The sequence below is a fragment of the Candidatus Woesearchaeota archaeon genome (assembly GCA_016188115.1).
GTDB lineage: Archaea > Nanobdellota > Nanobdellia > Woesearchaeales > GW2011-AR9 > JACPIK01.
The window spans coordinates 113,974-229,316 of sequence record JACPIK010000002.1 but is presented as its reverse complement, the minus strand read 5'-3'; the positions used below and the strand labels follow the sequence as shown (position 1 = coordinate 229,316).

Below are 115,343 nucleotides of genomic sequence, written 5' to 3'. Positions count from 1 at the left end.
CTCTTCTTTTGCACAGGTTTACCATCAGCTAATGCTGCTGCTACTTTGGCTGCGGAGCTGGGTTTCTCTGTAACAATAAGTTCAACCATGGGTTAGGAATTTGATAGATGTAATATAAATGTTCTGGAAGTAAGAAGAATCCTAGAAGAAGAAAGAACTATTTTCTGATTACTTTAACATTAGGAAAATTCTTATTCAACGCACCAAGCCATTCGTCATAATAGCGACCATTGACCTGAACATCAAATAAGACTATGACAATTTCACCAAAATGTTCTTTATATCTCATGCATTTGCTTGCAATTGAATCCAAATCTTGATGACTAGTTGGCCCTTTAACTTCAATCGCTACATCTCCCACAACAATATCTGGCCTAGAAGAACCGATCTGCTTTTCTATTTCAATTCCTGGAAAAAAAGATCTTAAATGAATAGCTAAAGTGTGTTGATACAATTCTTCTTTTCCGTAGTCTTTTAAAGGTTTGAATACCTCAATTTCATGAATTACTTGATTGATTACTTTTTCTTTTTCTTTGGCTTCTTCGTCTTCTCTTTGCCATTTTTTAACTTGTTCTGGAGTTCCCCACCGGTCATTACGAAAACGATCAATAAATCTTATGAGACCCTTTGATTTTTGTAATTCTTCAAATTCTTTTCTTTCTTTTTCTTTCTCATCCCTAATTAATTTTACAGCAAATATAATACAAACAATAGGTATCATCAAGCCGATTAATTCCCTTAACAACCAAATTGAAACAAGATCGACAACTTTACTTTTAATAATAAAATAAACAACCCAATAAACTAAGATAGAGATGAAGCCCAATAGTAAAGAAATAAAACGACTAAGGCTGAATAATCTTTTGAAAATCCGATATGCAAGAACAAACCCCACTACATAAACAAGTATAACTTCAGTAATAAAAAACAAGGAGGTTACCATAAGCTCCGAGACGCTAAGTGCCATCCATTTTCAAAAACTTAATTTGATATAAATCTTTCTTAATTAATAACATATTTAAACAGATCTTTCTTGTATATGATAGTGGTCAAAATTACTATATCCAGAAACACCGATAATTATGAGGAATATTATTATAGTTTAATTCTTGGAATGTTTGCAGGCTTATCAATAGGTATTATTTTCCAAGGAAAAATACGTTTAGGGATTATTACACTATTTTTGCTTGCAGGGGGCGGTCTACTCCTAATGAGAATATTATTCTCACAGATAAATTGGTTCAATTATATTAGTAACCTTACAGCAGGTGGATTCGGGAGTATATTCCTGGCAGTTCTAATGTCAGATAAATTAAATGGACATCTATTTGAGAAAATTCTGCTGGAAGTGATAGTAATAGTTGTCGCATTGACATTCTTTAAATGTGTATTATCTAAAATAAAAAAGTAGACAGGCTTAATTTAACTCTTCCATCTCCACATCCACAAAAGTCTACATTTCTGCGAATCATTTATATACTATTCGCATTTTCATATACTAATGGCCCCCAACCCTGGAAGAATTAACACATTCTCCAAGTCAGAACTAGAAGTCATCTCCCAGCTGGGAAATGGCAATAGAAACATCACAAAAATAGCGCAAGCTCTCAAAATGAGCAGATCACAAATATATCGAATCGCCCAATCATTGAACCTCAAAGGCATTCTCACGCTAAACAAGAGTACCTTAGAGCCAGAATTAAAAACCCACATCAATTTACTCATGAACATCCTTTCAACAGCAAAAAACCTCTGCGAACCTTTATCTGGCACCGGTCTTCAAATTTTTCTTTCACTACAAGAGCCAAAAACGATAAAAGAAGTAGAAACACAAACTGGTCTTCACAAAACAACTGTTCTAAAAAAGATTAACCAAGGTCGAAAGATGAGCCTACTCGAAATTAAAGAAAGAACCTACAAACTCAATGAAAAGATATGGCCTCATTTAGTAGAATGTATCCAAGAAATAAGTAAGTACGAAGTATCTGTTGACCCAAGAATCCCTGCCAACTCAACAATTTATTTTAAGACAAAAGACGAGATCATTTTTTCGATAAAAGAAGATGTTGATGCTACAAAAACAGCGTTTAGCGCCTATGCAGATCATGGCATCAAATTGCTCTTAATTACAAACTACTATCACCTTCCAAAAAGGCAACTAAGCAAGAGAGAGATCTTCCTCCATTCCCTGTACGTAGCAGAAAAAACCGGTGAAATACGAGAGTTACTATTTATCGCATTGTTTCTGGCAAAATATAGAAAAGAACTCTCAAAAGTAAAGCACCAAATAGTGGAAAATCTCCAAAATATATTCACCGGAAAAAAGATCGACGGCTATCCCACACTCATAGAAATACAAGACAGAGCAAAAGTGTACAACATAGAGATATAACATGATAGAAACATTCACTGAAATAGAGAAGTTATTCGTAGAACTCAATAATGCAATAAACACAAAAGTGAACGTATACGTTATTGGCGGAGCTGCTCTTCTTAAGAGAGGAATGAAAGCTGCAACAAAAGATATTGATCTAATTGTTGCCAATAAAGAAGCGTTCTTTGAAATCCAGAATTCACTTAAAAAAATAAATTTTGTTGTAAGAATTCCCAGTAAAGAATACGCCAATATGAACCTAAATCAAATATTTCAACGAGACGATTTTAGAATAGACTTATTTGAAACAGAAGTATGTGGGAAGTTCTCTCTATCGCAAAGTATGATCCAAAGAGCAGAAAAAGTGATTGAATTAAGCCACATTACTGTATTTCTTTGCTCAAATGAAGACATATTTTTATTCAAAACGATGACCCAAAGAGAAGGCGATCTAACTGATTGTATAAGTATCTCATCAACACAAAATCCCAATTGGGATATTATTCTAGAGGAACTCCAAAATCAGATTAAACAACGTAAACGCGATATCTGGATCACCTGGATTGGTGAAAGACTTGACATTCTTGTAGAAAGAGGAGTTGATATTCCAATTATGGACGAAGTTGATAGGTTGAGAAAAATGTACTTTGAGAGTTAATTAAGAGTTTAAACAAAATAAGAATATAACTATTTCAATTTCGACTATCTTATCGTTAAGATTAAATAATGATAAACACAAAAAGTGACCCATGTCGCTTTCAAGACTCCTCTTTGAATCACTATTCGGACCAGAAATTCAAGTTCATGACCCTTCTTTCTTACGTGATGTGTTGTTACGTGGTTCTCTAGGTTTGGGTGATTCTTATATTGAGGGCAAATGGGACCACCTGCGAATTGATGAGTTAGTTTGTGATATTCTCTCAAAAGGCATCTATCAAAAGATTGCACCTGCCTACAACAGCCTAAGAATTGTACGTGGCCAATTTGCTAACTTCCAAGATAGAACTGGCTCGAGGAAAGTGATCGAAGAGCATTACGATTTGCCAGTTGAAATGTATGCAGCATTTCTCGATCCGTTTTTTCAATATACATGCGCATTATTTGATGACACTGCTGATCTAAATCAGGCACAAGAACAGAAGATGGATCTGATTTGTCAAAAGCTAAAGTTACAAGAAGGTCAAAGAGTATTGGACATCGGCGGGGGATGGGGTGGTCTTGCCAGATTTATGAGTGAGAGATATGGAGTGAAGCCAACAGTTGTAACTCTATCCAAAGAGCAAGCAGAACACATACAAAGAACTGTGAAAAATGTAGAAGTATGGTGTCGAGATTATCGAGACATCCCAAAACTCTTAGACGAACCATTCGATGCAGTGAGTGCCGTGGGGATTTTTGAACATATTGGTCATAAAAATTATTCGACTTTTTTTAGGATAGTAGATCAAAGTCTCAAACGAGGAGGTACATTTCTTCTTCACACTTTATACACCCCTTATTCAACACCAGCATCGAATCCTTGGTTGCATAAACATATCTTCCCAAATGGTGAACTTCCTCCAAGAAAACACATTGCAAGAGCAGCACAGGGTACTTTAATGCCATATAGTAACGAACATCCACATTTTCAAGAATTAACGCCCCATTACCACCCAACATTGGTAGCGTGGGATAAAAATCTTCAAGACTCATTGCAACAAGGAGTTATTTCTATGTCACAACAAGAACGACGCAAATGGCATTTCTATTTCATGTCGTGCGCAGGAGCAATACAAGCTCAGCATATGAGAGTGGGACAATTTCTTTACATTACTGTTTAGATTCCCCAGCTCTGTAGAAAATCTCGTTTTGCTCGGGTTAAGCAGCTTCTCGCTTATTACTGTGTTTCTCGTTTACCGACATGCACAGAAAAGCGACGGCTTTTCTGGCACGCCAATGAGGTAGTTTCCTCATTGTGTGTTCTCCGGATGAAGCAACCCTCTTGTCGGTTTCGATGTTGATAGAAAAAAGCTCGACCTTTGAGCTGCTTACCTACTTTTTCCACAGAGTTTATTTCCACATAAGGTTTATAATCTCTACTCACAAAAAAAATAAGTATATGGCAATTCGGAGGATGACTCTTTCTGATTTAGATGCTGTTGTTGACTTGTATCAAGATGCAAATCTCTATGCTACAAAAGAAGAAATTCTTGCTTGGACAAAAAAAGGGCTTCTTAATTTTGCTGAACTCAATTTAGTGGATCAACGAGATGAGCGCATCGTAGGAGCAATATCAGTTGTATTGAAATCAAAATCTGTTGCAGAGATTAATGATATTGCGGTTCTTGCAGAGTATCGAAAACAGAATGTAGGGTCCGCTTTATTTAGCGAAATGATGAGTATTATTGAATCGATGAAACTGCGTAAAGTGGTTTTATGGGTACATTGGTCAAGTGCTCGGGCGGTTCCATTTTATTACAAATTCGGATTTAGGATTACAAAATGCGCAAAGACAAAAGGCATAGAAGGGATTAAAGACGGCGATGATATTATCCACATGGAAAAGAAATTGTAAAGATTAGGAACACCTAACCCCTTGCATTCTCCCACAAGATCTCAAAAAACGCCAAATACGACTGCGCAACGCTTTTACTTCGAATGACAAAGGCCATCGGTTCAACGTCCCAGATGAGAATTGCCACAGTATCACCATAGACAAAAGTCGTGGAAGGGGTTAGATATTTTACGGGAAGATAGCGAATCTGCGCTTTGGCTAACTCTTTCTCACGTTGTTGAGAACGAACACTTTCTCGAAAAATAATTTTGAGCGGAATATTTTGTATGCTACGACGCTTATGAAGATTGAGAAAATATGGACCGAAATATTCTTTGAATTGGCCAGTGGCACCAAACACATGCCAGGGCTTTTTGATACGGAGCATATCCTCGAACACAGCTTTGATACCCTTCTTTCCTTTATAGACTGACCCCTCTTGATCTTGTGCAGCCAGTTTTCGATGTGCACGCAGACTTGGAAGAAGTTTTTCAAGCTGTTGCTCTTGATCGGTTAACTCATCTTTCTTACTGGTAACAAATTCAACTAACCGCTGTGGATCTTCTGCTTGAAAGAGTTTACGATTTGCCGCAATAACATAAGAAACAATCCCTTTCTGAATTAAAAGATCGAGAAGTTCGTAGACTAGTGCTCGATGCATCCCCATTCGTTTAATTAACGGACCAGCGGCAGTACAACCCATTTCAAGAAGGGCGAGATAGAGCTTTGCTTCATTCTTAGTAAGACCAATCTTTTCAAGAATCGAAGCATCCATAATTATAATTTAGTACCACTCTTTTTAAATTTGTCGTAAGTAATTATTATGACAATAATTAAAATACTATTTTTCTGATTTTTGATGCTATGAAACCGAAAATTATTTTTCCCGCTATTGTGCTACTATCACTTATTTTATTTGGTTGTTCTTCAACACCGACACAAGAAAAAAATGTTCTTAACATCGGAATGCTTCTTCCTCTTACTACTAATGTTGCTGCATACGGTCAAGACGCACAAGAAGGAGTCATGCTCGCATTAGATGAAAAGCCTCAAGACTTGACGATCAATCTTTTTATTGAAGACCATCAAGCTGATCCCAAAGTCGCTTTGAGCGCATATGAAAAAATAACAATACGCACCGATCTTGCTGCTGTGATTACCGCAATGAGCCCTGTTAGTCTTGCTCTCCAACCAGTACTTAACCAGGACCATAATCTTCAAATGGCAGTTTTCTCTTCTACTCCAGATTATACCAGTTTGAGTGATTACTCCTTTCGAACAACTGCTCGTGCAGAGCTTGAGAACAAAGCAATTGTTGATTATGTTATCAGTAAATATCATTACAAATCTGCTGCAATATTGTATCTTAACAACGACATGGGATTAGGACATCGAAAGGGGTTTACGGATGCGTTCGTTGCTTCGGAGGGTAAAATTGTCTTAGAAGAAGCGTTTGATGCGAAAGAACAAGATCTACGTGGAGTATTAACAAAAATCAAAATAGCATCGCCCGATGTTTTGTATATCGCTGCAGATGCCAAAAATGTAGGTCGCATTCTCAAACAAGCAGAAGAGTTATCGTTTTCTATACCTATTGTTTCAACACGAGCTGTCGAACATCCTGATCTGGTGAGTATCGCCGGTGCTGGTGCAGAAGAGATGCTTTATCCCTATCCATTTGACGTTGCATCGCCTAATCCTGTGGTTCAAGAATTTGTTACAAAATATAAAGCAAAATATGGTAAAGATCCAAGTACATATTCTGCTGAGGGCTATATTGCCATGAAATTATTACTAGAAGCATTTGAAGATTGTAACGCGAACGAAGAATGTGCCCGTACTCATCTCAATTTGGTACATAATAGCGATTCCATTTTCGGGCCAATTTCATTTGATGCAGCTGGCGATGTCTCGTATCCATTTATGATTAAGAAAGTGGAGAATGGGCAGTTTGTGGTTGTGAAAGAGTAATCGAAACTGATTGGATCTCCAGTTAGATGAATTGTAAAAGAAACTAAAGCAAAAGAAACTAAAAAAAACGTTATCGTAATCCAATTCTTTCGTCTTTTCTTAATTTTTGGATAAGAATCTCAATTGTTTCAATGTGTTTCTGTGCATCCTCAACCAATCTTCTTGCCATTTCAAATCGATAGGTATTAGCTAATTTAGATTTAAGATTTAAAGCCTCTTGTAATCCACTCAAGTCACTTTGATACGCACCAATTGCACTTTGTAATCCTGCTAAGTCGGAGCCAAATTGGTGTTCTGCTTTGATATGTCGATCTAGAACTTGTTTTGCTTTTTCTGGATTACCCTTATTTAATTCTATAGATATATCACTTAAGCGATCATGAAATAATCACATCATTACACCTCTTTATCCTATACAAGAAGCACTACTCCTTTATAACATTTTGGGGTGAATCCTAGACCCCTACATCAACAAGTACGTTGCCAACCCTAAGAACGCGAAGAATCCTAATACATCTGTTGCGGTCGTAATAAAAATCGTTGCTGATGATGCTGGATCTTTACCTAATCTTTTCATGATTAATGGAATTAATCCACCAAAGAAACCTGCAACCATTAGATTGATCAAAATACCACAACCTACGACAACGCCGAGCATGGGGCTTTGATTCCAAAAGACTGCAATCAACGCAGCAATTCCACCAGTAATAAAACCATTAATAACTCCTGCAATAACTTCATTGCTTATCGCTTCAAGAGCATACTTGTTGAGTTCGATTTCTTTAAGCGCAATGCCACGAACAAATACTGCCATGGTCTGTGTTGCAGCATTTCCACCCATACCAGCAATGATAGGCATGTAGGCTGCGAGTAAAACATATTTAGAGATTGTATCTGAAAAAAGACTGACAACTGATGCAGCGAGAAATGCTGTTGCGAGATTAATAACCAACCACGTCCAACGATATTTTACTTTTTTAGCAAAAGAATCATACACTTCTTCTTCTTCATGCACACCGGCTGCTTTTTTGAGACTATGACCAGTTCTTGCATCAATAAGGCTTAATACATCCTCAGGATAAATAATTCCCATAATACTTTTATCTTTATCAAGAACGACAATTTTGCGATGTTGATGTTCACGAAATACTTCTATGATTTTATCATAATTCTGGGTGTGATGGATGACAGGTATTTTATGCACATATTTGTCAATGCGTTCTTTAGGATTGGCAAGCGCTAGAGAATGCATGGGAAGCTCGCCTTGAAGGTAGCCTCTTTCTACAACAAGAAGAGTAGGGATCTTGCCAGTTCGTTTTTCATGTTTGCGAAGCAGGTCAGCGACTTCCTGAACCAAAAAGTGGAGAGGTATTTCAAGATATTGTAGGTTCATTAATCCTGCTGCGGTGTTAGGATCAAATTTGAGTAAGGTGGTGACTTTATCACGAATGGATTCATTGATTTTTTTGAGAATGGTTTCTTGGCGTTTTTTCTCGAGAAGTTGAAGTAGATCAGTGATTTTATCAGGGTCAAGGTAATTAAGAATTCTCGAAAGCTCTTGATCGCTGAGGTGATGCATAATATCTCGCTGAATTTTACGGGCAAGTTGGAGTAAAGTAAAGCCCTGATTATTGAGAGGAATTGATTTAAAGAGAGCAAGACGGTTTTTTGAAGAATAGAGTAACTCGTGGAGAATATTTTGATCCGTCCCTCTTTTCATAGGGATAGGAAAGAATTTAGGGTTCTTAAAGGTAGCTGTTAGGATATGGGGGTTGGAAAAGGTATAATAACTTAAAAAGGATCATTCTATCTATATAATTATGCTCTGGATCGATTACACACAAACATCCATCCCTTCTTCTTTTTCTGATCTTGCCCATCATCTTGAACAACAGTATAGAAAAGTGTTAATTGAGAAGTATTGCAAAGGAAAAGAGTTATTGTATTACGAACGAGCCATTCCTGCATTAGCCAGACAATTACCTGCAGTACTGTGGGCACTGGAAGGAAATGTCAAGAACAAGATCATTGTTGATCTTGGTTGTGGAAGCACAGTTTCATTTGATACCCCTTCGTATGCCTATGAGCCGTGGTTAGGACGGTTGCTGCATGAAGCGGGCGCAAAAGTCATAGGTATTGATGCACATAGAGAAGTTCTCAAAGAAGAGTTTGAAACAGAGTGTATCGATTTGTGGCAAGCAGGTATAGGGTTTCTAAAAAACAAAAGAATTGATCTGATCCATGCTGCATCCTTTTTTGATGCACCAGGAGTTACAGGAAAAGGGAATTCAGATGAAATGAAAAAAAGAATTGAAAAAGAATTAAGTTTTTACAAAGGCACTCTGCTCTATGCCTGATTATTTCTTCTTAACCACGAAGTAATAGACTACTGCAGTGATGATGTTGAAGATTAATGCGCAGATGATCCAGATTATCTTGTGATTCTGATTCATTTTCTTCTGGTTTTGGAGTATATCAATTAAAACGTACAAGAACGCTGCGACACTTAATATCCACAATATTGTTTGAAACATAGTTTTTACCTCTTATTTCTTTGTTACTTTCTCTTCTTTTAAAACCCATTTTGCAATCAAAAAGACTGCAAAGGCAATGATGATAAAGTTGATTACTGCACCGACGAATGCCCCCCAACCGATTACGATTGGACCAAGAGAAAATGTTGCCGTCTGCCAAGCTCCACCAGGAACAAAAGGCGTTATGAGGGGCATGATGATGTTATCAACAAGCGATTTGATAAGAGTTGTGGCAGCAGCACCAATGATAAATGCCACCGCAAGACCAACAACTTTGTATTCTGCAAGAAATTCTTTAAATTCGGTTATGAGTTTCATGGGTAGTTATTTTTTGGTTTGTTTTTATAGATTTCTTTTTTAGATAGATTTTTCCATAATCATTTTAAAGAACTAGTCATTTTTGATCATTATGGATTCCGTTCGTAAAGCTGGAAGTTAATATCATCACTCATTCTCAATAGTTAGTAATTTATAATTTTAGGTTTATATTCCATACGACAATCCCACAGCGGAGGTTTCCAATCATGAAAAATACAAAAGTTACTCATCCTGTTGATGCAGCACATCATCATCAATATATGCCTAAAGAGACGATGACACTTGATGGTCATCCTATCATTGAAGGCTACGACTTCGAGAAAGGTCTTGATTTTGAGTTATTCTTGAAATCGCTTTTTAAGCAAGGCTTTCAAGCTACCCATCTCTCGCAAGGTATCGAAGTAGTGAAAGCAATGCGTCGAGAGAAAGCAACGATATTTCTTTCGTATACGTCAAATCAAGTGAGTTGTGGTAACCGCGAGGTTATCAAATATCTTGTGAAACACAAAAAAGTTGATGTATTGATTACTTCGGCTGGCGGAATTGAAGAGGATATTATCAAATGTTTGAAACCGTTTGTTCTTGGCCGCTTCGATGTCTCTGGCAGAATGATGTTTGAGAATGGTGTAAATCGTACTGGAAATATTTTCGTGCCTAATGATCGATTTGCCTATTTTGAAAAATTCATGCAAGATGTCTTTGCCAAAGCGTTTGCCAAACAGCAAAAGACCGGACAGGTCATGTGTCCTAAAGATTTTATTCGCGAATTAGGATTAGCTGTTAAAGATGAAAGTTCTATACTTTATTGGGCGGCAAAGAATAATATTCCCATCTTTTGTCCAGGTTTAATTGACGGGTCATTGGGAGATTTGATCTATTTTTTCAAACAGAGTCACCCAGAGTTCATGCTTGATATCACCAAAGAAATGAAAGACATTGTCAACATTGTATTAAACTGCGAGAAGACTGGCGGCATTTTAGTTGGCGGTGGGATTAGCAAACATTTCGCATTAAATGCCAATATTTTTCGAGAAGGTTTTGATTATGCGGTGTATATTAACACAGCACAAGAGTTTGATGGATCAGATAGTGGCGCGCGCATTGAAGAAGCAATTACCTGGGGTAAAGTTAAGCCGGATGCGCCGGCGGTGAAAATTCATTGTGATGCATCGATTGCGTTTCCGTTACTTGTAGCGGGAGCGTTTGTGGAAGGGGAGAAGAAAGAGAAAGATGTTATGGAGAAAAAGTGAACAATATAGATTTACAAAGAGTTCCGGCAGCGTTGGCTGCTCAACTTGATTTAGGTGCAAGTGGTCTGGCTCGAGAGTATTATAGCATGATCTCTGTAATTGAGAGAGCATACCTTTCTCTCTCACCAGAGTTTGAATTAGATTTGAAAATCGGCCCAAAAACTCCCTATACTGGACGCATGCAAGATCGAGTTGATTTTAGTAAAATTGTTTTGGGGGTTAGTTCCTATCAAGAATTTCTTGAAGAGAAAATTAGGGAGTATTATCAGCAAGTGACTTCAGGAAATATAGTAGTGAATAGGGAGAAATATACTCTCGCCGTTCGTGCTGGTTTTAGCACAAATAGGAATGGAATTTCACATTCTGATGTTTCTGATTTACTTTATCATGATATGGCAAATGGATTAGATTTTAGCGTAAGTTTGTTGAAAGCAGGAGTTACAGAGTGCGCTCAAGCAAGACCATTTGGAAGAATTAATCACAGACAATTCATTGGGATCTATACCACTTTGGTTGCTGAGCTGTGTGGGCCAGCGAAGAAAACACTTCAGACAAGATTAATTGAAACTTTAGCACGAACGTGGCCAGCTTGGGAAAGACCGAATGATGATTTAATGTAGGATTTTTTAATGATTATTTTTTTATTTTATAGAAATCCAATAAAATAATTCGGCAAATGTGTTGGATTTCTAATAGGAAACCAACCTATAGTACCGAAGAATTTAATTGGTTTCCATATTGTTGACATATTCTCACTCGAAAGATTTTTAGCAGGGAAGTCTTAAGAGACTTTAATGAACAACAAATACAAGCTCATTGTGGGTGTATGTGAAGGAGAAGGTGCTTTTCAACAAAGAGAGATGTTTGAACCTCTTTACTTTGATACTCTTGAGCAAGTGCGTAAAGAGTATGCTAAGATCTTACGGGATGTTAAGAGTAGTAATAAAAAAATCTGGTTTGCTAAAGTGTGGGAGTTTGGGAAAGAAGATTACAAAGATATGGGGGATGATGTGTTAGAAGAATAAAAAACAAGAAAAATTGAAAATTAATAAATTAATTTCCTTTTAACGTGACGACATACGTTCCTGCTTCTGGACTCGTACAAATCACATCACGCATAAGTGTTGTATGGCGATCACTCATTTTTGGATCAATTCCTACAACTAAAACAAGTTTATTTTTTGCGTCAGCACAATCTGATGCTTTAAGTCGCAAATCACCATTGACAACACTAGCATAATTTTGCTTAGGTACAGGACCAAAATCAACGAAACTGCCAACTAAATCTCCCATCGCAGTGTGATATGCTGCTGGAGTTGTACTTTCTTGAGCAAGCAATCCGCGAATTTCAGCCTGTGATTCGCGATACATGCGTTGACCAATAGTGTTTTGGAACCTGCCCATATAACTGATAAATTGACGATGTGAAGCAGAACTCTTCGCTGCAGCTTCAACAAGCCAAGCATAGGATTTAATTTCCCATTTAGCGCGTTGACGAACACCTTGGGCCATCCCAGGAAGTTCTTTGTAAATATCTAAATCCGAACCAAGTCGTTCTAATTGATCTTTTGTTGTTGCTTGAATAGGAAGAATCTCGCGAGTGTATCTTTGATTTAGATCTGTAAATTCAGTAGTTATGCCAGCAAGGTCTTCTCTGCCTAATCTAACATCTTCTTGCATCAAACTTCTCCAGTGATCGAGATTGCCCAAGTCAGCATCTATTTCTCGAACTAATGCTAAAGTATTAATTACTGCTTCTCGGGTGGTTGCGACGTCTTTATTTAACGCAAGAGCACTTGATGCGAGTTGAGTAAGATCAGCTGTTGCGAGTGCGTACTGTTCTCTTGCTTGATTTTGTGAATTTGCAAAAATTGAATCAGTTGTCGTTGTATGTGTGTAGAGAGCAACAGCACTAACTAAAGCTGCGATTCCGACTAGACTTACTCCTGCTGCACCGACACCAATTTTTAATTTTGATTTTCTTTCTGCTGCAAGTTGCGCAGTGATTCGAGCATTTTCTTCATCACGTATTCTTAACCCTTTAGAAATTATTTCTTCAATAGGAGTAGAGACAATGGTGCCATCATCATTATGTCGAACTAGTTCCGGACCACTCGCGCTACCGGCAGGTCGTGCTAGAGCATAGGTACCTCGAGGAACTTCATGAACGATATTTCTTTCGTCATAGAAACCAGCATTACGTCTCATTTCACTAGGATTTTTTGCAAGTATTCGTGAGACATCTTCTAACGTCGTTGCTGGGACAGGACCATTCATGATTTGGTAATAGATTGTTGCAGGTGGTTCTTCAATGATGCCTAATCTCGCCATTTGACCCGTATTTAACAACTCTACTTCTACCCTGTCACCTTTCGGAATTGCTGGAGGTGCTCCTTTACCTCTAGAAAATTTTGAACCTTGATCTGTCATAATAAACACCTTTCCAAACTCTACCTTACCTCTAAAATAAGATTTTATTGATCTGTTTGTTCACGAGGATTATATAAAGTGACGTTTCCCCGTGGTTGACATTCTTGAAATAATTTTTCGTCAGTTCCTACATCAACATAACAACAGGCAGTTCCTTGAGTATTACAACTTGGTTCACCGATTTCTTCTCGTTTGAATTTGCCATCAGTATCCATTACATACGCGACGCAATTTTCAATGCCAAAAGCACGTTGATCGACACATTGACCATCTGAAGCTAGACGTGGAAATGATGGTGCAAGGTTGCCAGGTGTACAATAGTCAGCAGGAAGACCAGCAGCGTTTGCATCAAGACGTGGATCATAACAACAAAACTCTCCTCGACGACCACAGCCAATTTGACCACGATCATCATATTCGTTGGAAGCAGTATCAAAGAGAGTACATGCGCTTCCATCACCGGCATTTCCATAGGCTGCACATAAACCTGCCCAGCTTGCATCGGGCGGAATGGCTGTGTCGACAATGTCAGCTAATGTTCCGGCATCGTGTGGAGTAGGTTGCGGTTGAGGAGTAGGATTTGGACTTGGTTGTTGAGCAGGTTGTTCTGGGGCACAATTAACAGTAGAATCACATCGTGCAGGATTATAGATTGGAGAAGGATCGTTTTGATTAAAGCCTACTTGTCCGGACTGCTCAAAATCCTCACCACAGGCAGTGAATGCCATTGTTACATAGGGCAGCAGTACAGTAGATACTACTCTTTGATAAGAACTCATGACCCTGTTGGGCTATATCTCTTTAATAATGTTTATTGTAATGCGACATGTAGATTAGAGTATAATAATCAATTTAAATGCTGTCACTTCACGATAAGAATAGTTGAGGTAGTATTATGAAATATGTTTCTCCGGTGGTAATGAGTATTGGGTTATCATATGCAGTAGCATCAGCTCAAGTGCCGGCACCATCAAGTGAACCTGCTCCCGTAAGTGCAAGCACGATTTTGCCTTCTGCACCACCTTCTCAATTACCGATTATTCCTCCAGCTCCGTCTAGTGGAGAAGTAATAGATTTTGAACCAGTGCAGGTGAGATCACTTCCAGATCCAGCACTTTCACAACCAGCCCCTACTTCTACAGCTCCACCTTCGGCGATCCCTACCCCATCTACTATCCCCATTCATGCACCTACTGTAAAACAGGAAACACTCCTACAACCAACAAGATTAGAAGAGACATTAGAGAGTGAAGCACCGTATGATTTTTTACAACATACTCAGTTACAGCGCCCCACTTCACTTTTCTTTGGATTGACGAGCCAAAGTGATGGAGATCAATTAGGTCGTCTTTCACTTTTAACACAGAAGGGAGGAGTTGCGGCATTAGAATATCAACGTATCCCCGAGAGTATTGCCGGCAATCCTGATGATCAAATCCGAGCAGGATTTCGTACCGTTTCGTTTGGTCCCGTGGCATTGGAAGCATTTGGTGCAACGACGACTAATTCACAAGGTGATAATGAAGTTGGCGCACAATTATTATTAGAACCATATGTTAACACGATGGTTGGACCCGGGATATTGTATGTTGCTGGAGAAAAATTAGCGTTGCTTGAAACACGCTACATAGGACATAAATTAGGGGGGGTTGTAGGAGATATACAACTCATTGGCAATAAAGACACGCAACTGACTCGCGGTTTTGTAGGATGGATGTCTAAACAATTTTATGTAAGTGCCGGTATTGTTGGAGAAGGAAATTATGTTAGTTCGCAAGGATGGCTTGTTGATTCAGATGTTTCATTAGATAAAGATACGAAAAGAGCTACTCCCCAATTTGGTATTTTAAATCAAGTATATCATTATGACAATGGGCCTGAAGGATTTCATGTGCGAGTTTCTCCGTCGTTGACACTCACTACGCTGGATGCGTTTAATTACGATGTGCGTTCTACTCATGTAGGTGATTTTGCACCAATTCAACAATGGCAACGACCTTATGCTGATTTTGTTAATGGGCGATGGGGAGTAGAATTGTCTGCCCAACGTGATGAAACTGCTGATAGTGCAAATGCACAGGCGATGTTTTGGAAAAAAATGCCAGCGGTCCAACATCTTGATTCACCGCGACCTGCATTACAATTTTGGGGAGTAGGTGCTGAGCGATCTCGCGACCAAGATTGTACACAGTATTGGGGAATATTTGATATGGGTGCATCATATGGGATCTTTAGTGCCGAGAGTAGAAGTTCATTTGATCTTGAAACGAATGAATTTCGGACAATGCTTTGGTTTGGGACAACGCATCAGTTTGAGAGGTAGGATTGAAGATTACTAGTTAGTTGCAATTGTTTATTTGTTTGAATTTTCTTCAAATTTCTGGAAGAACCTAAACTTAGGATTCCGGCCACTAATTCTTTGTTCAATATTACGTGTAAAAAGAAAGAGTTTAGCACATATCTCATCTAATTTTGCAGCGAGAAATTCAAAGTCTCTAGTAGAAAGAAAACCCAAATATTTAGAGAGGTTAATGAGCACTTCTACTTCTTTTGCTGACGCAAATGCAGTATTGAGATAATGAATGAATTCTTTTGGGCTGGCTTTGTTACTTCCTTCGACAATATTAAGAGAGATAGATACGGCTGCGCGTTTTATTTGGGATGTGATGTTATGTTCTTCAGAAGCGGGAAATTTATGAACTACTTTGTAAAGTTCAAGAACGAATTGATAGCTTAAGTGATATGAGTCAATCGTTTTATACAAACGAGCCATAGAAGAGAGAAAGTCCAAGGCATTATAAATTTGTGTGACGGTGAGAGGTGAGCCAGTCGTAGTAAAGAGTGAGCTGGGTTCTAGTGCTCTCGCTAACACGTTCTAAATCTAAAATACAAAAACACTTTCACTACTAAAAATAATTTCAACAATAAAGAATCTAAACAATAGTCTTACGACTACTTGTGTTAAAACCAATGATAAGAAGAAAACAAAAAAGAGAGTCCCCCGAAGGGGACTTCCTTAATGTGTCCGTGAAATTCTTGCGAATTTCTGGACCACCAGAACAAGTTCTGGAGGTAATGAAAAAAGCCATATGTAAATCGACATAAAGGTGTGGACGTTAGTGAGCGCGTGCTGAATACGTCGTTGCCTTCGTACTTACACACCGCTTCTATCAAACGGCTGTTATTGCCGTGCCCTAAGGGGTCTCTTTTCAAGGAGCGCTTCGTGCTTAGATGCTTTCAGCACTTATCGCGTATTGCGTAGCTGCTCGGCGTGCCTTGTCAGACAACCGATCGACCAGAGGCAACGAACCTTCGTTCCTCTCGTACTAAAAGATCCTTCCTTTCAGACCCCCAACATTTCCAGTAGATATCAAACAAACTGCCTCACAGCGTTCTGAACCCAGCTCACGAACCCTTTTAATGGGTGAACACCCCCACCCTTGGCAGCTTCTGCACCGCCAGGATAGGATGAGCCGACATCGAAGAAGCAAACCGCGCCGTCGATATGAACTCTCGGGCGCGACAACTCAATTATCCCCGGAGTAACTTTTCAGTCATCTCAAGCCCTCATTAAGAAGGCATTGAGGTTCGCTAGGCCACGCTTTCGCGTTTGGAATTTGTTATGGTTAAAGTCCAATCAGGCTGGCGTTTGCCCTTGCACTCTACTTCGGATTTCTAAACCGAATGAGCCAACCATTGGGCACTATCGATATCTTTTCGACAGTGTGCCACCCCAGCCAAACTGTCCACCAATCGTTGTCCCTCAAAGAGGTGAGTGATGTAGTCCATAGAGAGTGGTGTTACATTATTGCCTACGCTACCAACTGACGTCCGTAGCATCAAACAGCTCCCACTTACACTATACAATACAAACCGCATCACAGCGACAGGCTACAGTAAAGTTTCACGGGGTCTTCGCTTCCCACTGGAAATCCCTGGCCTTTGCACCAGGAAAGAGTGTTCAGGAGACTCTAGCTTGGGACAGTGACGATCTCGTTACACCATTCATGCAGGCCGTCATTCAAACGGCAAGGCATTTCGCTACCTTAAGAGAGTTATAGTTACTCCCGCCGTTTACCAGCTCTTCACCCCGTTGGAACGAGGCTTAAAGTACTGGCACTGGGCAGATGTCACCTTCTATACACAGCGTTTCCACGTAGCAGAAGGTTAAGTTTTTGTTAAACAGTCGGACCATCTTTGTCACTGAGCCCTGAAATCGCACCCATGCGGATACGAATCCAGGGATCCCTTATACCGAAGGTACGGGACTAATTTGCCGAATTCCCTAAGCTAGTTTATTCTCACACATCTTAGGCTTCTCACCTAGGGGCACCTGTGTCGGTTCTGGGTACGGTTATACCAAATCTATCTTTATTTCCTTTTCAGGGATTCCAGATATCAACTGAACGAACCATAGGCCCGCTATTCTAAGATTTACTCTGGTTCTCATCATTATGATACTCCCCAGACTTATTCTTATTAACACACCTGACGCGATGTGTCAGTCTATTCCGAAACGTCGGATATAAAGCTTGCGTCACCGCGTATATTGGCATAGTAGCTGAATATTAACAGCTTTCCCTTTCCCTCTACTCCGTGAGGAGTTAGGTTAGGACCGACTAACCCTTGGCTGATTTGCATTGCCAAGGAACCCTTGCCCTTACGATGGCAGAGATTCACACTCTGCTAAGATCCTACTACCACCAGGATATTCATTCCATAAAGGTCCACATCTTCTTACGAAAACGCTTCTACCCTATACAGACGCCCACCTACACCCACTTATCGTGGTCTACAGTATCGGCAATCAGCTTAGACCCGTCAATCTTCGGGGCTCACGATCTCAACGAGTAAGCTGTTACGCACTTTTTAAAGGATGGCTGCTTCTAAGCCAACCTCCTCGCTGTCTAAGATCACGAACGCCCTTTACCCTTTATCACTTAGCTGACATTTTGGGGCCTTAACTGTAGTTTGGGTTGTTCCCCTCTCGGAAGCCAAGTTTACCCCAAGACTCCCTGTTTCCCAACGTCTACGATGTCACAGCATTTGGAGTTGGACAGGAAACCGACAGGTTTCCCCGCCTAAGCTTCTTATCCGTCGCTCTACAGCCATGACAATCTCGGTTGAGACTTGACTAAGGTCAATTTCGGTGGGAACCCGCTATGGCCGGGCTCGATTGGCTTTTCACCCCTAGCCCCAGGTTAGAAGAACACTTGCACGTAGCACCTCTTCAGGCCTCCACGAGGTGTTACCCTCGCTTCACCTTACCCAGGGTTAGATCGCCCGGTTTCAGGTCGTACCCATGTGACTTGCGGCACTTTCATACCGCCCCCCTCGTTACCTGCGGGGTTTTGCTTTCGCTATGGATTCCCTTTTTTTGAGGTTATCCTTGCCACATAAGTACACTCCCTGGCACGTTATTCGAAACGCACGGTAGAACTCCTAAAAGCCCTACCTTACCATCACTGCTAGGTTTCAGGTTCTTTGAACTCCCGATTAAGGATTCTTTTCAACGTTCCCTCACGGTACTCTTTTGCTATCGGTCTCGTAACGTATTTAGTTTTAGAGGTTAATGCCCCCCAGATTCCTGCACCAATTTCAAGGTACAGTACTCCGGATACTTTCTACTACCTTCTACTTTTACTCTACGGGACTATCACCCTGTAACGTATTGTGTTCCAACAAACTTCGAGTCAAGAAAAAGGTCATGATGAAAGTCCACAACACCACATCTCCATACCGTTACCAGTACGGATTCAGTTTGAACTATACCGCGTTCGCTCGCTGTTACTAACGGCATCTCAATTGATTTCTTTTCCTGCAAGTACTAAGACGTTTCAATTCCTTGCGTTCCCCGACCCTGACGGGCCTATTAAGAGAAGTCTCATTCGGAAATCTCCGGTTCGAAGCCTACCTGCGGCTCGCCGGAGCATATCGTAGCTTGTCACGTCCTTCTTCGGCATTACGAGCCTAGTCATCCACCTAGCAGCATAACTAATTTTAGGTCTTAAATTTTTTTAAGGTTTGCAACCTAAGATATGTCGATTTACATATGGCTCATTACTATGATGTGATATCGCGGAGTTAATACTCGCTCCATCATGCTCAGCCAAAACCGCCGAGAACAGTATTCTCGAAGATTTTTTTGTGCCATCCCTCAAAGATAGAGTTCAGGAACATGTTCACTTACGTGAATGGACCCGTCGGGATTTGAACCCGAGGCCTCCTGCTTTCTGAGATAGAAATATTCCATCATGCAAGGCAGGCGCTCTACCCCTGAGCTACGGGCCCAGGATATTTCAATCAGGATACATGAAAATAAAAAGGAAGCGACATTAAATGAGTTATCATTCTTTGTAACTTCCTTTTTGTTTCGTTTCATTTTTTACGAAAAATGAAAAAAAGGAGGTGATCCAGCCGTAGGTTCCCCTACGGCTACCTTGTGACGACTTAACCCACCTCACCGAATCTGGATTTGATGCAACTAAAAGCTGCATCTCACCCAAACCCAACTCGGTTGGTTTGACGGGCGGTGTGTACAAAGAGCAGGGACATATTCACCGGGTCGTGATGAAACCCGATTACTAGGGATTCCGTTGTCATGAGGGTGAATTACAACCCTCAATCTAGACTAAGATGAGGTTTCGAGGTTTAGCTTCACCTTTCGGTGTTGCATCCCATTGTCCTCACCATTGTTGCGCGCGTGTAGCCCAGCAGATTCGGAGCGTACAGACCTACCGTTGCCCACACCTTCCTCCTTGTTTCCAAGGCAGTCCCCATAATGTGCCCAGTCATACTAAAGTACCCGCTGGCAATTATGGGCATGGATCTCGCTCGTTACCTCACTTAAGAGGACACCTTACGGCACGAGCTGACGACGGCCATGCACTACCTCTCGGCTCGTCAAGTAAGACATTTAATCTGACCTTCATTCTGCCGTCGCTGCTGGTGAGATTCTCTGCGTAGAGTTAGATTAAACCGCACGCCGCACCCCTTGTAGTGCTCTCCCGCCAATTCCTTTAAGTTTCAGCCTTGCGACCGTACTTCCCAGGCGGTGAGCTTAACATCTTCACTCCGACACTGCATATTCCTAAAAGAATATGCAACACCTAGCTCACAGCGTTTACAGCTAGGACTACTCGGGTATCTAATCCGGTTTGCTCCCCTAGCTTTCGTTCCTCACCGTCGGACCCGTTCTCGTTAGGCGCCTTCGCCACAGGTAGTCCTCCTGAGATTATAGCATTTTACCGCTCCCTCAGGAATACTCCTAACGCCTCCCGGTCCCTAGACTGGCAGTATCTCGAGCACGCCGTTTTGTTGAGCGCAACGATTTCACTCAAGACTTACCGATCCGGCTACGAACGCTTTAGGCCCAATAAATGCGATTGCCACTTGTGGCGCAGGTGTTACCGCGGCGGCTGGCACCCGTCTTACCCACCACTTATTCGCCAAGCTATTTACACTTGGCAAAAGCCTAGGCTATGCCTAAGCACTGAGAGTCCCCCTATCGCACTTGCGTGCATTGTAGAGGTTTCGCGCCTGCTGCACCCCGTAGGGCTGGGGTCAGTGTCTCAGTACCCCTCTCCGGGCTCCCGCTTTCACGGCCCGTACCGATCGTAGGCTTGGTAGTCCTTTACACTGCCAACTACCTAATCGGCCGCCAACTCATCCTTAGACGTTACCTTTGAAGAAAAGAACATTCCAGTATCAATTCTCTATCCGGGTTTACCCTCAGTTTCCCAAGGTTATCCCAGATCTAAGGGCAGATTATTGACGTGTTGCTGAGCATTCAGCCTGGCCATTGCTGGCCTCTGACTTGCATGGCTTAGTCGAACTCTCATAGCAGCAATCTCCCGCAGGATCAACGGGAATTAGAATTATATCCTTAGATGTTAGAAAACATCATTGTTATTGGTCGTAGATCGCTTTGCTTATTACTTAATTTGGAATTTCGTGGATCACCAATTCACACTCAAGATTAATTGAGCGCACATATGTAGCAGTTTGGGAAAGACAGTTATTAATAAAGGTTTCGGTTTGGACGACAGATGAAGAGTTGGCGGTTAAAAAATGAGGAATTTAGAGAAATGTGTTTAGCAAGGTTAGCGTCCAAAGGTGAGGGTTGGCAAGATAAAATACCAAGAGGCCGAGGGGTCGCTCCGTCCGGGAAACGGTCGTTGCAACGAGAAATACATCGACAAGCCGAAAGATGCTAACCGCTAAAGAGTAGAGAAAAAAAGAAACGGGGAGTACCGAGAGCAGAGACGAAACCTTATTTGGAGGGATAAGTTTCCTTAGCGACTCGTTCAAGGTTACTGTATAATTGAGTGGCGAGTTCGTGAAGAGCTGTGTATCTTTCTGGTAAAAACTGTTTAACACCACCATAGTACACATCGTGCATCCCTTGATAAATTTCTGGCCCAAGCGTAATAGAACCAGCCCTACATTCATTCAAAGAAGAAATGCCAACTTTTCGTGCATCTGTTTCCACTCGTTGGTGTAATTGGACCAAAACATCTAACGCGTTAATACCTACTTGTTCTTTTGTCATTTTCCGTCTCCAAACACCAAACCGAAATATCAAGTAAATGCCAACTAGTTAAATATTATTCACCCCTAACGGGAGTATAACAACAAAGTTTAAATAAACACAAACTCCCCAATCTAAAAATGACTGTTGAAACCATCTTAGAAGAGATCGGACTTACCAAAAATGAGATCAAAATTTACCTGGCACTGTTGAAACTAGGATCAACAAGTACAGGAGCAATCCTCAAAGAAACAAAATGCCATGCATCCAAAGTGTATGATGGACTAGAAAGATTAGCCGACAAAGGATTAGTAAGCCATGTGATCGTTGCCAATACTAAACATTTCAAAGCAGTCAGTCCAGAACGATTGATTGATTTCTTAGATGATAAAAAAAAGAACATCCAGAAACAAGAAGAGGAAATGAGAAAGTATCTTCCCGAGTTGAAAGTGCTGCAAGAAATGGGCGCTGAGGATACAGATGCAGAAGTCTTTCGTGGTTGGAAGGGCATGGAGACCGTTTTTAATGAGGGCATTAAAGAAATGAGCAAAGGAGAAATCTGGCATGTATTAGGAGCATATGCAGGAGAAGATCGCAAGCGCACGGATGTATTTATTCAACGTGTAATCATGAAATGCGAACAGAAGAAGATGAAGTGGAAAATAATCTATAACGAAAGCGCGCGAAATACATTCAAATATGAACAGAAGTCATCGATCACAGAGAATCGATTTTTGAATCAAGAAACGCCCGCCACTATTAATATTTACAAGGATACGATCTTTATTGCTCTATGGATGAAGAACCCCATTGCATTTCGGGTGCGTAATCAAAAAGTAGCGGACTCATTTAAGCTTTATTTTGAATTTATGTGGAGAATAGCAAAACCATAAAAAATTGAACAAAACAGAAAAAGGGAAAGTAGAAATGTGAGAAAATCCTAACTAGCTTGGATCTTACGTCTACGTTTGGCTTTTTTGAGCTTTTTGCGTTGCCATTTCCAGCGCATTTGCCCTTTTTTCTTCCAGCGTCGTGAACTTCGTTTCATCTAAATTGTGGAAAAGGAGGTGTTTTATAAATGTTTCTAAGAATGATTATTCAAGCTCATGGTTTAAAGAGGTTATCAAACTACTGATCCAATCATTTATTCTCATTCTCCCCCTTTTGTAGACCATCTAATAATTTTGAATCTTCCGAGGATAATTCCCACCCCATTGCTCCCAAATTCTCTTTGAGATGATTAGGGTTTGTTGATTTTGTTATCGTAATAATGTTTTGTTTTGCAATCAACCAATTCAGTGCGATTTGTGCGGGCGTTTTATTGTACTTTTGTGCTAGCTGTAGGATTAATGGGTGTTGGTGAAGTGCGCTATCGCCGCGAGCTAATGGACGATACGCGATGATAGTGATATCATTTTTTTGACAATAGGGAATTATCTCTGATTCCATGTTGAGAGTATTTACAGATGATGTTCCGTTGTTTCTGGCAATAAGATTGTATTCTATTTGATTTGCGACAATAGGATGCCAAGAATATTTGCGTGCTTTCTTTAGTTGTTCAACAGAAAAATTACTAACACCAATGAATCTCACTTTCTTTTCATCCACAAGTCTAGCCATCGCATCCATGGTTTCTTCTAAAGGGATATTGGGATTGTAGGAATGAATCAGATAGAGATCAATATATTTAGTGTTAAGACGTTTAAAACTCTTTTCTGCTGCGGCAAGCAGATCTTTGTAACGCAGATTGGTTTTGTAGACTTTAGTTGTAATGAAAAGATCTTTGCGGTTAAATGGTTGGATTGCCTTGCCTACAAGTTCTTCAGTGTGCCCCCCGCTATAAATTTCAGCCGTATCGATATGAGTATAACCCATTTTGATAGCCTGTTGAATTGCGTCGATCGATTCTTTGTCTTTTGAGAAATCAGCTTCTCTTTCACCGCCGATTTTCCAGGTACCAAGACCAAGAACAGGGATGTTAACTTTTTTGGTTAGAGGTTTGAATTGCATCCTATATCACTTTATTCTAGATGAGGGAGATAATAGAACGGACTCCTATTTAAGCCAAACCGTTCAATAAAATCTAATGGACCCTGTTCTAAGATTGGTCCTTTCACCCCATAACGATGAAATATTATTGTAGGGTTACTTCCAGCGACAAGACCAACATGGTATGCTGGAGATAATGGAGCTGAGCTTATAACCGCAATTGCACCAGGAGTTGGTTGTGTTAGATTTGAAATTCTAAGAAGATTTAGAAAATATTTCCATTCAAGATGATCCTCATCTACATACTTATCCTTGTTCACCAATCCCAAAACATAAAGCAGGGTACCAACGCAATTTGTTTCTGTCTCTCGGGTCGTGAGACGTGCAAGTTCCATTCTCTCACGTTGCAGTGGTGTGATCATATTGAGAAATTATCTTACTGTATTTAATAATTATATGCGAAATTCTATTCCACATTCCCCATTAAAAATAACCTACTCTGATTCTTCGCTTGATTATTGATGTACTCAATGAATTGATTGATGGTTTGGTCTTTCTTTATGATTGTAAGAGTATTACTTTTGATAGGTACATTGAGATAATCTCCAGATCCATCAACATAATGGATTACACCGCCAGCGTTATCATTCCAAATAGGAGTGAGGTCAATGATGATTTCTGAGAATTGTGTTTGTTGTAATGAGTCATGAAGTATTTGGTAATCTTTCCACGCGAGTTTATATGCAGTAAGAGATAGTTTAGTTAGTTTTTTGATGAGGAGAAAAGAAAGGAATGGGAGTAGAAGTGAAGAGAGATCATTCTGGGTTTTTATTGGAAGAGATGCAGTTGCATAGGAATAAAGCAATGGATTTTTTTCATGTTTGAGAGGGAGAGCAAGAAGAGTCTGAGAAAGAGATGAAAGAGTTTCGAAATCGAAGATATCGTACAAAGTAATGGAGGGAAATGGCATTGCAGTTTGAAATGCGTGTTGGACTTGTTTTTGTACAGTTTTGTTAAGGTAGATGGAGTTAAGCATGATGAAACCACCCTGTGAATGTAAGACGTTGTGTGTCTTTGATAACTTCTTCTACTTCATGAAACGATTTAGATGATACTTCAAAGAAAACAAACGTATTGAATTGAGGGATGATACGTTTAGCAACTTTTGTTGGCTGGTTGTTCTTGGAATCATAGAGAGCAAGAGCGCCACCATCTTGTTGAGTTAGATCGGAAAGATAGTATATGAACGCAATAGCGCGACCTTCTAATTGATCATCGTGGGGAAGAAGAAAATGAGTGTTTTCATAGATAGAACCAAAAAAATCAATGTGTTTGATGTTTAATTTTTTACCGGTGATGTCTTGAAGTGTTTTGAAAAAATCTGGATTTAATAGATGGTGACGAAATTCTTGAATTATTTTATTTTTTGAACTGATGAGATCTTTCGTTTGATAGAAATGAAACAAATCTGCTTTCTTTTCTTCAAAGAGTTCTTTGAGTAGTTCTTCTGTGAGCTTTGTTGCCGCTGAATCTGGTAGAAAGTGGGAAATGATATAATGAGGAAAGGGCGAAGTGTAAGTTATTACTGATGAAAATAATTTTTGCTGAAAAAGAGACTTTGATGAGAAAAGATTTTTTGAGACCATAGTATGAAAGTTATTACAAAAGTTATAAAATTAATTTTATCTTTAAATATTACTATGGCAGATATAATTTTGTTGCTACGCTGTTTGACGATCTTGTTCAAGTATTTCTTCTAAAAGCAATACTTGTTCACGAGCCCAGGATTGGTCAGAGGGGTTTAACCAAACTAAAGTTGATTTTGCATATGTTAATGATTGAGCAATACGTTCTGGTTGAGTTGTACCCCCATCCATATAGTGAAGACTCATGTTTGCAAAAAGTAAATGAGCTTTAACATAATCACGAGGGGAAGCCCCTTCCTCAACGACTAATCTAAAAATATTCTCCGCTGTTTGATATTGTAAAGCTGCTTCTTCAGGCAAATCTGCAGAGTCATATATTAAAAATAATTCTTCAGACAGAATTAAAGCTTGAATCAGCGCACTGCGATTCCAAGAATCACGGCGCACAGCATCAGCACAGAGAAATGCTCTTTGGGACTGTTCTAAACACATTGTTGAACGTATCCCCTTTGGAGTTGAGTGACCTATTTTGCTATATTTCCAACCAAGAGTAACATAATCACCCATTGTTGCTGATTCAAGTACTTTATCAAAAGGAAAAAGATTGTTAACCATGGTATGAAATTTAATAGATAATTCCCACAACAACACCTTCGATTTGTTCAAAGCGAATTTTTTGTTGATCCGGTTCTGATACGTTGTCACCTTTAGCAATGTAATAAAAACCTTTGCTATCTTCACCAACATTAATCACACGATGAATGTAAATTGATTCATTTTGATGGTAAGAGATGATATCTCCTCGTTGAATTTGAGTAGGTGATCGAGGTTTGATTTGAAGAGCATTAGCTTTGTCATCAAAGAGAGGATCCATGGAATTAGTGTTGGTGAAACGTGACCATTGAGCATTTTCAACTGAGAGAATAATTTTGTTGCCAAACACATGAATTTGATCTTCTTTTACCCAGTCGCTAGGGGAAAGACGTTCTTCGACACCTGCTTGAGCAAATGAAAAAGTGAAGAGAAGTAAAGAGAGAATAATGATTGAGAGTATACTGGCAATAATCACTAAGAGCTTCATTATGTCACTAGAAAGTAACTACTTTTTAAATATTTCTGTAGGTTTGCTACCAAGGAATAACTTCTCGATTATGGAAAAATTTGCCAGTAGGGTTAGTGCCATCTGCACCTAATGCTAGCCACACAATAGTATCTGCTCCTTCTTGCACACTTTGAGGGGCGCGTGGTCCACCCATGTCGGTCTTAATCCAGCCGGGATGAACACTATTAACACAGATGTCGGTGTTTTCTTTGAGTTCATCAGCAAGGACTTTAGTAACAACATTAAGTGCTGCTTTTGACATCCTATAGGCAGCATAGCCGCTGTCCATTTTATGGAGTTGCCCCATAATGCTTGAGACATTAATGATTTGACCATCTGCGGAAAAGATTGGTCTGAGTGCTTTGACCATACGCATCGCACCAAAAGTATTGGTTTCAAGAGATTGAAGGAAGATATCATGAGGAAGATCGAGGATTGATTCAGATGCGGAAAATGTAGAATCATTGGATTCTGCGAAGATGCCAGCGTTGTTGATGAGAATGTCAACTCGACCAACGGTTTGCTGAAGAGCTTGAAAAAATTGTTCACAACTTTGATCTGAGGTTACGTCTAATGGGTGGAAGTATATGGTGAGACCTTCTTGTTGGAGCTGATTAACCGCCGCTTCACCTTTTTGGGAATTACGACAGGTGAGAATGACAATAAGTCCTTTTTGGGCAAGTTGTCTTGCAACTTCAAATCCAATACCGCGATTGGCACCAGTGACGACAGCGATTTTTTGATCCATGGATTTAGGAAGGAATGAGAATTTTATAAGAATTGTGGGAGTGGAGAAATGAGGATGAGATTTTACAGAGGATTAGTCAAATCGAAACTTTTATAAAAAATTTGATTGCTCGAATTAGTATGAATATACTTCTCGTCTCCAATGAAAAAAATGCTGCAGGTGCTGTTCGTGCGAGCATGTATGCCGAGCAGTTTGATGATATTGAACACGCACTACGAGAACTTGGATTTAAAGGAGATTTAGAGAGACGTAGAAAACGAGGTTTTAAAGCTCTTGAAGCGATGGTCGCAGGAGATTATGATTCAATAACAACAATTAATGAAATTCAAGAAGCGTTACGAATTACCGGGCACGAAGTTAAGTACGTAGATATTTCAGATATGGCGAGTGTCGTTCGAGCTGCTGCCTCGGGGCAATTTGACAAAGTCTTTAACTATGCAGAAGGATTATTGCCCCTTCCATTTAATATACGTGAAGTTGAAATCCCTCTTCTGACAACCCAATTGCAACTAAGCCATACTGCCTCTCACCCTAATGTTTCACGGGTTATTTTTGATAAGTATCTTTTTGCCCAAGCACTTACTAACCTTGGAATTGCAACACCTTCAGCAGTGTCAGTGGTTCGTGGAGATCAGTACCAAGGAGCATTTCCAGTGTTTGCAAAACCACAATGCGCCGGTTCAGGAGTAGGAATCGGAAAAAACAAAGCAAATACGGCTCAAGAATTAGATCGAATAGTACATGATCTTGTTGTTGAATGTTTACAACCGGTCATTGTTCAACCACTCATTGAAGGAGCAACAGAGAGTACTGTTCCAATTTTACCCTATAAAAGAGAGATTGTTGTTTTTCCACCCATGAATATATTTCCTCCTGGTAGTGCAGGATATACTCGAGTAGCAAAGTTTGGAAAAGATGCAAGCAAAGTAGTGTATGAATTAGAACCCGATTTAGATCTATGTGAGCAACAAAGAAACCTTTGCTTGAGAGCATATAAAGGATTAGGAATGAGAGGAGTTGCTCGCTTCGATATTATGCGAGATGGCAAGCCACAATTAGTAGAAGCAAATCAACCTGCCGGTCTTTACAGTGGAGGGATAAACCTTAGACAAGTAGAGCACGATCCTCGAGAAATACTTCAGAACCCATCTATGAGCGATTTGCCAAAAGCTGTTATAGCAGCGGTTAACAACCCACGTTATAGAGAAGAGTTTGGATTACCTCGAGAGTTAGGCTCATATGTAGGCATTATTGATGCGATTACTCACGGTGGAACGCAGTATTCGAGAAGGTAGATTTTACTTCAAACACCCATCTGGGAAATAATTCAGTGTGTGATCTTTGAAAAGAGGAAATGCTTCAAAGTCGGAAATCATAGAAGCAAATTTTCCTCTGATGTCAACAAAAATCCTCTGAAAGTCTTCTTCACTTTGAGTTTCAATCTCCATGCCGATGCGCCATTTACCGATGTGTTTGACCAAGAATGTTACTTGAGGGATACTCTTGAGATAGTAGTATAGATTTTTTTCTTGTTCGAGATTAAGTTGAGTGATAGAAAGAAAGAGCATATGGGTTTTGTAACCAAAGGCACCCGGATTGATAAACATACGAAAACCGAGCAGAATATCTTGTTTTTTAAGTTCTTGAAGTCGGTTCCTAATAGTATTAGAAGTAACATTTAGTTTTTGACCCAAATCAACATAAGAAACAGTTGCGTTAGTGTTAATGTGTTGAATTATCTGTTTATCTAAATTATCAAGATGGAAAAAATTATTACGTTTCATGGCATGATACAATTCTTGGCGTAGCTTCTTTGTTGGAAGAATGTATGAACGTTCAAAATCATGGATCTCAAGATAAATCAGAATCTCGTAATCACGAATAATAGCCCCATATCCCAAGATCATTTTCTCAAAGAGGGAGTTAAATTGGAAGTTATCTTCACAAGCAAAATTAACGACAAGGTCCCAATTACCACCTGCTTCGCCAAGCCAGGATACCTGAGGGTGATGTTGGAGATAATTAACAAAGTTGTTCTTTTGTTCTTGAGTTGCGTTTAGAAGGCGAATCACAACTCGATACCAATTATACCCAGCAGTAACACTATCAAAGATGGCGAACGCACCAAAAATAACTTTTTCTCGTTTGAGACGTTCAATACGATATTCTACAGCCTGACGTGAGAGTTGAACGAGTTTGGCAAGTTCGCTTGCAGGGAGACGAGCGTTCATGTCTAAGTTTGCAAGGATCTTGCGGTCTTTGAGATCAATTTTAACCATTTTTTGCTATATTTCATTTATTTAATATAAATATTCCTATAAAGTAAAAATATTTGATGAAAGTTTGATATAATCCTTGCTTCGAGGTAATTTTGGTTTGGTGTTGGAGATATGATGGTTCGACCCACACAAATTACGTTTGCAGGAGCTTTTACAGTTGGTGAAAAGAAGACCGATACTCATCAACGAACAATCGATGATGCTCTTGTTGAAATGAACCATATAGGAATTGTTGTGAATGATATCGATTTTGGACGAAAGCTTGTATTCTATACCCAATTTGGTTTTGAGGGTATTCTTCGGTTGTATGAACAACGACGAGGCCGATTGTGTGGTAGAACGCAAGAGATGTGCGAGGTTCCTGCTCGAGAGATTCTAGAAACGCTGGTTGATAAAGACTTATACGATCGAGCTAAAGAAATGTGTCAGAGGAATGGTGTTTCTATTGTTCTTAATAATCCAAATTACAAAGCATTCCTCACAACAAGAGTTGTTCCAGCATTAATTGAGCAACGTTTACAAGAATATGAGTTACAAAGATTAGATCATGACTTTACGATTTATTCTGAACGAGAGTTGCGCAATATTGTTTCATCTCGAATTCAACCAAAAGGAAAATGGAGACAGACATTTGAAGACATTATTGTTGAAGATACGAGTGGAAAACGAACGCTTCTGGATGAAGTTAAGACTCATTTTGGAACACCAGTTTGTGGAGGAATTATGCTCGCGTTGTATGAGATAGTAGTAGAGCAAAGATTCTATTGTGCAGCGGAGCTATATCCTGTTGCTGATAAAGCAACGATTGAAAATGCACATTCTTTGTATGAAAGATTGCATTCCGTTAATTCTCAAAAGTGGCCACTACAATTTGTCAATACGAGGTATTACTAAACATGATTCCACCAAATTTCACACAGTATATTGAACAACTCAAAGATCGTTATAAGCTCGATCCACTCTTGATTTTAGATGGCGAACGCGGACCTCTTAAAATTTGGCCTTGTCAGGTAATTCGCTTCGCACCAGGAGATAATGAATTATTATTTTCATCTGCTATTGGAGAAGAACTCGCAGCAATGTTAGTAGATACGGGATTTGAGTTTAAAGAACGAGAGGATATTGTTAGGGACCATTATCATTTTAAAAAAGAAGAATATGATGAAAAATTTGGACGACAACATTATGCTCTGTACAATGGAATCACGGGATTCGACATAACTTCTCTTAAAGAACCTGTTGTGCGACCAATTTATCACACAAAGTATGGGTTTACTTTTGACAAAGGAACAAGACAAGTAGGCCAGATGGTCGTTCGATCCGAATCATTTTTCCATAGTTACAAACGTAATGCCAATGGAGGAGATGATGAAACAGTAAGGAAGATGCTACAAACCTATGTTGATAATGCCCAGGTTGTACTTCGACCACGCTTTAATGAAACCGGGCAAGAGATAGATTCGATAACAATTGGAGAACTCATGGAGCGTTATCGATTTGCCCGTCCAAGTTATTGGGACCGCATGTTCGCTGATGAGATGGTTATGATCTTTGAACATCTGGCGAAGCAGAATGGACAATTTGTGTTTCAACACCTCAAGACATATCCTATTATTGCAGCGCATAATATTGTATTTGAGGATTGTTAGCACCTATTGTAAGAATCTTTAAATAGAATACTCCGCTTAGTTCCTTCATGAATTTTGAAAAACTTGTTGTCGTATTCGAGCAGCTGCAAAAGACGGCCTCAGGTAATGAAATGCGTCAAATTTTGGCAGATTTTTTCAAAACAGTGCCGACTTCTGATATCCACATAATCGCGTATCTTACTTTAGGGAAGTTAGGAGCTGACTACGAAGATTTTGTTCTGGGGCTTGCGGAGAAATCAGTTGTTAAAGCAATTGCCAAGGCTGCAGGTGTTTCGGAAGCTAAAGTAAAAGAAGTCGTTGACAAAAAGGGCGATGCTGGTCTGGCTGCAGAGGAATTACTCAAAAAGAAACCGACAACACTTGTTCCGGTTGGGGAATTGACGATTCATGAATTCTTTGAAAAATTACATAAGATTGCAGCACTCGAGGGGAGTGGATCGCAAGATACAAAAGCCAATATTCTGGTTTCATTGCTACAAAAAACCTCCGCATTGGGAGGTTGCTACCTGATTCGGGTGGTGCTAGGTCAATTACGCATGGGCGTTGCCGATATGACTGTGCTTGATGCTCTCGCGATTGCGTATACTGGTGAAAAAAAGAATAAAGAAATTCTTGAGAACGCATACAATATCTGCCCGGACGTAGGAATTATCGCAGAGACGATTGCCACCAAAGGTTTGAAAGGATTTGATCATTTTACTATTTCGGTGGGTAGACCTGTCAAAATGATGCTAGCGCAACGTGTTGAAGAACTGCATGAAATTAGCGATAAGATTGAAGGAAATTTTATTGTTGAAGGGAAGTATGACGGAGAGAGAGTACAAGCGCATAAATTAGCTGATGGAAAAATAGTCTTATTTTCTCGAAGATTGGATACCATTACAGATCAATTTCCGGATTTAGTTGATTATTTGGCTAAGGAAGTGAAGGCGAAGATGTTTGTACTTGAAGGCGAGATTCTTGCGATTGATACCGAGGGAAATCCTCTTGCGTTTCAAACACTCATGCAACGGCGACGCAAATATGATGTTGCAGAGTATGCTAAGAAAATCCCAATTCAATTGAAAGTATTTGAGCTGCTCCATCTTGATGGAAAATCCTACTTAGAGAAGCCGCTTGTGGAACGCGATGCTGCGATCAAGAAAATGGTTGCAGGTGGTAAACATATTGTCGCAGCCGAACACATTGAAACAGATTCCCTAGAAGAGGTTGAAGAGTTTTTTCAAAAGATGCTGGAGAAAGGATATGAGGGCATTATCGTTAAAAATCCGCAAGGTGAATATCAAGCAGGAACTCGAGGTTGGAATTGGATCAAATGGAAAAAAGATTATGTGAAAGAATTAAGTGATACATTTGATCTCGTCGTGTTGGGTGCGTATGTTGGACGAGGTCGCCGACATGGAACCTATGGTGCGTTACTTGGCGGCATTTACGATGAGAAGAATGATGAGTTTCTTTCATTTTGTAAAATTGGGACAGGTCTTTCAGATGAGATGCTTGCAGAGTTACCTACACGGTTTTCGAAGTATAAAGTTGACAAGAAGCCAGCACGCGTACGCGTTGAGAAGATTATGGAACCAGATGTTTGGTTCTCACCAGACATTGTGGTTGAAGTATCGGGAGCTGAGATTACTCAAAGCCCATCGCATACAGCAGGTGTTGCGTTACGTTTTCCACGGTTTTTGAAATATCGAGAGAAGAAAGCGGAACAGGCGACGACTTTGAAAGAAGTTAAGCAGATGATGAAGGAAAGGTAGGTTAGTCTACATTTGTTTACATCAACTGAAATTAATTAGCAAACATTTATATACAACCAATGTTTACAAGCCATAATGCCCTCATCGCATAATCTGGCATTGCGCCCGACTTATGATCGGTACGTTCGCGCGTATCCCAGTTCAAATGTTAATCTGAGAGTCTGGGTGGGGGCGCCTTTTTAAAATGACCAAAACGAAACAAATAGTAACAAAAACAGAAACTAGTCCAAGCGAGATTTATTCATCAATCGCGGTAAGTAAAGAATCTACAAAACCGATTTCTTTCAGAGTAGATAGTGAGTCATATAAAAAAATCACCACACTTGAGAAAACAAGGAAAGAATCAAAGTCTGCAATTATTAAAGAAGCTATTGAACGAACATTTAGTGAGTTGATTTTCTCCCATATTAATAATGAGTTATATAAGATTAATAAAAATATCTTTGATAAGATTAAAGTTAAAAAAGTTATGGCTATGTCTGCAATTGAAGACGATGAATCTCAAAAAGATTTACCATTCATGCGTTCATTATCAGACCATTTTAAGAGCATGGTAATTTACCAATTGGATTATCCCAAATATGAAGATAAAGAAAAAGTGTCTTATTCACTAAATCAATTTAGAGTTGAATTGATCACTGAGGGAGGAACCACACTAAAAATAAAAGTTTGCTCCGGGAATGTTATTGATGGTAACTCCCAAAAAATCGACCCAAATTTATTTATGAAAGTAACTCAAATTGCATCGAAAAATAACTTTCAGACAGAAACAGATTCCGATGAGAAAGATAAGATGAACCTTAACATTTTCTTTGAAAGGATGGTCGGTTTCGATTTTGACAAATGGGCAGGAAAGATTAAAACCGATTTAGAAGAATTCAAAAAAATGATCAATGAAGTGAACTCTATTTTTGCTAAAGAACCTAACTTTAAAGAGTTAAAAAAATAAAAAATAGAAGGTACGTTCGCGCGTATCTATAACTTATATATAATCTTCATTTTTAAACCTTTCGTTAGACCAATACTAATCTAGAAATACAGTGCATTTAATAATCAAAACAGGTTTTATCGCATGATTATACAATACCATGACATTTCAACAGCTTAAACTCATTGAACCGCTCCAAATTGCGCTTGAACAACAAGGATATACTACACCAACGCCGATCCAACTAAAAGCAATTCCCGATCTGCTCGAAGGAAAAGATCTAATTGGAATTGCGCAGACTGGAACAGGTAAAACGGCAGCATTTGTTCTTCCGATTCTACAACGGATGACCGAAAGGTATCCCCGCGTCGTTCGTACATTGGTACTTGCACCGACACGAGAGCTTGCGGCACAAATTGGCGAGAGCTTTGCTGCTTATGGTAAGTTTCTCAAATTTAAACACACGGTCATTTTTGGTGGTGTCGGTCAACAAGTGCAAGTTAATGCCGTCGCGAATGGTGTGGACATTATTGTTGCAACACCTGGACGATTACTCGATTTAATGAATCAAGGCAGAGTGAATCTCAAAAACATTGAGTTCTTTGTGTTAGATGAAGCTGATCGTATGCTCGATATGGGGTTCATCAATGATATCAAAAAAATCATTGTAAAACTGCCCCAAAAACGGCAATCACTTTTCTTTTCAGCAACGATGTCCCCGCAAGTAAGCTCACTGGCGAATCAAATGCTCCATAATCCTATTCGTGTTGAAGTTACCCCGCAAGCAACGACGGTTGAACGGATCAAACAATCTGTCTGTTTTGTGGATTCAGCAACGAAAGAAAGCCTGCTTTTAGAGCTCTTATTACAAAAGCATCTTACACGTGTCTTAGTATTTACTCTTACTAAACATCGTGCAAATAAAGTCGCAGCATTTCTTAATAATCATAATATCAAAGCAGATGCAATCCACGGCAATAAATCACAAGGCGCACGAACACAAGCATTGGCAAATTTTAAGTCAGGAAGAACAAACGTATTAGTGGCAACAGATATTGCCGCACGCGGTATTGATATTGATAATATCAGCCATGTTATTAACTTTGAACTTCCCAACGTACCTGAGAGTTATGTTCACCGCATTGGCAGAACAGCACGCGCAGGAACCGAGGGAGAAGCATATTCTTTCTGTTCAGCAGAGGAAAGAGACCTACTTCGTGATATTGAAAAGTTAATCAAATTAAAAATTGAAGTAATGCAGCAAAAGTACCATTCGGATCGCGCACAGAATGCGGTTGGCGCAGCTGCCAAGCCACTACCCAAAAATAAAGCTGGACGACCAAGAAGCGGTAAGCCTCGACAGGGAAAACCCAATTTTAGAAGGTAGTGTTGTAAATTGTTGATATTCTAAATTGGTAATGAATGTAGAAAATGAGGGAATATTTCTAGAAAGATATGGATTACTTCACACCTATTAGATATTCTAACGCGGCTGTTTGAAACTCTTGAGAAGCCCTTTCTGCAGCCTGATACCTTTCTGTTCCTCGTTCATGTGCTTGAAGATTAGGATTAAAATCAGGGATTATGTCTCCGGTTTGATTTACTCGAAAAGCAAGCTTGGAATGTCCTGTCCACTGTGAACCTATTCGATACCCTTCTTGTGTTTTAATTCTATTACCACTTTGAATATCAGCTAGAACAGACTCTGCATCTATAAAATCTAAGCTTGCTCTACCTGCATATTGTACATATAAACTTAGAATCGCCTCAATATGTTGCACTGTTAAATCACTTGCTTGCATAATCCATTTTTAATGGAGAGGTTTATAAGTTTTTACACTACTTTATCCAAAATCAATAAAAGATACGAATAAATGAGACAACATGGACTATTTAGCACATGGAGCTTGGGCATACATTCTTTTTCACAAGTCAAGGAGGGTTTGGTGGGCAGTGTTTTTCGGAATGTTTCCGGATACTATCTCTTGGTTGCCTTACTTTATCTACCGATTGTTTACACAACCCCTCGCTGGAAAGCCTGACTTAATGATGATACCTGATTGGGTACATATTCTGTATGGAATCAGTCATAGTTTGTTGCTTTGTCTAGGTATCATTGTGATAACATTCTTTATTTTCTATAAACTAAAGAAACAGCTACCGTATTTCATATTGGGTTGGCCTTTACATATCGTTATTGATATTCCCACGCATGCCCAAGATTTTCTTCCTACGCCTTTTTTGTGGCCACTAAGTGATTATGTATTCCCCGGAATGAGTTGGGCAACGCCATGGTTCTGGATTTTGAACTGGGTTGTGATTTTGACACTGCTAGGATGGATTTGGTGGAAGAGGAAACGTCCCTAAAGATTTTTAAAGCTCTTTCTCTGCCCTGCCTATATGCATAAAAAGTTAGGGTTGAAGTGTGGATTAGAGATTCATCAGCAGTTAGAGGGTACAAAGTTATTTTGCTCATGTCCTACGTTATTACGAGATGATGCACCTCATTTTAGTGTACGCCGTAAGTTGCGTGCATCTGCTGGAGAATCCGGTGTTGTTGATGCAGCGGCAGCGGCAGAACAACAACGCAATCGTATGTTTGTCTATGAGGGATATAAAGATACTACGTGTTTAGTTGAGCTTGATGCGCAACCGCCTAAAGAGATAAGTACTAATGCGCTTTATACTGGATTACAATTTTCTCACGCTGTCGGCGCGCAGGTGCCAGCAGTTGTGCAAGTCATGCGTAAGACCGTGGTTGATGGTTCCAATACTTCTGGTTTTCAACGAACAGTGTTACTTGGACGTCATGGCAATATTGAAACATCAGAAGGAAATGTTCGTGTAAGTAATATTACTATTGAGGAAGATTCTTGTAAAAATATTGTAGATACAGAGAATGGTCGAGTGTATCGCATGGATCGGTTGGGAGTTCCTCTTATTGAAATTGGAACAGAACCCGATATTAAAAGTCCGCAACAATGTCAAGAAGCAGCGAAAAAGATTGGTATGATCTTACGTTCTCTACCCGGTATTAAACGAGGATTGGGTACAATTCGCCAAGATGTTAATGTTTCTATTGAAGGTGGCGAACGAATCGAGATTAAAGGAGCGCAAGATTTGCGTATGATACCCACACTTGTCGAATTAGAAGCAAAGCGACAAGAAGAGTTATTGAAAATTAAGAACGAATTGAAAGGAAAGAAGCTTGATGTGCTTGTGATTGTGGATTTGACATCTGAGTTAAAAGATTCTCCTTCAAAGATGATTCAGAAATCCGTTAGTTCTAAAGGAAAAGTCTTAGGGACAATTTTGAAAGGATTCAAGGGAATGATTGGACGAGAGCTGCAACCTAATTATCGATTAGGAACAGAATTTTCGTGGCGAGCTAAGATTAAAGCTGGTGTCGGTGGTATTTTTCATTCTGATGAGTTGCCCAACTATGGGATTACTGAAGATGATGTTGCAAAAGTTCGTGACGTGTTGAAATGTGCTGAACAGGATGCATTTATTCTTGTTGCTGATAAAGAAGAAAAAGCACGACGTGCATTAATGGCTGTACATGAACGTGTTGGTGAACTGTGGAAAGGTATTCCTAAAGAAGTACGTAAAGCTAATGATGATGGAACTACCTCCTATATGCGACCTATTTCAGGAGCTGCCCGAATGTATCCGGAAACTGATGTACCACTAGTCGTATTGAAAGGTCGAGAAGTTGAATTGCCCGAATTACTTGATGCAAAAATTGAACGATATCAAAAAGAATATGGCATGGCGAGAGATCTTGCTGAACATATTGCGAAAGGGGATAAAGTAATGCTTTTTGAAGAGACAGTATCTAAGTATGCTCAAATTAAACCAGCATTTATTGCAGATACACTAACTTCTACTGTTTTAGAGATCAAACGTGTACATAATGAAGAGCCTGAAAAAGTAACTGATGAACAATGGCGTAAGGTATTCTTGTACTTGTCACAAGATTTAATCCATAAAGATATTATTATTGACGTATTATTGGATATGATCAAAGGAGTCTTTGACTTGAAGAAGTATGAAGGATTGTCTACCGAAGAATTACATCGAGTGATTATTTCAGTTATTGAGAAGAACAAAGGCGCCCCGCAAGGCGCATTAATGGGATTGTGCATGAAAGCATTAGCAGGGAAAGCGTCTGGGCAAGTGATTGCGCGAGAGTTGAAAGTAATTTTGGAGAGAGGACACAAATAATTGTCACTGTCCAGTGATAATTTCTAGAAAGATTTAAATAGTAGGGACTATTTTTAGAAGATACCAAAAAGGTGATTACTATGACTATGAAACAAACACTTGGACTTGTTGGATTACTTGCCATGACGGGATGTATGGACACTAACGGAATTCGCCCTAACTTTTCTCAATCCATAAGAATTGAACCTGGAACTCCCGAAGGAGCTGTAAGAGCCTCAAATCGATATATTGAGTTGGCATCTGATTCTTGTGCAACACTAGGACAAGATGCACCTATTAGTAGGTATCAAAGTGAGGGAGATGCTGCATTAAGAGAAGCAGGTTTTGGAAGATATGAATTAGCATTAGTGTGTAGCACCCCCGGGTTAGCTACAAATTTTACTGCTCGCCTCTACGCTAAAAAAAGTCAACAATAAATCTTTTATTTTTTTGATACTTTTTCTAACATCTCTTTTATTCTTTTTCTCAACTCTTCAACTGTGCTGTCGTTAGCGATCTGATACTGAGCTTGTGAGATGACGTCATTAAGTTGCATGCCAGCAGGATCATTAGTTTGTTCTTGTTGTTCTTTGATTAGAAGTTTGGGAAGGGTTTGTGGGTCTCCCGGACGATTTCGTTGTTGAAGACGATACAGACGAATAGTTATTGGTGCAGTGACTTCAATTAAAATGAAGTTAGACAAGGTTTGGAGGTGTTGAAGTTCTCCCAAAGAACGAATGGAACTAAAAACATAATTCTGGTTTGGTTGAAGTTGTTTCATGACGGTTTTAGCGAGAATATCTGAACCCTCTTTTGCGCGTAACTCGTCTCCGTATTGGATCATACTATCGCGGGTGATAGGAATGTTTCTGGATTTAAGATGATCACGTAATGCATCAGAAAGTGAGAGATGGATAAAGCCATTTTCTTGCAGAATTTGAGCTACTGTATCTTTACCTACGCCATACTTGCCAGTGATGCCAAAATATGAAGAAGATGGAGAAGAAGGAGAAGAGGGAAAGGGAGAAGAGGAATGCATACTAGAAAGATAAATGAAGAGGTTTAAATGTGTTTAGGCTCGCTGTTCTTCCAAAGCTAAAGCACGCTTCGACTTCCAAAAGAAGAAGCCGACAACACCAATGGTTGCAACAGGTGAAATCCATTCAGGGATGTGAACACCAAATGCATGCAGTGTCATGACCATTCCTAAGACGAGAATAGAATACATTGCGCCGTTTTTGAGATATTTGTATTTTTTGATTCGATCGATGTTACCTAAAGTAAGTTGACGTACAACGATTGCCCCCAACCCATTTCCGATTAGAATTAATGGAACGGATAGTGTAAAAGCAAAGGCACCAAGCACACCATCGATAGAGAACGTCATGTCAATGACTTCAAGATAGAGAATTTTACTCCAATCGGACATACTGTTATTGTGATGTAACATTTGTTCTTCTGCTTTTTCGGCATTTTGTTTAAATCCATGAGTAATAAAAAATGCCGTCGAACCTATGACTGCACCAAAAGCCATAAGGGGGTTATGTTTTATTCCTTTCCAGACGATAAATGCAAGTAAAATTGAGACGACTGCATAAAACCAAATTCCTTGTCGCAGGAAAAACTTTTCGTGATGAAGACCAAACTGCTTAGGTTCCAGAAAGAGCCAATGAAAGAAGAGAAAAATCAGAAAAACTCCACCACCTGCAAGCAGAATTGGCGCTGATCGTTCAATAGCTTCGATAACGGCGGGGTCAGAGCTAAATGTCGCTGTTAATGAACCCATAAATCCTAATTGAGGAGTTGATGCCCAAATAATCAACCATGGGAGAAGCCCACGAACAAGGAAAACAGCAAATAAAATTCCCCAAAGAAGAAACCAACGTCGCGCTTTTTGCGACATGGTAGAGAGAACTTCTGCATTAATGATCGCATTATCGATAGAACTAATAGTTTCAAAGAGACAAAGCCCAACGACAATGAGAATCATGGAGAGAATTTCCATGGTGCTGTAAAAATAAAAACAGGTTATAAAGATTGTGGCTAAGAATGAGTTAGATTAGATTTAAAAGTTTGAAGAGAGGGCGTGTGTCTTTTTGAGTTATATTATTGGTGGTATCAAAAATTTCAGTGGTAGTAATAGTGTGTGGAACGCTACAAAGTCCTTGCTGGCAACGCTGTTTTTCTTGCTGATGAAGAGTTTGAACAATTTTAGTAATACATTGTTCTTTGCAGTTATAATCTTGTTTGAGACCAATTATCCATAATGCGCCAAGTACGTGAGAGTCTTGTTCTCGTTGAGTGAGTTGAATTTGTCCTGTTTTTAATCGTTGGTACCACTCTTCATTGAGAGGTTTTCCATCATGAAGAATAACGCCGCCGCCACGAGCATCTACCTGTGTTTCACGCAAGTGGGCATCGCCTTGCAAGGAGTAATTGTAGGTTGGCGTGTTAGGTGTGAGTGCTGTGGTATCACAACTGACTCGTTCATTCGTTTGAATGGCAATTGCTTCACTAAACCAAGAGGGATGTTGATGAATCATTGCATTGAGGAAAGCGTGAGTCGTTTCATGTTCGTCGGCAAGAAGTTGATTTGGTTGTGTTGGTTGCGTGGTTCCTTTTTGCTTGAAACCGTTAAGTGATCCATGATTGACCCTAGTGCCACCAGTTAACCCGCCTTCAGTACAGCAACATCCTTCGGGTTGAGTACATGATTGGCTGCTTGTGCCACCATTGAATGTGTACGTGATGGTAGGAAGTTCGAATTGAAAATAAGTTTCAAGACACTCAATGACTTTTGTTTGTAGTTGGGCATAATCGTCAAAGAGTTTTTCTTGTGGACCGCAGTCAGGTTGGGTACAAATGATGTTTACTTTGGAAGTACACCAAGAGGAAGTACATTGTGAAGGGCAATCAAGATCGCAGATTTCTGAAGGATCACAGGTAAAGTCACCACAGGTTGAAGATGGGACACAGGACTTGCCTTCAAGATGATAGCCCGATTGGCAGGAAAGAGTTGTTGGTTTGGAGGAACAGCCTATGAGCAAAAATAAGAGACAAAGCAAGGTAATGACTTTGAATGATAGTAACTGAGCCATAGAGCTGTTAGGGAGATACTGTTTATAGACTTTCTTAAAAAATACTGCCTCAAAAAGCGTATCTAGCGCAGACCGGAAAAGTTTAAATAGGAGTTATGAGTGTAAAATTTCATGGCATTCGGACAAAAAACTGGTGGTAGCGTTCAATTAGGTGTTGATAAAGTTAAGCTTGCTCTTATTGCAGGAGCTTCTAAAGCTCTTGAGTATAAACAGCGTAACCCTTCAGCAAGTGAAGCCGAGATTTTGCAGTATATCAGTAACAAAACTCCTGATATTATCGCTAATCTTGGATAAACTCGCAACGTTTTACTACTCTACATAATTAGATACATTAATTTTTGATTGTTGTTTTATTTTTTGTGTTTTTCTTTAGTGATGATAAAAGAGGGGATCAATCTAACTACTCCAATATCTAAGAGCAAGATCCATCCATTGCACAGAAGAAAACTATTTAAATAGCTTCAACTGCGAAGATGACATTAGGTAGATATTTCAAATTCAAAAGAGGGGATGACAATGGAAGTTCTTAAAACACGAACATGTGAGCGATGCAAGGCACAAGTGCCTCTTAATCGCGTTAAACTATTTCCTAGAAGTGCAGATCACAATTGGTTAGTCTGTGAAAATTGCTGTGATGTTTTACGTAATATGAATATGTCGCAAGGTGGTCGAGGAATGTCAAGTGCTGTACCAGAGAAAAAAGAACCTGTGCGTAATGTCTATGCGCAACGAGCGCAAGTAGAACCATTTCGTCCAAGCGACTTAGCAAATAAAGACAAACCAAGACTTCCGCCAGGAATTCCTCAACGAATGGTTGAGTTAGCAAAAGAGCCTCACGTTCCTGTACGTAATGTTTATTCAACTCGTACATTGCCTGTACCGCTGAAGTCTATGAGTAGCGCTGCAGACTTAGTTTCAACAGCTACTCATAAAAATTTATTTTGCGCTCGATGTAATTTTAATTTTAAAGTAGATAAAGAAAAAGTGGGCGTGTTGCATCGACTTAGTTGTCCTTATTGTGGCAAAAGTGATAAATTAGAAGTTGCAAAACCAGCTAAATAAATAGGTATCATACAATGTTGTACACACATAAACTCGGCGATTTAGGACGACGAACTGTTGAGAATGAGAGCATTGATATTGTGCGTGATATTAAACAGAAATTTCGTTTTCCGTTTAATGAACAGGCAATGTCAGATTACTTTGCGCGCTTTCGTGTTCAAGATGCAGAACTTGCTGTAATTGAAAAAGGAATCCCCCTATGTGAACCTACGGCACAGATGGTTGAAGGGGTTCTAGCACTCAATGATGAAACGTTTGAACCAATTAACTTACAGCGTACAGTAGTATCAATGCGTAGTGTTCCTACACCACTGGTTGCAAATCTTGCATTTTCATGGGAGTTAGCTCAAGGTCATGATGAGTTTGTCAAAGAGTTTACTGCTGTTTTGAATTCATTGCCACGGTTGCGTACTCAAGAAGAGAAAATGGCTGCTAATGCTAAAGTGAATTCATTATTTGCAAAATTGTTGCGTAATTCTGATTTTAGTTTTCGTTCTAACGATATTATTCATGAAGGACAAGTAACGATGTTACAAGGACTTCTGGAAAGTATTCAACGAGGATACTTCTTTCACTACACGCTTGAAGAGGAACTCAAAAAAATTGATTTTAGTGAGTTGAAGAGAAGAATTCCTGCAGAACATATGGCCCGTCATAATGCCATCACAAATAATATTTTGCAGATTCAGGAAAGTGTGGATAAAGCGTATACTCTTAACTTTAGAATGATTGAGTTGGCAACGTATATGTATGCGTTTATCAAAGCTGTGAATAATGGAATGTAATTGTTTTGTTTTTTTGTTAAATTCTTTGTTTGTTTCCTTCGCTATAGATTAATATTCCCTCTTGTCGTAGAAAAGATTTTTCCATAGCTAAAGGGCTGCAACCATCCCATTTGTGCCAGTAGCTAGGCCCATAATTATCAACTACGACATCGATACAACTAGCAAGACCGCCTTTCTCAAATGCTTCTTGGAGAGTCATTTTACGATGATCGACTAAATTGGGGTCTGCATAAACATGGACACGATTCTGGAGTTCAATTAATTCAGAACGATGATTCCCTTCTATGTATTTTACCATTTCTTCAATGAGATGAGCAAGAACATGGTAGTCTACTGGATCAATGACAATCGGTCGATGTTTACATTTGCCAGACATTGCAAGTCGATATACCCATTCCCCTAAACCAGCTCCCACTTCAAGATATTGTGCGTCGGGGTTAGGATTGAGAGCAATAGAAACTGCTTGTTGAGGGTATCCTTCAAAATTCGCAAATCCAGCAGGTGCTACAAGATCACGAGCGGTGATGGGTATCGTTTTCCATCCATCATATTCCCCTTCAAAGAAAAAGAAGTGCTTGCCTCCTACTGGTCTGAAGCGACTCATGGTACCCCCATATGCCAAAGTCATGCCCCGATACTCCACTGCTTGAATTGGCTTCCATGCTGCCTGGACATCTTCCATGAGTGCTTTTTATGGAAATTTTTTAAGAATGTTTGTGCTTTTTCATCTGATTTTTCTTCACTTCCTCCTGCGTGCAATCTGCATAATGATGATTTTTCAATGACCAGCAAACATTGCGAATAAGTAACTTTCCCTCATAAAAAAACAAGAATTTATAAAGAATGGGCAGTTCTAGAGCTCTAGCATAAAAGAAGTCTATTTGTCTTCTTGTATGAGTTAGGAGGAATAAAATGGGAAATTTTAACCAAGGCGGCGGTTTTAGAGGAGGAAATGGAGGAGGAGGCTTTCGTAGTGAAGGAGGCGGATTCCGTGGTGGACAAGGCGGCGGTGGCGGCTTTAAGAAAGATTTTGGTGGTCCTCGTGAAATGCACGAAGCTACCTGTTCTGAATGTGGCACAGCTTGTAAAGTACCTTTCAAACCTATGGAAGGAAAACCAGTCTTTTGCCGTGAGTGCTACAGTAAGAAAAAAGGATTCTAGGATTCACATTTCTCTTTACTGAGTTTTATAGTTTATTTTTTTATTATTTTCTTACATTATTCTTATTGAAAAGGAACTCATTTTATTGTAACCATGTGAATGGCGAATTAGAATCATAGAGTGGCAGGGATGAATTTGCTTTAAGTTGGCCTATAACCCATTTTCGTTCTTTACCGTCAGGATCATCTCTGAATGTTCGCTGCGTTCTTCCCATCAAAAGGATACTTTCAACACGTTGCAACTCCCCTTCTAAAGAAGCAGTAGCTTCGAAATGGATTTGTTGATCATGTTCACGCAACATGTGTTTATAGATCATAGAAAACATCCCTAATTCTTTTTGAACCAAACGACGCTCTTCATCTTGAACTTGACAGGAGAAAATTCCTTTAAAGACACCGACAAATCTATTTGGTTCGTTCTGAGGATTGTTACTTTCAACAAAATTGAAAAAATGAGTAAGACGACGATCAGCTCCCGCACGTCGTAGGTCATATTCAAATAAAGCTACTTGGGCTTGATAACGACTAGGTGCAGGGAAAATGAAAGAATATCTGCCTGACTCATACTCTTCTCGATTGTGGGGGAAAGTGATAGTTTTTGGTTGATTGCCTGCTGCGTATGCTTCGAGCACAGAGTGGAGGTTATATCGAGTGATATGCATAAATGTTACAAAAAATGGAGATTATTTTAAAGATATAGATAGGGTTGACACTATGTTTACAGGATTTAAGGAAGAACACAACCATAATCTTTTTATCTAGTACAAATATTGATCATGTATGAAAAAAGGAGTGTTTATTGTTCTTGATGGGTTAGATGGTTCAGGGAAGGGAACGCAGACAAAAATGCTTGTTGAAAGATTGCAACAAGAAGGTCATCAAGTAGAGATGGTGGATTTTCCCCAGTATGGAACGTGGTCTGCCGTTCCTGTCGAAAAATATTTACGTGGAGAATTAGGATCTTCTCAAGAAATTACTGCTCAACAGGCTTCACTTTTCTATGCGCTTGATCGCTTTTCTGCAAAAAAACGTATGCAAGATGCGCTTATTCAAGGAAAAATATTGATTGCAAATCGTTATGTTTCTGCGAGCAAAGGGCACCAATTAGGAAAATTAACAACGGATCAGCAGCGAAAAGAATTTTTAGATTGGCTTAACCATACCGAGTATACTATTCTGGGTATTCCAAAGCCCACAGCAACATTATTTCTTCACATGCCTCCTGAAATTGGACAAAAATTAGTAGAGAAAAAGTCCCCACGGGCATACTTGCAAGGAAAGAGTAAAGATATTCATGAAGAAGATATTGAACATTTACGCAATGCAGAAAGAGGATTTCTGTTTGCTGCACAGCATGACACACAGGAAAAGTGGAACGTGATTAAGTGCAGTAAAGAGGAGGCTGTGCGTTCAATTGATGAGATACATCAAGAAATTTATCAAACTGTTGCGAGATTAATTGGAGAAAAATAGTGTGAAAAAGGGAACATCCATCACCCCTTTTTCACCACATCTATCTACTTCTTGTTGAGGTTGAGTGGTATATAAAGACTGTTGACGTTGAACATAGTACGTCAAGAATGTAGCATTGAGAAAGTATTGTTGAATTTTTTGTATTTGAGACTATTTTTTGAAATTGAATTGTTGAAGAGGGGATATGGAAATAGACTTTTTAGAAGAGAGAGAGAGAGAGCCCAAGTGATTAAAGATAAAAACAAGATAAAAACAAGATCAAATTCAGATAGAATAGAGGAAGAAAGACCAGAGAAGGAGAAAAAGAAAGAGTACAATTTATTTTTGTACTAGCTCTACTGCTTGATGAGACGCAAGTTGAGACGTCTGCGCATTAAGTTTGACATTAAGAAATTTTAATGAATGACTAATAAGATTAAAGTTCCAGAGAGGTAATTGATCAGTATGTTGCAGTATGACAAAACCATCACCGCACTTTTCTTTAGGATAAAGTGATGAGAACTGAACGCGGGCAACAGTGCAGGCGTCATCAAAAGAGCATTGAACTTCTTTAAGATCTAATTGTTCGACTGTGCTATTGGGTTGTTTAAACACTTCTGCTGGTGCACGAATTTCAAATCCGCCTTTGTCGAGAGCTTTAAATACAGTAATACGATCAGTAAGGGGTTCATAGTAACCAACTTCCCAACCGTCTTTTTGTTGAAGTAACGAATCAATAGGGCTAAAAAAATGAGAAAGAAATGCTTTAGGATTATTTTTGACCCATTTTAAGTAGAGAGGATCGTTTGCAAGCTCTTCAACAAGTTCTTGAGGAGTGTTCACGCATATTCCCTCCAAGTATGATTACATTTAGTACATCTAAAGAAGCGTGTCTCTGGTTCATCAGCGCCCCTAGTCTGTTGGGTCCAATAATACGCAGTAGTATTATCGCACTTTTCGCATTTAATACGAATTTTGGGGTTTGTTTCTACTTTTTCAATAACTTCTACTCGTTTTGCAGATTCAACTTGTTCTGTTACTGTTGCCTGTTCATCGCCAATATTTTTAGTGAAGCCACATGAACAATAGAGCACTTTTTTACCGCTTTTGTCTTTTATACGAAGAATTGAACCGCATTTCTCACAGAACATAATAATCACCTTTCATAAAACTAACAGGGACGAACTTCCTTTAAATATTTTATCTATTTAGAATATAACGAAAACAGAGAATTTTACTTCAATTTAATGAGATTATACAACATCTTAACAGAAAAATCTACCGTTCGATAATGATGCCAAAAGGACGTAATGCGTTGACAAAAAGAATTTTCACCCACCCTAAATAAGGGATTCTAACCACGCCTTTCCCGTATATTCGCTGGGAGTTTATTTTATCTTCACCAATTCCGCCAGTGATACTATTACTATTATGATCCCCTTTAGTTTGGTAATATTGCGTTGTGTCTTCTTGCCAAACTTTAACGACACGATGTATAATTGGCTGAGCTTTATTTGCTTGAAAGACGAGGACATCGCCCACTTTGAGGTTGTTTTGATTCGCTCGCCATAAGAGGATAACATCCCCTTTGTTAAAACCAGAGGCGAGAGGGAATGTTTCGAATTGTTCTTTGCTGATGTTATTTTGGACATACCAACTGCCACAGGTGTCCCAATAGTTATCAAATGACTCTTTGAAATCAGAGAATGATTCTCCGCATAACACGCCATTATGAAGACCATGTTCCATACTCTCACTTACGACCGCAACGATAGGAAAAGGCGTTCCGAGAACGACGCCTAATAAAGGGTAGAAGACAAAGCGGATGAGAAGAAAGGCAAGAACAATGTTTACCAACCAGCTGGCCAACGAATCATCATGCCACAAGAAGTACCACATTTTACCCCAGGTTGAGGTTGGTTTGGTAGCTGGTTTTTTCATAGACCTATGAAGCAGATGGCGTTTAAAAAGGTTTTTATAGAGTGTTGGAGTTAGTGATGGTGTGATTCCTTCCACGCATGCAACACCATTGATTGAAGCCATTATTCAAAAGAAAGAATTGCGTGGTCTTGATCAGGCGTTTGTATTGAATACTGTTGAAGAATATTTTCGTAAGAATCCGGCGTTCTTGAAAGAATTTGTTTCAAAGCCATTCAATGAGAAGAGTTCTGTGACAAAGATTATTATTAAAGATGTGAGGGCTTCATTGCGACGAGTCTATGGATTGTTTCGTACACAGGGAAATGTTACAAAAGAAGACGTAGAGAGGTACTTTGCGAGTAAGTATGGAAAGAAAGCGTTGGTGGAATTATTATCCCTTCATCATTCTACAAAAGAGAGATTAGAGTTTTATCAACAGTTGTATCAAGATGTGTTTAGAATTACAGGTGATCCTCGTTCTATTATTGATTTGGGATGTGGGTTGAATCCGTTGTCATTACCATTGATGGGACTCTCTGACGTTCGATATTATGCATATGATGTTAGCAAACAGGAGATCGCGGTGTTGGATTATTTTTTTAGTCGTATTGCAAAATTATATCCTGAAATTAATGCTCGTGCGCAGATTTTAGATATTTCCAATGTTGAGGGCGTAAGACACCTGCCAAAATCTGATGTCTGTTTCATGTTCAAAGTCACGGATCATCTTGACAAAGGCAAAGGACATAAAATGACAGAAGAAGTGTTGAAGGCAGTCCCGACACGCTTTATTGTGTTGAGTTTTGCCACCAAGACCATGAGTGGCAAGGAAATGACTGCGCCACGTCGTGGTTGGGTTGAGTATTTGTGCAATCGATTGGGATATACTTTTGATGTGTTGAAGTATGACGGCGAGATTGTGTATGTGGTGGTGAAGAATAAATAAGCCCAATCTTTTTATAGAAGCTTTCTAAATAGGATACAGAATGTTACCTTTTACGTATATCACCACACATGAGCAACTCAAAGCGGCTGCGAAAGAATGGGAAAATCTGTCTGAACTGGCACTTGATCTTGAATGTGAGAATAATCTACATCATTATGGCACTTATATCTCGTTGATTCAGCTTTCTACTGGCACGAAGCATTGGATTGTGGATGTGCTTTTAGTGGGCGATATCTCCCCACTGCTGGATGTATTTAGGAATAAAAACGTGCTTAAAGTCTTGCATGACATCAGTTTTGATGTGCGGATTTTGAACTCACAGTTTCGATGTCAACTCGAACCATTCTTTGACACGCAACTAGCCTGTTTCTTTTTAGGAAAAGAACAATGTGGATTGGGGTCATTGTTAGGAGAATATTTTGGAATTGAGAAAGATCGTAAGTATCAACGGGTGGATTGGACACGACGACCTTTAAAGGATGATATGTTGTCCTATGCAATTACTGATGCAGCGCATTTATTGGAGTTAAAGAGGCGATTGATTGCGGAATTAAAAGTAAAAGCAAGATTGGAATGGGTCGAACAAGAGTGCCGTTATCATGCTACTCAAGAATTAAATTATCAAGAACAAGAATATGATGATGTAAGTGGCGTCAAGCGTTTGCCACCGGTTAATCGTGCTGTGGCGCGTGTTCTTTTTGAAGAGAGAAAACGATTAGCGCAAAAGATGGATAGGCCCCCATTCATGATTTTCGCTAATGGAATACTTATTGAATTAGCGCAGAATCCTCAAACCACTGTCGAATTCTGGAGAAGTGTACGAGGGGTTCATCCCATGGTCCATACGGATGCGGAAATCTTTGCATCACGCGTGAAATTAGCTCTTGGTGAATGTTCTGCTAATACTGCGTGTGCTAAAACGGTTCGGTTAGCATTAACAGAAGAACAAAAACATCAAATTGATGTAATAACACAACGACGTAATTCGCTTGCAGAGAAACTGGGGATGAAAGCTTATTTATTGATTGGCACAGATGATATTCGAGAAGCTGTAGTGTCACAGTCTTTGGATCATGTGCGAGAGTGGCAACGAGAGTTGTTGAGGAAGGAGAAAGTTGTGGAGTTTTAGCGAGGGATTGGCAAAGGTCCAGTATATTTATCATTTAGATATTGTTCAAGATCTTTTCCTGTTCTTGCTGATTGTAAGAATTGAAACCATTTTGCAGCTTCCCATCCGAAGAGAGATGCATCGTAAAGACAGGGTTCTGAAGTAGGTAGAAAATCTATTTGATGTTGTCTGTGATTATATTTTCCCACGGTAATCTCTCCAACTGAGGGATATTGACCACGTATATCCCAGTTCATAGTGGTAACGAACATATCATCTAATTGAGACCCATTAAGAGAAACTACACCAAGGTGAGAAGGATCTTCAGGATCTATTTGATAAACAGGTTCGAGAATTTCTAATACGGGATCAAGATCGATAATTGACCCTCTACGCCCGCCTTCGGGAAAAACCCGGTATACTTTTGCTGCAGGTAACGCTGGTTCGTCAATTGACACACAATTATGAACACGTGCTTGATAGGGATTTTGAGCTAGTTTTGAGGTAATATGATCTAACGGATGAGTCATGACATGATAATAATACTAACTAGCTATAAATTTATCCCTCTAAAGTGATTACATTTATTAGTGATTACATTTATTGTAGGGGTCCGCGAAATCTTCTTAAATAACCATCTCACCAAGTAATTTATGGGTCATTTTATGCCTGATGAGCAACGAGCTCGTATTGAAACATTAATGTTTGATGGTTTAGGCGATAGCCTGCCTGAAAGACTTCTACGTACAGAGCTCGGACGCTATGTTGAGGAGTTTGGTCAAAATGATCCTGATGATGCTATTCGCAATTTTGCTCAATATCAACAGGAAGTCTATGTTGGGGGTAAGACGCCAGAGTTAGGAAGAATTATTGCCTGTCTTAATCCAACATTTATTGCTAAACCTCAAGCCATTCAACTTTCTCATCATGGCCAACGAGTCTGGACGACTGCATCGGTAAAGGAAAATGGATTTCGCATGCAATTACATGTCGGTCCCCACGAGGGGTTTACACATCCCAATATTACTGCTGTAACACGACAATTTACTCCCTATGATCTTCGTCTTTTTCCAGAATTGCATAATACTTTAGAACAGCTTCCTGTCATGATTGGTGATGCAGAACTTATCAATCGGCAACATACCCATCTTGCAGGTTTTAATCGCATCCAAGCTCGGCTCCCAGGAGCAACGTATTGGCCACGAAAAGGAAGCAAAGGGGTCGAAGATGCTCTTCTAGAACAGTATTTTTCTCAAGCAACAATGTTTGTTGATGGAAATCCTAAGTCTGATTTTGAGGTTACTCTTTCGTTTCATAGCCTATTTGCAATTGCGGATCCAGAAACTTGGAATGAATCAAGAGAAGCACAACTCGCATCATTAGAATCATTATCACACTTACCAAAAGATTATCGACGGGTTAGTCAACTGCTCGATAGGCTAGAGGAGTATCTTACTGATCACGCTCTTAACGCACGTGTGGTTGAACGGCAGCGGATTAGAGATAAAAGTACATTGCTTGCGTATGTTCGACGTGCTGAATCAGATAAACTTGAAGGAGTTTGTGTAGCACAACATCTTGAAGGTGATGAAACAGGATTATTTGCTAGAACTATCAAAATCAAAAATTATGAAACGGTGGATGCAGTAGTATTAGGAGTATATCTTCGAGAAAATGAAACTGAACTTCAAGAAGACACTCTTGCAGGAGCATTGCTAGGTCTCTATGATCCTACATTAGGACGATATGTTCCTGCTTTCAAAGTTAATCTTGATAGCGAAGGACGCCAGATTAAAAATGATGATCAAAGAACAAGATTAGATACTCTACGTGCAGAATTAATGGAACTATTGTCTTCACGAATTAGTCTAGAGGGTTCTCTGGTCAAATTAAAAGATGTATACCTTGAGCATGGACAACGGATACTTTCAGATGCATTGGGAGGACGTATTGCAGGATTTGATGTAGATACATTCTTTGATAGTTTGCCTCGTGGACAGGATTTACTCAAACTTTACGATACATACAAAAAAGAAAAGGCTGACTTTGATAGTGGTCAAAAAGGGACAAAAAAGTCAAGCGGTAAAACGGAGAGTTTTATTTACGAACATAGAGAATTATTTAGTTCTCTCTATCGATTTGAAGAACAAGATAGTACTAAGTTTGGGATTATTAAGAAGTATTTTGATAGGTGGTCAGATGTTAAAGATAAATCTGCTGCATTACCGAAGCCGACATTACTAGTCTCTACTGATGAACCTATTGTTTTGGAAGCTAAAGTCTTTGACTTAAAATATAATACCTGTTCATACGCAATCGGATTTGATCCAGAACGTGGAGAAAGCTTACATATCACAAATTGTTTTGCAGAACGAGTGCGACGTGACAAAAAATCAACAACTGATTTAGGAACAATTGCTCAGATTGCAGCAATGTATAGTGTATGAAGATAGATTATAGCACATTTTTTATAGATGTTTTATTCTTACAAATTTATGAATTTTTCTCACGAGCTCCTCATCTGGTACTCCCTCCACAAACGAGATCTTCCTTGGCGGCATAATCCCACACCCTACCAAGTGTTGGTCTCAGAAATCATGTTGCAGCAGACGCAAGTGCCACGCGTGATTGAGAAGTATAAAGAATTCTTAGGTTTGTTTCCCACACTCGAAGCACTAGCGAAAGCCTCTAAAGCAGAGGTGATTCAAGCTTGGAGTGGATTAGGATATAATCGACGTGCGTTATTGTTGCAGAAATTTGCGGTTGATGTGGTCAATAAGTATGAAAGAAATATTCCTCGCGTGCGTGAGGCGTTGATAAAATTACCAGGTATGGGACCATATACTACTGGTGCAGTGCTTTCGTTTGCATTTAATCAGGAAGAACCGGCGATTGATGTAAATGTGCGTCGTATTTTTTTACGTTACTTTGAAGGGAAAGATCAAGGAGAGCCACTAGATAAGACTGGTGAAAAGAAATTGTTTGATTTGGCTAAGAAGGAGATCCCTTTTGGAAAGAGTAGCATGTTTCACAATGCGTTGATGGATTTTGGTTCGTTAGTGTGTATGCGTAAGAATCCAGTGTGTTCATCTTGTCCGTTGCGTCAGGAGTGTAGGTTTTTTCCGTTGTACGAAAAAGATTCAGTAAAGGTGTTGCAAGTACGTGAAAAGAAAGTAGAGCAGGGCGTGTGGGAGATAGGTAAGTTTATTCCCAATCGGATTTTTCGTGGTCGAATTGTAGAATGGGTACGCAAAAACGAGGGACAGAAGATTGAAATTAACGAGTTGGGAAAGGCAGTAAAGAAAGATTATAAAAAAGAGGAAGAAGAGTGGTTGTTGATACTTTGTTCCAAGTTACAAAAAGAGGGATTGTTTCATTTTAGTCAAGAAAAAAATATGATTATATTTACGCTTTAGATATTTCCCTTCTCCACTGCCGACAAACATATAAATGGGTTCTGGCTGGAGGGTAGTATGGAGCCGTTTCATAAATTTCTGGATCATACAGCTGACGTCTTCTTTGTGGCAAAAGCAGAAACGTTGCCGCAACTCTTTGAACAGTGTGCTTTGGCGGTTGAGGAGACGATGGTTGATGTAGAGATGGTGCATCGTAAAACAAAAATTAAGATTGTAGGGGAAGATAAAACCGTAAGTAATTTACTCTATGATTTTTTGGATGATTTAGTGTTCTTTAAAGATTATCAACAATTAGTATTTAGCAAATTTGAGATCACCATTGAAGAAAAAGAGGGAAAATATAGTTTATTGTGTTGGGCGCATGGTGAAAAAATTGATCACACTCGCCATGATCCTAAAGTAGATATCAAAGCAATTACACGACATATGTTTGAAGTATTCAAGCAAGATAATTATTGGAAAGCCCAAGTGCTGGTGGATATTTAGAATTCTCTGTTTTTATTTTTCCCACATAATGTTTTTAAAATAGATATTATCTGACTCTTTTGATAGATGAGGAGGAAACCATGATTTCAATTGTTGCGTATGGTGGCAGAATGCCAATGTGTGGTGGGGAAGAGTTGTTAGAACGAGCAGCACAGATGGGTGTTATCAATCCTAGATTATCACTTTATATTCCTACCAGAACCACAAGTGGGTGGATGCATGCAAATCTTCCATGGGGTCAAGAACTTCAACCAGGTCAAGTGCTTGATAGTCATGGTAATGTGTATGATCTTAATGAAGTAAGAATGAAAGTTCTTCAACGTGATCTTGATAGATTTAATGATGCTTTACGAACCCCTTGGGAAAGATCGAGAGATGGCGTTCGGAACTTAATTGGTAGTTCTTCTTATGGTGAAACAAGATTAACTCCTGTAATGCCGGATCAGAAACTTCCTCTACGAGACACAGGTTATGATTTAGGAAGAGTAATTAATTTTTAAAACTAGGTTCTTTTTCTTCTTTCTCTTTAATTCTGACCATAAGTTATTTAATACATTGTTTCTTTAATATCCACATGCCTTCCGCAATCTTGATTCACAATCTAACCAAAAAGTATCCAAACAGTGTTGCCCTTCACGGTATCTCTCTTGACATTAAAGAGGGAGAATTCTTTGGGTTGCTTGGTCCTAATGGCGCGGGTAAAACTACGACTATTGGCATTCTTACTGGTCTGACTACTAAAACATCAGGAGATTGCCATCTATTTGGAAAGGATGTAGAAAAAGAATACAAAGAAGCACGTACCCTTATTGGTCTTGTACCCCAAGAATTTAATTTCGACATCTTTGAAAAAGTATACAATGTGCTTGATTTTAATGCAGGGTATTTTGGTATGCCTAAAGCAGAACGAGTAAAACGTATTGAGGAATTGTTGGTACAGTTAGATCTTAAAGACAAGCGAAATGCTCCAATGAGAACTCTTTCTGGCGGAATGAAACGCAAGGTCATGATTGCTCGAGCATTAATGCATAAACCACGAATTTTAATTTTAGATGAGCCTACGGCAGGCGTTGATATTGAAACGCGAAAAGCTTTGTGGGAATATTTGAAAAAGTTAAACAAACAGGGGACCACAATCTTACTTACAACACATTATCTTGAGGAAGCTGAAGAATTGTGTCAGCGTATTGCGATTATTAATCATGGTAAAATTATCAAATTAGATACAAAACAAAATTTGCTTAAAGAGCATGGCGAGAATGCAACGCTTGAAGAAGTGTTTCTTAAACATACGCGAGGTGGTCCGCAATGAATTTGATTCCATTTTGGACATTGGTGCGTAAAGAAGTAGTTCGCGTGCTGCGAATTTGGACACAATCAGTTATTCCTCCGATTCTTACTTCATCATTATTTATCGTTATTTTTGGAACTGCGGTGGGGTCGCATATGCCACCGATCCATGGCGTACCATATCTATCGTTTATTGTACCGGGCTTATTGATGATGGGCGTGATTATGAGCGCATATATGGCAACTTCATTTTCCTTGTTTATACAGAAATTTCATGGAAGTATTCAGGAATTATTGTTGTCCCCAATTTCATATTGGCAGATCATTGGAGGATTGACTATTGGTGCGCTTTTTCGCGCGTTGTTAGTAGGACTTGGAATTGGCATTGTAGGTTTATTGTTGACGCCAATTACAATCCATAGCGTCTTTGTTTTACTTTTCTTTATGATTATGACATCACTGCTCTTTGCTTTTGCAGGAATTGTTACTGCACTCTGGGCAAATAATTTTGATCAGATGAACGTCTTTTCCACATTTGTGATTACTCCTCTGACTTATTTAGGTGGTATTTTCTTTACAGTGGGAACATTAGGACAACCTTGGCAGACGTTGATGAAATTAAATCCCATCCTCTATATTGTTGACGGATTTCGCTATGGATTTTTAGGAGCCAGTGATATCCCCCTGGTTTATTCGATGTTGGTGACAACGGTTTTAGCTTTAGGATTCTTTGTTGTGAGTGTATATCTATTTAGAAAAGGGTATAAGATCAGAAGCTAAGAAGCTGAAAAGAGAAAATTGAAAAGTAATTTAAAGTTGAATTTATTCTGTAGATCATGCCAGAAACACTCTTCTCTCTTGCTGAACAGATCCGTCGTTGCACAGCATGCCCTCTCTGGAAAGGTCGAACTCTCGCGGTGCCAGGTGAAGGACCAAAAAATGCAAAGATCATGGTTATTGGTGGTGCTACTCATGAACAAGAGGATCGGGAGGGGTTGCCATTGGTGGGTAAGTCTGGAACGCTTTTGAAAAAAATGTTTGAAGAGATAGGTGTTGATTATTCTACACTCTTTATTACCAATAGTGTGAAATGTCATGTTGCGACGCCAAAAGCACCAACGCTTGCAGAATGTACAACCTGCAAGAAGTTATGGTTAGACCAGCAGATTACACTTTTGAATCCACAATTAATCATTCTTCTAGGCGAGGTTGCATTGCGTTCATGTCTTGGAAAGAAGAGCCTTGATGAAGTACACGGTACAACCATTGAACATAAATCAAGACAATATTTTGTGACCTATCATCCTGAAACGGCGTTACATTCTGTTTTGATTCAAGTAAAAATGAAAAGAGATTTTGTAAAATTGAAGAAGATAATGTTTAATGTTTAGAATGATTTTGAGGTTTATTACCACTGTTATTAAGATATAGAAACATTAATGCAACAGGAAGAACATAGTTTTTTGATGATGACAAACCTTGACGTGAGCCTTGAGAAAAAGGTAATTCTGCAGGGTCGGTAGGGATTAAAGAGTCAAGAGAAAGACCATTCATTCTTGTGAGTGGATGATTAAGGGGTGTTGCTCCAATTCTTCCATACGAGGGTGCAGTTGGTACATTTGATAAAGCATTAGAGGGGAGGGCTAGGGGATTATATCCAGAGCCCATTACAGCAGATCCATTATATCGCGGTTGGATTGAAATGATATAGAGCTGATTGCCAAATTGTAAATCAGAATTACTTCCGGGAAGTCCATCGCCGGTGATAGGGTTATGTAGTGTGTATGTCATAGTGTGACAGTGTGATGATTTATACTAGTATGAAGATCTTAGAAGATATAACTCTTTGGGAAAATGTGAGACAAAAATGTCAGATTGGTTTATTCTATTAAGTTATCGATGTCTCTGGGAATAGAGAACTTTAGACTATATTGTTTCATGTTTACAGTATCCAAAACACCCAAGCTTAAAAGATTAGCTTATTTTCATTGGAAAATAGGTATTGATTGGTCTAAAGATACCCAGTGAGTTGTTAAATTTGGCATTACTCAAATAATGATTATTTCTTTACCTTGAATTTTCTTTCTTTTCATTTAGACATTTAACACACGATGCTTTAGAGTAATCTATGATCATCCCTATCTGGTTGAAAGTTATGCTAGTTTTTATCTCATTTTCAGTAAAATCCTGATTACAAATAGTACATGCTGTCTCCATAAATAATACCTCTCTCAATCATTAAATCTTCCTATGTTTAAACAGAGTAAGAGTTCTAATTTTGCTTTTAAATCTTTATAGCAAATAGTATACATGTTAAATTCGCAGACTACTAATATTGGGGTAAATCACAATTTCCCAACCTATATTCTCCACAAGCGTAAAAACTATCTTCTTCAGAATATATTTTCTACAAGCGTAAAAAACGAGGGAGATGTATATATCCCAGAAAAGAAGTAGCGGGGGAAGGATTTGAACCTCCGACCTATGGGTTTCTTGAGCCCTGCGTTCAAAATTACGAACGCGAATGAGTATATGAGCCCATCGGGAACTCCTGACTCCCCTACCCCGCTATACTATTGCAAGAAGGAGTTTCTTTTAAAAAGGTTCTGTTTTCTTTGGGTTAAATGCGAAGCACTACTCTTCGCTGTTTTCTTCTGCTTTTTGCAAAATTCGTAGAATTGATTGATGGCATTCTCCATTAGAGAGAACGATGGGTAAGAGATAGTCAAGAATACAAGGATTTAATGGTATAGGAGAGCCATTTGAAAGAGTTGCTTTTCCTCCTGCTTCTTCTAAGATTAAGAGAGGAGCGCAAACATCCCATATTTTTACACTCTTTTTTTTATAGAGAACAATATCATATATACCACTAGCAATAAGTCCAATTTTAAGACCGAAACTTCCTCGAATGTCCAAATTACCAAAATGAAATAGATCATAGAGAGCTTTTGCGTCAGGGTCAGTTTTAATTCGCGAACTTGCAACGGCACGACATTCTCGAATTAATTTTCGACTTGAAACATGAATCTGTTGGTCGTTGCAATATGCTCCTCTGCCCGAAACAGCATGGAACAGTTTGTCTTGTCGAGGGAGATAGACAACACCCACTAGAACTTTCCCCTCTTTGAGAAGACCAATTTGAACTGCAAAATCATCAGTTTTTTTGACAAAGTCTCGACTTCCATCAAGAGGATCTATTATCCAAACATAAGCTCCTTGGGGTATTGTGGGAGGTTTGGTTTCTTCACAGATAAAAAAATGGTGAGGGAATTGTTCTTTGAGTTTTGAAACAATAAGACGTTCTGTTTTGGTGTCGACTTCAGTTACAATATTATCTTTTTCGTTATTTTTAATCTTTACTTGATATTCACGGTTATAATAAGACAAAATGAGTTCTCCTGCTTGCTTAGCAACCTGTTGCGCAGCTTTAAGAAAGAGTTCAAAATTATGTTCGGTATTAGGGATCATACTTTTTTGAGAGACGATTTTGATAGGATATGAGCAAAAGTGAGATATAAATCATTCTTCTTATGCTTTTCGTTAGTAGAGTTAGTTGATGAGCAAATACGATTTTGTTGAAAACTTACCTTTTCGGGTAGGTAGCGGCTGTCGAGCATTCGGCTGTTTTTTCTTGTGAAAATGACATTCCCCGTATGGGGCACCCCCCATGTCGTCTTTAATGTTAGAAAGAAGAAGCTCGACCCTCAATGCCGCTACCAAACTTTTCAACAAAGCTAGAAAATACCTAAAGAAAAAGGTTTATATAGCTGGAAAACGAATAGATTTTTATGAAAGAAGGTGGTAAAGAGACTCATTTTAAAAGTTCTCGAAAAGTTCTTTTGGCGGTTGTTGTATTGTTAGTATTTACTCTTTTGTTTATCATCCCTCTTGCGTTTGTAGCTCTTGATTCAGTACCTACTGGAAATGTAGCGTTGATTCCAATTGAAGGCGTCATATCTACGCAGCAGGGAAGTTATTTTGGAGAAAGTTTTGCTTCTTCAACACAAATTATTGACTTTCTAGAGCAAGCGGAACAAGATTCCTCAATTAAAGCGATTGTTCTGGAGATTAACTCACCTGGAGGATCAGCAGTTGCGTCTGATGAAGTAAGCGCGAAAATTAAGAGCATTGAAAAACCAGTTATTAGCGTTATTCGAGAAGTCGGGGCGTCAGGAGGATACTGGATTGCCTCATCTACGGATTATATCATTGCTAACCGAATGTCAATTACCGGAAGCATAGGAGTTATTTCGTCTTACTTAGAATTTGATGGGTTAATGGAGAAATATGGTGTTGAATACCAACGTCTTGTCGCGGGAAAATATAAAGATTTGGGAACTCCTTATCGAGAACTAAATCCACAAGAGGAACATATCTTGCAGAATAAGTTGGATGTAATCCATCGTTTTTTCATTGAGGAAGTTGCGCAAAATAGGCACCTATCTTACGAACAAACAGAGCAACTGGCAACAGGAGAATTTTTCTTAGGCATTGAAGCAAAGCAGAATGGGTTGATTGATGAATTAGGAAATAGAGATTCTGCTAAAGTACATCTAGAACAAACCTATGGGTTAGAGAACGTAGAATTTTTAGTGTATCAACGTCAGCCTGGATTTCTGGAAATACTCACTACTGCTTTGATGCCATTCTCATTTCATCTTGGAGAGGGAATTGGTTCTGCGCTTATTCAAACACCTTCACAGACACAGATCCAAGTATAATCCAGTCCAAATGTTTTTCACACTAGTAGCCTAAGAAAATATTAAAAGAGACCAAGATGAAAGTAAATATTTTGAAAAAAACGACTATATTTATACTGAGTATAATCGCTGTGTGTATTTCTCTTACAGTAGTTTTCTCTGCAGATGTTGAAAAAGTAAGCGAAGAGGTTGTCGATGCTGTTCAAGAAGAAGGAAGCGCACGCGTAATTATTATTCTCAAAGATCAATCACAGCGTAATGTTGAGCAAGAACAACAAGAGATATTAGATGATTTGGAAGAGCTTGTAGAAGTACAACAAAGTGACGTAGAGGAAAATGGAGATCTTGTAGATATTAATAGTAAAAGCGATCGTGTTGAGAGCTTAGAGCAAGAAGAATTGTTAGTTTCGCAAGATACACTTCAAGTTGGAAATGACTTTTTGCTTACCAACGAATATGAGACCATTTCCGCACTAAGTGCCGTGGTTACGCAAGATGCGATTGATGCGTTGGAAGAAAATTCTCTTGTCCAACAAGTAATTATTGATGAAAAAGTGTCTCTGTTTTTGAATGCCAGTGGACCATTGATTGGAGCTGGGCTCGTTCAAAATCTAACATACCTTGGATTAGGGATAAATGGATCTGGACAAACAGCCTGCGTTATTGATTCGGGAATTGATTATCGACACAACGCATTTGGCGCTTGCTCACCAATGACATATACTACTTCTGGTGTGCAAGAAAATTTGTCAACGGCAATTGAGTCGGCACATCCTTATGCTAACAATGCCAATGTAACATTTACGATTTATCGGGAAAATTATACTTCCATGGCAATTCATTTTGTAAATATTAGCCTTGAAGCGCCAAATAGCTCTGCTGATGCATCTGATCGGGTGTTTGTGTATGATGGACAAAATCGTACTGTTGCAGTATACAAAGGAAATTTGAGTAATATCTGGACCCCACATGTGAGTGGAGGAATGATGAGCATACAACTCGTTACAGATAGTTCGATTACCAATTACGGTTTCTATGTTGATGCGATAATTAATGGCACTACGAACACCACTGCTAATTGGAGTACATGCGCAGGCATTGCAGGGGGATTTGATTTTGTAAATAATGACGCTGACCCAATGGATGATAATGGTCACGGAACACACGTGTCTGGAACTATTGTTTCACGCAATGAGACCTATCGGGGAATTGCTCCTGCTGCAAAAGTTGTCGCGATGAAATCCATGGATTCGAGTGGAAGCGGATATTTTAGTGATATTGATGCTGCGATTGAATGGTGTATTCAAAACAAAAATGTGTACAATATTTCGGTGATTAGCATGAGCTTGGGAACGACAAGTTACCATTCAAATTCCGCATGTGATTCTTCGTATCCTACTACTGCGGCGATGGTCAATAGTGCGGTTGGTGAAGGTATAATGGTTGTTGCTGCGTCGGGAAATGAAGCAACGATTAGCGGTCTCTCTTCGCCTGCGTGTATCACAAATGTAACAGCTATAGGCGCAACGACAAAGGCAGATGCCGTGGCGAGTTATAGTAACAGCGGTACACGATTAGGATTGCTTGCGCCTGGAGGAATATCTGGCGGAGCTTCAGCGTGCACGAACGGTGATAAAATTTGCGCACCTTATTTAGATAATACCTTTTCTGCTCTTGCCGGCACGTCTATGGCAACGCCTCATGTCGCAGGCGCAGCATTATTGATGGCTAACTATTGGAGCACGGTTCATAGTAGAACTATTACCCCCACAGAGATGTATTTGACATTAAATCAAACTGGAATCAGAATAAACGATACTCGAAATAATCTTACGTTTAGTAGGATTAATGTTTCTGGTGCGATAAGTCCAATTCTTACGTTTATATCACCAACACCCGCAAATAATTCTGTAGTAAATAATACGTTCACGTTAAATGTAAGCTCTTCGCAGCCTTTGTCAAATGCGACAGCAGAACTTATTTTTACCAATGGATCCACCCTGTACCATCTGTTAACTCAAAATAATGCAACACTTTTTTCTTTAGTGGTTACGCCTTTAGTAAATACGAGTTATCTTTATCGTGTCAGCGGCAACGTGAGTGGATTAGTGACAGGATATACCCTGCAGCGAAATGTGAGTGTGGGAATTAATTCAAGTCAACCTACCGTTACAATTTCAAGCCCAAATAATGGCACGGTAGCAGAGTTAGGACAGGTATTGTCTTTTTTAGGAACGACAACAGGGTTTGAGAGTAATGTGTTAAATTATACTTGGAATTTTACAAATCATGGACTTAATTTTTCTACACAAAATGTATCGTTGGAGTTATATAAAGCAGGTAACGAAACTATTATTTTTAATGCAACTGGCGCAGGACAGGGAAATATTACTTCGCATACTATTTTTGTGAATGATACTAAATCCCCAACAGTTCTTTCTCAAACATTTAATTCACAGGTTCACATCCAGCGTGATGGATACCAATGGATCAATGTTTCAGTACTAGATTATTCTAACATATCTAATATGAGTTTGGTGATTGGATCGAGTACACTTAACAATACGTGTAGTGGAAATAGTTCTTCGCAGAGTTGCGTGTGGTTTTTGAATAATTTTTCTACGGGAACGTATGAATTTACGTTGACCACATCAGATAATTTTAGTATACGCCATGATAATGCGACGTCTCTTTCATTTACAGTTACATCGTGTAGCGACAGTTCCAAAAACGGTAATGAAGCTGGTGTTGATTGTGGCGGTTCTTGTACTGCAAGTTGTCCTACTACTTCGTCTTCAAGTGGAAGTTCTGGCGGAGGGGGAGGAGGAGGAGGAGGTGGCGGAGGGGGCATAGCTCCTGCCAAGAAAGCAGCGACGACCACCCCGGCAGAGCCTGCAAAAGTGGAAGGTGAAAGACTACAGAAAGCAAAGTCAAATGACAACGGAAAACAGAGTGTTGTAGCGGGTGAGAAAAAAGTTGGCGAGAATATTGCGGGTGCAGACCAACACAAGGAAGTTGGTCAAGATTCAAATCGTAATCGCTTGCCATTCGTCGGTGCGGCAATTAATGTGTATAGAGATCTGAGTTCATCTACAAAAGAGGCAGTGTTAGTGGTTTTTGTGTTGGTTATTGCTGGGTGTTTCTTTGGGATTGGCAGAAATAGTTTGAGAAAAAGAAGAATAGATCAAAAATAGAGAAATAAGTGTGACCTGTATAATCTAGACTACTCCCAAACATTTAAATAGCATTTTTGTCTTTATTCTCCTAAAAAGAGCAGAATTAGTATTATTAGTATTGATTGTACTATCAAAAAAAGAGCTGGTGAGATGAAGTACGAAATTTATTGGGACAGAGTAGCTATTCTTGTAGGTTTTGTTGCACTTGGCGGTCTGTTTGGATGGGGATTTTTTTTTAATGGTGAGTTAACTGAGTTTGGTGATTCTAACCTTGTAGGGTATGTGATTCTGGAACAAGGTGTTCGTGTGAGCACTGAAAAAATGGATGCAGCGTTGGTTCAAGAAATCCAAAATGGAGAAACCCAACCAAGAGTCATTGTTGTTTTAGAAGAGCCAGGATTTCAGGAACAAGAAGAATTTTTGGAGAATTTGGCAGAAGAAGTTGATATTCTTGATGTTTCACATACTGAAGTATCACCAGAGGTTGTAGAACAACACCATCAGGAAGAATTGAGCAGAGAAAGTGACAACGCAGCCGAGTTTATTGTAACACAGAAAAGTGAAGCACAAGCGTTTATTGCAGGTGAAATAAAAGATCCAATAACACTGGTAGAACTTACTAAAAGTGAGAATGTTGCCAAAATAGTATTAGATTATCCTGTTGAATTAACTCTTGATGAATCAGCGCCAATGATTGGAATAAACACATTGTTAAATTTTTCAACCAATCTCACACGACATGGTGAAATGAGAAGTGTATGTGTTATTGATACTGGTATTGATTATACGCATGCAGCATTGGGGAGTTGTAGTCCCGTCGCTTATCAGCTTGATGGAAACACCGTTAACGGATCTGGAATTATTGAGTCTGAACATCCTTACAATGATTCACTCGAGAAGGTATGGCAAGTAACGATGCCTGGTTTTGATCGGATTGCAATTCATTTTTCCAATATCACCCTTGAGCCTATTGAAAATGGTGTTGATACATTAGATCGAATTTATGTGTATGATGGACTAAATCAAACTGTTGCAATCTATAAATCAACAGCGCGCGATATCTGGACACCAAGTGTTGAGGGGGATACAATATATGTGAAGTTAATAAGTGATAGTTCAGTTACGGGATATGGATTCTATGTAGATCAAGCAATTAATGGGACAACGCAAACAACGATGAATTGGAGTAATTGTTCTCTCGTACGGGGCGGATGGGACACGTTTAATAATGATGTTAATCCTATCGATGATCATGGTCACGGCACACATGTAGCAGGAATTATCGCGTCGCAAGATGCCACCTATAAAGGGATTTCGCCTTATAGTTCTTTGGTTGCGGTGAAAGCATTGGATAGCCAAGGATCAGGATATGCGTCTGATGTGCTTGCGGGATTAGAGTGGTGCACCAGTAATGCACAGAGATATAACATTAGCGCGATTAGTATGAGTTTGGGATGCGGTGGACAAAGTTGTGTTCATTATCAAACATATTGCAATAATGACGTATTAGCATCTTCAATTAACAAAGCGGTGGGGAGAAATATTTCTGTATTTATTGCTGCAGGCAATAATGGGTGGAGTGATGGGATTTCAAATCCTAGTTGTATTCAAAATGTAACGCCAGTAGGTGGTGTTAATGCAAATAATGAAATGGTGTTTAACCGAGGAACGATTCTTGATGTTGTTGCTCCCGCAACTCAAATTATGTCGACTTCTCTTAATGGAGCATGGGCATCATTGAGTGGAACGTCAATGGCTACCCCTCATGCTGCGGCAGTGAGTGTTGTGTTACGCGACTTTTATCAAAAAGCATACGGCATTACACTTCTCCCCGATCAACTGGAGGCTCTTCTTGCAACGAAAGGGAAGAGTATTATTGATAGCGCATCATCACGCACATATCATCGATTAGATGTTCGCAACGCGACAAAGCCAACAGTAGAATGGATCTCGCCAAGTCCAGTTAACTCATCTACATTAGTATCATCATCGGTAATATTTAATGTGAGCAGCGATGTGCCATTTGCTGTGGTAACTTTAGAACAGCTTTCATTAAATCAAAGTTACCCAAATATGACTTACAATAGCACAGGAAATAATAATACCCATTATTGGTATAGTTTTACATTAACCAATATTTCTGAAGGGTTGAGACAGTTTCATTTCTATGGAATAGATTTACTTAATCAAACTAGCATAAGCGAACAGCGCGAGGTTTGGGTTAATTTATCGATCATTCCTCTCGTTGTTCACGTACCTGAAAATAATAGTTATCACCGTCAGAATGTGTCTTTGGAGATTAATGTTACAGATGTAGCAGACTTAAAGTATTATGTGTTTAATCAGTCAAGAAATATTGTGTTGAATTATACTAATGGATCTATGGCTAGGGGAATGCTACGAACATCATTTGGCCCATTAGGAGAGGGAAATTATACTTTGCTAATTAATGCAAGTGATAGTGAAGGTAATCAAATAGGATTAGATGAAAAAACATTCAAAGTCGATACTATGCTCCCTCAAATTACGGTTACATCACTGCTTACTGCTAATAAAAATAATGCGTTTAGTGTTACATTTGTGGTGAACGAAACTAATCTGAATACGAGTTCTTTACGTTTCCATACTAATATAACAGGGAATTGGAGCAATAACACTGTTATAGAAGCACAGGGATATACGTTTAATGCGTCCCAATTGCAACAAGAGAAAAGAGTGTATTATGAAATTTTCGCGACTGATTTAGCAAAGAATAGTAATTCCACTGGGTTGCTTTATGTTGATGTTGTTAGCCCTGCTTCTTTAATACTATCTCCTGCAAATGCCACGGTCATTGAGCTTGGAAGTCTTCTTAGTTATAGTTCGCAGGTTAATCTTACTGGAAATTATACCACTACCTGGTCTTTTGGTGAGGGGATAATTTCTGCGAATGGAAGCGGATCATATGAGTATCAAAAGACAGGGAGATATGATTTACTTTTGAATGCATCGAATGGTTCAACCTCGTTGAGTGATCGCCGAGTGGTAATTGTAAATGATACCACTCATCCTACTTTAGGAGAGACAAAGTATCTTGCCGAAGTTCATTTGCAGCGGGATGTTGTTCAACTTATAGAAGTGAATGCAAGGGATAATTCAGGAATCTCTACGATTTCGTTTGCTCTTGATGGAAATTTGCAAAATGGCGCCGGATGCAGTACTTTAAATAAAGCGATGAGTTGCACATTGCAGCTCTCTGATTTACGTAGCGGAGCTCATGTTCTTAACATTAGTGTTGTTGATAATGCTGTAGTGCCACATACTCTAACTTCATCCTATTCATTTAATGTGATTTCATGTACTGACACAATTCAAAATGGGAATGAAGCTGGTGTTGATTGCGGAGGATCTTGTTCAAACTCATGCGTTTCTTTAGAGGCACAAAAATCAGATCAAGCGCAACCTACTCTTACGGCAACCAATGACGCTGCTGCTGCTACGCCAACAACACAAACACAGGCACGACCAGTGAATTGGACTGGCGATTTGAAAGAGGAAAATCTAAGTTCAAAACAGATCGTATTGATGATCGTATGGGGAGTTATTGCAATTTTAAGTTTAGTCTATGCGATTTTTGTGAGACGAAAATAAGATTTATCAAGAACAATAATCTTTATAATCTGATTTCTAACGTGGGAACTATGACGTTAGATTCACGTTTACTTTCTGTCGTTCCACATGCAGTGTATGTCGCATTGCCCACATTTCCCCGTGAGATTGATGCAAGCTTAAAAGGATATGTCCTGTTAGGAAGGTTTCAAGAACCAACCCCAAACGAGGTTGTGGAATATGTAGCCAATCATGTTGATGAAGTTCTGGGAAATTCTGAAGAATTATATGGCAGAGGAGAATTACAAGAGAGATTTCCAGAGTTATTAAAAGAGTATATTCGAGATCGAAATGAAACCGTACATGATGTCATGTTACGTGTTGCAGAAAGTATTGGATGTCAAGATGCTAGTGTTTCACGTAATTATATCGAAGTTCGATTTGGGCTTTTGCCCAATGCAGATACAAAAACCATCCGAGGTACTGATCCTATTAAGATAGAGGCATACGAAACACTATTTGAAAATACAGAGTTATCTTTACGTGATCTTGGACAACAATGGAATTGTGTACTGTTGTGCACGGATAGGTGGGAACTGCCAGATTATACCGAATTAGAGACACTTATTCGTCATGGTGTTCGAGCTTCAGACACTTTAACTTTTTCTACATATGAAGCAGCAGAAGGTCTTCCTCAAGATGAAGTTAGCGCAGCTCTTGCATTACTTTATCAACAAGGATATCCTATACATTTAATCCCCCAGAGACAAACCGAAACGATTCATAGATATGCCATTGATTTGATAGGCGTAATGAGTCACGATGCAGAGGAGATAATAAGACAGGTTGAACGGAATACGCCCACTCCTAAACCAAGAGGATGGCAACCACGCCTTGCTTAGAATTGATTTTAAGAGCTGTTCGACGATTATAGAATTAGAAGGTGATTAATCGAGAACGTATCAAAAAAATAGAAATCGTTAAAAAGTTCCCCGGAAAAGGAAGTATGCAAATATTATATGAGGAGAAGATTATATGAAACCGTTCTGGTGGCAGCTAATAGTTGGTGTACTTGCGCTTGTTGTTTTTGGTATTCTTGGGTTACTAGGTGGACTCTTGGTGTATCCGTTGGGATTTACACTTCCGTTTGAAAATCTCGGTATGGGATACGAGGGATGGGCAATGTTAGGTTCTTTTATTGGTGTTACGTTAGGTGTCTTTCTTGCAGTCTGGGGCGTTGGACGAATGTGTAAAGTTAAGAAGAGATTAGGACGAACTGTTCTGGGTGTTCTTTTGGGATTAGTGTTAGAGATTTTATTGTATGATTATTCCATGCATCCATTCCTCTTTGTTGTGATTCTGTTGTTTCCACTCGCCGGAGGGCTGATGGGGTTTTATTTTAAGGAATTAAAAGAAGTGATTCTGGAATAGAGCTTTGTCCTAAAAGTGGTTAGCAGCATCAGGTCGAATCCTAAGCGATGAACTAATAGGTGCGTTATCAGGGGTTGCTCCATACGGGAAGATAGCACCATCAGAGACCACACAACGAAGGATTCGAAGCTGCTAACCCGAACGAAAGTGAGATTTAGGACAAAGCTGTGGAATAGAGTAAGTTTTATAAACCGCTTCTGGATTTTTGAGACTGTTGCACCGGTCGTATAGCGGTTAGTATGTTGGCCTTCCATATTCCCCTTCGAGGGTATAGGGGCACACTGCTCTTATGAAGAGAGCCGATGACCGGGGTTCGAACAACCTTTTGGAAAAGCTTGACCAAAACCGTTAAGCCAAAAGGTACGAAAGTCCCCGCCGGTGCACTTTATTTCTATACCCTGCTAATCCATAACATTTTTAAAAAAGACATCCAGTGTAACTCTGCCAAAAGAAGGGGCAAACACCGAATGTTTCGCGTAGAAAATCCAGCTGGTTATCTCTGATGTAAAACGTTCACCGTTCCTAGATTCTTTTGGCGATTATTTTCAATCACTCACGACCACTCTCGGTCAATAGACCGAGAGCATGCTCGGCTACGCCTCGGGTCGTTCGTTCGGACCCTGACCACTCCGATGAATTTTTTTCCGCTTCTCAACCACTTGTGAATACACAAGTGGAATTAGCAGATTAAACGACTGTTCTTGAAAATTTTAGATTCCGGCACTTACATTTGATAGTTTTGTGGTCACCCAGAGCTATTCTCCTCCTGTTTCACAGTAATCTTTATAAACGATAACGCAAGCCTCTACTATCTAAAAAAGGGTACCAGATGACGAGAATAAATCGTATTACTATTCATGGGTTTAAGAGCTTTGCCAATAAGACAGATATTCTCTTAGAAGAGAGGTTTAACTGTATTTTAGGGGCGAATGGCTCAGGTAAGTCAAACATAGGCGACGCGTTATGTTTTGTTCTTGGTCGGCTTAGTGCTAAATCGATGCGGGCAGAGAAAGCATCCAATTTGATTTTTAATGGTGGAAAAAATAAGAAACCAGCAAGTACAGGAACAGTGGAGATTGTTTTTTCTAATGATGAAAAAGAATTTCCTCTTGATGCAAAGGAGATAGTTATTACAAGAACTATTCAGAAAGATGGCGGAAGTACATATTATGTTAATAATAAAAAGAAAACTCGTACAGAGATTCTTGATCTGTTAGCTATTTCTAAAATAAATCCAGACGGATATAATATTGTATTGCAAGGAGATATTACCCGTTTTGTGACGATGACTCCATTAGAGAGACGCAAGATTATCGAAGAAATTAGTGATGTCTCTATCTATGAAGATAAAAAACATAAAGCAATGTTGGAGTTAGAAAAAGTAGAAGAAAAGCTCAACAGCGCAGAAATTATTCTTAAAGAACGTAAGACCTATCTTAAAGAGCTTAAGAAGGATCGCGATCAGGCATTGGAGTTTAAACAACTTAAAGATAAAATTGATTCTCATAAAGCCACATATATTCATCTCCAGATGCAAGATCGTAAAGCGAAGAAAGAAGTGTTTGATAAAGAGGTTGAAAAACATCAATTAAAGATTCAAGATTCTGAAAAGAAAGTGAATGAAGCAAAAGAAGCAATTGCCAAATTACGTGAACAGGTGGTTCAAATTAATCAAGACATTGAACAAAAAGGAGAGAAAGAACAAGTAGAAGTGCATCGTAAGATCGAAGAATTAAAAGTTAATATCGCCAAAGAGAAAACACGTGTTTCCACTCTCAAAGATGAGATTAATAAGATTGGTCAACGTAAAGAGCAATTCCGTCAAGAAGCGCGTGATCTTGAAGAAAAAGCTGATGCATCCCATGGTAAAAAGAAAGAATTAGAGCAAGTCCATAAAGAGAAAGCCCATGAGTTAAAACAAGTGGAAGAGAGTATCGCCCAATTCAAAAAGAAAAATAACATTGAATCTTCTGTAGAATTAGAAAAAGGAATTGAAGAACGAGACCATAAAATTGAAGAAAAACAAGAAGAAGTACAAAAGATTCGGGTTCGTCAACAAGAACTGTTACGAGAAAAAGACCGTATGGAGTATCAACTTCAAACAGTTGAAGAAAAAGTGCGCAAAGTTGCGGAAGTTGCTAAGCAAAATAAAGACCAAATTACTAATTTACAGGATCTCAAGAATAATTTTAAAGCGGCAACGCTACGTCTTAATACGTGCTTAGACCAGGACAGTAGTTTTGCATCCCAATTGGCTAATGCCCGACGTAATGTTGTAGATGCGCAAGAAAAACTTTCTAAAATTCAGGCTAAAGAGATGACTCTTCAGGCAAGTATTTCTAATAATCAAGCACTTAATAGTATTTTAAGTCAAAAGAAGAAGTTTCCCGGAGTATATGGAACAGTTGCTGAATTAGGACAAGTTCCTAAAAAATATGCACCTGCGTTAGAAGCAGCAGCAGCAGGTCGGATGCAATTTATTGTTGTTGATAATGACCAAACTGCGGCAGAATGCATCTCGTTTCTTAAAGCGAATAGATTGGGAGCAGCATCATTTATTCCGCTTAATAAAATTAAAACGCAGGAAATTTCGGGGGAAGATAAAGGATTATTAAAAACTCCCGGTGTTCACGATTTTGCAATTAATATTATTTCATTCAGAGCTGAATATAAAAAAGCATTTTTGTATGTTTTTGGCAATACACTCATCGTTGAGGATATTGATGTTGCGCGTAAAGTGGGTGTTGGAAGAATTAAAATGGCATCGCTTGATGGCAACCTTGCTGAAGCTAGCGGCGTAATGCGTGGTGGATTTAATGCTCGTCGAGAAAGTGTTGGTTTCTTAGAGAAGGATACCGTTGAAGAACGCGAGAAAATGGAAGAGGGTGTTGCTCAATTAGAATCGGTTATTGCTGCGTTAGAAGTAAAACGTGAAGGAAATATGCGTGAAATCACGTCCCTACGCACATCTAAAGCTGAGCTGGAAGCAGAAATAATTAAGTTAGAGAAAACATTACATCTGGAGACGGGCGATCTTGATGCAACGACGGCAATTAAAAAAGAATTAAGCGCACGACTTTTGGAGATGGATGAAGAGATAAATAAAGTACAACGGGAGATAGTGGCATTAAATAAAGATCTAGGAACCCTTAAAGAAGAGAAAAATGTATTACGTTCACAGGTTAATGAATTGCGCAATCCTCGCTTGCTCGCGCAGCTTACAGCATTTGAAGAAACCCGTCAACGATTACGGGAAGAAATGTTACGATTAGAATCTGATGCGAAGAATATGGGATCACAGTTAAGTCAATTAATTGCTCCCGAACAAGAGAAAATGAAAGAGATTATTAAACAGCATGATAAAGAAGAAGCGCAGTTTAAAGAAGAGATTCATCGATTGAGTGAATCAGTTCACGATCAAGAAAAAGTACTCGAACAAAAAGAGAAAGACAGTAAAGAATTCTATTCAAAATACAAAGAATTGTTTACGTTGCGTGAAAAAGTAAGCGCGCAAATTACTGCTTTGGAAAATGATACAGAGAAGTGGCGTGAACAGGCTCGATCTAGCGAACGAGATGTGAATTTAGTTTCACTGCAAAATGCGGAAATCAAAGCGAAATTAGCCGGATTGGAGGAAGAGTTTGCGCGATATCCCCATGCGGTTATCCTTGAAAATAAACATGTTGATGAATTAAAACAGGAGATTAGTAAGTTTGAAGTGATGTTAGGACAACTCTCTACCGTAAACATGAAAGCACTCGAAGTATACGACCAAATCGAACAGGAATATAACAAACTTATTGAGAAAAAAGAGAGTCTTGAAAAAGAAAAGACTGATGTGATGATGCTCATGAATGAAATTGAAACGAAGAAAAAAGAACAATTCATGAAAACATTTGAGATGGCTAATGAACATTTCGGCCGAATTTTTTCGACGTTATTTACGAAAGGAAAAGCCTATTTAGAATTAGACAATCCTACTAATCCCTTTGAAGATGGGTTGAGTATTAAAGTAAAAATTAGTGGAAATCGGTTTATGGATTTGAAAGCTCTTTCTGGTGGAGAGAAAACACTCACTGCTCTCTCGTTTATTTTTGCTATCCAGGAATATCAACCAGCCTCATTCTATATCCTTGATGAGATTGATGCAGCATTGGATAAACATAATGCCCAGTTATTAGCTAATTTGATTCAGGCATACAGTGACCGCGCGCAGTATATTGTGATTTCACATAATGATGCGTTGATTTCTCAAGCCAATACGTTGTATGGCGTCTCAATGGTTGATGGCATATCAAAAGTGACGAGTTTAAAGATATAAGAATCCAACTAAGTGATTTGGTTACGCGTTGGATTTTTAATGGGGAATTAATCATCAAACACCCAATGATGAAGTCCCCTATATAGGATAGAATGGTTTAGTTCTAAAGCCCAGTTTAGGACCATCTTGATATAACCTCGTGGTTTTGATCTCTCTATTGAAAACCAAACATTTATAAACCATAAAAAAATGATTTCTTTATCATTTAAGAGGTGATAGTAATTATGGCTACTCGAAAAAAAACAAGAGGATCTGCTTCTAAAGCTGCAGCTTCCAAATCAATGGAATCAGCAAGCTGTTCTTCAATGAAAGCAGGATGCTGGGACAATCATGCAGTTGCATATGCATTTGCAATTATTGCAGCAGCAAAAGTATTGTTAATAACAATTGTTGGAAAAATGGGCTTTGCCGCAGGATTAGTTGGTATGCTTGACACATATCTTATGTCTTATTCCTCAAGTCTATTAGGCGTTATTGCAGGTATGGCAGAAGCTGCTTTGTATGGTTTAGTTTGCGGTTTCGTTGTTTCCTGGCTCTACAATAGATTTAGTGCATAAATACATTTTTTATTTTTACTTCTTTTTCATTCTCTTTTTGTTTTTGAGTTGTTCTGTGGTTTTGATTTCTAAGTTAAATGGGCGAGGTTAATTTTTAGAGACAAAAAAGTAGACCACGGGTTATAAAATAGAAAAATAAGAAACAGTAGGATTATTAATCAAATCTCGACAAATTCGGTTTTAACTTGTTTTAATGAGGTTAATGATTTTATTTTGATAATACCTTTACGTGAGATTACATTCTTAGTAAATTCATAATACTCATCTTGGTTTTTGGCGCGCACTTTGAGAATCAACTCCCAATCACCCGTACAGATATCAACCGATTCAATCTGAGGATGTTTAGCAAGGTCCTGCGCTATTTTTTCGGGATTGCCGTATTCATCCGGAGAAAGGCTGATTAAGACAAAGACGCAGAAACCCTCATCAATTTTTTTGTAATCAAAGACTGCTTTGTAGCTTTTAATTGCGCCTTCTTTTTCAAGTTTTTTGATGTTATAATGAATAGTTGTTGAGGGTTCTTTGATCTTTTTAGCAATTTGAGATATCTGTGGTGTGCAGTAGCCCACTTTGAACAGATGAATTATTTTAGAGGAAATGTCTTTCATAAATTGTAGATTATACGATTATTTATAATATTTATGGTTTATTTTTGAATATTATACAGATTCTTTTATAATGGAAGACTCATCTTAGAAAAGTATGGAAAGTATATCAGCTTTAGAGATTGAAACAGAAAATGTTGCCAGTGCACAGAAAATCATTCAAAAACACCAATTGGAGGCAGAAGTGATTATGCATGAACACATGGAAGTAATCGGAGTTGATGCCCATATTGCATTACATGGTGGTACTCAGGAGGAATTACTAAAATGTTTGTGCTTCATGTCTAAAGGTCGACCACTTGCAGTTCTGGCATCAGGTGAAGTGAAGATCAATTGTAAGAAAGTGGAAAGAGTAAGTGGCATGAAGGATATACGCATGGCAACTCGTGACGAACTGATGACACATTTTGGTTGTGTGCCTGGTGGTGCCGGAGCTTTAACGATTCCAGACTCAGTTGCACTTTTTGCAGATACAAAATTGTTTGAGAAAAAGATTGTTGTTGGTTCGGCAGGTTCGCCGCACGCTGGACTAAAGATTAAACCAACAGAGATTTTGAAAGTGCGAAAAGTTGTGGTTGATGATTTCGCGAAGGAGGGATAGGAAAATGATACCTGAATTAATTGAGGCTAAGGCACAGCGTGCTGATCATCGGTATTGTAAGTGAAAATCAGATCGTTAGTAAAGATGAAAGCAACGCTAATTCTTTAGTTATTGAAACACTCCCTATCTTAGATTTAGATCACCCAGGTGCAAACGACCCAGCATATAGGAAAAGAAGAGAGGAGATTGTAGCTAAAGCAATTGAATTTCACAGATCAAATTCCATAAATAGAGACATCGCTTTGGTAAGTTACACACAACAAGAGCATGAAGTGTGGAAGCATGTCTCAGAGAAGCTTGCCGTGTTGCATGATAAACATGCTTGCTCTCTTTACAAAGAGGGTCGATCTCTGTTGACATTACCCACAGGAAATGTCCCACAACTACGAGATCTTAATCGAGAACTTGAACGAATTTCTGGTTTTCAACTTGAACCGATTCATGGACTTGTTAGCGCTCATGAATTTATGATGAAATTAAGTGAAGGCGTTATGTTATGCACACAGTACATTCGCCATCATTCTAAACCGGAATTTAGTCCTGAACCAGATATTATTCATGAAGTTTTTGGTCACGTCCCCATGTTTGTACATCCAGAAATAATTGCATTAAATAAACTCATTGGAAACGCAGCACGTAGAGCAACGGAAGAACAACTTTTGTGGTTAAATCGTCTTTACTGGTATAGTTTAGAATATGGACTGATTCAAGAACATACTGGAGTGAAAGCATTTGGTGCAGGACTTCTAGGCGGAATCAAAGATTGTATGAATGCATTTAGTGGGAATTGCGTGATTAAACCGTTTACCATCAAAGAAGTTATTGAAACTGACTATAATTATTCATTTGAGCAACCACTCTTTTTTGTGATACCTTCTTTGGAATGGTTACATAAAGAGATCGAGAGATTTATTAAGTCATTTGCTTGAGAAAAAAGATGAAACCGCTTACCCAATTTGAAATTTCACAATCGCTTACAATGCTTCCTGGATGGAGATCTGAAGACAACGAGCTCATTAAAGAGTTTATTTTTTTATCCTTTCGTGAAGCAATGACATTTTTGATCCGGGTAGGTTTTGAAGCAGAAGAATTGAAGCATCATCCAAAAATTATTAATAGGTACAGCAAGGTGACCCTATTCTTAACAACCCATGATGCAGGAGACAAAGTAACAAATAATGACATTGAACTGGCACTACGAATAGAACAGATCAACAAGTAGATGTCAGAAAAAAATAAAAAAATAAAAAATTCTCTAATTTTTCGCCATGCGAAACAGTGCTAACACAGCAACAATCGCCGTAGCAGGAGCTACGAATACTACCATCAGATTAAAGAATACGGCGATAGCTTGCCAGCCAAACGCTAATGTGGTAACGACGTCGCGGAGTGCACCAAAGCTTAACAAAAATGCCAATGCAGCAATCAGGAATAGACTGATCTCATCATCTTTGACATTAAGTAATCCCACAACTACGCCTAACACGGCCAGAGCAATAACTGCCCATTTTGGAACCGCAGTATAATTTAACAATGCAATAACTGCAGCTCCGATCAATCCAACAATAAATGCAATAACGCCTAATTTAGATCCCTTGCTCATAATATCATCCTCCAGGTAGATTTACTTTTGAGAACTTTGCCTAATTCATGTTTCTAGGCAAGGTTCACTTTATTTTTCAACAGCTTCATTAAGACGAATGTTCTCACCAATTGAATCTATCGCATGATCCCCTACAACCAAATCCTGTTTTAAAAAGCCACGATCAACCGTGATAGAAAGAACATTGTTGGTTTTATTAGTTCGATGAATCTCTTTTACTTTCCCAAGCTCATTGCCTTTAGAATCAAAAACTTTCTTGCCCAAGTATTCTGTAATAGGCACAATACTTAACAGTGCTGCTTTGTTAGTAATTGCAGTGATGTATTCTGAACCAACATAATCACTATCGTTAAAAAGACCTTTACTAATGGTTATACCTTCAACGTGCAACGTGATGGGATCAATGTGAATTGCTTTCACCACCCCTATCTCTTTACCACTACGATCAATAACTTTCTTGCCTTCAATATCTTTGGTTACAAGAAGACCATTCTTTGATTTTGCATGTCGACGAATTTGAGCCATATAATATCACCTCTATTTTCTCCTAGGCGGATTTCTTATATAAAATCCGTATGCTGGAGTTTTTATCAAAATGGCACAATGGGCGTTCTTTTTTTGTGTTTTGATAGTTTAAATTTAATCTTAAGAATAGAAAGTTAATCAAAATTAAGTTTAGAGATAGGTTTTAGCCTTTTCCATAAGCGGAAGAATTTTCTCTACTTCAGCTCTAGTTAGTCGTCCCAACTTAGCAAATGCCATTTCACCATTAGTTCCTTTATTCTCGCGGCTAAGTTGAAGCTTTGGTTGTCCATTATTATATGAAAATACCGCAACTGTAATCTTACTTTTATCTGAATCAAAAGAAGCACTGAAGATTTCTTTATCCATTGACTTATCGAAAGCGGCCATGTTTAGACATCCAAGTTCTGAACTTCTTTAGCATGTTTCTCAATAAAATCCCGACGTGGTTCTACTTCGTCTCCCATAAGAATAGTAAACATTTGATCAGCGACAACGGCATCTTCAACAGCAACTTGTTTGAGTTTTCGCACACTTGGATCCATCGTTGTCTCCCAAAGCTGGGTAGGATTCATTTCTCCTAGACCTTTATAGCGTTGAATGGTGAGTCCTTCCATACCACCCATCGCGGCTACTGTACGTTCTTTTTCTGCGTCACTGTATACATATTCAACTTTCTTGCCTTTCGCAATACGATACAAAGGAGGCATGGCAACATAAATGTGACCTTGCTCTACCAATGCTTTCATGTAGCGATAAAAGAATGTAAGAATTAAAGTCATAATATGCGAGCCGTCAACATCTGCATCAGTCATAATGATAATTTTGTCATAGCGTAATTTTTCAATATGAAAATCATCTCCTGCACCAGTTCCAATGGCAGTGATCATGGTGATGATTTCTTTGTTTTCAAGAATCTTATGTAAACGAGCTTTTTCAACATTGAGAATTTTACCACGAAGTGGAAGGATAGCTTGGAATTCACGGTTGCGGCCTTGTTTAGCAGAACCACCAGCGGAATCTCCCTCAACAAGATACACTTCACATTGTTTAGGATCACGATTACTGCAATCTGCTAGTTTTCCCGGAAGACCAGCACCTTCAAGAGCACCTTTACGTCGAGTTAATTCCCGCGCTTTGTGCGCTGCTTCACGAGCGCGAGCAGCATCGAGACATTTACTTACAATAATTTTAATGTCTTGTGGATGTTCGTTAAAATAAGTTGTGAGCTGATCATGAGTAATAGAACTCACAATGCCAAAGACATCGCTGTTTCCTAATTTGCTTTTGGTTTGTCCCTCAAAAAGAGGTTCATGAACTTTGACAGAGACAACGGCAGTAAGTCCTTCTTTCACGTCATCTCCCGTAAATTTCTCGGCTTTACCGTTCGTGATGGTTGCTGCGAAGTTGTTGAGAATACGCGTGATCGCGGTTTTAAATCCAGAGAGATGAGTTCCCCCTTCAATAGTGTTAATGTTGTTTACAAAAGAGAACACATTTTCTTGGTACCCTGCATTATAACGCAGAGAGATTTCAACAACGACATCGTCTTTTTCTTTTTCAAAATAAATGACCGAATGAAGAGGTTGTTTGTTTTGATCGAGATATTCCACGAATTGTTTGATACCACCAGTGTAATGGAAGAGGTCTAATTTATTTTCTTCACGTTCGTCTTTGAGTTCAATTTTGATGCCTTTATTGAGAAACGCTAATTCGCGTAAACGTTTTGCTAAGACATCATAATGATAAGTAGTTTCTTCAGTAAAAATAGTAGAATCGGGTTTGAATGTAACCGTAGTGCCTCTACGAGTAGTCATCCCTTGCATTTCCAATGGTCCTAATGGTTTTCCTTGACTGTACTTTTGTACGAAAAGTTTGCCATCACGTTCTACGGTAACAGTAAGCGCAATGGAAAGAGCATTAACCACACTCACGCCAACTCCGTGTAAACCGCCAGATACTTTGTAAGTATTTTTGTCGAATTTACCCCCAGCATGTAGTTTGGTAAGCGCAACTTCTACAGCAGAGATCCCGTATTTAGGATGCATATCAGTGGGAATACCACGACCATCATCAATTACGGTGATGGAGTTGTCTACGTGGATTATGACTGTGATATTTTTACAAAAACCAGCGAGAGCTTCGTCCACGGAGTTGTCAACAATTTCGTAGACTAAATGATGTAAACCACGAATACTAGTGTCCCCAATGTACATCCCAGGGCGTTTACGTACAGCTTCAAGACCTTCAAGAACAGTGATGTTAGATGCATTGTACTCGTTAGGTGGTGTTGGTTGATCGGACATTTTTCGGCTCTTTTTTGATTGATTTTTGGAACTTTCTATCAGCTAGATTTCTCGACGAGAAACTGTTAATTTTTGGAGTGTTTTGGGCTTTATAAATCTGTTGGTAGAGAAGGACGAGATAGAGGGTAGAATAGAGAGGTTAAAATAGTAAGATTATCGGAGAGTTAAGGTTTTAAAGAAGCACGCAAAGAGATAACTATGCTACGACCACAGCCAGATTATCACAAGCTTTTTTTTCGACTTTCGTATCCTGCAACTATTGTGCGAGATCTCCATTTTCCAGGATCTAGAACTGGTATCGCGCCAGCACGAAATGAGGATCTCAATTCCGAGGCTCTCAATTTATACCGCAGTTTAGCTGATATGGCAACAAGAGCTTCAACAATTGAGGATTGGTTGGATGTGTTAATTGAAAGAAAAGAAGTATTATCAGACAAAGGAGAAATGGTAAAAGGACAATTTAGGCTGTCTTCCCTACATCTTGCATTTCCTTATGGATCTGCATTTAGAGATATGCAGGAATTAGGTTTTCGCAATAGTTGTGGATTATACTTCCCTAAAACTCCCGTGAGTATTGGAAGAGTGCGAGATTGTTTAGCTGCGCCAAATTTAGAAAGATTGACATTATTTTATACTGCACAGACATAAGGTTGGATAAGAGAAGGTTAAGAAGAATCTCTGGAAAATTTATCACCATATCCAAATGTAGGATAATGGTCCTCATTTTTTGTTAATACCAAATTCCCATTGTCAGATACATATTCTCTTAATCCAACGTGAAGCCCCCCTCCTTGAGGAAATGCGATAAGTTCACCAACTTGGTATCTTTTTTGGCTGTCAAGCACGAAGCAATTAATTTGTAATAGATTGGTTTGAGAATGAGCACATGGTTGTTGGGCAATCCACCCTACATCTTGTTCTATTTCACCGAGTCTGCTGACAGCAATATAATATTGAATTTTGACTTCGGTTTCAAGTGTCATTTTTTTGAGCAATATGTTTCAATGGGTTTGTCAAAGATTTATTCATAGTCACCACAGCTATACCTAAAATTCTCTTTAACTAACTGTAATGCGTCATCTCTAAGTTCGTACTTTCTACTAGCACTCCAGCGATGACCAATATATTCGCTTACTTCGTATTCTTTATTGACTTTGGGAAAGATAGAACATCCATTTTGCCAAGGGGAAAGAGTTGCAGTTATTTCCAGATTGGTCGTACGACTACAGGTAGGAGCTTGTGTTGCAATCCAAATTAGATCTTGTTGAATCTCAGGTAATTGATTCAAGGGAATATGAAATTCAATTTTTACTTTTGTTTGCAAAACCATTTTTTATTTGTGTAATGAGCTTTTTTTAAACCCTACTACAATAATTAGACCTCATCGGCGCGCCAGTGGGGTTTGATCTCTACATCGCCAGACTCGTCTTTGCGCAGCCAACCTTCCCACGCAATCATGACACCTTGGTCTCCAGCAAGATCCATCGGCACGTTGTAAAATGTTGCGCCGCGTTCTTTGCACATGATTTCAAGCATCTCACAAAATCGTTTGTTGGCTCCTACGCCACCTACGAGAATCAGTTCATTTTTCTCAGTATGTGCCATGGCACGTTCGACGACCTCGGTGCACATGGCAAAGCAGGTTTCTTGTAGTGAGAAACAGAGATCTTCGACTTTTTCTCCTTTTTTGAAGAGTTGTTCTGCTCTGGTTAATGGACCAGAAAATGAAATATCCATACCCTTGATAGTGTAGGGAAGTTCAACGTATTTACCACTCTTAGCTAATTGTTCAACTTTCGGACCAGCAGGAAAACCAAGGTTGGTGATCCGGCCAAATTTGTCGAGCATGTTGCCAAGCCCAATATCCAGTGTTTCGCCCATGACCCGATATTTACCATTGATTTGCACAATGATTTGAGTGTTGACACCTGAGACATAGAGGTAACAAGGATCTTTGGCGTTGCTTGTTAACGCACCGATACTAAGATGTGCACAACAGTGATTAACCGCAACAAGTTTCTTTTTGTGTTGTGTAGCCCATTCCTTGGCTTTGTGATATCCAGCCCATAACGCAGGGTCGAGACCGGGACCTGCGGAGTAGGAGATGAATGAAATATCTTCCCAATTGCAGCCGGCAGTTTTGAATGCTTTTTCGAGAATGGTTTGCGCTACAGCTTTATGATGATTTGCAATCTCATCGGGGATCATGCCTTTGTCAGGAGAGGTGTAACTATCTTTGATGTTGGCAAGAATTTTTCCATTACTGGTAATGATGCCAATGCCAAATGTATGGGCAGTGGTTTCGACTCCAAGGATAAGTTGTGGATGTGACATTTTGCGTTTATATTTTTAGAGAGGTTGTGTTTTGGAATTGTAAGTTTGTGAGGTATAGAATGCAGGATAGTTAAAAAAGTTAGGGAGGAAAATAAAGAATTTTTTTATTTAACGATCTGGGCATAGTTATTCATAACGTCAGCTAAAAGTCTGCCCCCAGCGTAACATTTCTCAGGCGTTTCTTTTGTAGGGCAAAATCGCAAATATGATAATGCATGATCTGCTTCTTCATTTCGTTCACGTAAAGTGCGAGCCGGACTACTTAATCTTTGAGGTTGACAAATCCACCTATCACCACTCGTGACACCCATGCCATACTTCTTGCCTAAAGCTTCGACAAGAAAAGGAGCATCAATCCCAGATTCTTTTTTTGTAAGTTGGAATGTGAGTATAGGCATGCCTAGAAAAGCTTGTTCGAACCTTCCAAGGTTCCTTGTCTCTTCACTGGTGCCATCTTGATAACCCCGAACCAGAGCTTGCGAATTTCTAATTAACATTTGTCGAACTTTTTCTCCATACCCAGTCCGGTATAAACCTTCTGTAACTACTGATGCAACCGAAGAACAACCCCCGCACTCAATGTCAAAATTTGAGAAAGTAATTCCTCGTTCTTGAGGGATAAGTGTCCATGTTACACCAAGACCCCGAGCACCAAAGCGTTTAGATGTGGTTTCAACTATGATACTATGTTTAGAATATTGAGAGGCATGGGGTTCACCTTGTTGACGCAAGCCTCGAAAGACATCATCAAAGATTGGAACAATACCATATCTTTCAGAAACGGCTTCAATAATTTGAACATGCCCCTCTTTTAATTGATACCCCTGAGGATTACCGGGATCAACAAGAATAACTGCTGCAGCACGATCAAGAATTGGTAATCTAGTAAAATTTTCTACAAAACGATCGGCAGATGGTGCAAAGAAAGCATAAGAAGTCGCTTTGTCATTAAACTGTGCTACATTCTGACAAAGTCCGTCAAAAATCCAATTGGGCGAAGCATACAAGATATAGGGTTTTTGAGGAGTCACTAACGATTCTAATAATCCTACTAAAGCACCACGTGCACCTTGGGCAGTAACATATATCTCAACAGTAGAAAGATCTCTGGCGATCTCAGTGGTGAGGATTTCTCGAACAACTTCTTCTATTGGCTTTGACCCTCGATGTTTACAGTGTTGGGTTTGAGCGTCAAATATTTTTGAAAGCCAGCGTAACTCTTCTTCATTTTCACCAAAAGGAACTAAACCAATGTTTGCATCAAGAAAATCGAAATCAGGAAAACCAAAAAAACTACCGTAAGGAAGATGAGGACCAGCAGCCATGGTTTCTTGCTGAGGTACTACTTTTATACTGTGCTCTTTAAGTAATTTTTCAAGAGATTCAGCTAATGGATCAGGAGAAGGAGATTTTGGCATATTTATCCTCTGGAGTAAGATTGTATTTCATCAGCTAAAATCGTTGCTGCTTGTGATAGATCATCTGCATCAAGATTACCAACAGTGATACGCAATTTTTTTTGAAGAACAGATGGAAGGAAGTATTTACGCGCTATTGCTTCTGGAACAAACATTTGCATAGGGGCAGTTTGTACACCATATTGCTTTAATGAGTCCGAGAATTGTCTTGCAGTGAGAGGAAATTCTGGTTCAAACTCTAAGAGAGTTGTAAGATGTGTTGGTGAAGGACGAACGATTTTCACAGGGGCATTGGGTGCTCTTTCACTTAGAATCCGATCGAATATTTTATTTCTTTTCTCTAATTCATCAAGTGCGGGTTGAGTAGCATATTGTAATGCAAGATGTAACCTATACCCTGCATAACTATTACACATTTCCCCCACACAGCCCTCAAGATATAACCTCTCACCCTCAGGCGCAACGACATAAGAAAAGTCATCAAATAATTCGTCACCAAAACGCTTCGTGAATCCTTCGAGGACATATGGTCTTGTAAAATAACGAGCAATACTATCGCGTTGACCGATTGGTTGAACTCCTCGTAATACATCATCAATGATAATATCTATCCCATATTGAAGAGCAATGTTATCAATCTCTGCTGCTCCTTGGGCAGACAAATTCATCATGAGGGGAACACTAGGACACGCAAGTATAAGTCCCCCTACCATTTCGCTTTTTGCAGCATCTCTAAATGAGGAAATTAACTCATCTTCATTCGTACCCCCTATAACATAGGGTTGATATGATTGTTCACAATCCCAAAAATGCCAATTAGGAAGAGGAATAGCGATACCTCTTCTTTTTGAATTTGAAGAATGCTTAAATATTTCATCAACGGCCTTGCGAGTGGATCCGTGAACCCGTTGAATTCGATGAGCAGGAATACGCAATGAGGTTTCGTTTGTAATCATTTGCGCAATAACATCTTCAACATGAGGTAAATCAGTATACTCTTCACCCCACTCAATGTTTTCTAATCGTTCTCTATCATAAGCAGGGAAGAGAGAGAAAGGGGAAAAATTATAATGTGCAGACGCGAGATCATATTTTAGGTCATTTTCTTGACTATCACCAGCAGCAGAAAATAAATCTTTTAAACTGCCAGAGGAAGATATAACTCGAAAAACATATCGTTTGTCATTTGTCATGGTAAAGCCAGATTCTTTTAGTCACTAAAAAGTAGTTATTTAAAAGTGTTTCGCCTGTTTTCGGTTCAGGCGTGACATTTAAATAAAAGAGTATCCTTTTCTCTAGCATGAAAAGAGAGTGGAAGATCCATTTGATTTATGGCGCAGTTTTGTTAATAGTAGTTCTAGGTCTTTTAGTATATCAAAACAATCAGGAAAAAACCATGCGCACAGAATTTACGGATCGGTTTGATTCCTTATCACAGCAATTAGAGCAACAGCGACATAACCTTTCTGCGCAGATTGCGTCGCTGGGTCAAGAAGTAGATGTGAAAACAACTCAATTAGATAAATCAATCCAAGAACGTGGTCAAGAAATCGCTGGCTTAAGCGGTAAGCTTGATGAAGTGGAGACCCAAAGTAAAGAAGAGGTTGCAAAGTTACAAGATTCACTATCACGACTTAAATTAGAGAATCAAGATTTCTCTCAAGTTATTGATGATTCTATTCCTTCCGTTGTAAGTATTTCGACAAATACAGGTAGCGGTAGCGGATTTATCATTGATGATAATGGCAATATTGTGACAAACTATCATGTTATTGAAGGGGCAACGGCTGCTGTGGTTGAAACGTCTGATGGCAGGCGACATCGTGTGAAAGTGGTTGGATTTAATCAGCGTGCGGATGTGGCTGTGTTGCAGATTAATGCTACGGGACTCGACCCAATCCGTTTTGGTGATTCTGATAGTTTGAGAGTGGGAGAGAAAGTAATTGCGGTAGGAAATCCTGGTGGATTTGATTTTAGTGTGAGTCAAGGTATTGTGAGCAATACACAACGAGTTGATGGTAGCGGGCGAGAATTAGTGCAAATTGATGTACCCATTAATCCTGGCAATTCTGGCGGACCATTAATTAACGCTGCAGGACAAGTTGTGGGGGTTAATACGCTTAAGATTAAAGATTTTGAAGGCATTGGTTTTGCATTGAGTTCGAATTATGTTGAAAGAATTGTAGAAGACATATTGAGATCATAATCACCTTATTTTATTCTATTTTCGGACTCAATTTTTATAAAGAAATTGCAGCATTTTAATTGAATGAGTCAAGAACTTACAGCCCAGGAAGCGTTATGTCGTGTTGTATTAGAACGAACGGCCCAATATCGTCGAGTTTTAGATATAGGACTAGAGGATATATTTAGGCTAGGCAAAGATCTGATCGAAGGACCTGCTCCCTCATTCTCGCCAATTCCAGATGCTCAAAGAGAAACTTATGTGGTGTTATATCATGCTTGTATTACTGACCCTAACCCTACGTTTCTATATCGCCCTGACACTGCACAGTTTGCGATTGCTCCTCAAGGTCTTCAACGCTTTTGGCCAAAAGTAAGTGCAGTAGAATCGTCGCAGAAACTAGCACATTATGTAGGAAGACATGTCGCAATCAATGGATATGTTGCAGGTGAGTGTATTTTCTATCCAGAAGTTGATTTAGAACAAAGAGCAACTCTACCCGAAATTCCGTTTGAGCACGCATTAGGATCATCACTGATTCCTGCTGGTGCAACGTATAAAGGAAGGTACGGCACTAATCGTCTTGAGATTAATGTTGCTGTAAACACAGAACAAGAAGCATGTGAACTAGTTGATAAACCGCTTTTTGTAATAGGAAAGCTACATCGAAGTAATAAGAGCCTCTATCTTAATCCCACTTTTATGCGTGATGCGTTAGTGCAAACCAGATGATTGTTCTGGACTTTCTTAAGTTTTATAAAGAGGTGCTTGGCTTGAATTTGTATGGCAGGATTATATACCGCACGAGAAGCATTAGAGATTTTAGCAAAAGATCCAACATATGTTGCAACGACAACGAACGCAGACTGGCTCGCAGAAGCAGTGGCAACTGTGATCGGAAGAAGAGCTAAGCATGACAATGCCATTTTTTATGATTTGGAAGAGGCTAAGCTTATTTCTGATCCCGTGGGATTACAACGCTTCTGGAAACGAGTAACGTCAGTAGAGCCAGATCAGGCGTTAGAAGATCATCTTAAACAAGTAGTTTGTATTAATGGATATGTCGTAAATAGGGCTTACACAGTTCCAGATAAAACTCTCGATTCTGATGCCACAGACTTAACTCATTCTCAAGTTAAACCTGGTTTAGTAGCAGCGCAAGGGACTTATGGAAAAACTTCTTTCAATATTTCTTTGAAGATAGGTGATAAAAGAAAATCTGCAGAGATAGTCGGAAAAAGTTATGTTTTAATTGGTGAATTGACCTATGCTTTAGATGTATTGCATCTGGAAGCTGGGATTATGCAAGAAGCATTGAGAAAGAAATGAATTAAGAATAGTATCATGATGAAAGTTCTTATTGTTTTTTTTCTGTAGGTATTTTTGTGCCTCTCTGAGAAAAAAGATCGGTCACTACTCGGTGTGCACGTCGTATTCGGTGCGAGAATGGTGCATGATATTTCTCTTCCCAAATCACTCTAACAAGATTAGACTCCCACGCAAGATCCGAAGGGGAATCTCTCCAGGGAATTGTTGCATCGGACCAATCTTCGACAAATATTCTTTGCGTTGCATAACCACATTGTTGGAGAGAGTATTTATAATCATCAGCAAGATCAACGAGATGACTAAAAGGGTTCTTCCTACCGCAAAGAGCAGAATGACGAGAATTACCCATACTGAAATATCCTTCTTGAGTTTTATACAAAAATGCAGCGTGAGAATCTTCTTCTCCGGTTTGGACCATAACATCCATAGCCAGCATGAGTGGTCGATAACCAAATTGCCCCATTAGGTGAGCTGCAACTAAAGAACTATCCAAACAGTGCCCTTTCATTCGACTAAGTGTTGTTTGCGCAGATTGAAGTTGATAGGGCTCAGCACATTCATACTCAATTTTGTCAATAATCCGTCGTACATCCTCAATAGTTGTTACGAAAGAATGGAACGAAGATGAATGAAATGAAGGTGGTTGCGAAGTCATCGTACCGGTACACCAAAAACCCTCAAAAAAATGATATTAAAAAAGTTAAAAAATAATGAAAACAGTAAACTAACCGTAGGTCTATTTACTTGATGCTGCTTGACGTTCAAGATCGCGTTTTTTAGCAATTGCTGCGCTTTTAACGGATGCTTGATAGCAGTTGATTAATTCATCAGCAAGTGCGTCTTCTACTTTGAGTTTTTTGTTAAATGATTTAACATATGCTCCTTGAGTAATGTTACGAAGAGCAAGATCAATGCGACGTTGAGGAGCTACATCAACAGCTTTAGGATAACGAGCACCACCATATTCAATAGCAATGACTTCTTCACGTGGAGCTGCATTTTCTACTGCGCGAACTACAACGCTTAATGGATTTACTTTTAATTTGAGATGTGCTTTGCCTAAAGCTCGCTCAACAATACCTAATGCTAGATTTTTTTTACCAGTATTGTGTCCGGAGCTCATGAAGTGTTTTTTACTTTTATGACCGGAGTTCATGAGTTTTACTGCTAGGCGTTCAACAATAAATGTTTGAGATTTATGGAATCGATTCCCAGCATATCGAGCACCAGTTTTAGGTACAATTTTAGGCTCGATGGAAATATATCTAACCAAACCAAGGTCAGATACTTTGACTCCTTCGGTAGTCCACTTGTTGAAAAATTTGATTGTGTCGCTCATCGTCTTGCTTTCTCCAATTTACCTTTGAGTAGAGCATCGAGGCTCTGATCATTAACGCGAATAACTTGCCAGCGAATACAAGGAAGGTCACCTTTAGCGCGACCCATTTTACCACCAATACACTCGATAATTACTTCGTCGTGTTCGTTGATTAATTTTTGAGCACCATCACCTGGCATAAATGCAGTGATTTGTTTTCCGTTTTTAACGAGTTGAACACGAGCGCATTTACGCATTGCTGAGTTAGGTTGTTTTGCTTCAACTTGAACTTTCTCAAGAACAATTGCTTTTGCTTGTGAGGATCCTGCAAGAGGATCGTATTTGTGTTTTAAAGAGGAACGTTTAGTAATTTTTGCTGTACTTCGACGTTTTATTAATTTTTTTGCTGAACCTAATCCGCGTGGTTTTTTTCCCATTGTGTTTGACCTTTTATACTGTAATTAATTTTTATGAATTTGATGTTTCAATTCATTCTTAACGACTTCGTTATACAACTTTGACTTCCACATTAAAAAAGCGCTTAACCGCCCTGTTTAATAGTTGCAAGTTTCGACCTTCCCTTCCTATTAATAAACTTTTTGTTTTTCTATTACTATCTTTGAGGGTAACAATTCCTCCCTCTTCTTTGATTTCTTCGATAGTGATGGGATAGATTATGCTGCGAATAAATTCGCTTGCTGGTTCGCGATATTCAATAAAGCGAACGTTTTTATTGAGATTTTGTTGAAGACCTTTTATATTTGCTCCGCCTTTGCCTACGGCTTTGCCAATCTGACCTTGAGCAACGACAAAATAAAGAGTATCAACGTCGTCTTTAAAACAGTCTTTAACTTGAACACCAGTCTGACGTTCGACAATCATCGATAATGCCAGTAGATCCTGATCAAGCTTTAACCGAGCTGTCAATTTTGTCCCCAGACTTATTCTTCAGTGCTTGCAAGAACACAAACAAAGAAGTTTTTCTTACAAAGAGTTCCTAACTCTTCGTTGTCTTGTTCGAGAGTGATAATCGGTGTCTGTGCAAGTTGCGCATAATATGCAATGTCGTCTTTAATTTTATCAGGACAATTTTTTGCGAGGTAGACGGTTTTAACTGATTTACTCTTTAGCGCTTTAAGAACACGTTGTGTTCCGATAATCGTTTTGCCTTCAGTGAGTTTTGCTTTAAGGTCGCGAATCTCTTCTACTGCTTCTTTCTTTTTTGCCATCGTTATTCCTCAACTATTTGTTTTATTTTTATTTTGATTGTTTTTGATTATTGATCTGATTTATTAATGTCTATTAATAAACCTTAACTAATTATTTTAACTTCTCGTTATTTCTTCTAATTATTTTAACTTAGTAATTAAACCTGGCAAGCCTGTTCCTAAAGGAACTGGTTGGTTAATCATTACGTTTTCTACAACGGAAGTCAAACCATCAACTTCTCCTTCAAGAGCTGCGTTGATTAAGTGTCGTACAGGGGTCTCGAATGATGCCCGCGCAAGAACGCTGGCTTTTTCGCTAACGACGCCGTAACGTGTTACTCCTTTAAGTACACCAGATACACACATAATATCAGCAACAAGCATAATATGGCGAATGTCAATATTAAGACCTTGAGCTTCAATTACTTTGTGAACTTCATTAATAATGGATTGACGAGCAGCTTCAATACCTAAGACTGCGTATACTTCGTTAATGTCATTTGATACAGTCCGACTGATATCAACTTGAGACATTGCCAGAACTTCTTTTAGATTTGTACCTGAAGTAAGAACAACATATTCTTCGCCACGTTTTACAGGAAGAACTTGTTTAATACCTTTAACGCCTTTAACACGCGCTACACGAATCTTCTCTTTGATAGCATACAAATCTTTGATCTCTTCAGGTTTGCCTTTCTGGGTGAATGTAATGCTACTTTGACCTGCTTCGGCAGTAAATCCTTTAGATTTGAATTTAAGCGCTTTAAGAAGATCTTTAGCGGTAAATTTATGATCTGCCAAGAGAGTTGAATTTAATTCTACAGTGAGAGTTTGGTCAAAGATATTAAGAGAAAATGAAGATGCAAAATCTCCAAACATAGTCTCTTTGAGTTCTAATGCAAACTGTTTAATTTTTTCAAGAGTGTTACTTTCTTTTGTAAAATACACTTCCATCATTGGTGTTTTAATTGATTTCTGCGCGTCAAAAATTTCGATAATACGAGGAAGACCTGTAGTTACGTTCATTTCAGAAACCCCAGCGAAATGAAACGTGTTAAGTGTCATCTGTGTACCTGGTTCTCCAATACTTTCAGCGCTGACTAAACCAACACATTCACCAGGATTGATTTTTGCGGTGTTGTAATTAGCAAGAACTTCGTCCAAGATCTTTTTGAGTTTCTCCTTTGAAATTGTCGCAGGGATGGATTCTCTGATCTCATCGAGTACAAGCAGGGGAAGTTTGCCTTCATAACCTGCAATCATAGTTTGATGTTCTGATTTCATTCTGCACCACCTAATACTTGAGCAATTATACGTTTAACATCAATAGTACCATTCTTGGTTTTTGATACGTCAAGTCCATCTTCCCCATAAGAGAATTGAACTACACGACCACTTGCATCGCGAACGGTTCCATCGTAATTTGCTTTAAGATCTTGCATGGCGTTAGAGAGACGACGATAAAGGTACCCTGATTTAGGTGTACGCAAAGCAGTATCCATCAGTGCGTCACGTCCCGTCATTGCTCCAAAGAAAAACTCGTAAGGAGTGAGACCTGTTTTAAAATTATTACGAACAAAGCCTTTTGCTTTTGGACTGACATCCCCTTGTTTGAAGTAAGGGAGGGTTCGGTTAGTATATCCATGATCGATACGACGACCACGCAATGCTTGTTGACCAACGACAACTGCCATTTGAGCAATGTTAAGAGCATTACCACGAGCTCCACATTTAGCCATGATAATAGCAGCGCTTTCTTTGTTTTGACGCATGGCGAGATCTCCGCCTTTGTTACGCGCCCGGTTAAGTGCTTCCAAAATACGAAGTTCCATCGTTTCTTGCATACTACGACCAGGAAGAACTTCTAGTTTTCCTGCAGTGTATTGCTCAATGATTTTCATAGATTCTTGTTCTGCTTTTTCAAGTACAGTTTTGATTTCTTCATCTGTTTCTGGGGTTAGATCTAAATCACTAATTCCTATGGAGAAGCCGCGACGAGAAAGAACAGCAATACCTAGTTTTGAAACTTTGCCGAGATAATCTGCAGCAAATTCAGCACCATACCGTTCGTAGATATTACGAAGCATAAGCCCGCTTTCTTGACCAAGATTAGCTTTATCCATGCACCCAGTTTTAAGAATACCATTAACAATCTCAACATCATTGCCGCTTTTATCTTTTCCACTAAAGTTAAAGTCTTGAGGCAGGAGAACAGAGAATACTTCTTTGCCGTCAATTTTTTCTTTATGAGGTAGGCGACTTAAATCATTAACACCACAGTTGTAGAGAAGATCAACAGCTTCAGGATAACTTACTACTAATTCTTTGGTAAGAAGATAGTTGCCAGTAATTCCATCATGAATGCAACCTACAACACTTAGACCATACCGCGGACTAATCATCTGTGTTTCAACTAACATGAGAATTTTTGCTTCAGCACGTGCTTCTTCAGTTTGAGGAATATGCAGGTTCATCTCATCCCCATCAAAATCTGCGTTGTATGGATTACATACTGCTGGATTAAGACGGAAGGTTCGACCAGGCAAGATTTTGACTTTGTGACACATCATACTCATCCGATGAAGAGATGGCTGACGGTTGAAGAGAGCCACATCACCATCAACAAGATGACGTTCAACGATATATCCCGTTGCAAGCTCATTAAGAATTTCTTCTTTAGTTTCCTCGGTAATTGCTTTACGACGACCATCAGATTTAAGGACGTAATTAGCTCCAGGATACTTTTTAGAACCGTTCTCAATGAATGAACGAAGATATTGTTTGTTCCATTCAGTAACACGTTCAGGAACTGTAAGAGTCATTGCCATACTTACTGGCACTCCTACTTCGTTAAGAGTAATTAATGGATCAGGACTAATAACTGTACGCGCGGAGAAATCAGTACGTTTCCCAGCAAGGTTATGACGGATGCGACCTTCTTTACTGCTGATACGGTTAACAAGAGTTTTAAGTACTTGTCCTCCACGATGGCGAGCAGGTGGAAGTTGAGGCACTTCGTTGTCAAAGAAGGTAGTTACGTGATATTGAAGTAGATCCCATAAATCTTCAATGATAACTTCAGGCGCACCTGCGTTAATGTTTTCAAAAAGACGTTGATTGATACGAACAATGTCGCCTAATTTGTGAGTAAGATCGTCTTCAGACCGTTCACCAGACTCAAGCGTAATACTTGGGCGCATAGTTACAGGAGGGATAGATAAAATGGTTAATACGATCCATTCAGGACGAAATCCGGTTGCAAATCCAAATACTTCAAGATCAGCGTCAGGAATTTTTTCAAGACGAGCACGGACTTCAATAGGGCTAAGTCGGATTTCTCCTTCGTAGAAGTTGTATGGTTTTTCGATGCGAAGTTTCTCTTGCTTTGTATCACAATGAGGACAGAGATCTTTTTTCTTGTATTTATCAACAACAATTTTAACTTTGCGACGGCGAGCTTCAAAGCCTTCTTCTTCACCAACACGCGCAAAAATAGTAGTATATTTTTTCGCATTTTCGTCAGGGATAAGAACACGTCCACAGGATTTACATGTTGATTTGAGAAGATCTAAAATTTGACGAACATATTTAATGTGCACAACTGGACGAGCAAGTTCAATATATCCAAAGTGACCAAGTGTATCTTTAAGTTTAAGTCCGTCTGTTTTACATACAAGACCAGGATCAATAACCCCTAGACGAGTGTCCATAAGTCCGCCATCGACAGGATATCCCTCACGATCGTAGAGTTCTGGCGTAACGATTTTTGCTGCAGCCATATCTTTGATGATTTTTGGCGAGAGGACACCAAAACGAATAGCTTTAATGCGTTTGGAAACAAATTGTGGTCTCATGATGGGCACCTGGTTTGTATTTATTATGTGTTGTTATTGTGTTGATGTTATTGTCGTTAGTATTTATCTTCAAGTTCAAGTTTAGGATATAATCCTAATGACAAGAGCTCGTCGAGTAAGAGCTTGAAGGCATAACTCATTTCTACATACGACATTGTTGAATCTTCTCCGTAAACGGGAGAGATTAATTTGTTGGAACGCGCGTCAAAATATCCAATAAGACCGGATTTTTCACAAATTGGAACAACGACACGATCAGAGTCGAAGCGTTCTTTAAGTAAGAGAGATGCACCATGGGCAATGAACGTATCTTTTTCCATCTCCCCAAGGCGAAGACCCCCTTCTTTTGCTTTCCCTTCAGTAGGTTGACGAGTAAGCAGTTGAATTGGACCACGAGCACGAGATTGCATTTTGTTAGCAACCATATGACGTAAACGTAGATAGTACATGTTACCCACATAAATTTTGGCTAACATGCGTTTACCGGTTCGACCATCATAAAATGTTTCAACACCATCTTCACGAAAGCCAAGTTGAAGAAGTTCGGCACGTACATCATCAGTGTTTTCAGCTTCAAAGAGAGTTCCATCAACATAACGACCGGCAAGAGCAGCAACTTTACCGCCAACAAGTTCCATTAAATGGGAAACAGTCATACGTGAGGAAACCCCATGAGGTGTAAAAATTAAATCAGGAACAATTCCCGTCGCAGAAAAAGGTAAATCTGAAGGATTAATAAGAATCCCCGTAACTCCTTTTTGTCCGTGGCGTGACGTGAATTTATCTCCTATTTCAGGAATACGTTCTTCACGTAAGCGAACTTGAACGAGTTTGTTTCCTTCTTCATTTTCACTAATAATGACGAAGTCAGCAATGCCTTGTTCTCCGTGTTTAAGAGAGATAGAACTTTCACGACGAGTAGAGGTTGAAAGATTATATTCATCCATGCTGCTCAAGAAACGAGGAGGGCTAGTGCGCCCAATAACTACATCGCCTTCTTTCACTTGAGATTCAGGAGTAACGATACCATCTGCCTCAATGAAGCGATAATCTTGTTCGCCACGATAGCCTTTTACTTCTTTGTCAGGAAGACCTACTTCGTCAATAAGTCCGCCAGAATAGCGTAATTCTTCGGCTTTAACAGGGTTAAAATAGGTACTACGAGCAAGACCACGTTGGACAGAGCCTTTGTTAAGAATAACACCATCTTCCATGTTATAGCCATCATAACACATAACAGCAACAACCATGTTTTGTCCAGAGGGATGTTGTTCATAATCAGTAATGTCATGAATTTTAGTTTTAACTAACGGAAGTTGAGGATAATGAAGAATATTCGCATCCATGTCAAGACGAAGATGAAAATTTGCAGCATAGAATCCTAATGATTGTTTCTGGTTTTTACTTCCAATGATTAAACGAGAAGATTGGTTGTAGTTGCCGAATGGAACAAGCGCAGTAGCAACACCGCTAATGGACCCAGGAGTGATCTCCATATGAGTATGATCTGCTGTTAAATCTTCAGGACGATACGCAACAAGCGCATTTTCTTCTTCACCAGCGTCAAGGTATTCAATAACGCCTTGGCGAACAAGATCAACCCAAGACAATTCTCCATCACGAAGTTGTTGAAGATGTTTTTCAGTAACTACTAATTTCCCATTTTTAACAACAAGGAGAGGTCGACGTGCTCGACCTTCATCACAAAAGACATGAACTTCTTGCGTAGCATGATCTACATGCACATTCACGTCATCAGGTAATGCACCTTTACGGCGCAGATCTTTTACGTCATCAACGAATGAAAAAGGATCATCGACAGTACCAATGTATTTTGCATTGAGATATACTTCAACCATTCTCGTTTCCCCCGGGCATTACGCCTCGCGTAACCCCGCACTTTTGAGTTTTTCGATAATTGTTTCTTCAGGAGCTGCCTGTGAAAGTGAGCATAACATAGCCATATTTTTACGAAGACCAATGTTAGTACCTTCAGGCGTTTCAATTGGACACAAACGTCCTAAGTGAGTACAATGAAGAGCACGCGCTTCAAAATTTTCCTGTGAACTGGATAATGGACTAACAACCCGTTGAAGGTGTGAAACCATATCGAGATAGTTCGTTCGGCTCATACGTTGGGAAACTCCCTGACGTCCGCCAACCCACTCCCCAGTTGCCATTGATGAATAAAGGCGAGAGGTAAGCAGTTTATCACGGATGATAACTCGAATGGAAGGCAACTTACCACGTTTGATAATACGTTGGAAGTTGTAGAGTATATCTCCTACAAGAACTTTAAAGTTAACGCGGAAGAGGTCAAGGAGAAGGTCTCCAGCCATTCTGACACGCTTGTTCATGTAATGATCTTTATCATCGACAGGTCGTTGATGATTTGCAACATCAATAAATTTCTTAAGCATTTTTGCAAGATTCTTCGCTTTTGCGAGACGAGCAGAGGAATCCATCCCTATGTTAGGTAAAAGATATTTGTCAAGAATTTCACGAGTACGTTCGACACGAACTTCTTTGGATTGACCTACACCCACATATTTGCTAATGTAATCAATGGCTTGTTCTTGAGTTTTAACTTCAACAAATTCAAAAAGGTTGACAAGTAATTCGTCGTAATTTTTGTCAGTTGAAATTGCTTTCATAATTTCTTCATCACGAACAAGACCCAATGCTTTGAGTACAACTATAATAGGCATGGATTTGACTCGGGTGAAAGTGAGATAGTATAAACCATCTTTTTTTCGTTCAAATGAATGAGGGATTTTATAAGATCCTTTTGAAGCGAAAAAGCGACCACTATATACTCCATCATCTTCTTCAACCATAAAATTGTTAGGTGCAAGATCTTCAACATGAACAATAACTCTTTCAGTTCCGTTTACAATAAAATATCCACCTGGGTCGGAAGGATCTTCACCGTGTTTGATTAAGTCTTCACGTTTAAGTCCATCGAGATGACAGTATTTACTTTTTAACATAATTGGTAATTTCCCTACTTCTGCAACAAAGTTTTCACGTTGTACATCATTGATATAGGTACTTACTTCGAGATAGATTGGCGCATGATAAGAGATTTTACGCAAACGAGCTTCCATAGGATAAATTGGACGTTTACTTCCATCTGCTTCTGTGATTTCAGGTTTTCCGACAGTAATTCGCCCAAAACGAATTTTGAATTTTTCGATATTTGCAGGGATGATAGTTGGTTCCGCTTCTTTATTTTCTTCAATGGCCTCTTGCAGACCGTGTTCAAGAAGATTGTTAAAAGATTGAATACTACTATCGACAAAGCGTTTTTCTTCAAAGTATTTTTGAATGAGAACATTCCGATCCATTTTAGAAGCATTATTATCCATTGACAACCACCCGATAATAGATTGAGGTTCCTGCAGTCATACTTGAACGTTCAATTTTTACAACATCTCCTGCTTTAAGATTAAGAGTGAGAACGGCAGGATCAGTGATCAAGATCTTTGGCAGATCGCGCACAGAAAGAGAGTGAGAAGAAAGAAGCTTCTCTTTCTCTGCATCAGAAAGTTTGGTGTGCTTGGGAACCAAGCCATGATTGCTAACGTCGATTTCCATTTCCATTTTCGTGTGTGTGTGTATTTATATCAAATTCGGGACCAGAGATTTGGTTTCTACGAATTTTGTAGGACAATGAGCGGGCCGGAAGGGATTCGAACCCTTGACCGCCTGATGACTTCGTTAATGCTGACGTAAAAGTCAGGCGCTCTACCAGGCTAAGCTACCGGCCCAAAGCGCCCTGGCCGGGACATTCACACTTTGGGATGACCCCTAAAGTTTTTGAACCCGGGTCGCCACCGTGACAGGGTGGCATGCTAGGCCGAACTACACTACCAAGGCATTACTATGACAGCGTATCTTCTATACCTATTTTGTTACCAAAAAGAGATAAAGAGAGAAGTTACTGCCATGGTTGCTCTGAAAAACCCCGATTTGTTTATAAAGCTTTCGTTAATCAACGCTAAAGAATATAGAATATAGGTTTTTATGGGGGAGAAGTAGTTAAAGGTTATGGAAGAGAGAAAGTGCGAAATCATTATTAATCTAATGAATAGTCTTTTTCTTCATGCTTGAGCTTGGGACAATATTATTAATAGCACTTATTGGTTTAGTAGCAGGTACATATTGTCATCAAGAAAGGCGAGGTATGGATTAAGAGACTATTTGCAGTGGTTGTGCTGGCAGCGAAGTTGTTGTTTTTCTGAGCCACACTGGTCAAGTCCACAAAGAGTATTTAAAGCATTTTCCTCTCTAGAAAATTGATGAATGAAAAAGATGAATGTCTCGCAGAGTTATGTGGTATACTAGCAGGCGATGGACATTTAAGCCGTTCCATTTCTCCACAAAGAACAACTTACAAAGTTTCTGTATTTGGACATAAAATAGATGATAAGGAATATTTTGACGAAATCCAAAAAAAATTTGAAAAAAATCTTGGGAAGAAGCCTTCAATAAAAGAGAGAATAGAGTGTATTGAGCTTAGATATACCTCAAAGATAATTCTAGAACAATTCGAAAATCTAGGGATCCCAGTGGCAATAAATCGGAAATTGTTTCTATTCCTAAATGGATTAAAGAAGACTTAACATTAGAAAAGAATTTTTTACGTGGTCTTGCTGACACTGATTTTAGTTTGGTCTTGAAAAAATCTTTGAATAATTTTAGACCTAGAATAACTGCAGATTTGAAATCAAAAAAAATGATAGAAGAAATATGTGAAGTTCTTAGCGAATGTGATATCTCTTTTTGTGGACCTTATGAAAGAAACCGAAAAAGGAACGGTTCTCATTACACCACATATCAGATAGATATTAATGGAATTAATAATTTTGAAAAGTGGATGGACCAGATAGGATTTAGAAATCAAAAACACTTAAAGAAAATAAGCGAGGGAAGAAAACGCTTGCTTCCCTCTGAGTCCCCCCTCCCAGACTCGAACCGGGGATTTGGAGCATCTGTTTAAGATGTCTCTCCGTGGCCGCTGACTCTTTATCATCTAAGTCATGTTTGACAACTCAAAAGAGTTTCTACAGCGGAGCGTTCTAGCCACTAAACTAAGGGGGGATCACTCAGATTCGTTGAGGAAATGATTGCTTTATAATGTTTTTGGTAAGTTGGATGAATTTCTGGATTGGAATCTTTAAAAAAAGTATGACAGGATAATTGAATCCCAAAGATCTTTGAGATACCTAATGTAAAGAATGCTACTTTTCAGGTTTTAGCAAAACATTAGTTTATAAAGAACTACCCCTTGTTGCATTAATGACGAATACGCCCACACATAAAAGTCTTCAAGAGGGATACCGTGTACTTGAGGATAAGTTCAATAGTTTTAGAACAGTTGAAAATTTAGCTTTTTGTGCACGTAATTCCTGATGGGAAGAAGATCTTCTTACCCCCGTGCCAATTTCTGACGCATTTACCCTTGAAGGAAATGATAATTCACGAGCGATTGTTTTTTTGGATGATGGATATGCAGTCAAGATGCGACCAAGGGGACAAATTGATGGTCGGTTTCACACGGTTTTCTGTAGTCCAAACCAGTTTCGATTGACTAAACCAGACCATGTTGGTTTTCAAGAAGAAACAAATGCAGGACTATTGAAAAAATATGGTTTTACGTTGGAGAACGGTTTTTATCTTCCAGAACATCGTGTTATTGGACTTGAAATCAACGACGGGAAAATACAAGTCAACGAAAACGGTGTTGGATTTTCTATCACGGACGATATTTCTGAGGAAGGAAAATATGAAGTAAGTGATGTAAAACCCTATTTCTTTTTGGGATTAGATAATGGGAAAGAATTATTTGAGTCCTATGAAAAACATGTTAACGCACTCTTAGATTTTTATCGTAAACCCAATATTGCATCATCTATTAACCGACATGGAAGTGTAATTAACCCTATTCGTCCATTAAGTCGTATGTTGCTGGTTCGAACATATCAAAATAGAGGAGAAATTTTTATTGGTGATTTAGATAACATCTTATTCGAAGAGGCAGATCCTGAAAAAGAATAGGCAAGGTTACCAGAAAGAAAATGCGGTAGCGGCTGTCTGCGCCCTCACTCCAGACCCCCTTCTTTCTGTGCTTCTTAGACGACAAATGGGCAAAGAAATATATAAGCTCTTCTATAACTGATCAGAATTGTCAATGAACTTATTTTTTTTGATTGTATCTTTATAATCACAGTCCTCATGTTTACAACCAAATTTGGTACTAGTTGTTCTCCTTATTCCTCCTTTTACTTCAACGTCTCTTACAACTGGATCTTCTAGCTCTATTTTAGAATAATGACGCTTACATTTTGGACACATACTGTCATATTTGTGGTCAACAATACTAATCAAAAAAATGCCAACTACTAAAAGAACAAAGCCCACCCCGATAAGCGGAATTCCAAAGTTTTGTGGAAAAATAGCAAGCCAACCAACTGGTGAAATAAAGATATTATCTTTAGTGAGAAGCGAAGGAATTCCTGTTGCTATTGTTACCAAACTGGCTAATAAAGAGATATATCCATAAATTTTAGGTTTCTTTTCTCCATACTTATTAATTATTTTAATAGAAGACTTTTCGATAAAAGAGTTGTCAACGCGATCAATGTGGTACACTTTTGAGTTATCTACTTTATTCCCTAGATGGACATCACCCTTATTATTAAATAATGCCCCATTAGCATTTATACTTGAAAAGTTCATATCTCTCATATTGAAGTTAGTCTTTGAGTCTTTTTTCTCATCAACACTTTCTAAATCTTTACATACTTTTATTCCTTCACGAGTCAGAGAATAATTATAACTCTCATAATTTCCCTCTTTTTTAACAAAATTCATTGTTAACAAACCTTTATTTACGAGATCATTGAAAACCCTATGTTCTTTCTCACTGATATTTAGTTTTTTATATAGTGAATTATCCTTCGGATTAGTAAATACAATTGATGAGAGAGTGTTTTGAGAATAAAAATAAAGAAGAACTCTTTGCCAAGTAGGCCTATTTGAAACAGGTGTTAGCTCTTCTTCAGGTTCCATCTAAATAAAGATAGGATTATGACTATAAATAGATTATGAATTCTGACAATGTCATGTCTGGCTAATGCGCTGTCAGATCGAACTATTACTGTTATCTCTTCCGCACAAAATAATTATAAATAAACTAATTAGAATAAACGTATGGACTGGAGCTTTCTGAATAATACTTGGTTTGTGGGAATCACTGGAGGGATTATCAGTGGAGTTATTGTTTACTTTGTAACTAGTTATATCCTGTCCAAAAAAGAAGATAAGCTTTACTTACAAAAAGTCCAGCAAGCAAACACAGAAATAATTCATATTCTTAAACCCTACATTATTTCTGAAAAAAGATTTAGTGATAACCTATTTAATTCCATTATCTCCTCTGTTTCAAAAAAATATGAACTAGAATCAAAAGACATTATTAATCTGCAAGAAGCAATCAACGATATGGTAACTGACATAATGCAAACCTCTTTCTTAACAGAAGCACAAAAAGAGGTTTATACTACGAAATTACTTTCACTTAAACAAGCCCCAAAGCAGAAAGAAAACATAGTATATCTAAAGAAAGATGAAGCCTCTACTGTATCCTCCAGAAGCTTTAGTTTTGTGTTGGCAACTACAACCGTTTTCATGATGACTTTGGTGACGATTTTCGTGACTTTAAATGACTCAACATTTGGAACTTTTGGTTCATCAACATTTTTTATCGTTGTTTCTACATTAATACCAATTGTGCTAACCGGATTAGTTATATTTATTGACTTAAAAAAGAGATTGATCAGGATAAAGTTAAAGAAGGACGAGAGTGAAAATTAGGGGCATTAGATAGTAGAAATAATGTAAATTCGCAGCGTTTTTGCAAAAATACTTCTTTCGAGAGGGTTTCTGTGGCGGTACCACCAAAGAATCGATTGATTTTACAAATAATTCATACTTCTCTTTACTTTTATAGATGTCATCTTCTGCCATTTTGTCTCTCCAGAAGCATCAGAATAGCTCGTTATAAAGGTAGGTAATACCTGTTAAAATCGCCGAACCGGAATGTGAGTATGGTGCGTCAATTTAACCTTTATAAATAAACGGGTTGCGATCCAGAATGTAAGGTAAATGCGGCAGCGGCTGACCATGCTTGCATTCCGGAGCGTAACCATCAAAGCGACGCACTGGAATGTAAGTATGGTGCGTCATTTTGGTGTTTATAAATAAACGGGTTGCGATCCAGAATGTAAGGTAAGTGCGGTAGCGGGGAGTCGAACCCCGGTCACAGCCTGTTTGTGTAACAAGCATCCGAAGATAATTGTTATTGGCAAGGCCGCATACTAACCACTATACGACTACCGCAAGGTTGTGGTTGAACAAAAAGAAGGTAATTTCTTTATTAACGTTTCTAAAATTGTTTGCAATTTTGAAACAAGGAAACAAGGTTCCGGTTCAGAAAACCAGTAGTTTTCTTGAACCCAAAAGATTTTTTTAGTCTTGGTAGAGTTTTGGGGCTAATACAAAAGTGAGGACAATTACTGTTGACACTATTTAGTGACAAAATATTTATAAAATAGACCTTATTTTAAACACATATGACTATCCCTACCCAACCAACCATCGATGTACGATTGATAATTTATGCTGCTCTTGGCGACGCTTTACAACATGTACAATTAAATCGAACTGAAAATGCAAGAGAAAATCTTGCTCAGGCTTCAGCGTTAGGAGCAGATACTCGTTGTACAGAGGCATACCGGTCAGTTTCTCATTTAGTAGAAGAAGCTGATGCAGATTATGTAACAGGTTTAACAAGAGCACTACAACTTGCCCAAGAAGGAAGAATTGATGCAGCTATTGATCTGGCATTTACTGTTGGGGCAAAATATCCAACTACACAAGATACAGGTGAAATTGAAAGAGTACAAGCGACCATATACTGTCTTGGTCTTGAACAGGAAATAGCAAAAATAGAATCTGGAACAAAGCCTACGGAGCCAGAGAGTATTACTTTAAGCGATATAGTCCCGGAGCTGGACCGATATTATAGTGCAATTCAACGATTAGGCTATCTTCCTTCAGAAGCACTTGAACTAAGGATTCGCACTCTGCGACCAGATCTAACATCTCAAATTAATCAAACAAAACTCTTTTCGGATTAGAAGAATTTTTTTTTATTATTCCCAATGGATTTGTCTTTGTTCCTAAAACTCCAAAAATCCTACGACTTTAGAGACATCTTTAGCATTAATTAAAAACAAGGTATCTCGCCAGCAGGAAAGAAGTTCAAGAATATTAACGCCGTTCTCAGCGAAGAGAGAAGTAGTATAGGAAATAACTCCTGCGGTGTCTTCTATCTGCTCAGGGGATTTCATGATCACCAGTGCCACGTTTTCGTGATGCTTGATTATCTTTGAAGAAAGTTTTTGTCTAATTAGTTGGGCATATTTCTCTAACGTTACAAGAGTAGAATGATCTGAACCTTGTACCATGAAAAAGAGTTCGTTGTGTTCTCGAGCTTTTTTATGAATTTCATCAATCAGTTCTGAAGAGGAAGATTTTTGTAAAATAAGAATATGAATTTTATTTTTTATCTCAATATGAGATTGTTTTATGAGCTCTTTAACCTTCTTTTCTGTAGAAATTTCCTTCTTGATTTTTTCACGAAATCTTCGGGCAGCTACCAGTATTGCTTCCTGCGACATTTTCTTTTCAATATGGAGTTCTTTGCTCACTAATCTGGCAAGAGCACTATAATTAATGAGATCCTTCTGAAGACAGCTACGAATAAAGGGATGTTCTTTGATATAATTAATAGTTTGTTCGCTGGTGGAGAGTTCCATGATGGGGATAGAAAGAAGAGATTCTTTATTAAATTTATGATTTAAACTTATATGTTTTATTTCGAACATGTTTGTTAAAACATATTCTATTTGCGACAGAGGATATTAATCTTAGATGACAAAATGAGAGGATATGAAAACATTCAAACTCCAATTCCCATCATTAGAAGACAAGGTTATTGTCGAGGCAGCTCACATCTACACCTATGAAAAACCCGGTTTAGATCATTTCAAGAGCGCTCAAATTGGCGCAAGAATGTGTGATTATTTTCGAAATCTGGGTGCACAAGTCACACCTCTTCTTTTTGTTGATGATTATAATACGCGATTTGAACAAAAGGATGAAGTGCTTGATGTAGAGAAATATGTTAAACAGATTACAAAAGCTGGCTTTGAACCGCAGAGAATAGTCTATGAAAAAGACCTTGTGCCGCAAGCCCAAGAGTATCTAGAGCAGCTCATTCAAGAAGGATACGCAAAGCAGCATCCAAACGGGTCGATGATCCTGGTAAAAGGGAATGTAAAATTATATGATCCGACTATTGAGAGATATTCCTGTAGCCTGCTTGATGCCAGTTTGTATGCACAAAAGCTTTCCGAAGCAGCTGCGTGTGTTACGATCTTACCTAAAGAGTATGAAAAACAGCAGGATGCGACAAAACTAATCTTGAAAAAGTTAGGTTTTGACACGGGAGGAATACATATGGTGTATTACCATACAGCTACAAGACATCTTTCTGTGGAGAGCCAACATGTATTTGTGGAGTCTCAAGAACAACAAGAAGTACATCATAAAATAGCTGTTGCTCTTCAAGTTTTTGATCTTGTTGCACAACTTGGCGGAACAGTGATACCCACATTCACATCACGAGAGGTATTACCATGAAAAAAATTGGCATTCTTGGAGGCATGGGGCCGGCAGCATCAGCTAGTTTGTATTCACGAATTGTTGCATATTGTCAGCAGAGATATAATGCTACCCAAGACACAGACTATCCACAAATAATGCTCTATTCCATCGCACTTGAAGGGTTTGATGAATCAGGAATCACTGACGAGGCGTTGGTTTTAAAACAGCTGCTTCAAGGAATCAAGATGCTTGAGATGAGTCAGTGCGATTTTATCATTATGCCTTGTAACACTATCCATTACTTTATCGACCAGTTACGATTGTATGCACAAGTCCCAATCATGAGCATAATTGAAGAAGTAGCAGGATCTGTAAAATCCAACGGACAAAATCAGGTTTTATTGTTAGGATCAGAAACGACGTTAGCATTAGGAATTTATCAAAAAGAATTTGAACTACAAGAAATCTCGTATCTTCAACCAAACCAAGAAGAATATGAACAAATTACCACCCTAATTCTTGATGTCATGGGTGGAAAAGTACAACCAGAAAATAAAGAAGCAGTTCTAGATTTAATCCACCTAAAGAAACAACTAGGCGTGGTGTTAGGATGTACCGAATTGCCTCTTGCGATTACACAACAAGATCTTAGGATCACGCTTTATGATTCCCTACAAATCCTTGCTGAATCTGCCGTAGAGTATGCAATGGGAAAGAAAGAGATGAAAATAAAAGAGAAGAAAGAAAAGATTAGTTATCAAAGAGAGGTAATGTCTACTCAACCACTGCTTTAATTCTTCGAATCCCTGCTGCTGATGCTTCTTCTTTGATGATCTTGAATTTGCCAATATCTTGCGTGTTATTGACATGTGGACCGCCGCAGAATTCTTTGGAATAATCACCAACGAAATAGACCGAAACAGTCGCAGGATACTTAACGCCAAACTCCATCTCTGCACCAATTTTGACAGCTTGATCATGCGTCATTTCTTTTCTGACAACTACTAGTTGCGCATGAATAACGCGATTGACTTCGTCTTCCACTTTCTTGATTTCTTCAGAGGTTAGTTTTCGAGGAAAATTAAAGTCAAAACGTAATCGTTCAGGCGTAATGTTAGACCCGCGTTGATGAATATCAGCAGATATGACTTTACGCAATGCTTCGTTGAGCAGATGTGTTGCGGTGTGCAATCGCACAGTTTGTTCTGAATGGTCTGCAAGCCCCCCTTTAAACATGCCAGCGGCGGCAGTGCGAGAGAGTTCTTGATGCTTTTCAAACTCTTTGTGAAATCCAACAGTATCAACTGCAATATTTTTCTCAGCGGCAAGTTCTTGAGTCATTTCGAGGGGAAATCCGTAGCTCTGAAAAAGAAGGAATGCATCTTCAGCACTAATAGTGCTTTTGCTGGCAGTCAATTTTTCAAGAATGTGAAGGCCTTTCTCTAAGGTTTGACTGAATTTTTCTTCCTCTTTGGCTAACTCATCAAGTACTTTTGCTTGATTACGTTTGAGTTCAGTGTAATAATCACCATATTCTTTAACAATGATTGTTGCAAGATCTGCAGTGAATGGTTCGTTGATGCCGATTAATTTAGCATAGCGAATGGCGCGGCGAATCAACCGGCGTAAGATATACCCTCGATCGACATTGGATGGTGCAATCCCATTATCATCCCCTATGACGAATACGGCAGAACGTAAGTGGTCAGCAATGATACGCATTTCGCGTTTCTTTTGTTGGTAGGAAACACCCGCTAACTCTTCGAGTCTCTCAATAATTGGTGTAAAGAGACCAGTTTCATAGGAACTTTTTTGATGGTTAAGAACTGCTAAAGCTCGTTCAAAACCCATACCAGTATCAACATTTTTCTTTGTAAGTGGAATTAATTCTCCATTAGCTTGACGGTTATAAGTCATGAATACATCGTTCCAAATTTCAACCCAACGATTGTCATCGGGATCAAATGTTTCTGGAGCAGCACCATCACCCGTCCAATAAAACATTTCTGTCGAAGGACCGCAAGGACCTGTATCACCAGCACTCCAAAAGTTATCTTTACCACAATACGCAATACGTTTCTCAGGTACGCCAGCAGCTCTCCAAAGTTTAACTGCTTCATCATCACGAGGAACTTTGTCATCACCACGATAGACGGTGAACCCAAGCATATTGAGAGGGATACCTAACCATTGTTTAGATGTAAGAAATTCAAATGACCATTCAATTGCTTCTTTTTTGAAGTAATCGCCTAACGACCAATTACCCAGCATCTGGAAGAAGGTATGGTGCGTATTATCACCAATATTCTCAAAGTCAACAGTACGCAGACATTTTTGGATGTTGACAAGGCGAATTCCTTGCGGGTGTGGTTGGCCAAGAAGATAAGGCACTAAGGGTTGCATGCCTGCCGTGTTGAATAAGACAGAAGCATCATTAACCGGAATAAGTGAGGCAGAGGGGATGCGTTTGTGACCTTTGCTCTCAAAGAAAGTGAAATATTTTTCTCGTAAGGTTTTAGGATCCATATTGCCCTTCAAACACAGGTGTTTTTAATATCTTTCGGGCGTTGAGAAGATATTGAGAAAGTAACAAAAACTCGCCTGCTCGGAGCTATCCATGGGCTAAAGCCCATGGCTTTACGCCCCTCGCTTACTTTGGCGAGTTTTTGGAACAGAAAATCAGCGCTATGCGATTCATCCTCGATCTAAAGATCGAGGCTTTCTCGCTGATTTTCTTGTAATTACAATAGTTACAACAGTGGAAGCACTTTAAGAACCTGACCATAAAGCAGAGAATCAGTGGTTTTAGTTATGCGAACGGTGAGAGTATCAGCAATACGATAATTTCCAGTGATGAAAACCGGTTTGTAAGAATCATTATGGGCAATCCATTCTCCAGGTATTTCCCCCTGTTTATCTACAACAACATTTCCCTGCCAGTTTTTCCAGCGTTCATTTTGTAAAATGGCAGTGTTATGTGCAACATCCGTAATGACTTTGAGACGACGTTCTAATTCAGCACTTTCAATTGGAGGCTGATTGGGTACAGCTTTTAGAGAATAATTGGCAAATAATAGGATCTCAATTTTATCCGGACATATTTTTCGCACAAGATCAAGGGTTTGCCAAAAATCTTCAGGTGATTCGTCAGGAAAACCAATCTGAATTTGGGTTGAAAAAGTAAGAGCAGGCAATTGTGTGCGCAGAGATTTAGTTACTTCTAAGACTTCGCGACTAGTATAATCTATCTTATGAGACTTAAGAAGAGTATCACTTCCTGAATAAATTGGCACATGAATAAATTTGAATAGTTTGGGGTGACTTAAAGATTTTATAAGTCCATTAATGCCCCTCTGAAGAGAAGGAAATCTGAATTTATCGAGAAGAATACGAAAATCTCCTGGCAGGGATGTTAGTTCCTCAAGCAAGGAAGAGAGAGTCACGCCTGAGGTCCCTAAATCAATCCCATAACTCGCGCTGTCTTGTGAACTAAGCCAAATTTGTTTTACACCTTCGTTGAGAGCTTGACGAACAAAAGCGATAATTTCAGCCGGAGGATAGGAACGCACCCCCTGTGAAATCACCTGCGAACTACAAAAAACACAAGAGGAAGTACAGCCTAAAGTAATGGGGACAATCTCGATGAGTTTAGACGTACGAATCGTGGCAGTGTCAAGAGGAGGAAGCTCGCCCAATTCGGTGATTTTGAGGATATTACGACTCAGGGTCTCTTCAACAACTTCGACAATACGATGAATTTGGGTGAAGTTACAAAAAGAGTGACGTGCTATTTTCTCTTTATTATAGCGAGGATAGCACCCAGCAAGGATAATTAGTTTGTAAGGATATTGTTGTTTTATATTTTCTAATTGTGAAAAAAATATTTTTGCAGTAGAATCGTCTGGAGAGGAGATGGAAAAGAGAACAATGTCTGCTTGTTCAAGCTGATTAACTAGGTGAAAATCGGCACGACTAAGAAGGTCTGCCATACGTTGCGCATTAGCCGTACTTTGCCAAGAACCATATGATTCAATGTAAAACGTAGTCATAAAACGAAAAGAGGATACAAGATTATAAACATTGTCGATCTGGAAAAAACAGTTTTATTAACCACTATTTAGTGATAAATAATAGAAATATTTAAATAATACCCATTATTTTTCAAATTCATGACAGGTATAGGTTTTGATGTAAATTCTTTAGTAGAAGAATTATTAGGAGCAGTTAACCCACCAAGAGGCAGCGATGATGTGGCAAGTTTAGCTTTCTTAGCTCTTCAAGAAACTTTTGGACCGACCAGACTGCTTGATAATAGAGAAGACATAGGAGAAGATGTAGATGATCTAGCAGCAGAGGTTTTAGCTATCGCAGATGCGCAATTATTGGAAAATTTTGCGAGAGCAGCAGCCTATGCGCAACGACTTGATCCAGCATATCAAGCACTTGCTTTGATAGAAAAACCATCATCACGACATGCAGAAATGATGGGTCATGTTGCGCATGCATTGAACAGATTACCAGAAGTTGTTACACATTTACAACATCCAGAAGCTCGAACGAATTGGAGAAGCCCATTCATGCATTGTTATGCATTACAACAAACGGGCAACCAAGATACTGCACTTTATATCTCAAGTTTAGAACCATTATTGACTAACCAAAATGGAAACATTCGTTCAATGGCACATCGAGTTAGAGGAATTATTGCATTTAATGCAGCAGATTTAACTCTAGCAAACCAGTATTTAAAACAAGCAGCAGAACTTAATCCTGCCAGTGAAGCCGTTAAAAGAGATCTTAATGCTGTGCAACGGGAGATAGAAATGGTTTCTGCTAATAGAGAATCTGCTGGATCTAGGGCATATGCCAGACCCACCCCTCTTGCAATCCCAAAGATAGGCACCGATAAAGTCTTTGAAGTTGTGAATGGGTTATATTTGCTTGCGAACCAACGCTAATTGCGTATTGATTGACTGTTTCTAGTATCTTCTTAGTAGTGCAAAAATTTTATAAAAGATTTTCAAACTCCATTTAAGATTATGGAGAATGACGATGATGAAGGGGAGCCTAAGTATTTGCGGATTAGTAATAGCGTTATCGTCAGTGCCAACGAGTTCTAATTCTCTGTCTAGAAGTCAAGAAACATTTTCTGAATGGCAATTGGCCCAGGAGGTTGTGAATCAAAGAAGTCTTACTGGAAGTGAAAATACCCTAGCATCACCGACCACATTAGATTTTACTCTTGAAGAAGTGCAAATTTTTGAGTCTAAGCCAATGCCTATTGCTTTGGGTCAACCTAATCGAGGAAAATTACGAGATGGAATAGAAGTTCTCGAAGATGAATGTCTTATCCCTACCCACCTTACTAATTCATACGCTACACAAGAATTGTATGATACATTACGTCTCGGGGGATGTGCTGTAGCGCAGGAATATGGAGTGAGACTAACACTAATGGATCTAAGTCGAGAGGGAGGGGGAAAGTTACGACCTCATAAGAGCCACCAAAATGGACGAGATGCGGATGTGAGCCCGTATAGGATAATCAAAGGACAAATCGTAAGTACTACTCCTAAAAATAATTCAAAAGGTAAAGCAGCAATGGAAGTGAATTGGGATCTTGTCAAAGGATTCCAGCAAAGCCCCCACCCAGTCACGATCTTATGGTATCAAAGCAATGTATGGGCGATGAAACAATACGTTGTCCAGGAACATGGACAGGAAGAGTGGAACAAATATGGGTCTGTGTTTAAAGCCTGCGCTGCTCGCACAAGCAAAGACGAGAAGCCATATTGCTTAGGACACCAGAACCATATGCATCTACGAGTAGGACCTGAAATTGTTCGAGACCGTTATGCAATTAATCAAGAGAACCAGTAATTCTTCGAACTAATTCTTGAGCGGTAAGTGCAGGAGTGTGATGTAGGACTGTCCCTTGTTCGATAATTATTTCTGCAGGCATTGATCTTAAGTTGTAGATACTTCCCATGGCATAACCATACGCACCAGTATCGCAGATAGCAAGAATATCGCCTTCACTCACTTGAGGAATGGAACGATCTTTAGCGAAGTGGTCACCGGTTTCACAGATGTTTCCAACTATATCGTAAGCATGTGGAGCTGCGTGTGGATGCGAAAGGTTGAGAATTTGGTGATAGGCGTCATAGAGAATAGGTCGAATGAGATGGTTGAATCCGGAATTAACACCAGCTATCTTTTTATTTCCGTTTTGTTTAAGTGTAGTTGCTTTGACTAACAACGTCCCTGCTTCTGCAACGAGATATCTTCCAGGCTCGAAATAAAGTTGAAGAACTTTACCGTAAGTATTGCAGCATTGTTTGAATACTGTTACCAGTTTTTTACCAAATTCTGCGTAGTCTGCACGAGATTCGCTTTCTTTGTAGGGTATTTTGAATCCACCACCAAAATCGACGAACTCGAGATCAGGGAAGTTTTCTTTGGTTATGATAGAGAGAGTATTGAGAATACCTTGGAATTGTTCTGAAGTGAGAGGAATACCTGAACCAGTATGTTCATGAATGCCAATAACTGCGAGGTGATATTGTTTAGAGATTTCTTTGACTATTTCTACGTCTTCTAATGAAATGCCGAATTTCGTGTCCTTCCCCCCCGTCTTGACTTTTTCATGATGTCCCGCAATAACATCAGGATTGAAGCGCAGACAGACCGAACTATGTGGATAAAATTGACCATAGCGTTCTAACTCTGAGAGAGAACCAATGTTAAAAAGGACATTGAGTTTTTGTACTTCATGAATTTCTTCATCACTCATCATGTTAGCAGTGTAGAGAATCTGTTCTGGTTTGAAACCAACTTTAAGTGCAAGGAGAATTTCTGTAGGAGAGACCGCGTCAATATTGGCACCTTCTTGAAGAAGAACTTTGAGAATAGTTGGATTATAATTTGCCTTCATCGCATAGAAAATTTTGGTTTTAGGATAATTAAACCAGCTTTTGAGTTCGCAATACCGTTCTTTTATGATGTGAGCATCGTAGACGTAGAGAGGTGTTCCGTATTGTTGTGCAAGAGAAAGAAGAAAAGAAGAGGACATGATTTACCTACCGTTTTAATTCAGGATAGTCAGAAAGTCGTCGCTCTAAATCAGCTTTTTCGTCTGGTTCAAGTGACCCTAATTCAGGATGAGCAAGACCAACTCCTCGTCCAAGAATTTCAAGTATTGCTTTGGTGGACATAGGATTTCCGTAGGCCATGGTAGCATCACAAAGAGGTTTCCAATCAGCTGCAAGTGTTTCTGCTTGTGAGTTATTAGTCAATGCGTTAGTTACCATCTCTGTCCATTCTCGAGGGATAATGTTACTCACTACTGCAATACCTCCTTTTGCTCCTTGTTGAATAGCTTGGTAGGTAGTTGCGTCGTCTCCGCTAAAGACATAAAATGGTTGAGCTCTCGTTTTGTTTGCAACGCCTGCTGCGTCGACATACGCTTTTATTCTCTTCATATCAGCTGTGGCAGCTTTGAGACCGATGATGTTTGGAATTTGAGCAAGATGTCCAACGGTCTCTGGCTCGAGACTTACACCAGTTCTGCCCTGTACATCATATAACACAAATGGAAGTTGACTTTCTGCTGCAACTTTTTCAAAATAGGCAATTAAACCATTTTGTCGTGGCTTACCATACGGAGGAGTTACTAAGAGGCCAGCATCAGCACCGTAATCAAGTGCGATATTTGAACGACGTATTGCTTCACTTGCTTGCTGACCTTTAATACCAACAATAAGAGGGATTTCACTCTTCATTGCATCTCTTTGTTCACCAACAGCATTAATTATTCTGCTATAATGAGCAAAACGCGCATAACTCTTCGCGTTAAAGTCAGCAATATAATCTCCCTCTCCCGTCGTGCCCATAACCACAAGACCAGTGATGTCGGCAGTAATCTGCTCTTCAACAAATGAATGTAATCGGCGATAGTCAATAGAATTATTTGCATTTCGGGGTGTTACAATTGCAGTGTACGCACCTGGTTTTAATCGTGGTAATGTCATGTGATTCATCCTCTTAATTATTCTTAATTATTCTTGATTAAATCTCGATATAATGCAACGGCGGCTTTTTTATAGAGATCTTGCGGAACAGCAAACCAAATGCTGTTGTCATGTGCGTTTGAGACTGCACGAACAGGAATGCCTTTTTGAGTAGCACCTTCTCTATCAACCCATTTTTCCGTACCTAAAGTTGTAAGAGCATTTGCATATAATTCGGGATGGGAAGTGAAGCCGCTTCCAACTAACGCAACCAAAGCAGTAGAATTACCCGTGTCAATAGATCCGTAACGTTGAAGTTTTATAATTTTTAACAACTCAGAGGATGATGGAGGGGAATGAATTGCAGTAATAGTTACATCTGATGTGGCTATCATTTCGGTATTAACCTTGCGTAAAGCTCCTGTAACACGATGCATGTAACCGGCTACTCCATCCATGCCTCCTGTTCTTAACCGTAGAACGTGAAATGGGCCGGCTTTGCCACCAATTGCAACAATACGATTGCTCTGAGGTGTTTCACCATCAATTTGTGTTCTCCCCCCTGTAGGATTAAATGTATTCATCACAACAAGAGGAATGTTAACCTCACGTAGAGGGTCAAGACAGCGAGGATGAAGAATTTTACCACCAGCACGTGCAATTTCTTGTGCCATATCATAAGAAATGTGATTAAGAGTAGGCAAATCTCTGAATTCATCACCTTCAAGCAGACGTGGATCGATTGGTCTAACCCCCTCTGAATCAGTACAGTTGAACCCACGTTCTGCCCTAATAGCACGCATAATAAGAGTTTGCGAAAGATCTGATCCACCTCGATCGAAAATTAAATGATTACCCTTTGCATCAAACCCATAATATCCACCAAAAACTGTAACTCCTTCAAAACCATCGTTAACATAATTTTGTATACGTGTATCAGAACGAGAGCTATATTCAGCACAAGTAGGTTTTCCCTTCAATTTCATGAGTCTTTCCATAGGGGCTGCTCTTGCTGCTATGCCCCGACTTTGCAGACATAGTGCAAAGAGTTCATGATTTAATGCTTCACCAAAGGAAGCAAGACGCGCAGTATGATATGGAGCATTCTGTTGTGTGAGGTCGGCGCCGTGGGCTATTCTTCGTTCAAGTTCGCCACCTTGTGAGAAAGCAACTTCAATATGACGTTGAGCCGCTGAGATCCCTTCATAGGTTGCTGCAAAACGATCTCTAATTTTTCTAAATGTTTCAACTGGAAATTCTCCTCGTTCAACATGATGTTTATCGCCAGCTAAAAGAAGATCCGTTACGCCACTAGGAGCTGAAACTACAACAACTTTACCGTAGGGATCAGCTTGGATGAGATTAGCTGAGGCTTCGATAGCTCGAGAACTCCCTACGCTCGATCCACCAAATTTGTAGACATTAAACATTTTGTTTCAAAACTATTAATCTTATAAAAAGATGTTGGGAGTAGAGGAAATATTTATTTGAGAAGATAAGATTTATCAACTTAATTCAGAAAAAATATCCATGACAGAATGTGACGAGCTTTATGCAGATTTTTGTATGAATGCCTGTTGTTATTTTCCTACAAAAAGACTGACACCTCAAGAAGCAAAGACTCTAGAAAGGTTTACTGTTGATGAATCAGGACGTTTTCTGCTAGAAAATGATCCTATTACAGGAGCATGTGTATTCTTAGATGTAGAGAATGGGAGATGTCAAATCTATGAGCAAAGACCAGCAGTTTGTCAAGGGTATAAATGCCATTATGATAGCACTGTCACAACGATTATAAGTGATTTACGATTTGGAAGACGACCTTTTGAAGACTTATTGAGTATTCAAGAACCACGCATTAAGTGAGCGCTTATAATCCCAACCTCATCACCATCTTCTCGACATCAAATTCTTCAAAATCTCCATACTTTTGGCCCACACCTAAGAATAAAATTGGCTTTTTGATAACGTATGAAATTGAAAGAGGTGCACCACCTTTCTCATCAACATCTGCTTTGGTAAGAATTGCACCATCCATTTGCACTAACTCGTTGAAACTGCGGGCTTGTTCGATACAATCATTACCAGTAATACTCTCGCCTACAAAGACTTTAAGATCTGGTTTAGTGACGCGTATGATCTTTTCCAATTCCGCCATAAGATTAGTATTGGAATGAAGACGACCGGCTGTATCAATAAGAACAACGTCAACATTGTTCTTTTGGGCATATTTGATCGCATCGAAGGCAACGGCAGCGGCATCAGAACCATAATCATGTTTGATTATTTTGACATTTAATTTAGTTGCATGCTCTTCGAGCTGTTGAATCGCCGCAGCACGAAACGTATCACAGGCAGCGAGAACGACACTAAGTTTATGTTTTTGAAAGTAGGCTGTAAGTTTAGCAATGGAGGTTGTTTTTCCTGCACCATTGATTCCGAAGAACGCGACAACATATGGTTTTTGTTGTTCCTTAGCTTGTTTTACTTTAGCAATGAGGTCAACTTTGTCGTAGGTTAAGATATCACGAACTGTTGAACGTAGAGTATCATTGATTTTTCCGAGAACGTCACGAGGGAGAGGTTTATCGACAAGTTCAGTCTTGAGATCTTCTTTAATGCGTTCAATCACTTCAACGGAGACGTTGTTTTCAAGAAGGACGAGTTCGAGTTCCCAGAAGAGTTCTTCGAATTTGTCTGTTGAAATAGTTTTTGTCGTAATAGCTTGTTTAAGTTTGCCAAAGAAGCCTTGTTCGTCAACTGGTTCTTCTTGTGCTTTTTGCGGGATCGCTTCTTTTTTAGTTGGTTTTTCTGCTTTTACTTCTGGTTTTTGGAGTATAACTTCTGATTTCTTTTCTTCATGATGAGTTTTGATTGATTCGTGTATCTCATGTTTCTTCTCAACAACGTCTTCTTTTGTAACAATAGTAGGTGTCTCTTTGATCTCTTCTTTTGGTGTTTCTTCTTTTTTAGAGAATAGGCGACCAAAGAATCCTTTCTTTTCAGGTTGAACTGGCTCGATGATAGTAGGAGTTGAGTGAGTTCCTTTTTGTTCTTGATGAGATTTTTCTATATGTTCCTCTTTCTTTACAACTGCCGGTTCAGATTTTATTGGTTCGGCGTGTTTTTGTACTTCAGCCTTAGCAACAGGAGTAGGTTTGTGAGTTGGTTTTGATGTTTCTTTAGGTTCTACTTTTTTCTCTACAGGTTTAGATTCAACTTTAGAAGCAGGATGGTGCTTTTCTTGAACAGTTTTCTTTTCTTGCTGAATTGGAATGCTTTTTTCTATGTTGGTTTTTTCTACTTTTTCTTGATGTATCTTCTCTTCGATGTGGATTTTAGAAACAACAGGTGCAACTACTTTCTCTTCTACTTCTTCTACAACAGGAATTTCAACGTCTTCTTCAAGGATAGGAACTTCAGGTTCTGGAACAGACTCTGCAACAGGTTTTTCAGAGATAGCTTGTTCTACTTCAACAATTTTTTCTTCTACTTCTGCTTCTTCTTCGGTTTTCTTGGAAAAAACAGATAGAGCGCTTTTGAGTTTATCTTTGAGTTTGCCAAACATGGTTATTCCGCTTCCTCGTTCATATCTTCTTCGACATTTTGATAGATTTCTTGCGCTCGTTCATGAAGATGAGCAAGAAGCTCTTGAGCTTGAGTAACTTTAGAAGTAATTTCTTTTTGTTGTTCGCTAAGCATTTCGAGAACTTGAGAGATAGTTTTTTCTACAACGGTATCAGAACCAACATTTACTAAAAGGGTAGTTGTGTCAGTAAGTGTTCCTTTAACAAAAATTCCATTGGCCACAGGCGCAAGCATAGCACTGCCTGCAACGGATTGCTGCAACTCACGTAGCGCTTGGAGTGACTCTTCTAGTTCTTCATTTTGAGCATTGAGCATTTCCACGTGTTCACCGATTTTCTCAATGTGTTTTTGCAGAATTTGGAACTGCACAAGCTTCTGCTGGATTTCTTCGGACATAATCAGGTAAGAAGGAAGCTGTTTTATAAGATTTTTGGGGTTTTAGGAAGATTAGTGTTCTTGAGAGTAGAAAAGGATTAAAAGGGAGACTTCTGGTCTCAATGAGAATGGTTCTTCATCAAGCAACATATTCTTTAGGATCAGGAGAGCTACGACCCGATCAGCGTGTAGTTTTTGCTACTAGACCAGACATTGAAGAAGCTGCAAGAGTTGCATTGCATTTAGGGCTTTCTCCAGATCATCCACGATTAATATTAGAACATGTACTACATGCTGATGGGGAATATTTAGGCACTCTGCAAACAAAAAGATCTTTAGGTAATGGAAACCAATATGTCCGATTTCGAGCAAATTATGGCACAGAAGAATCCCCTGAATGGGGGCATGGATTGAGAGGAATGACTGCGTACATTGTGGATACACTAAGTAATCGATTTAGTGTCCAGGATTTAGTCACACGTGTTGGTCTTCTTGCCCAAACTGCAAAATATAATGGGGCAGACAATGTTGTGGTTCTTTCTTATACTCTTCCTTATGCAGCTCAGGAACGAGGGATACATGACACTGACCATCCTCGAATGCAAACAAAAAAA

The 115,343-nt window shown here is 39.1% G+C and carries 118 protein-coding genes, 8 tRNA genes and 2 rRNA genes (2 of these 128 only partly in view); 61 read left to right on the top strand and 67 right to left on the bottom strand.

The features are described from left to right. Both topA and HYV86_01280 read right to left on the bottom strand, forming a co-directional pair. Window positions 1–89, bottom strand: partial view of a DNA topoisomerase I gene (gene topA / locus HYV86_01285; GenBank protein MBI2572465.1) — the 5' portion only. Its footprint begins 2,287 nt before the window's first position; the window shows 89 of its 2,376 coding nt (coding positions 1–89); it begins with the start codon at window positions 87–89; the stop codon falls past the left edge of the window. Window positions 90–157: 68 nt separating this feature from the next. After that, on the bottom strand, window positions 158–967 hold the full coding sequence (locus HYV86_01280; protein ID MBI2572464.1) for a hypothetical protein: 810 nt from the start codon (window positions 965–967) through the stop codon (window positions 158–160). Window positions 968–1,045: 78 nt separating this feature from the next. Between HYV86_01280 and HYV86_01275 the strand changes: the two genes are divergently transcribed. From HYV86_01275 to HYV86_01255, 5 genes are all read left to right on the top strand, one after another. After that, complete coding sequence (locus tag HYV86_01275) at window positions 1,046–1,411, top strand: hypothetical protein (GenBank protein MBI2572463.1); 366 nt, start codon at window positions 1,046–1,048, stop codon at window positions 1,409–1,411. A 90-nt stretch (window positions 1,412–1,501) separates the two neighbouring features. Then, complete coding sequence (locus HYV86_01270) at window positions 1,502–2,392, top strand: hypothetical protein (protein MBI2572462.1); 891 nt, start codon at window positions 1,502–1,504, stop codon at window positions 2,390–2,392. 1 nt (window position 2,393) lies between these two features. Further along, window positions 2,394–3,032 (top strand): nucleotidyltransferase, encoded by a 639-nt coding sequence (locus HYV86_01265; protein ID MBI2572461.1) that lies wholly within the window; start codon window positions 2,394–2,396, stop codon window positions 3,030–3,032. Window positions 3,033–3,123: 91 nt separating this feature from the next. Next, window positions 3,124–4,194: a class I SAM-dependent methyltransferase gene (locus HYV86_01260; protein MBI2572460.1), complete on the top strand. Its 1,071-nt coding sequence runs from the start codon at window positions 3,124–3,126 to the stop codon at window positions 4,192–4,194. 278 nt (window positions 4,195–4,472) lie between these two features. Next, window positions 4,473–4,928 (top strand): GNAT family N-acetyltransferase, encoded by a 456-nt coding sequence (locus HYV86_01255; protein ID MBI2572459.1) that lies wholly within the window; start codon window positions 4,473–4,475, stop codon window positions 4,926–4,928. A 13-nt stretch (window positions 4,929–4,941) separates the two neighbouring features. Here HYV86_01255 and HYV86_01250 read toward each other — a convergent pair whose 3' ends face one another. Next, window positions 4,942–5,682 (bottom strand): hypothetical protein, encoded by a 741-nt coding sequence (locus HYV86_01250; GenBank protein ID MBI2572458.1) that lies wholly within the window; start codon window positions 5,680–5,682, stop codon window positions 4,942–4,944. Between the two features lie 89 nt (window positions 5,683–5,771). Here HYV86_01250 and HYV86_01245 point away from each other — a divergent pair, with 89 nt between their 5' ends. Next, window positions 5,772–6,878, top strand: coding sequence for an ABC transporter substrate-binding protein (locus HYV86_01245; protein MBI2572457.1), 1,107 nt, complete (start codon window positions 5,772–5,774; stop codon window positions 6,876–6,878). 463 nt (window positions 6,879–7,341) lie between these two features. On the opposite strand, the gene HYV86_01240 is transcribed toward HYV86_01245, so the two are convergent. Further along, on the bottom strand, window positions 7,342–8,598 hold the full coding sequence (locus tag HYV86_01240) for a magnesium transporter (protein ID MBI2572456.1): 1,257 nt from the start codon (window positions 8,596–8,598) through the stop codon (window positions 7,342–7,344). A 100-nt stretch (window positions 8,599–8,698) separates the two neighbouring features. Between HYV86_01240 and HYV86_01235 the strand changes: the two genes are divergently transcribed. Continuing rightward, on the top strand, window positions 8,699–9,235 hold the full coding sequence (locus HYV86_01235; protein ID MBI2572455.1) for a hypothetical protein: 537 nt from the start codon (window positions 8,699–8,701) through the stop codon (window positions 9,233–9,235). On the opposite strand, the gene HYV86_01230 is transcribed toward HYV86_01235, so the two are convergent. After that, window positions 9,236–9,412, bottom strand: a complete 177-nt coding sequence (locus HYV86_01230; GenBank protein MBI2572454.1) for a PLDc N-terminal domain-containing protein — start codon at window positions 9,410–9,412, stop codon at window positions 9,236–9,238. Between the two features lie 12 nt (window positions 9,413–9,424). Further along, window positions 9,425–9,730 (bottom strand): large conductance mechanosensitive channel protein MscL, encoded by a 306-nt coding sequence (gene mscL / locus HYV86_01225; GenBank protein MBI2572453.1) that lies wholly within the window; start codon window positions 9,728–9,730, stop codon window positions 9,425–9,427. Window positions 9,731–9,936: 206 nt separating this feature from the next. Here mscL and HYV86_01220 point away from each other — a divergent pair, with 206 nt between their 5' ends. From HYV86_01220 to HYV86_01210, 3 genes are all read left to right on the top strand, one after another. Continuing rightward, a complete protein-coding gene (locus tag HYV86_01220) occupies window positions 9,937–10,980 on the top strand; it encodes a deoxyhypusine synthase (protein ID MBI2572452.1) in 1,044 nt (347 codons plus the stop codon). Continuing rightward, the gene (locus HYV86_01215; GenBank protein MBI2572451.1) at window positions 10,977–11,600 is read left to right on the top strand and encodes a hypothetical protein; all 624 of its coding nucleotides are present in this window, start codon (window positions 10,977–10,979) and stop codon (window positions 11,598–11,600) included. The genes HYV86_01220 and HYV86_01215 overlap by 4 nt, the downstream gene beginning before the upstream one ends. 174 nt (window positions 11,601–11,774) lie before the next feature. Continuing rightward, window positions 11,775–12,005: a hypothetical protein gene (locus tag HYV86_01210; GenBank protein ID MBI2572450.1), complete on the top strand. Its 231-nt coding sequence runs from the start codon at window positions 11,775–11,777 to the stop codon at window positions 12,003–12,005. Between the two features lie 28 nt (window positions 12,006–12,033). Here the strand turns inward: HYV86_01210 and HYV86_01205 are convergent, their stop codons facing one another. Then, the gene (locus tag HYV86_01205; GenBank protein ID MBI2572449.1) at window positions 12,034–13,410 is read right to left on the bottom strand and encodes a hypothetical protein; all 1,377 of its coding nucleotides are present in this window, start codon (window positions 13,408–13,410) and stop codon (window positions 12,034–12,036) included. A gap of 44 nt (window positions 13,411–13,454) precedes the next feature. After that, complete coding sequence (locus HYV86_01200) at window positions 13,455–14,189, bottom strand: hypothetical protein (protein MBI2572448.1); 735 nt, start codon at window positions 14,187–14,189, stop codon at window positions 13,455–13,457. Window positions 14,190–14,305: 116 nt separating this feature from the next. Between HYV86_01200 and HYV86_01195 the strand changes: the two genes are divergently transcribed. Next, a complete protein-coding gene (locus HYV86_01195) occupies window positions 14,306–15,733 on the top strand; it encodes a hypothetical protein (GenBank protein ID MBI2572447.1) in 1,428 nt (475 codons plus the stop codon). A 30-nt stretch (window positions 15,734–15,763) separates the two neighbouring features. On the opposite strand, the gene HYV86_01190 is transcribed toward HYV86_01195, so the two are convergent. The 5 genes from HYV86_01190 to HYV86_01170 all read right to left on the bottom strand — a co-directional run bounded on the left by HYV86_01190 (window position 15,764) and on the right by HYV86_01170 (window position 21,961). Continuing rightward, a complete protein-coding gene (locus HYV86_01190) occupies window positions 15,764–16,282 on the bottom strand; it encodes a four helix bundle protein (GenBank protein MBI2572446.1) in 519 nt (172 codons plus the stop codon). A 317-nt stretch (window positions 16,283–16,599) separates the two neighbouring features. Beyond that, window positions 16,600–19,400 (bottom strand): 23S ribosomal RNA (locus HYV86_01185). Window positions 19,401–19,605: 205 nt separating this feature from the next. Next, window positions 19,606–19,701: transfer RNA gene (locus HYV86_01180), tRNA-Ala, on the bottom strand. Between the two features lie 111 nt (window positions 19,702–19,812). Beyond that, window positions 19,813–21,285, bottom strand: a 16S ribosomal RNA gene (locus tag HYV86_01175). The 16S and 23S rRNA genes sit together here with 1 tRNA gene alongside, the layout of an rRNA operon. Before the next feature lie 397 nt (window positions 21,286–21,682). Then, on the bottom strand, window positions 21,683–21,961 hold the full coding sequence (locus HYV86_01170; protein ID MBI2572445.1) for a hypothetical protein: 279 nt from the start codon (window positions 21,959–21,961) through the stop codon (window positions 21,683–21,685). A gap of 119 nt (window positions 21,962–22,080) precedes the next feature. Here HYV86_01170 and HYV86_01165 point away from each other — a divergent pair, with 119 nt between their 5' ends. Further along, complete coding sequence (locus HYV86_01165) at window positions 22,081–22,833, top strand: hypothetical protein (GenBank protein ID MBI2572444.1); 753 nt, start codon at window positions 22,081–22,083, stop codon at window positions 22,831–22,833. A 247-nt stretch (window positions 22,834–23,080) separates the two neighbouring features. On the opposite strand, the gene HYV86_01160 is transcribed toward HYV86_01165, so the two are convergent. The 7 genes from HYV86_01160 to HYV86_01130 all read right to left on the bottom strand — a co-directional run bounded on the left by HYV86_01160 (window position 23,081) and on the right by HYV86_01130 (window position 27,425). Beyond that, window positions 23,081–23,950 carry an aldo/keto reductase gene (locus HYV86_01160; GenBank protein MBI2572443.1) on the bottom strand — a complete coding sequence of 290 codons (870 nt, stop codon included), beginning with the start codon at window positions 23,948–23,950 and terminating at the stop codon, window positions 23,081–23,083. Window positions 23,951–23,961: 11 nt separating this feature from the next. After that, window positions 23,962–24,351: a hypothetical protein gene (locus HYV86_01155; GenBank protein ID MBI2572442.1), complete on the bottom strand. Its 390-nt coding sequence runs from the start codon at window positions 24,349–24,351 to the stop codon at window positions 23,962–23,964. Window positions 24,352–24,395: 44 nt separating this feature from the next. Then, entirely contained in the window at window positions 24,396–24,965 is a 570-nt protein-coding gene (locus tag HYV86_01150) for a hypothetical protein (protein ID MBI2572441.1), read from the bottom strand. Next, window positions 24,958–25,575 (bottom strand): 2OG-Fe(II) oxygenase, encoded by a 618-nt coding sequence (locus HYV86_01145; GenBank protein ID MBI2572440.1) that lies wholly within the window; start codon window positions 25,573–25,575, stop codon window positions 24,958–24,960. The genes HYV86_01150 and HYV86_01145 overlap by 8 nt, the downstream gene beginning before the upstream one ends. Before the next feature lie 75 nt (window positions 25,576–25,650). Further along, on the bottom strand, window positions 25,651–26,190 hold the full coding sequence (locus HYV86_01140; protein MBI2572439.1) for a hypothetical protein: 540 nt from the start codon (window positions 26,188–26,190) through the stop codon (window positions 25,651–25,653). Window positions 26,191–26,200: 10 nt separating this feature from the next. Beyond that, window positions 26,201–26,656 carry a hypothetical protein gene (locus HYV86_01135; protein ID MBI2572438.1) on the bottom strand — a complete coding sequence of 152 codons (456 nt, stop codon included), beginning with the start codon at window positions 26,654–26,656 and terminating at the stop codon, window positions 26,201–26,203. Window positions 26,657–26,702: 46 nt separating this feature from the next. Next, the gene (locus tag HYV86_01130; protein MBI2572437.1) at window positions 26,703–27,425 is read right to left on the bottom strand and encodes an SDR family oxidoreductase; all 723 of its coding nucleotides are present in this window, start codon (window positions 27,423–27,425) and stop codon (window positions 26,703–26,705) included. 119 nt (window positions 27,426–27,544) lie between these two features. On the opposite strand from HYV86_01130, the gene HYV86_01125 reads away from it, so the two are divergent. Beyond that, complete coding sequence (locus tag HYV86_01125; GenBank protein MBI2572436.1) at window positions 27,545–28,720, top strand: hypothetical protein; 1,176 nt, start codon at window positions 27,545–27,547, stop codon at window positions 28,718–28,720. A 3-nt stretch (window positions 28,721–28,723) separates the two neighbouring features. Here the strand turns inward: HYV86_01125 and HYV86_01120 are convergent, their stop codons facing one another. After that, window positions 28,724–29,704 (bottom strand): Lrp/AsnC family transcriptional regulator, encoded by a 981-nt coding sequence (locus HYV86_01120; protein ID MBI2572435.1) that lies wholly within the window; start codon window positions 29,702–29,704, stop codon window positions 28,724–28,726. Between the two features lie 111 nt (window positions 29,705–29,815). Between HYV86_01120 and HYV86_01115 the strand changes: the two genes are divergently transcribed. From HYV86_01115 to HYV86_01090, 6 genes are all read left to right on the top strand, one after another. Then, a complete protein-coding gene (locus tag HYV86_01115) occupies window positions 29,816–30,598 on the top strand; it encodes a hypothetical protein (GenBank protein MBI2572434.1) in 783 nt (260 codons plus the stop codon). 2 nt (window positions 30,599–30,600) lie between these two features. After that, window positions 30,601–31,353, top strand: a complete 753-nt coding sequence (locus tag HYV86_01110) for a hypothetical protein (GenBank protein ID MBI2572433.1) — start codon at window positions 30,601–30,603, stop codon at window positions 31,351–31,353. Window positions 31,354–31,400: 47 nt separating this feature from the next. Next, complete coding sequence (locus HYV86_01105; GenBank protein ID MBI2572432.1) at window positions 31,401–33,110, top strand: ATP-dependent DNA ligase; 1,710 nt, start codon at window positions 31,401–31,403, stop codon at window positions 33,108–33,110. Window positions 33,111–33,187: 77 nt separating this feature from the next. After that, window positions 33,188–33,284: transfer RNA gene (locus tag HYV86_01100), tRNA-Ile, on the top strand. A gap of 10 nt (window positions 33,285–33,294) precedes the next feature. Next, window positions 33,295–34,059, top strand: a complete 765-nt coding sequence (locus HYV86_01095; GenBank protein ID MBI2572431.1) for a hypothetical protein — start codon at window positions 33,295–33,297, stop codon at window positions 34,057–34,059. A 139-nt stretch (window positions 34,060–34,198) separates the two neighbouring features. Then, window positions 34,199–35,425 (top strand): DEAD/DEAH box helicase, encoded by a 1,227-nt coding sequence (locus HYV86_01090; protein ID MBI2572430.1) that lies wholly within the window; start codon window positions 34,199–34,201, stop codon window positions 35,423–35,425. A gap of 73 nt (window positions 35,426–35,498) precedes the next feature. Here HYV86_01090 and HYV86_01085 read toward each other — a convergent pair whose 3' ends face one another. After that, a complete protein-coding gene (locus tag HYV86_01085) occupies window positions 35,499–35,840 on the bottom strand; it encodes a hypothetical protein (protein MBI2572429.1) in 342 nt (113 codons plus the stop codon). Window positions 35,841–35,922: 82 nt separating this feature from the next. On the opposite strand from HYV86_01085, the gene HYV86_01080 reads away from it, so the two are divergent. The 3 genes from HYV86_01080 to HYV86_01070 all read left to right on the top strand — a co-directional run bounded on the left by HYV86_01080 (window position 35,923) and on the right by HYV86_01070 (window position 38,681). Next, window positions 35,923–36,405, top strand: a complete 483-nt coding sequence (locus HYV86_01080; protein MBI2572428.1) for a hypothetical protein — start codon at window positions 35,923–35,925, stop codon at window positions 36,403–36,405. Between the two features lie 33 nt (window positions 36,406–36,438). Continuing rightward, window positions 36,439–38,265 (top strand): Glu-tRNA(Gln) amidotransferase subunit GatE, encoded by a 1,827-nt coding sequence (gatE, locus tag HYV86_01075; GenBank protein ID MBI2572427.1) that lies wholly within the window; start codon window positions 36,439–36,441, stop codon window positions 38,263–38,265. An 80-nt stretch (window positions 38,266–38,345) separates the two neighbouring features. Beyond that, window positions 38,346–38,681 (top strand): hypothetical protein, encoded by a 336-nt coding sequence (locus tag HYV86_01070; GenBank protein ID MBI2572426.1) that lies wholly within the window; start codon window positions 38,346–38,348, stop codon window positions 38,679–38,681. Window positions 38,682–38,686: 5 nt separating this feature from the next. Here the strand turns inward: HYV86_01070 and HYV86_01065 are convergent, their stop codons facing one another. The 3 genes from HYV86_01065 to HYV86_01055 are packed head-to-tail and all read right to left on the bottom strand — an operon-like array spanning window position 38,687 to window position 41,342. After that, window positions 38,687–39,283, bottom strand: a complete 597-nt coding sequence (locus tag HYV86_01065) for an AAA family ATPase (protein MBI2572425.1) — start codon at window positions 39,281–39,283, stop codon at window positions 38,687–38,689. A 33-nt stretch (window positions 39,284–39,316) separates the two neighbouring features. Further along, a complete protein-coding gene (locus HYV86_01060; protein ID MBI2572424.1) occupies window positions 39,317–40,249 on the bottom strand; it encodes a DUF475 domain-containing protein in 933 nt (310 codons plus the stop codon). A 49-nt stretch (window positions 40,250–40,298) separates the two neighbouring features. Then, on the bottom strand, window positions 40,299–41,342 hold the full coding sequence (locus HYV86_01055; protein ID MBI2572423.1) for a hypothetical protein: 1,044 nt from the start codon (window positions 41,340–41,342) through the stop codon (window positions 40,299–40,301). Window positions 41,343–41,453: 111 nt separating this feature from the next. Here HYV86_01055 and HYV86_01050 point away from each other — a divergent pair, with 111 nt between their 5' ends. From HYV86_01050 to HYV86_01040, 3 genes are all read left to right on the top strand, one after another. Continuing rightward, window positions 41,454–41,636, top strand: coding sequence for a hypothetical protein (locus HYV86_01050; protein MBI2572422.1), 183 nt, complete (start codon window positions 41,454–41,456; stop codon window positions 41,634–41,636). 222 nt (window positions 41,637–41,858) lie between these two features. Next, window positions 41,859–42,404 (top strand): hypothetical protein, encoded by a 546-nt coding sequence (locus HYV86_01045; GenBank protein ID MBI2572421.1) that lies wholly within the window; start codon window positions 41,859–41,861, stop codon window positions 42,402–42,404. 14 nt (window positions 42,405–42,418) lie between these two features. Next, a complete protein-coding gene (locus HYV86_01040; GenBank protein ID MBI2572420.1) occupies window positions 42,419–43,189 on the top strand; it encodes a hypothetical protein in 771 nt (256 codons plus the stop codon). A gap of 16 nt (window positions 43,190–43,205) precedes the next feature. On the opposite strand, the gene HYV86_01035 is transcribed toward HYV86_01040, so the two are convergent. Beyond that, window positions 43,206–43,871 carry a hypothetical protein gene (locus tag HYV86_01035; protein ID MBI2572419.1) on the bottom strand — a complete coding sequence of 222 codons (666 nt, stop codon included), beginning with the start codon at window positions 43,869–43,871 and terminating at the stop codon, window positions 43,206–43,208. 230 nt (window positions 43,872–44,101) lie between these two features. Between HYV86_01035 and HYV86_01030 the strand changes: the two genes are divergently transcribed. Further along, window positions 44,102–44,350, top strand: a complete 249-nt coding sequence (locus HYV86_01030; GenBank protein MBI2572418.1) for a DNA-directed RNA polymerase — start codon at window positions 44,102–44,104, stop codon at window positions 44,348–44,350. Window positions 44,351–44,432: 82 nt separating this feature from the next. Here the strand turns inward: HYV86_01030 and HYV86_01025 are convergent, their stop codons facing one another. Continuing rightward, window positions 44,433–45,011, bottom strand: a complete 579-nt coding sequence (locus tag HYV86_01025) for a hypothetical protein (protein MBI2572417.1) — start codon at window positions 45,009–45,011, stop codon at window positions 44,433–44,435. Between the two features lie 118 nt (window positions 45,012–45,129). Here HYV86_01025 and HYV86_01020 point away from each other — a divergent pair, with 118 nt between their 5' ends. Continuing rightward, window positions 45,130–45,822, top strand: a complete 693-nt coding sequence (locus HYV86_01020) for a hypothetical protein (GenBank protein MBI2572416.1) — start codon at window positions 45,130–45,132, stop codon at window positions 45,820–45,822. Between the two features lie 318 nt (window positions 45,823–46,140). Here HYV86_01020 and HYV86_01015 read toward each other — a convergent pair whose 3' ends face one another. From HYV86_01015 to HYV86_01005, 3 genes are all read right to left on the bottom strand, one after another. Beyond that, entirely contained in the window at window positions 46,141–46,644 is a 504-nt protein-coding gene (locus HYV86_01015) for a hypothetical protein (protein ID MBI2572415.1), read from the bottom strand. Continuing rightward, window positions 46,641–46,952, bottom strand: coding sequence for a transcription factor S (locus tag HYV86_01010; GenBank protein ID MBI2572414.1), 312 nt, complete (start codon window positions 46,950–46,952; stop codon window positions 46,641–46,643). The genes HYV86_01015 and HYV86_01010 overlap by 4 nt, the downstream gene beginning before the upstream one ends. A 127-nt stretch (window positions 46,953–47,079) precedes the next feature. Then, window positions 47,080–47,742, bottom strand: a complete 663-nt coding sequence (locus HYV86_01005; protein MBI2572413.1) for a signal peptidase I — start codon at window positions 47,740–47,742, stop codon at window positions 47,080–47,082. Window positions 47,743–47,803: 61 nt separating this feature from the next. Between HYV86_01005 and HYV86_01000 the strand changes: the two genes are divergently transcribed. Together HYV86_01000 and HYV86_00995 are read left to right on the top strand one after the other, a co-directional pair. After that, window positions 47,804–48,667, top strand: coding sequence for a hypothetical protein (locus HYV86_01000; GenBank protein MBI2572412.1), 864 nt, complete (start codon window positions 47,804–47,806; stop codon window positions 48,665–48,667). Between the two features lie 40 nt (window positions 48,668–48,707). Further along, window positions 48,708–49,796: a ribonuclease D gene (locus HYV86_00995; protein MBI2572411.1), complete on the top strand. Its 1,089-nt coding sequence runs from the start codon at window positions 48,708–48,710 to the stop codon at window positions 49,794–49,796. Here HYV86_00995 and HYV86_00990 read toward each other — a convergent pair. Continuing rightward, window positions 49,793–50,305: a hypothetical protein gene (locus HYV86_00990; protein ID MBI2572410.1), complete on the bottom strand. Its 513-nt coding sequence runs from the start codon at window positions 50,303–50,305 to the stop codon at window positions 49,793–49,795. The two genes, HYV86_00995 and HYV86_00990, sit on opposite strands and share 4 nt — an antisense overlap. A gap of 123 nt (window positions 50,306–50,428) precedes the next feature. On the opposite strand from HYV86_00990, the gene HYV86_00985 reads away from it, so the two are divergent. From HYV86_00985 to HYV86_00955, 7 genes are all read left to right on the top strand, one after another. Beyond that, complete coding sequence (locus tag HYV86_00985; protein MBI2572409.1) at window positions 50,429–52,222, top strand: hypothetical protein; 1,794 nt, start codon at window positions 50,429–50,431, stop codon at window positions 52,220–52,222. 48 nt (window positions 52,223–52,270) lie between these two features. After that, window positions 52,271–53,191: an A/G-specific adenine glycosylase gene (locus HYV86_00980; protein MBI2572408.1), complete on the top strand. Its 921-nt coding sequence runs from the start codon at window positions 52,271–52,273 to the stop codon at window positions 53,189–53,191. Window positions 53,192–53,248: 57 nt separating this feature from the next. After that, window positions 53,249–53,677 (top strand): archease, encoded by a 429-nt coding sequence (locus tag HYV86_00975; protein MBI2572407.1) that lies wholly within the window; start codon window positions 53,249–53,251, stop codon window positions 53,675–53,677. An 80-nt stretch (window positions 53,678–53,757) separates the two neighbouring features. Further along, a complete protein-coding gene (locus HYV86_00970) occupies window positions 53,758–54,177 on the top strand; it encodes a hypothetical protein (protein MBI2572406.1) in 420 nt (139 codons plus the stop codon). A 74-nt stretch (window positions 54,178–54,251) separates the two neighbouring features. After that, entirely contained in the window at window positions 54,252–54,989 is a 738-nt protein-coding gene (locus HYV86_00965) for an ABC transporter ATP-binding protein (GenBank protein MBI2572405.1), read from the top strand. Further along, the gene (locus HYV86_00960; protein ID MBI2572404.1) at window positions 54,986–55,747 is read left to right on the top strand and encodes an ABC transporter permease; all 762 of its coding nucleotides are present in this window, start codon (window positions 54,986–54,988) and stop codon (window positions 55,745–55,747) included. Before HYV86_00965 ends, HYV86_00960 begins: the two co-directional genes overlap by 4 nt. 56 nt (window positions 55,748–55,803) lie before the next feature. Further along, window positions 55,804–56,358 carry a uracil-DNA glycosylase gene (locus tag HYV86_00955; GenBank protein MBI2572403.1) on the top strand — a complete coding sequence of 185 codons (555 nt, stop codon included), beginning with the start codon at window positions 55,804–55,806 and terminating at the stop codon, window positions 56,356–56,358. Here HYV86_00955 and HYV86_00950 read toward each other — a convergent pair. The 3 genes from HYV86_00950 to HYV86_00940 all read right to left on the bottom strand — a co-directional run bounded on the left by HYV86_00950 (window position 56,348) and on the right by HYV86_00940 (window position 58,435). Further along, the gene (locus HYV86_00950) at window positions 56,348–56,758 is read right to left on the bottom strand and encodes a hypothetical protein (protein MBI2572402.1); all 411 of its coding nucleotides are present in this window, start codon (window positions 56,756–56,758) and stop codon (window positions 56,348–56,350) included. The genes HYV86_00955 and HYV86_00950 overlap by 11 nt on opposite strands. A 663-nt stretch (window positions 56,759–57,421) precedes the next feature. Beyond that, window positions 57,422–57,537: transfer RNA gene (locus HYV86_00945), tRNA-Met, on the bottom strand. A gap of 64 nt (window positions 57,538–57,601) precedes the next feature. After that, a complete protein-coding gene (locus tag HYV86_00940) occupies window positions 57,602–58,435 on the bottom strand; it encodes a hypothetical protein (protein ID MBI2572401.1) in 834 nt (277 codons plus the stop codon). 320 nt (window positions 58,436–58,755) lie between these two features. On the opposite strand from HYV86_00940, the gene sppA reads away from it, so the two are divergent. The 8 genes from sppA (at window position 58,756) to HYV86_00900 (ending at window position 72,740) form a co-directional block, all read left to right on the top strand. After that, the gene (gene sppA / locus HYV86_00935; GenBank protein ID MBI2572400.1) at window positions 58,756–59,688 is read left to right on the top strand and encodes a signal peptide peptidase SppA; all 933 of its coding nucleotides are present in this window, start codon (window positions 58,756–58,758) and stop codon (window positions 59,686–59,688) included. A 56-nt stretch (window positions 59,689–59,744) separates the two neighbouring features. Further along, window positions 59,745–62,861 (top strand): S8 family serine peptidase, encoded by a 3,117-nt coding sequence (locus HYV86_00930; GenBank protein ID MBI2572399.1) that lies wholly within the window; start codon window positions 59,745–59,747, stop codon window positions 62,859–62,861. 132 nt (window positions 62,862–62,993) lie between these two features. Next, entirely contained in the window at window positions 62,994–66,473 is a 3,480-nt protein-coding gene (locus tag HYV86_00925; protein ID MBI2572398.1) for a S8 family serine peptidase, read from the top strand. Between the two features lie 50 nt (window positions 66,474–66,523). Further along, entirely contained in the window at window positions 66,524–67,333 is an 810-nt protein-coding gene (locus HYV86_00920) for a hypothetical protein (protein MBI2572397.1), read from the top strand. 133 nt (window positions 67,334–67,466) lie between these two features. Then, complete coding sequence (locus HYV86_00915) at window positions 67,467–67,862, top strand: hypothetical protein (GenBank protein ID MBI2572396.1); 396 nt, start codon at window positions 67,467–67,469, stop codon at window positions 67,860–67,862. A gap of 216 nt (window positions 67,863–68,078) precedes the next feature. Beyond that, window positions 68,079–68,245 (top strand) — tRNA-Gly (locus HYV86_00910). Between the two features lie 446 nt (window positions 68,246–68,691). Next, window positions 68,692–72,183, top strand: coding sequence for a chromosome segregation protein SMC (gene smc, locus HYV86_00905; protein MBI2572395.1), 3,492 nt, complete (start codon window positions 68,692–68,694; stop codon window positions 72,181–72,183). A gap of 224 nt (window positions 72,184–72,407) precedes the next feature. Beyond that, window positions 72,408–72,740 carry a hypothetical protein gene (locus HYV86_00900; protein MBI2572394.1) on the top strand — a complete coding sequence of 111 codons (333 nt, stop codon included), beginning with the start codon at window positions 72,408–72,410 and terminating at the stop codon, window positions 72,738–72,740. Between the two features lie 158 nt (window positions 72,741–72,898). Here HYV86_00900 and HYV86_00895 read toward each other — a convergent pair whose 3' ends face one another. After that, window positions 72,899–73,348, bottom strand: a complete 450-nt coding sequence (locus tag HYV86_00895; protein ID MBI2572393.1) for an Lrp/AsnC family transcriptional regulator — start codon at window positions 73,346–73,348, stop codon at window positions 72,899–72,901. 94 nt (window positions 73,349–73,442) lie between these two features. Between HYV86_00895 and HYV86_00890 the strand changes: the two genes are divergently transcribed. Genes HYV86_00890 through HYV86_00880 form a run of 3 tightly spaced genes read left to right on the top strand, consistent with a single transcriptional unit; the run spans window position 73,443 to window position 75,168 of the window. Continuing rightward, window positions 73,443–73,946 carry a YbaK/EbsC family protein gene (locus HYV86_00890; protein MBI2572392.1) on the top strand — a complete coding sequence of 168 codons (504 nt, stop codon included), beginning with the start codon at window positions 73,443–73,445 and terminating at the stop codon, window positions 73,944–73,946. A 38-nt stretch (window positions 73,947–73,984) separates the two neighbouring features. Next, window positions 73,985–74,875 carry a hypothetical protein gene (locus HYV86_00885; protein ID MBI2572391.1) on the top strand — a complete coding sequence of 297 codons (891 nt, stop codon included), beginning with the start codon at window positions 73,985–73,987 and terminating at the stop codon, window positions 74,873–74,875. An 8-nt stretch (window positions 74,876–74,883) separates the two neighbouring features. Next, entirely contained in the window at window positions 74,884–75,168 is a 285-nt protein-coding gene (locus tag HYV86_00880) for a 4a-hydroxytetrahydrobiopterin dehydratase (protein MBI2572390.1), read from the top strand. Between the two features lie 33 nt (window positions 75,169–75,201). Here the strand turns inward: HYV86_00880 and HYV86_00875 are convergent, their stop codons facing one another. The 4 genes from HYV86_00875 to gyrB all read right to left on the bottom strand — a co-directional run bounded on the left by HYV86_00875 (window position 75,202) and on the right by gyrB (window position 78,377). After that, complete coding sequence (locus HYV86_00875) at window positions 75,202–75,549, bottom strand: hypothetical protein (GenBank protein MBI2572389.1); 348 nt, start codon at window positions 75,547–75,549, stop codon at window positions 75,202–75,204. A gap of 69 nt (window positions 75,550–75,618) precedes the next feature. Further along, the gene (locus tag HYV86_00870) at window positions 75,619–76,074 is read right to left on the bottom strand and encodes a PRC-barrel domain-containing protein (protein ID MBI2572388.1); all 456 of its coding nucleotides are present in this window, start codon (window positions 76,072–76,074) and stop codon (window positions 75,619–75,621) included. 150 nt (window positions 76,075–76,224) lie between these two features. After that, entirely contained in the window at window positions 76,225–76,461 is a 237-nt protein-coding gene (locus tag HYV86_00865; protein ID MBI2572387.1) for a hypothetical protein, read from the bottom strand. Window positions 76,462–76,463: 2 nt separating this feature from the next. Next, window positions 76,464–78,377: a DNA topoisomerase (ATP-hydrolyzing) subunit B gene (gene gyrB, locus HYV86_00860; protein ID MBI2572386.1), complete on the bottom strand. Its 1,914-nt coding sequence runs from the start codon at window positions 78,375–78,377 to the stop codon at window positions 76,464–76,466. Window positions 78,378–78,575: 198 nt separating this feature from the next. Between gyrB and HYV86_00855 the strand changes: the two genes are divergently transcribed. Further along, window positions 78,576–79,025, top strand: a complete 450-nt coding sequence (locus HYV86_00855; GenBank protein MBI2572385.1) for a hypothetical protein — start codon at window positions 78,576–78,578, stop codon at window positions 79,023–79,025. 17 nt (window positions 79,026–79,042) lie between these two features. Here the strand turns inward: HYV86_00855 and HYV86_00850 are convergent, their stop codons facing one another. From HYV86_00850 to HYV86_00830, 5 genes are all read right to left on the bottom strand, one after another. Continuing rightward, window positions 79,043–79,360 carry a hypothetical protein gene (locus HYV86_00850; GenBank protein MBI2572384.1) on the bottom strand — a complete coding sequence of 106 codons (318 nt, stop codon included), beginning with the start codon at window positions 79,358–79,360 and terminating at the stop codon, window positions 79,043–79,045. A 38-nt stretch (window positions 79,361–79,398) separates the two neighbouring features. Further along, window positions 79,399–79,707 (bottom strand): hypothetical protein, encoded by a 309-nt coding sequence (locus tag HYV86_00845; GenBank protein ID MBI2572383.1) that lies wholly within the window; start codon window positions 79,705–79,707, stop codon window positions 79,399–79,401. 44 nt (window positions 79,708–79,751) lie between these two features. Beyond that, a complete protein-coding gene (tsaD, locus tag HYV86_00840; GenBank protein ID MBI2572382.1) occupies window positions 79,752–80,711 on the bottom strand; it encodes a tRNA (adenosine(37)-N6)-threonylcarbamoyltransferase complex transferase subunit TsaD in 960 nt (319 codons plus the stop codon). 104 nt (window positions 80,712–80,815) lie between these two features. Further along, the gene (locus tag HYV86_00835) at window positions 80,816–82,129 is read right to left on the bottom strand and encodes an aminotransferase class I/II-fold pyridoxal phosphate-dependent enzyme (protein MBI2572381.1); all 1,314 of its coding nucleotides are present in this window, start codon (window positions 82,127–82,129) and stop codon (window positions 80,816–80,818) included. 2 nt (window positions 82,130–82,131) lie between these two features. After that, complete coding sequence (locus HYV86_00830) at window positions 82,132–83,322, bottom strand: hypothetical protein (protein MBI2572380.1); 1,191 nt, start codon at window positions 83,320–83,322, stop codon at window positions 82,132–82,134. Window positions 83,323–83,429: 107 nt separating this feature from the next. Here HYV86_00830 and HYV86_00825 point away from each other — a divergent pair, with 107 nt between their 5' ends. The 3 genes from HYV86_00825 (at window position 83,430) to HYV86_00815 (ending at window position 85,643) form a co-directional block, all read left to right on the top strand. Further along, the gene (locus tag HYV86_00825; GenBank protein ID MBI2572379.1) at window positions 83,430–84,335 is read left to right on the top strand and encodes a trypsin-like peptidase domain-containing protein; all 906 of its coding nucleotides are present in this window, start codon (window positions 83,430–83,432) and stop codon (window positions 84,333–84,335) included. Between the two features lie 63 nt (window positions 84,336–84,398). Next, on the top strand, window positions 84,399–85,046 hold the full coding sequence (locus HYV86_00820; protein ID MBI2572378.1) for a hypothetical protein: 648 nt from the start codon (window positions 84,399–84,401) through the stop codon (window positions 85,044–85,046). A gap of 51 nt (window positions 85,047–85,097) precedes the next feature. Next, complete coding sequence (locus HYV86_00815; GenBank protein ID MBI2572377.1) at window positions 85,098–85,643, top strand: hypothetical protein; 546 nt, start codon at window positions 85,098–85,100, stop codon at window positions 85,641–85,643. A 28-nt stretch (window positions 85,644–85,671) separates the two neighbouring features. Here the strand turns inward: HYV86_00815 and HYV86_00810 are convergent, their stop codons facing one another. From HYV86_00810 to HYV86_00755, 12 genes are all read right to left on the bottom strand, one after another. Further along, window positions 85,672–86,298: a hypothetical protein gene (locus tag HYV86_00810; GenBank protein MBI2572376.1), complete on the bottom strand. Its 627-nt coding sequence runs from the start codon at window positions 86,296–86,298 to the stop codon at window positions 85,672–85,674. Window positions 86,299–86,379: 81 nt separating this feature from the next. Then, window positions 86,380–86,982 carry a 30S ribosomal protein S7 gene (rpsG, locus tag HYV86_00805; protein ID MBI2572375.1) on the bottom strand — a complete coding sequence of 201 codons (603 nt, stop codon included), beginning with the start codon at window positions 86,980–86,982 and terminating at the stop codon, window positions 86,380–86,382. Then, window positions 86,979–87,398, bottom strand: a complete 420-nt coding sequence (locus HYV86_00800; GenBank protein ID MBI2572374.1) for a 30S ribosomal protein S12 — start codon at window positions 87,396–87,398, stop codon at window positions 86,979–86,981. Before HYV86_00800 ends, rpsG begins: the two co-directional genes overlap by 4 nt. Window positions 87,399–87,468: 70 nt before the next feature. After that, a complete protein-coding gene (locus tag HYV86_00795; protein ID MBI2572373.1) occupies window positions 87,469–87,888 on the bottom strand; it encodes a NusA-like transcription termination signal-binding factor in 420 nt (139 codons plus the stop codon). Between the two features lie 14 nt (window positions 87,889–87,902). Then, entirely contained in the window at window positions 87,903–88,190 is a 288-nt protein-coding gene (locus tag HYV86_00790; GenBank protein MBI2572372.1) for a ribosomal L7Ae/L30e/S12e/Gadd45 family protein, read from the bottom strand. A gap of 120 nt (window positions 88,191–88,310) precedes the next feature. Beyond that, window positions 88,311–89,453 carry a DNA-directed RNA polymerase subunit A'' gene (rpoA2, locus tag HYV86_00785; GenBank protein ID MBI2572371.1) on the bottom strand — a complete coding sequence of 381 codons (1,143 nt, stop codon included), beginning with the start codon at window positions 89,451–89,453 and terminating at the stop codon, window positions 88,311–88,313. Further along, window positions 89,450–92,023, bottom strand: coding sequence for a DNA-directed RNA polymerase subunit A' (locus HYV86_00780; protein ID MBI2572370.1), 2,574 nt, complete (start codon window positions 92,021–92,023; stop codon window positions 89,450–89,452). Before HYV86_00780 ends, rpoA2 begins: the two co-directional genes overlap by 4 nt. Window positions 92,024–92,079: 56 nt before the next feature. Beyond that, complete coding sequence (rpoB, locus tag HYV86_00775) at window positions 92,080–93,882, bottom strand: DNA-directed RNA polymerase subunit B (GenBank protein MBI2572369.1); 1,803 nt, start codon at window positions 93,880–93,882, stop codon at window positions 92,080–92,082. Window positions 93,883–93,900: 18 nt separating this feature from the next. Continuing rightward, window positions 93,901–95,391 (bottom strand): DNA-directed RNA polymerase subunit B'', encoded by a 1,491-nt coding sequence (locus tag HYV86_00770; GenBank protein ID MBI2572368.1) that lies wholly within the window; start codon window positions 95,389–95,391, stop codon window positions 93,901–93,903. Further along, on the bottom strand, window positions 95,384–95,626 hold the full coding sequence (locus HYV86_00765) for a DNA-directed RNA polymerase subunit H (GenBank protein ID MBI2572367.1): 243 nt from the start codon (window positions 95,624–95,626) through the stop codon (window positions 95,384–95,386). The genes HYV86_00770 and HYV86_00765 overlap by 8 nt, the downstream gene beginning before the upstream one ends. Window positions 95,627–95,700: 74 nt before the next feature. After that, window positions 95,701–95,793: transfer RNA gene (locus HYV86_00760), tRNA-Lys, on the bottom strand. A 4-nt stretch (window positions 95,794–95,797) separates the two neighbouring features. Continuing rightward, window positions 95,798–95,902, bottom strand: a tRNA-Asp gene (locus HYV86_00755). 422 nt (window positions 95,903–96,324) lie between these two features. Here HYV86_00755 and HYV86_00750 point away from each other — a divergent pair. After that, window positions 96,325–96,648: a hypothetical protein gene (locus HYV86_00750; protein MBI2572366.1), complete on the top strand. Its 324-nt coding sequence runs from the start codon at window positions 96,325–96,327 to the stop codon at window positions 96,646–96,648. A 332-nt stretch (window positions 96,649–96,980) separates the two neighbouring features. On the opposite strand, the gene HYV86_00745 is transcribed toward HYV86_00750, so the two are convergent. After that, a tRNA-Tyr gene (locus HYV86_00745) sits at window positions 96,981–97,126 on the bottom strand. 336 nt (window positions 97,127–97,462) lie between these two features. Here HYV86_00745 and HYV86_00740 point away from each other — a divergent pair. Further along, window positions 97,463–98,083 (top strand): hypothetical protein, encoded by a 621-nt coding sequence (locus HYV86_00740; protein ID MBI2572365.1) that lies wholly within the window; start codon window positions 97,463–97,465, stop codon window positions 98,081–98,083. A 111-nt stretch (window positions 98,084–98,194) separates the two neighbouring features. On the opposite strand, the gene HYV86_00735 is transcribed toward HYV86_00740, so the two are convergent. Beyond that, window positions 98,195–99,097 (bottom strand): hypothetical protein, encoded by a 903-nt coding sequence (locus tag HYV86_00735; GenBank protein MBI2572364.1) that lies wholly within the window; start codon window positions 99,095–99,097, stop codon window positions 98,195–98,197. 141 nt (window positions 99,098–99,238) lie between these two features. On the opposite strand from HYV86_00735, the gene HYV86_00730 reads away from it, so the two are divergent. Further along, entirely contained in the window at window positions 99,239–99,901 is a 663-nt protein-coding gene (locus HYV86_00730; protein MBI2572363.1) for a hypothetical protein, read from the top strand. Between the two features lie 419 nt (window positions 99,902–100,320). On the opposite strand, the gene HYV86_00725 is transcribed toward HYV86_00730, so the two are convergent. After that, window positions 100,321–100,426 (bottom strand) — tRNA-Gly (locus HYV86_00725). 233 nt (window positions 100,427–100,659) lie between these two features. Here HYV86_00725 and HYV86_00720 point away from each other — a divergent pair. After that, on the top strand, window positions 100,660–101,226 hold the full coding sequence (locus HYV86_00720; GenBank protein ID MBI2572362.1) for a hypothetical protein: 567 nt from the start codon (window positions 100,660–100,662) through the stop codon (window positions 101,224–101,226). 42 nt (window positions 101,227–101,268) lie between these two features. On the opposite strand, the gene HYV86_00715 is transcribed toward HYV86_00720, so the two are convergent. After that, window positions 101,269–101,907: a hypothetical protein gene (locus HYV86_00715; protein MBI2572361.1), complete on the bottom strand. Its 639-nt coding sequence runs from the start codon at window positions 101,905–101,907 to the stop codon at window positions 101,269–101,271. 133 nt (window positions 101,908–102,040) lie between these two features. Between HYV86_00715 and HYV86_00710 the strand changes: the two genes are divergently transcribed. Together HYV86_00710 and HYV86_00705 are read left to right on the top strand one after the other, a co-directional pair. Further along, entirely contained in the window at window positions 102,041–102,793 is a 753-nt protein-coding gene (locus HYV86_00710) for a hypothetical protein (protein ID MBI2572360.1), read from the top strand. Further along, window positions 102,790–103,551, top strand: a complete 762-nt coding sequence (locus tag HYV86_00705) for an amino acid racemase (protein ID MBI2572359.1) — start codon at window positions 102,790–102,792, stop codon at window positions 103,549–103,551. Before HYV86_00710 ends, HYV86_00705 begins: the two co-directional genes overlap by 4 nt. On the opposite strand, the gene HYV86_00700 is transcribed toward HYV86_00705, so the two are convergent. Further along, the gene (locus HYV86_00700) at window positions 103,532–105,283 is read right to left on the bottom strand and encodes an alanine--tRNA ligase (protein ID MBI2572358.1); all 1,752 of its coding nucleotides are present in this window, start codon (window positions 105,281–105,283) and stop codon (window positions 103,532–103,534) included. The two genes, HYV86_00705 and HYV86_00700, sit on opposite strands and share 20 nt — an antisense overlap. A gap of 224 nt (window positions 105,284–105,507) precedes the next feature. Beyond that, on the bottom strand, window positions 105,508–106,806 hold the full coding sequence (locus HYV86_00695) for a radical SAM protein (GenBank protein MBI2572357.1): 1,299 nt from the start codon (window positions 106,804–106,806) through the stop codon (window positions 105,508–105,510). 120 nt (window positions 106,807–106,926) lie between these two features. Between HYV86_00695 and HYV86_00690 the strand changes: the two genes are divergently transcribed. Continuing rightward, a complete protein-coding gene (locus tag HYV86_00690; GenBank protein ID MBI2572356.1) occupies window positions 106,927–107,715 on the top strand; it encodes a hypothetical protein in 789 nt (262 codons plus the stop codon). 88 nt (window positions 107,716–107,803) lie between these two features. Continuing rightward, window positions 107,804–108,637: a hypothetical protein gene (locus HYV86_00685; protein ID MBI2572355.1), complete on the top strand. Its 834-nt coding sequence runs from the start codon at window positions 107,804–107,806 to the stop codon at window positions 108,635–108,637. Here the strand turns inward: HYV86_00685 and lysA are convergent. From lysA to HYV86_00670, 3 genes are read right to left on the bottom strand one after another with little or no spacing between them, the layout of a single operon-like run. After that, the gene (gene lysA, locus HYV86_00680; protein ID MBI2572354.1) at window positions 108,618–109,829 is read right to left on the bottom strand and encodes a diaminopimelate decarboxylase; all 1,212 of its coding nucleotides are present in this window, start codon (window positions 109,827–109,829) and stop codon (window positions 108,618–108,620) included. The genes HYV86_00685 and lysA overlap by 20 nt on opposite strands. Window positions 109,830–109,836: 7 nt before the next feature. Continuing rightward, complete coding sequence (gene dapA / locus HYV86_00675; GenBank protein MBI2572353.1) at window positions 109,837–110,787, bottom strand: 4-hydroxy-tetrahydrodipicolinate synthase; 951 nt, start codon at window positions 110,785–110,787, stop codon at window positions 109,837–109,839. 23 nt (window positions 110,788–110,810) lie between these two features. Continuing rightward, entirely contained in the window at window positions 110,811–112,196 is a 1,386-nt protein-coding gene (locus tag HYV86_00670; protein ID MBI2572352.1) for an aspartate kinase, read from the bottom strand. Window positions 112,197–112,296: 100 nt separating this feature from the next. On the opposite strand from HYV86_00670, the gene HYV86_00665 reads away from it, so the two are divergent. Continuing rightward, entirely contained in the window at window positions 112,297–112,632 is a 336-nt protein-coding gene (locus HYV86_00665; protein ID MBI2572351.1) for a YkgJ family cysteine cluster protein, read from the top strand. 4 nt (window positions 112,633–112,636) lie between these two features. On the opposite strand, the gene ftsY is transcribed toward HYV86_00665, so the two are convergent. Together ftsY and pfdA are read right to left on the bottom strand one after the other, a co-directional pair. Further along, window positions 112,637–114,334, bottom strand: a complete 1,698-nt coding sequence (gene ftsY, locus HYV86_00660) for a signal recognition particle-docking protein FtsY (protein MBI2572350.1) — start codon at window positions 114,332–114,334, stop codon at window positions 112,637–112,639. Window positions 114,335–114,336: 2 nt separating this feature from the next. Beyond that, complete coding sequence (gene pfdA, locus HYV86_00655) at window positions 114,337–114,750, bottom strand: prefoldin subunit alpha (GenBank protein ID MBI2572349.1); 414 nt, start codon at window positions 114,748–114,750, stop codon at window positions 114,337–114,339. Between the two features lie 107 nt (window positions 114,751–114,857). Between pfdA and HYV86_00650 the strand changes: the two genes are divergently transcribed. Next, window positions 114,858–115,343, top strand: the beginning of a protein-coding gene (locus HYV86_00650) for a hypothetical protein (GenBank protein MBI2572348.1). It continues 933 nt past the right edge of the window; 486 of the gene's 1,419 nt are visible here — the first part of the coding sequence; the start codon lies at window positions 114,858–114,860; the stop codon falls past the right edge of the window.

Coding starts and splice junctions, on each gene's coding strand:
- HYV86_01280 (MBI2572464.1), bottom strand. CDS start 967: ATGGCACTTAGCGTCTCGGAGCTTATGGTAACCTCCTTGTTTTTTATT.
- HYV86_01270 (MBI2572462.1), top strand. CDS start 1,502: ATGGCCCCCAACCCTGGAAGAATTAACACATTCTCCAAGTCAGAACTA.
- HYV86_01265 (MBI2572461.1), top strand. CDS start 2,394: ATGATAGAAACATTCACTGAAATAGAGAAGTTATTCGTAGAACTCAAT.
- HYV86_01260 (MBI2572460.1), top strand. CDS start 3,124: ATGTCGCTTTCAAGACTCCTCTTTGAATCACTATTCGGACCAGAAATT.
- HYV86_01255 (MBI2572459.1), top strand. CDS start 4,473: ATGGCAATTCGGAGGATGACTCTTTCTGATTTAGATGCTGTTGTTGAC.
- HYV86_01250 (MBI2572458.1), bottom strand. CDS start 5,682: ATGGATGCTTCGATTCTTGAAAAGATTGGTCTTACTAAGAATGAAGCA.
- HYV86_01245 (MBI2572457.1), top strand. CDS start 5,772: ATGAAACCGAAAATTATTTTTCCCGCTATTGTGCTACTATCACTTATT.
- HYV86_01240 (MBI2572456.1), bottom strand. CDS start 8,598: ATGAAAAGAGGGACGGATCAAAATATTCTCCACGAGTTACTCTATTCT.
- HYV86_01235 (MBI2572455.1), top strand. CDS start 8,699: ATGCTCTGGATCGATTACACACAAACATCCATCCCTTCTTCTTTTTCT.
- HYV86_01230 (MBI2572454.1), bottom strand. CDS start 9,412: ATGTTTCAAACAATATTGTGGATATTAAGTGTCGCAGCGTTCTTGTAC.
- mscL (MBI2572453.1), bottom strand. CDS start 9,730: ATGAAACTCATAACCGAATTTAAAGAATTTCTTGCAGAATACAAAGTT.
- HYV86_01220 (MBI2572452.1), top strand. CDS start 9,937: ATGAAAAATACAAAAGTTACTCATCCTGTTGATGCAGCACATCATCAT.
- HYV86_01210 (MBI2572450.1), top strand. CDS start 11,775: ATGAACAACAAATACAAGCTCATTGTGGGTGTATGTGAAGGAGAAGGT.
- HYV86_01205 (MBI2572449.1), bottom strand. CDS start 13,410: ATGACAGATCAAGGTTCAAAATTTTCTAGAGGTAAAGGAGCACCTCCA.
- HYV86_01200 (MBI2572448.1), bottom strand. CDS start 14,189: ATGAGTTCTTATCAAAGAGTAGTATCTACTGTACTGCTGCCCTATGTA.
- HYV86_01195 (MBI2572447.1), top strand. CDS start 14,306: ATGAAATATGTTTCTCCGGTGGTAATGAGTATTGGGTTATCATATGCA.
- HYV86_01170 (MBI2572445.1), bottom strand. CDS start 21,961: ATGACAAAAGAACAAGTAGGTATTAACGCGTTAGATGTTTTGGTCCAA.
- HYV86_01165 (MBI2572444.1), top strand. CDS start 22,081: ATGACTGTTGAAACCATCTTAGAAGAGATCGGACTTACCAAAAATGAG.
- HYV86_01160 (MBI2572443.1), bottom strand. CDS start 23,950: ATGCAATTCAAACCTCTAACCAAAAAAGTTAACATCCCTGTTCTTGGT.
- HYV86_01155 (MBI2572442.1), bottom strand. CDS start 24,351: ATGATCACACCACTGCAACGTGAGAGAATGGAACTTGCACGTCTCACG.
- HYV86_01150 (MBI2572441.1), bottom strand. CDS start 24,965: ATGCTTAACTCCATCTACCTTAACAAAACTGTACAAAAACAAGTCCAA.
- HYV86_01145 (MBI2572440.1), bottom strand. CDS start 25,575: ATGGTCTCAAAAAATCTTTTCTCATCAAAGTCTCTTTTTCAGCAAAAA.
- HYV86_01140 (MBI2572439.1), bottom strand. CDS start 26,190: ATGGTTAACAATCTTTTTCCTTTTGATAAAGTACTTGAATCAGCAACA.
- HYV86_01135 (MBI2572438.1), bottom strand. CDS start 26,656: ATGAAGCTCTTAGTGATTATTGCCAGTATACTCTCAATCATTATTCTC.
- HYV86_01130 (MBI2572437.1), bottom strand. CDS start 27,425: ATGGATCAAAAAATCGCTGTCGTCACTGGTGCCAATCGCGGTATTGGA.
- HYV86_01125 (MBI2572436.1), top strand. CDS start 27,545: ATGAATATACTTCTCGTCTCCAATGAAAAAAATGCTGCAGGTGCTGTT.
- HYV86_01120 (MBI2572435.1), bottom strand. CDS start 29,704: ATGGTTAAAATTGATCTCAAAGACCGCAAGATCCTTGCAAACTTAGAC.
- HYV86_01115 (MBI2572434.1), top strand. CDS start 29,816: ATGATGGTTCGACCCACACAAATTACGTTTGCAGGAGCTTTTACAGTT.
- HYV86_01110 (MBI2572433.1), top strand. CDS start 30,601: ATGATTCCACCAAATTTCACACAGTATATTGAACAACTCAAAGATCGT.
- HYV86_01105 (MBI2572432.1), top strand. CDS start 31,401: ATGAATTTTGAAAAACTTGTTGTCGTATTCGAGCAGCTGCAAAAGACG.
- HYV86_01095 (MBI2572431.1), top strand. CDS start 33,295: ATGACCAAAACGAAACAAATAGTAACAAAAACAGAAACTAGTCCAAGC.
- HYV86_01090 (MBI2572430.1), top strand. CDS start 34,199: ATGACATTTCAACAGCTTAAACTCATTGAACCGCTCCAAATTGCGCTT.
- HYV86_01085 (MBI2572429.1), bottom strand. CDS start 35,840: ATGCAAGCAAGTGATTTAACAGTGCAACATATTGAGGCGATTCTAAGT.
- HYV86_01080 (MBI2572428.1), top strand. CDS start 35,923: ATGGACTATTTAGCACATGGAGCTTGGGCATACATTCTTTTTCACAAG.
- gatE (MBI2572427.1), top strand. CDS start 36,439: ATGCATAAAAAGTTAGGGTTGAAGTGTGGATTAGAGATTCATCAGCAG.
- HYV86_01070 (MBI2572426.1), top strand. CDS start 38,346: ATGACTATGAAACAAACACTTGGACTTGTTGGATTACTTGCCATGACG.
- HYV86_01065 (MBI2572425.1), bottom strand. CDS start 39,283: ATGCATTCCTCTTCTCCCTTTCCCTCTTCTCCTTCTTCTCCATCTTCT.
- HYV86_01060 (MBI2572424.1), bottom strand. CDS start 40,249: ATGGAAATTCTCTCCATGATTCTCATTGTCGTTGGGCTTTGTCTCTTT.
- HYV86_01055 (MBI2572423.1), bottom strand. CDS start 41,342: ATGGCTCAGTTACTATCATTCAAAGTCATTACCTTGCTTTGTCTCTTA.
- HYV86_01050 (MBI2572422.1), top strand. CDS start 41,454: ATGGCATTCGGACAAAAAACTGGTGGTAGCGTTCAATTAGGTGTTGAT.
- HYV86_01045 (MBI2572421.1), top strand. CDS start 41,859: ATGGAAGTTCTTAAAACACGAACATGTGAGCGATGCAAGGCACAAGTG.
- HYV86_01040 (MBI2572420.1), top strand. CDS start 42,419: ATGTTGTACACACATAAACTCGGCGATTTAGGACGACGAACTGTTGAG.
- HYV86_01035 (MBI2572419.1), bottom strand. CDS start 43,871: ATGGAAGATGTCCAGGCAGCATGGAAGCCAATTCAAGCAGTGGAGTAT.
- HYV86_01030 (MBI2572418.1), top strand. CDS start 44,102: ATGGGAAATTTTAACCAAGGCGGCGGTTTTAGAGGAGGAAATGGAGGA.
- HYV86_01025 (MBI2572417.1), bottom strand. CDS start 45,011: ATGCATATCACTCGATATAACCTCCACTCTGTGCTCGAAGCATACGCA.
- HYV86_01020 (MBI2572416.1), top strand. CDS start 45,130: ATGAAAAAAGGAGTGTTTATTGTTCTTGATGGGTTAGATGGTTCAGGG.
- HYV86_01010 (MBI2572414.1), bottom strand. CDS start 46,952: ATGTTCTGTGAGAAATGCGGTTCAATTCTTCGTATAAAAGACAAAAGC.
- HYV86_01005 (MBI2572413.1), bottom strand. CDS start 47,742: ATGAAAAAACCAGCTACCAAACCAACCTCAACCTGGGGTAAAATGTGG.
- HYV86_00995 (MBI2572411.1), top strand. CDS start 48,708: ATGTTACCTTTTACGTATATCACCACACATGAGCAACTCAAAGCGGCT.
- HYV86_00990 (MBI2572410.1), bottom strand. CDS start 50,305: ATGACTCATCCGTTAGATCATATTACCTCAAAACTAGCTCAAAATCCC.
- HYV86_00985 (MBI2572409.1), top strand. CDS start 50,429: ATGGGTCATTTTATGCCTGATGAGCAACGAGCTCGTATTGAAACATTA.
- HYV86_00980 (MBI2572408.1), top strand. CDS start 52,271: ATGAATTTTTCTCACGAGCTCCTCATCTGGTACTCCCTCCACAAACGA.
- HYV86_00975 (MBI2572407.1), top strand. CDS start 53,249: ATGGAGCCGTTTCATAAATTTCTGGATCATACAGCTGACGTCTTCTTT.
- HYV86_00970 (MBI2572406.1), top strand. CDS start 53,758: ATGATTTCAATTGTTGCGTATGGTGGCAGAATGCCAATGTGTGGTGGG.
- HYV86_00965 (MBI2572405.1), top strand. CDS start 54,252: ATGCCTTCCGCAATCTTGATTCACAATCTAACCAAAAAGTATCCAAAC.
- HYV86_00960 (MBI2572404.1), top strand. CDS start 54,986: ATGAATTTGATTCCATTTTGGACATTGGTGCGTAAAGAAGTAGTTCGC.
- HYV86_00955 (MBI2572403.1), top strand. CDS start 55,804: ATGCCAGAAACACTCTTCTCTCTTGCTGAACAGATCCGTCGTTGCACA.
- HYV86_00950 (MBI2572402.1), bottom strand. CDS start 56,758: ATGACATACACACTACATAACCCTATCACCGGCGATGGACTTCCCGGA.
- HYV86_00940 (MBI2572401.1), bottom strand. CDS start 58,435: ATGATCCCTAATACCGAACATAATTTTGAACTCTTTCTTAAAGCTGCG.
- sppA (MBI2572400.1), top strand. CDS start 58,756: ATGAAAGAAGGTGGTAAAGAGACTCATTTTAAAAGTTCTCGAAAAGTT.
- HYV86_00930 (MBI2572399.1), top strand. CDS start 59,745: ATGAAAGTAAATATTTTGAAAAAAACGACTATATTTATACTGAGTATA.
- HYV86_00925 (MBI2572398.1), top strand. CDS start 62,994: ATGAAGTACGAAATTTATTGGGACAGAGTAGCTATTCTTGTAGGTTTT.
- HYV86_00920 (MBI2572397.1), top strand. CDS start 66,524: ATGACGTTAGATTCACGTTTACTTTCTGTCGTTCCACATGCAGTGTAT.
- HYV86_00915 (MBI2572396.1), top strand. CDS start 67,467: ATGAAACCGTTCTGGTGGCAGCTAATAGTTGGTGTACTTGCGCTTGTT.
- smc (MBI2572395.1), top strand. CDS start 68,692: ATGACGAGAATAAATCGTATTACTATTCATGGGTTTAAGAGCTTTGCC.
- HYV86_00900 (MBI2572394.1), top strand. CDS start 72,408: ATGGCTACTCGAAAAAAAACAAGAGGATCTGCTTCTAAAGCTGCAGCT.
- HYV86_00895 (MBI2572393.1), bottom strand. CDS start 73,348: ATGAAAGACATTTCCTCTAAAATAATTCATCTGTTCAAAGTGGGCTAC.
- HYV86_00890 (MBI2572392.1), top strand. CDS start 73,443: ATGGAAAGTATATCAGCTTTAGAGATTGAAACAGAAAATGTTGCCAGT.
- HYV86_00880 (MBI2572390.1), top strand. CDS start 74,884: ATGAAACCGCTTACCCAATTTGAAATTTCACAATCGCTTACAATGCTT.
- HYV86_00875 (MBI2572389.1), bottom strand. CDS start 75,549: ATGAGCAAGGGATCTAAATTAGGCGTTATTGCATTTATTGTTGGATTG.
- HYV86_00870 (MBI2572388.1), bottom strand. CDS start 76,074: ATGGCTCAAATTCGTCGACATGCAAAATCAAAGAATGGTCTTCTTGTA.
- HYV86_00865 (MBI2572387.1), bottom strand. CDS start 76,461: ATGGCCGCTTTCGATAAGTCAATGGATAAAGAAATCTTCAGTGCTTCT.
- gyrB (MBI2572386.1), bottom strand. CDS start 78,377: ATGTCCGATCAACCAACACCACCTAACGAGTACAATGCATCTAACATC.
- HYV86_00855 (MBI2572385.1), top strand. CDS start 78,576: ATGCTACGACCACAGCCAGATTATCACAAGCTTTTTTTTCGACTTTCG.
- HYV86_00850 (MBI2572384.1), bottom strand. CDS start 79,360: ATGACACTTGAAACCGAAGTCAAAATTCAATATTATATTGCTGTCAGC.
- HYV86_00845 (MBI2572383.1), bottom strand. CDS start 79,707: ATGGTTTTGCAAACAAAAGTAAAAATTGAATTTCATATTCCCTTGAAT.
- tsaD (MBI2572382.1), bottom strand. CDS start 80,711: ATGTCACATCCACAACTTATCCTTGGAGTCGAAACCACTGCCCATACA.
- HYV86_00835 (MBI2572381.1), bottom strand. CDS start 82,129: ATGCCAAAATCTCCTTCTCCTGATCCATTAGCTGAATCTCTTGAAAAA.
- HYV86_00830 (MBI2572380.1), bottom strand. CDS start 83,322: ATGACAAATGACAAACGATATGTTTTTCGAGTTATATCTTCCTCTGGC.
- HYV86_00825 (MBI2572379.1), top strand. CDS start 83,430: ATGAAAAGAGAGTGGAAGATCCATTTGATTTATGGCGCAGTTTTGTTA.
- HYV86_00820 (MBI2572378.1), top strand. CDS start 84,399: ATGAGTCAAGAACTTACAGCCCAGGAAGCGTTATGTCGTGTTGTATTA.
- HYV86_00815 (MBI2572377.1), top strand. CDS start 85,098: ATGGCAGGATTATATACCGCACGAGAAGCATTAGAGATTTTAGCAAAA.
- HYV86_00810 (MBI2572376.1), bottom strand. CDS start 86,298: ATGACTTCGCAACCACCTTCATTTCATTCATCTTCGTTCCATTCTTTC.
- rpsG (MBI2572375.1), bottom strand. CDS start 86,982: ATGAGCGACACAATCAAATTTTTCAACAAGTGGACTACCGAAGGAGTC.
- HYV86_00800 (MBI2572374.1), bottom strand. CDS start 87,398: ATGGGAAAAAAACCACGCGGATTAGGTTCAGCAAAAAAATTAATAAAA.
- HYV86_00790 (MBI2572372.1), bottom strand. CDS start 88,190: ATGGCAAAAAAGAAAGAAGCAGTAGAAGAGATTCGCGACCTTAAAGCA.
- rpoA2 (MBI2572371.1), bottom strand. CDS start 89,453: ATGAAATCAGAACATCAAACTATGATTGCAGGTTATGAAGGCAAACTT.
- HYV86_00780 (MBI2572370.1), bottom strand. CDS start 92,023: ATGAGACCACAATTTGTTTCCAAACGCATTAAAGCTATTCGTTTTGGT.
- rpoB (MBI2572369.1), bottom strand. CDS start 93,882: ATGGTTGAAGTATATCTCAATGCAAAATACATTGGTACTGTCGATGAT.
- HYV86_00770 (MBI2572368.1), bottom strand. CDS start 95,391: ATGGATAATAATGCTTCTAAAATGGATCGGAATGTTCTCATTCAAAAA.
- HYV86_00765 (MBI2572367.1), bottom strand. CDS start 95,626: ATGGAAATGGAAATCGACGTTAGCAATCATGGCTTGGTTCCCAAGCAC.
- HYV86_00750 (MBI2572366.1), top strand. CDS start 96,325: ATGAATGAAAAAGATGAATGTCTCGCAGAGTTATGTGGTATACTAGCA.
- HYV86_00735 (MBI2572364.1), bottom strand. CDS start 99,097: ATGGAACCTGAAGAAGAGCTAACACCTGTTTCAAATAGGCCTACTTGG.
- HYV86_00730 (MBI2572363.1), top strand. CDS start 99,239: ATGGACTGGAGCTTTCTGAATAATACTTGGTTTGTGGGAATCACTGGA.
- HYV86_00720 (MBI2572362.1), top strand. CDS start 100,660: ATGACTATCCCTACCCAACCAACCATCGATGTACGATTGATAATTTAT.
- HYV86_00715 (MBI2572361.1), bottom strand. CDS start 101,907: ATGGAACTCTCCACCAGCGAACAAACTATTAATTATATCAAAGAACAT.
- HYV86_00710 (MBI2572360.1), top strand. CDS start 102,041: ATGAAAACATTCAAACTCCAATTCCCATCATTAGAAGACAAGGTTATT.
- HYV86_00705 (MBI2572359.1), top strand. CDS start 102,790: ATGAAAAAAATTGGCATTCTTGGAGGCATGGGGCCGGCAGCATCAGCT.
- HYV86_00700 (MBI2572358.1), bottom strand. CDS start 105,283: ATGGATCCTAAAACCTTACGAGAAAAATATTTCACTTTCTTTGAGAGC.
- HYV86_00695 (MBI2572357.1), bottom strand. CDS start 106,806: ATGACTACGTTTTACATTGAATCATATGGTTCTTGGCAAAGTACGGCT.
- HYV86_00690 (MBI2572356.1), top strand. CDS start 106,927: ATGACAGGTATAGGTTTTGATGTAAATTCTTTAGTAGAAGAATTATTA.
- HYV86_00685 (MBI2572355.1), top strand. CDS start 107,804: ATGACGATGATGAAGGGGAGCCTAAGTATTTGCGGATTAGTAATAGCG.
- lysA (MBI2572354.1), bottom strand. CDS start 109,829: ATGTCCTCTTCTTTTCTTCTTTCTCTTGCACAACAATACGGAACACCT.
- dapA (MBI2572353.1), bottom strand. CDS start 110,787: ATGACATTACCACGATTAAAACCAGGTGCGTACACTGCAATTGTAACA.
- HYV86_00670 (MBI2572352.1), bottom strand. CDS start 112,196: ATGTTTAATGTCTACAAATTTGGTGGATCGAGCGTAGGGAGTTCTCGA.
- HYV86_00665 (MBI2572351.1), top strand. CDS start 112,297: ATGACAGAATGTGACGAGCTTTATGCAGATTTTTGTATGAATGCCTGT.
- ftsY (MBI2572350.1), bottom strand. CDS start 114,334: ATGTTTGGCAAACTCAAAGATAAACTCAAAAGCGCTCTATCTGTTTTT.
- pfdA (MBI2572349.1), bottom strand. CDS start 114,750: ATGTCCGAAGAAATCCAGCAGAAGCTTGTGCAGTTCCAAATTCTGCAA.